Annotated in this window: 99 protein-coding genes, 2 tRNA genes and 2 pseudogenes (2 of these 103 cut by a window edge); 46 read left to right on the top strand and 57 right to left on the bottom strand. The window is 34.4% G+C overall.

Going from position 1 to position 115343, the window contains the following annotated elements:
* The 4 genes and pseudogenes from ggt (EKL96_RS06610) to EKL96_RS06595 form a co-directional block, all read right to left on the bottom strand.
* Positions 1-1109 carry the 5' portion of a gamma-glutamyltransferase gene (gene ggt, locus EKL96_RS06610; protein WP_126459831.1) on the bottom strand. 577 nt of this gene lie to the left of the window's left edge, so only the first 1109 of its 1686 coding nucleotides appear in the window; the start codon lies at positions 1107-1109; the stop codon falls past the left edge of the window.
* A 14-nt stretch (positions 1110-1123) separates the two neighbouring features.
* Entirely contained in the window at positions 1124-2809 is a 1686-nt protein-coding gene (gene ggt, locus EKL96_RS06605; protein ID WP_126459828.1) for a gamma-glutamyltransferase, read from the bottom strand.
* A 145-nt stretch (positions 2810-2954) separates the two neighbouring features.
* A pseudogene (locus EKL96_RS06600) lies at positions 2955-3295 on the bottom strand (GxxExxY protein).
* A gap of 348 nt (positions 3296-3643) precedes the next feature.
* The gene (locus tag EKL96_RS06595) at positions 3644-4225 is read right to left on the bottom strand and encodes an ACP phosphodiesterase (protein WP_126459824.1); all 582 of its coding nucleotides are present in this window, start codon (positions 4223-4225) and stop codon (positions 3644-3646) included.
* Between the two features lie 120 nt (positions 4226-4345).
* On the opposite strand from EKL96_RS06595, the gene glmM reads away from it, so the two are divergent.
* A complete protein-coding gene (gene glmM / locus EKL96_RS06590; protein WP_126459821.1) occupies positions 4346-5737 on the top strand; it encodes a phosphoglucosamine mutase in 1392 nt (463 codons plus the stop codon).
* A gap of 193 nt (positions 5738-5930) precedes the next feature.
* Here the strand turns inward: glmM and EKL96_RS06585 are convergent, their stop codons facing one another.
* From EKL96_RS06585 to EKL96_RS06570, 4 genes are all read right to left on the bottom strand, one after another.
* Entirely contained in the window at positions 5931-6500 is a 570-nt protein-coding gene (locus EKL96_RS06585) for a PepSY-associated TM helix domain-containing protein (RefSeq protein ID WP_126459818.1), read from the bottom strand.
* 100 nt (positions 6501-6600) lie between these two features.
* Entirely contained in the window at positions 6601-9135 is a 2535-nt protein-coding gene (locus EKL96_RS06580) for a TonB-dependent receptor (RefSeq protein ID WP_126459815.1), read from the bottom strand.
* On the bottom strand, positions 9122-10036 hold the full coding sequence (locus EKL96_RS06575) for a FecR family protein (RefSeq protein WP_126459812.1): 915 nt from the start codon (positions 10034-10036) through the stop codon (positions 9122-9124). Before EKL96_RS06575 ends, EKL96_RS06580 begins: the two co-directional genes overlap by 14 nt.
* A 62-nt stretch (positions 10037-10098) precedes the next feature.
* Positions 10099-10614, bottom strand: coding sequence for an RNA polymerase sigma factor (locus EKL96_RS06570; protein WP_126459810.1), 516 nt, complete (start codon positions 10612-10614; stop codon positions 10099-10101).
* Positions 10615-10872: 258 nt separating this feature from the next.
* Between EKL96_RS06570 and EKL96_RS06565 the strand changes: the two genes are divergently transcribed.
* The 3 genes from EKL96_RS06565 (at position 10873) to EKL96_RS06555 (ending at position 13411) form a co-directional block, all read left to right on the top strand.
* The gene (locus tag EKL96_RS06565) at positions 10873-11916 is read left to right on the top strand and encodes a hypothetical protein (RefSeq protein WP_126459807.1); all 1044 of its coding nucleotides are present in this window, start codon (positions 10873-10875) and stop codon (positions 11914-11916) included.
* Positions 11917-12020: 104 nt separating this feature from the next.
* Positions 12021-12794 (top strand): membrane metalloprotease, encoded by a 774-nt coding sequence (locus tag EKL96_RS06560; RefSeq protein WP_126459804.1) that lies wholly within the window; start codon positions 12021-12023, stop codon positions 12792-12794.
* Positions 12795-12820: 26 nt separating this feature from the next.
* Positions 12821-13411 carry a porin family protein gene (locus EKL96_RS06555; RefSeq protein ID WP_126459801.1) on the top strand — a complete coding sequence of 197 codons (591 nt, stop codon included), beginning with the start codon at positions 12821-12823 and terminating at the stop codon, positions 13409-13411.
* Positions 13412-13508: 97 nt separating this feature from the next.
* Here the strand turns inward: EKL96_RS06555 and EKL96_RS06550 are convergent, their stop codons facing one another.
* Entirely contained in the window at positions 13509-14411 is a 903-nt protein-coding gene (locus EKL96_RS06550; protein ID WP_126459798.1) for a hypothetical protein, read from the bottom strand.
* Positions 14412-14421: 10 nt separating this feature from the next.
* Positions 14422-14838, bottom strand: a complete 417-nt coding sequence (locus EKL96_RS06545) for a DM13 domain-containing protein (RefSeq protein WP_126459795.1) — start codon at positions 14836-14838, stop codon at positions 14422-14424.
* 167 nt (positions 14839-15005) lie between these two features.
* Between EKL96_RS06545 and EKL96_RS06540 the strand changes: the two genes are divergently transcribed.
* Positions 15006-16493, top strand: a complete 1488-nt coding sequence (locus EKL96_RS06540) for an aminotransferase class V-fold PLP-dependent enzyme (RefSeq protein WP_126459792.1) — start codon at positions 15006-15008, stop codon at positions 16491-16493.
* Between the two features lie 85 nt (positions 16494-16578).
* On the opposite strand, the gene EKL96_RS06535 is transcribed toward EKL96_RS06540, so the two are convergent.
* Positions 16579-17448 (bottom strand): lysophospholipid acyltransferase family protein, encoded by an 870-nt coding sequence (locus tag EKL96_RS06535; RefSeq protein ID WP_126459789.1) that lies wholly within the window; start codon positions 17446-17448, stop codon positions 16579-16581.
* Positions 17449-17562: 114 nt separating this feature from the next.
* Between EKL96_RS06535 and EKL96_RS06530 the strand changes: the two genes are divergently transcribed.
* The gene (locus EKL96_RS06530; RefSeq protein ID WP_126459787.1) at positions 17563-18201 is read left to right on the top strand and encodes a rhomboid family intramembrane serine protease; all 639 of its coding nucleotides are present in this window, start codon (positions 17563-17565) and stop codon (positions 18199-18201) included.
* Positions 18202-18251: 50 nt separating this feature from the next.
* Positions 18252-18938, top strand: coding sequence for an SIMPL domain-containing protein (locus EKL96_RS06525; protein WP_126459784.1), 687 nt, complete (start codon positions 18252-18254; stop codon positions 18936-18938).
* A gap of 118 nt (positions 18939-19056) precedes the next feature.
* On the opposite strand, the gene EKL96_RS06520 is transcribed toward EKL96_RS06525, so the two are convergent.
* From EKL96_RS06520 to EKL96_RS06500, 5 genes and pseudogenes are all read right to left on the bottom strand, one after another.
* Positions 19057-19137: transfer RNA gene (locus EKL96_RS06520), tRNA-Tyr, on the bottom strand.
* A 174-nt stretch (positions 19138-19311) separates the two neighbouring features.
* Positions 19312-19698 (bottom strand): annotated as a pseudogene (locus EKL96_RS06515) (TlpA family protein disulfide reductase); the annotation flags it as partial.
* An 18-nt stretch (positions 19699-19716) separates the two neighbouring features.
* Positions 19717-20490, bottom strand: a complete 774-nt coding sequence (locus EKL96_RS06510) for a DUF4369 domain-containing protein (protein WP_126454923.1) — start codon at positions 20488-20490, stop codon at positions 19717-19719.
* Positions 20491-20859: 369 nt separating this feature from the next.
* The gene (locus EKL96_RS06505; protein WP_126451435.1) at positions 20860-21300 is read right to left on the bottom strand and encodes a KTSC domain-containing protein; all 441 of its coding nucleotides are present in this window, start codon (positions 21298-21300) and stop codon (positions 20860-20862) included.
* Positions 21301-21473: 173 nt separating this feature from the next.
* Positions 21474-21719 (bottom strand): hypothetical protein, encoded by a 246-nt coding sequence (locus EKL96_RS06500; protein ID WP_126451436.1) that lies wholly within the window; start codon positions 21717-21719, stop codon positions 21474-21476.
* 265 nt (positions 21720-21984) lie between these two features.
* On the opposite strand from EKL96_RS06500, the gene EKL96_RS06495 reads away from it, so the two are divergent.
* Positions 21985-23607 carry an amidase gene (locus EKL96_RS06495; protein WP_126451437.1) on the top strand — a complete coding sequence of 541 codons (1623 nt, stop codon included), beginning with the start codon at positions 21985-21987 and terminating at the stop codon, positions 23605-23607.
* A 469-nt stretch (positions 23608-24076) separates the two neighbouring features.
* Here EKL96_RS06495 and msrB read toward each other — a convergent pair whose 3' ends face one another.
* Together msrB and EKL96_RS06485 are read right to left on the bottom strand one after the other, a co-directional pair.
* Entirely contained in the window at positions 24077-24466 is a 390-nt protein-coding gene (gene msrB / locus EKL96_RS06490) for a peptide-methionine (R)-S-oxide reductase MsrB (RefSeq protein WP_126451438.1), read from the bottom strand.
* Between the two features lie 34 nt (positions 24467-24500).
* Entirely contained in the window at positions 24501-25367 is an 867-nt protein-coding gene (locus EKL96_RS06485) for an alpha/beta hydrolase (RefSeq protein WP_126459782.1), read from the bottom strand.
* 153 nt (positions 25368-25520) lie between these two features.
* Here EKL96_RS06485 and EKL96_RS06480 point away from each other — a divergent pair, with 153 nt between their 5' ends.
* The 6 genes from EKL96_RS06480 to EKL96_RS06455 all read left to right on the top strand — a co-directional run bounded on the left by EKL96_RS06480 (position 25521) and on the right by EKL96_RS06455 (position 35296).
* A complete protein-coding gene (locus EKL96_RS06480) occupies positions 25521-26942 on the top strand; it encodes a glycogen synthase (RefSeq protein ID WP_126459779.1) in 1422 nt (473 codons plus the stop codon).
* Positions 26939-28219 (top strand): glucose-1-phosphate adenylyltransferase, encoded by a 1281-nt coding sequence (locus tag EKL96_RS06475; protein ID WP_126451441.1) that lies wholly within the window; start codon positions 26939-26941, stop codon positions 28217-28219. Before EKL96_RS06480 ends, EKL96_RS06475 begins: the two co-directional genes overlap by 4 nt.
* 68 nt (positions 28220-28287) lie before the next feature.
* Positions 28288-30195: a 1,4-alpha-glucan branching protein GlgB gene (gene glgB, locus EKL96_RS06470; protein ID WP_126459777.1), complete on the top strand. Its 1908-nt coding sequence runs from the start codon at positions 28288-28290 to the stop codon at positions 30193-30195.
* A gap of 309 nt (positions 30196-30504) precedes the next feature.
* Positions 30505-32904 carry a glycoside hydrolase family 31 protein gene (locus EKL96_RS06465; protein WP_126459774.1) on the top strand — a complete coding sequence of 800 codons (2400 nt, stop codon included), beginning with the start codon at positions 30505-30507 and terminating at the stop codon, positions 32902-32904.
* 88 nt (positions 32905-32992) lie between these two features.
* Positions 32993-33808 (top strand): M48 family metallopeptidase, encoded by an 816-nt coding sequence (locus EKL96_RS06460; RefSeq protein WP_126459772.1) that lies wholly within the window; start codon positions 32993-32995, stop codon positions 33806-33808.
* A 177-nt stretch (positions 33809-33985) separates the two neighbouring features.
* Entirely contained in the window at positions 33986-35296 is a 1311-nt protein-coding gene (locus EKL96_RS06455; protein ID WP_126459770.1) for an MFS transporter, read from the top strand.
* Positions 35297-35352: 56 nt separating this feature from the next.
* On the opposite strand, the gene EKL96_RS06450 is transcribed toward EKL96_RS06455, so the two are convergent.
* Positions 35353-36717 carry a HAMP domain-containing sensor histidine kinase gene (locus EKL96_RS06450; protein WP_317125137.1) on the bottom strand — a complete coding sequence of 455 codons (1365 nt, stop codon included), beginning with the start codon at positions 36715-36717 and terminating at the stop codon, positions 35353-35355.
* Positions 36689-38038, bottom strand: coding sequence for a sigma-54-dependent transcriptional regulator (locus tag EKL96_RS06445; protein ID WP_126459767.1), 1350 nt, complete (start codon positions 38036-38038; stop codon positions 36689-36691). Before EKL96_RS06445 ends, EKL96_RS06450 begins: the two co-directional genes overlap by 29 nt.
* 140 nt (positions 38039-38178) lie before the next feature.
* On the opposite strand from EKL96_RS06445, the gene EKL96_RS06440 reads away from it, so the two are divergent.
* Genes EKL96_RS06440 through EKL96_RS06425 form a run of 4 tightly spaced genes read left to right on the top strand, consistent with a single transcriptional unit; the run spans position 38179 to position 43914 of the window.
* Positions 38179-39417 carry an efflux RND transporter periplasmic adaptor subunit gene (locus EKL96_RS06440; protein WP_126459765.1) on the top strand — a complete coding sequence of 413 codons (1239 nt, stop codon included), beginning with the start codon at positions 38179-38181 and terminating at the stop codon, positions 39415-39417.
* A gap of 50 nt (positions 39418-39467) precedes the next feature.
* On the top strand, positions 39468-40172 hold the full coding sequence (locus EKL96_RS06435; RefSeq protein WP_126459762.1) for an ABC transporter ATP-binding protein: 705 nt from the start codon (positions 39468-39470) through the stop codon (positions 40170-40172).
* Positions 40173-40184: 12 nt separating this feature from the next.
* Positions 40185-42614 (top strand): ABC transporter permease, encoded by a 2430-nt coding sequence (locus EKL96_RS06430; RefSeq protein ID WP_126459760.1) that lies wholly within the window; start codon positions 40185-40187, stop codon positions 42612-42614.
* A complete protein-coding gene (locus EKL96_RS06425) occupies positions 42607-43914 on the top strand; it encodes a TolC family protein (RefSeq protein WP_126459757.1) in 1308 nt (435 codons plus the stop codon). Before EKL96_RS06430 ends, EKL96_RS06425 begins: the two co-directional genes overlap by 8 nt.
* A 160-nt stretch (positions 43915-44074) precedes the next feature.
* Here the strand turns inward: EKL96_RS06425 and EKL96_RS06420 are convergent, their stop codons facing one another.
* The 8 genes from EKL96_RS06420 to EKL96_RS06385 all read right to left on the bottom strand — a co-directional run bounded on the left by EKL96_RS06420 (position 44075) and on the right by EKL96_RS06385 (position 52698).
* Positions 44075-46333 (bottom strand): acyl-CoA dehydrogenase, encoded by a 2259-nt coding sequence (locus tag EKL96_RS06420; protein ID WP_126459755.1) that lies wholly within the window; start codon positions 46331-46333, stop codon positions 44075-44077.
* 212 nt (positions 46334-46545) lie between these two features.
* Complete coding sequence (locus tag EKL96_RS06415) at positions 46546-47478, bottom strand: transglutaminase (RefSeq protein WP_126451587.1); 933 nt, start codon at positions 47476-47478, stop codon at positions 46546-46548.
* Between the two features lie 20 nt (positions 47479-47498).
* A complete protein-coding gene (locus tag EKL96_RS06410; RefSeq protein ID WP_126459752.1) occupies positions 47499-48365 on the bottom strand; it encodes a substrate-binding domain-containing protein in 867 nt (288 codons plus the stop codon).
* Positions 48365-48892, bottom strand: coding sequence for a GNAT family N-acetyltransferase (locus EKL96_RS06405; RefSeq protein ID WP_126459750.1), 528 nt, complete (start codon positions 48890-48892; stop codon positions 48365-48367). Before EKL96_RS06405 ends, EKL96_RS06410 begins: the two co-directional genes overlap by 1 nt.
* A 75-nt stretch (positions 48893-48967) precedes the next feature.
* Positions 48968-50092, bottom strand: coding sequence for an SDR family oxidoreductase (locus tag EKL96_RS06400; RefSeq protein ID WP_126459748.1), 1125 nt, complete (start codon positions 50090-50092; stop codon positions 48968-48970).
* A 94-nt stretch (positions 50093-50186) separates the two neighbouring features.
* Entirely contained in the window at positions 50187-51056 is an 870-nt protein-coding gene (locus tag EKL96_RS06395; protein ID WP_126451590.1) for a nucleoside phosphorylase, read from the bottom strand.
* A gap of 119 nt (positions 51057-51175) precedes the next feature.
* Positions 51176-51505, bottom strand: coding sequence for a translation initiation factor (locus EKL96_RS06390; protein WP_126459745.1), 330 nt, complete (start codon positions 51503-51505; stop codon positions 51176-51178).
* 242 nt (positions 51506-51747) lie between these two features.
* Positions 51748-52698, bottom strand: coding sequence for an isopenicillin N synthase family dioxygenase (locus tag EKL96_RS06385; RefSeq protein ID WP_126459743.1), 951 nt, complete (start codon positions 52696-52698; stop codon positions 51748-51750).
* A 171-nt stretch (positions 52699-52869) separates the two neighbouring features.
* Between EKL96_RS06385 and EKL96_RS06380 the strand changes: the two genes are divergently transcribed.
* On the top strand, positions 52870-54846 hold the full coding sequence (locus tag EKL96_RS06380; protein ID WP_126459740.1) for a thiamine pyrophosphate-dependent enzyme: 1977 nt from the start codon (positions 52870-52872) through the stop codon (positions 54844-54846).
* A 192-nt stretch (positions 54847-55038) separates the two neighbouring features.
* Here EKL96_RS06380 and EKL96_RS06375 read toward each other — a convergent pair whose 3' ends face one another.
* Complete coding sequence (locus tag EKL96_RS06375; protein WP_126459737.1) at positions 55039-56583, bottom strand: hypothetical protein; 1545 nt, start codon at positions 56581-56583, stop codon at positions 55039-55041.
* Between the two features lie 154 nt (positions 56584-56737).
* Between EKL96_RS06375 and EKL96_RS06370 the strand changes: the two genes are divergently transcribed.
* The 18 genes from EKL96_RS06370 to EKL96_RS06285 all read left to right on the top strand — a co-directional run bounded on the left by EKL96_RS06370 (position 56738) and on the right by EKL96_RS06285 (position 79165).
* Positions 56738-57913 carry a 2-isopropylmalate synthase gene (locus tag EKL96_RS06370; protein ID WP_126459735.1) on the top strand — a complete coding sequence of 392 codons (1176 nt, stop codon included), beginning with the start codon at positions 56738-56740 and terminating at the stop codon, positions 57911-57913.
* A 38-nt stretch (positions 57914-57951) separates the two neighbouring features.
* Positions 57952-59070, top strand: a complete 1119-nt coding sequence (leuB, locus tag EKL96_RS06365; protein ID WP_126451596.1) for a 3-isopropylmalate dehydrogenase — start codon at positions 57952-57954, stop codon at positions 59068-59070.
* Positions 59071-59131: 61 nt separating this feature from the next.
* Complete coding sequence (ilvD, locus tag EKL96_RS06360) at positions 59132-60805, top strand: dihydroxy-acid dehydratase (RefSeq protein WP_126451597.1); 1674 nt, start codon at positions 59132-59134, stop codon at positions 60803-60805.
* Between the two features lie 57 nt (positions 60806-60862).
* The gene (gene ilvB, locus EKL96_RS06355; RefSeq protein WP_126459732.1) at positions 60863-62557 is read left to right on the top strand and encodes a biosynthetic-type acetolactate synthase large subunit; all 1695 of its coding nucleotides are present in this window, start codon (positions 60863-60865) and stop codon (positions 62555-62557) included.
* Positions 62558-62709: 152 nt separating this feature from the next.
* Complete coding sequence (ilvN, locus tag EKL96_RS06350; protein ID WP_126459729.1) at positions 62710-63231, top strand: acetolactate synthase small subunit; 522 nt, start codon at positions 62710-62712, stop codon at positions 63229-63231.
* A 108-nt stretch (positions 63232-63339) separates the two neighbouring features.
* On the top strand, positions 63340-64809 hold the full coding sequence (gene ilvC / locus EKL96_RS06345; RefSeq protein ID WP_126459726.1) for a ketol-acid reductoisomerase: 1470 nt from the start codon (positions 63340-63342) through the stop codon (positions 64807-64809).
* 521 nt (positions 64810-65330) lie between these two features.
* Positions 65331-67238, top strand: coding sequence for an acetate--CoA ligase (gene acs / locus EKL96_RS06340; RefSeq protein ID WP_126459723.1), 1908 nt, complete (start codon positions 65331-65333; stop codon positions 67236-67238).
* A 256-nt stretch (positions 67239-67494) separates the two neighbouring features.
* A complete protein-coding gene (locus EKL96_RS06335; protein ID WP_126459720.1) occupies positions 67495-68769 on the top strand; it encodes a mechanosensitive ion channel family protein in 1275 nt (424 codons plus the stop codon).
* Positions 68770-68899: 130 nt separating this feature from the next.
* On the top strand, positions 68900-70030 hold the full coding sequence (locus EKL96_RS06330; protein WP_126459717.1) for an NAD(P)/FAD-dependent oxidoreductase: 1131 nt from the start codon (positions 68900-68902) through the stop codon (positions 70028-70030).
* Positions 70031-70741 carry a methyltransferase domain-containing protein gene (locus EKL96_RS06325; protein ID WP_126459714.1) on the top strand — a complete coding sequence of 237 codons (711 nt, stop codon included), beginning with the start codon at positions 70031-70033 and terminating at the stop codon, positions 70739-70741.
* The gene (locus EKL96_RS06320; protein WP_126459711.1) at positions 70738-71790 is read left to right on the top strand and encodes a type III polyketide synthase; all 1053 of its coding nucleotides are present in this window, start codon (positions 70738-70740) and stop codon (positions 71788-71790) included. Before EKL96_RS06325 ends, EKL96_RS06320 begins: the two co-directional genes overlap by 4 nt.
* A 25-nt stretch (positions 71791-71815) precedes the next feature.
* A complete protein-coding gene (locus EKL96_RS06315) occupies positions 71816-72289 on the top strand; it encodes a 3-hydroxyacyl-ACP dehydratase FabZ family protein (protein WP_126459708.1) in 474 nt (157 codons plus the stop codon).
* Positions 72290-72413: 124 nt separating this feature from the next.
* Positions 72414-73688 (top strand): beta-ketoacyl-[acyl-carrier-protein] synthase family protein, encoded by a 1275-nt coding sequence (locus EKL96_RS06310; protein ID WP_126459705.1) that lies wholly within the window; start codon positions 72414-72416, stop codon positions 73686-73688.
* Between the two features lie 4 nt (positions 73689-73692).
* Positions 73693-74055: an acyl carrier protein gene (locus EKL96_RS06305; RefSeq protein ID WP_317125136.1), complete on the top strand. Its 363-nt coding sequence runs from the start codon at positions 73693-73695 to the stop codon at positions 74053-74055.
* The gene (locus tag EKL96_RS06300; RefSeq protein ID WP_126459702.1) at positions 74052-74537 is read left to right on the top strand and encodes a 4'-phosphopantetheinyl transferase superfamily protein; all 486 of its coding nucleotides are present in this window, start codon (positions 74052-74054) and stop codon (positions 74535-74537) included. Before EKL96_RS06305 ends, EKL96_RS06300 begins: the two co-directional genes overlap by 4 nt.
* Positions 74538-74974: 437 nt before the next feature.
* A complete protein-coding gene (locus EKL96_RS06295) occupies positions 74975-76642 on the top strand; it encodes a tetratricopeptide repeat protein (protein ID WP_126459699.1) in 1668 nt (555 codons plus the stop codon).
* A 1-nt stretch (position 76643) separates the two neighbouring features.
* Positions 76644-76973, top strand: a complete 330-nt coding sequence (locus EKL96_RS06290) for a nucleotide pyrophosphohydrolase (protein ID WP_126459696.1) — start codon at positions 76644-76646, stop codon at positions 76971-76973.
* Positions 76970-79165 (top strand): DNA/RNA helicase domain-containing protein, encoded by a 2196-nt coding sequence (locus EKL96_RS06285; RefSeq protein ID WP_126459693.1) that lies wholly within the window; start codon positions 76970-76972, stop codon positions 79163-79165. The genes EKL96_RS06290 and EKL96_RS06285 overlap by 4 nt, the downstream gene beginning before the upstream one ends.
* A 189-nt stretch (positions 79166-79354) precedes the next feature.
* On the opposite strand, the gene EKL96_RS06280 is transcribed toward EKL96_RS06285, so the two are convergent.
* Both EKL96_RS06280 and EKL96_RS06275 read right to left on the bottom strand, forming a co-directional pair.
* The gene (locus EKL96_RS06280; RefSeq protein ID WP_126459690.1) at positions 79355-79951 is read right to left on the bottom strand and encodes a 3'-5' exonuclease; all 597 of its coding nucleotides are present in this window, start codon (positions 79949-79951) and stop codon (positions 79355-79357) included.
* A gap of 2 nt (positions 79952-79953) precedes the next feature.
* Positions 79954-81870 carry a DUF294 nucleotidyltransferase-like domain-containing protein gene (locus tag EKL96_RS06275; protein ID WP_126451614.1) on the bottom strand — a complete coding sequence of 639 codons (1917 nt, stop codon included), beginning with the start codon at positions 81868-81870 and terminating at the stop codon, positions 79954-79956.
* 183 nt (positions 81871-82053) lie between these two features.
* On the opposite strand from EKL96_RS06275, the gene EKL96_RS06270 reads away from it, so the two are divergent.
* A complete protein-coding gene (locus EKL96_RS06270) occupies positions 82054-82560 on the top strand; it encodes a DUF2911 domain-containing protein (RefSeq protein ID WP_126459687.1) in 507 nt (168 codons plus the stop codon).
* Positions 82561-83051: 491 nt separating this feature from the next.
* Here the strand turns inward: EKL96_RS06270 and EKL96_RS06265 are convergent, their stop codons facing one another.
* From EKL96_RS06265 to EKL96_RS06190, 16 genes are all read right to left on the bottom strand, one after another.
* A complete protein-coding gene (locus EKL96_RS06265) occupies positions 83052-83927 on the bottom strand; it encodes a sugar phosphate isomerase/epimerase family protein (protein WP_126459684.1) in 876 nt (291 codons plus the stop codon).
* 19 nt (positions 83928-83946) lie between these two features.
* A complete protein-coding gene (locus tag EKL96_RS06260; RefSeq protein WP_126459681.1) occupies positions 83947-84840 on the bottom strand; it encodes a hydroxypyruvate isomerase family protein in 894 nt (297 codons plus the stop codon).
* A 9-nt stretch (positions 84841-84849) separates the two neighbouring features.
* On the bottom strand, positions 84850-86088 hold the full coding sequence (locus EKL96_RS06255) for a nucleoside permease (RefSeq protein ID WP_126459678.1): 1239 nt from the start codon (positions 86086-86088) through the stop codon (positions 84850-84852).
* A 57-nt stretch (positions 86089-86145) separates the two neighbouring features.
* The gene (locus tag EKL96_RS06250; protein ID WP_126459675.1) at positions 86146-86883 is read right to left on the bottom strand and encodes a DUF1080 domain-containing protein; all 738 of its coding nucleotides are present in this window, start codon (positions 86881-86883) and stop codon (positions 86146-86148) included.
* Positions 86884-86907: 24 nt separating this feature from the next.
* Positions 86908-88368 (bottom strand): Gfo/Idh/MocA family protein, encoded by a 1461-nt coding sequence (locus tag EKL96_RS06245; protein WP_126459672.1) that lies wholly within the window; start codon positions 88366-88368, stop codon positions 86908-86910.
* 101 nt (positions 88369-88469) lie between these two features.
* A complete protein-coding gene (locus tag EKL96_RS06240) occupies positions 88470-88844 on the bottom strand; it encodes a c-type cytochrome (protein ID WP_126459669.1) in 375 nt (124 codons plus the stop codon).
* 18 nt (positions 88845-88862) lie between these two features.
* Positions 88863-89915: a sugar phosphate isomerase/epimerase family protein gene (locus tag EKL96_RS06235; RefSeq protein ID WP_126459666.1), complete on the bottom strand. Its 1053-nt coding sequence runs from the start codon at positions 89913-89915 to the stop codon at positions 88863-88865.
* A gap of 38 nt (positions 89916-89953) precedes the next feature.
* Positions 89954-91114: a Gfo/Idh/MocA family protein gene (locus tag EKL96_RS06230; RefSeq protein WP_233579272.1), complete on the bottom strand. Its 1161-nt coding sequence runs from the start codon at positions 91112-91114 to the stop codon at positions 89954-89956.
* Between the two features lie 10 nt (positions 91115-91124).
* Positions 91125-92828: a GMC oxidoreductase gene (locus EKL96_RS06225; RefSeq protein ID WP_126459663.1), complete on the bottom strand. Its 1704-nt coding sequence runs from the start codon at positions 92826-92828 to the stop codon at positions 91125-91127.
* A 54-nt stretch (positions 92829-92882) separates the two neighbouring features.
* Complete coding sequence (locus EKL96_RS06220) at positions 92883-93446, bottom strand: gluconate 2-dehydrogenase subunit 3 family protein (protein WP_126459659.1); 564 nt, start codon at positions 93444-93446, stop codon at positions 92883-92885.
* A 469-nt stretch (positions 93447-93915) separates the two neighbouring features.
* A complete protein-coding gene (locus EKL96_RS06215) occupies positions 93916-95106 on the bottom strand; it encodes a hypothetical protein (protein WP_126459656.1) in 1191 nt (396 codons plus the stop codon).
* 12 nt (positions 95107-95118) lie between these two features.
* Positions 95119-95949, bottom strand: a complete 831-nt coding sequence (locus EKL96_RS06210; protein ID WP_126459653.1) for a type 1 glutamine amidotransferase — start codon at positions 95947-95949, stop codon at positions 95119-95121.
* Between the two features lie 40 nt (positions 95950-95989).
* On the bottom strand, positions 95990-97099 hold the full coding sequence (locus EKL96_RS06205; RefSeq protein WP_126459649.1) for a carboxylate-amine ligase: 1110 nt from the start codon (positions 97097-97099) through the stop codon (positions 95990-95992).
* 68 nt (positions 97100-97167) lie between these two features.
* Complete coding sequence (locus tag EKL96_RS06200; RefSeq protein ID WP_126459646.1) at positions 97168-98109, bottom strand: RimK family alpha-L-glutamate ligase; 942 nt, start codon at positions 98107-98109, stop codon at positions 97168-97170.
* An 18-nt stretch (positions 98110-98127) separates the two neighbouring features.
* A complete protein-coding gene (locus tag EKL96_RS06195; protein WP_126459643.1) occupies positions 98128-98841 on the bottom strand; it encodes an esterase family protein in 714 nt (237 codons plus the stop codon).
* Between the two features lie 290 nt (positions 98842-99131).
* Positions 99132-99536: a glyoxalase gene (locus EKL96_RS06190; protein WP_126459640.1), complete on the bottom strand. Its 405-nt coding sequence runs from the start codon at positions 99534-99536 to the stop codon at positions 99132-99134.
* A 67-nt stretch (positions 99537-99603) separates the two neighbouring features.
* On the opposite strand from EKL96_RS06190, the gene EKL96_RS06185 reads away from it, so the two are divergent.
* Positions 99604-99993 (top strand): acyl-CoA thioesterase, encoded by a 390-nt coding sequence (locus EKL96_RS06185; protein ID WP_126451631.1) that lies wholly within the window; start codon positions 99604-99606, stop codon positions 99991-99993.
* A gap of 34 nt (positions 99994-100027) precedes the next feature.
* On the opposite strand, the gene EKL96_RS06180 is transcribed toward EKL96_RS06185, so the two are convergent.
* Together EKL96_RS06180 and EKL96_RS06175 are read right to left on the bottom strand one after the other, a co-directional pair.
* On the bottom strand, positions 100028-101284 hold the full coding sequence (locus tag EKL96_RS06180) for a mechanosensitive ion channel family protein (protein WP_126459637.1): 1257 nt from the start codon (positions 101282-101284) through the stop codon (positions 100028-100030).
* Positions 101277-101555 carry a DUF3817 domain-containing protein gene (locus EKL96_RS06175; protein ID WP_126459634.1) on the bottom strand — a complete coding sequence of 93 codons (279 nt, stop codon included), beginning with the start codon at positions 101553-101555 and terminating at the stop codon, positions 101277-101279. Before EKL96_RS06175 ends, EKL96_RS06180 begins: the two co-directional genes overlap by 8 nt.
* A 102-nt stretch (positions 101556-101657) precedes the next feature.
* On the opposite strand from EKL96_RS06175, the gene EKL96_RS06170 reads away from it, so the two are divergent.
* The 3 genes from EKL96_RS06170 to EKL96_RS06160 all read left to right on the top strand — a co-directional run bounded on the left by EKL96_RS06170 (position 101658) and on the right by EKL96_RS06160 (position 105329).
* Positions 101658-102185 carry a DUF6155 family protein gene (locus EKL96_RS06170; RefSeq protein ID WP_126459631.1) on the top strand — a complete coding sequence of 176 codons (528 nt, stop codon included), beginning with the start codon at positions 101658-101660 and terminating at the stop codon, positions 102183-102185.
* 106 nt (positions 102186-102291) lie between these two features.
* Complete coding sequence (locus EKL96_RS06165; protein WP_126451635.1) at positions 102292-103836, top strand: DEAD/DEAH box helicase; 1545 nt, start codon at positions 102292-102294, stop codon at positions 103834-103836.
* Between the two features lie 143 nt (positions 103837-103979).
* The gene (locus tag EKL96_RS06160; protein WP_126459628.1) at positions 103980-105329 is read left to right on the top strand and encodes a DEAD/DEAH box helicase; all 1350 of its coding nucleotides are present in this window, start codon (positions 103980-103982) and stop codon (positions 105327-105329) included.
* A 21-nt stretch (positions 105330-105350) separates the two neighbouring features.
* Here the strand turns inward: EKL96_RS06160 and EKL96_RS06155 are convergent, their stop codons facing one another.
* Together EKL96_RS06155 and EKL96_RS06150 are read right to left on the bottom strand one after the other, a co-directional pair.
* Positions 105351-106577 (bottom strand): multidrug effflux MFS transporter, encoded by a 1227-nt coding sequence (locus EKL96_RS06155; protein WP_126460130.1) that lies wholly within the window; start codon positions 106575-106577, stop codon positions 105351-105353.
* Positions 106578-106764: 187 nt separating this feature from the next.
* Positions 106765-107484, bottom strand: coding sequence for a sulfite exporter TauE/SafE family protein (locus EKL96_RS06150; RefSeq protein WP_199739572.1), 720 nt, complete (start codon positions 107482-107484; stop codon positions 106765-106767).
* Positions 107485-107589: 105 nt separating this feature from the next.
* Here EKL96_RS06150 and EKL96_RS06145 point away from each other — a divergent pair, with 105 nt between their 5' ends.
* On the top strand, positions 107590-108006 hold the full coding sequence (locus tag EKL96_RS06145) for an Lrp/AsnC family transcriptional regulator (protein WP_126459625.1): 417 nt from the start codon (positions 107590-107592) through the stop codon (positions 108004-108006).
* A gap of 497 nt (positions 108007-108503) precedes the next feature.
* Positions 108504-108623: an SsrA-binding protein gene (locus EKL96_RS06140; RefSeq protein ID WP_197037188.1), complete on the top strand. Its 120-nt coding sequence runs from the start codon at positions 108504-108506 to the stop codon at positions 108621-108623.
* 11 nt (positions 108624-108634) lie between these two features.
* On the opposite strand, the gene EKL96_RS06135 is transcribed toward EKL96_RS06140, so the two are convergent.
* A complete protein-coding gene (locus tag EKL96_RS06135) occupies positions 108635-109135 on the bottom strand; it encodes an adenine phosphoribosyltransferase (RefSeq protein ID WP_126459621.1) in 501 nt (166 codons plus the stop codon).
* Positions 109136-109236: 101 nt separating this feature from the next.
* On the opposite strand from EKL96_RS06135, the gene EKL96_RS06130 reads away from it, so the two are divergent.
* Positions 109237-109310 (top strand) — tRNA-Arg (locus tag EKL96_RS06130).
* 166 nt (positions 109311-109476) lie between these two features.
* Here the strand turns inward: EKL96_RS06130 and EKL96_RS06125 are convergent.
* From EKL96_RS06125 to EKL96_RS06115, 3 genes are all read right to left on the bottom strand, one after another.
* Positions 109477-110103 carry an L-threonylcarbamoyladenylate synthase gene (locus EKL96_RS06125; protein WP_126459618.1) on the bottom strand — a complete coding sequence of 209 codons (627 nt, stop codon included), beginning with the start codon at positions 110101-110103 and terminating at the stop codon, positions 109477-109479.
* Between the two features lie 14 nt (positions 110104-110117).
* Entirely contained in the window at positions 110118-112454 is a 2337-nt protein-coding gene (locus EKL96_RS06120; RefSeq protein WP_126459615.1) for an ATP-dependent helicase, read from the bottom strand.
* A 119-nt stretch (positions 112455-112573) separates the two neighbouring features.
* The gene (locus tag EKL96_RS06115; RefSeq protein WP_126460127.1) at positions 112574-113341 is read right to left on the bottom strand and encodes a sulfite exporter TauE/SafE family protein; all 768 of its coding nucleotides are present in this window, start codon (positions 113339-113341) and stop codon (positions 112574-112576) included.
* Between the two features lie 129 nt (positions 113342-113470).
* On the opposite strand from EKL96_RS06115, the gene EKL96_RS06110 reads away from it, so the two are divergent.
* The gene (locus tag EKL96_RS06110) at positions 113471-113992 is read left to right on the top strand and encodes a hypothetical protein (protein ID WP_126459612.1); all 522 of its coding nucleotides are present in this window, start codon (positions 113471-113473) and stop codon (positions 113990-113992) included.
* A 3-nt stretch (positions 113993-113995) separates the two neighbouring features.
* Here EKL96_RS06110 and EKL96_RS06105 read toward each other — a convergent pair whose 3' ends face one another.
* Entirely contained in the window at positions 113996-114895 is a 900-nt protein-coding gene (locus EKL96_RS06105; protein WP_126459609.1) for a patatin family protein, read from the bottom strand.
* A 50-nt stretch (positions 114896-114945) separates the two neighbouring features.
* Positions 114946-115343, bottom strand: partial view of a M1 family metallopeptidase gene (locus EKL96_RS06100; protein WP_126459606.1) — the end only. 1663 nt of this gene lie beyond the right edge of the window; the window shows 398 of its 2061 coding nt (coding positions 1664-2061); the start codon falls outside the window, past its right edge; the stop codon is at positions 114946-114948.

Here is a 115343-nt window from a genome sequence, read left to right as displayed (position 1 = left end):
GTTTCTGTACTCTCATTATAATTTACTTTTCCTTCTTTTATATCCGATGATAAGGTGGCTTTTTCAAAACTAAAATTCGACATTCTTTGTTTCAAATACGCATCTGCCATTAAGGCTTTTAAAGGAATTTTTACAAAATCAGGATCGCCCAGATAATAACTTCTGTCTGCGTAAGCCCTTCTTTCGGCTTCAACAATAACTTGAATGGCTTCGGTTGAGTTATGTCCCATTTTAGCCAGGTCGAAAGGCGCTATCATTTTGAATATTTCAGCGAGACATATTCCGCCACTGCTGGGTGGAGGCATCGAGATTATCTTTAAATCCTTGTAATCAAAAGTGAGTGGCGTCCTCCATTTGGCTTCGTATTGAGCCAGATCTTCTAAGGTGATGATAGCTCCTTTTTCTTGAAGGTATTTCACTAATATTTCAGCAGTTTTCCCTTTGTAAAATTCAGCTCTGCCATTTTTTGAAATCCTTTTCAACGTAGCTGCCAGCGCAGGATATTGTATTACATCATTTTCTTTGAAAGCAGTTGCAAATAACGTTTTGTTCCCATTTACTTTTATAATTCTATCTCGATAAGCAGCTAGTCGGTCTTCTTGTTTTTTGGTAACAATAACCCCTTTTTCGGCTAATGCAATTACAGGTTTCAGGATGTCTGCAATCGGTAATGAACCTAGTTTTTCATGAACTGCAAAAACACCGGCAATTGTTCCAGGAACTCCAATAGCCAGCGGAGACTCAGTACTTTTTCCTTTTATGACATTTCCTTTTTCGTCCAGAAACATGTTTTTCGTGGCTGCTATCGGCGCTTTTTCACGGTAATCTAACGAACCAATTTCACCGTTCGCTTTTCGGTACACCATAAAACCGCCACCGCCAAGATTTCCTGCAAAAGGGTAGGCTACTGCCAAAGCCAATTCGGTTGCCACCATCGCATCAAAAGCATTACCCCCTTTTCGCATGATTTCAACTCCAATTTTGGAAGCTTCTACCCGTGCCGAAACGACCATTGCTTTATCAGCAACCAATCCTGTGGGCTGAACCATTATATTTTGGGTTTTACACCCAATAGAAAGCATACATAGTAGAATACTAATTTTTTTCATTTGAATGTATAAATTTAAAAACCAACGGCTTTATTATCACCTCTTTTGTCTGCGCCACCTTCTAATTTTCCATTTGGCAAAACCAAAATTGCATCAACTTCACCAATGATTTCTTTGTTTTTTTCATTGATGAAATAGCTTTTTTTCTTCAGATTATTCAATAATTCTGTATCGAATGAATTGGGTTCAAAAGTAATTTCATCGGGTAACCATTGATGGTGAAAACGTGGGGCGTTTACCGCTTCTTGCATGCTCATATCAAATTCATACACATTTAATATCGTTTGTAACACCGATGTGATAATGGTGGAGCCTCCCGGTGTACCTACAACCATAAAAAGTGTACCGTTTTTTTCGACAATCGTGGGTGTCATGGAACTTAACATTCTTTTTCCGGGAGCAATACTGTTGGCTTCACTTCCAGTGAGTCCGTATAAGTTGGGAACACCCGGTTTGGCACTGAAATCATCCATTTGATTATTCAAAAAGAAACCCAATTCGTCACAATATATTTTAGAACCATAGTTATCATTTAAAGTAGTTGTTGCTGAAACTGCATTCCCAGCGGCATCAACAATAGAGTAATGTGTGGTTTGGTTGCTTTCATATCCCTTGATTGCTCCGTGGGCAATATCCGAAGATTTAGAAGCTTTATCAAATGAAAAATTAGCCATTCTTTTTTCTAAATAGGATGGACTTACTAATTCTTTTATCGGAAGTTTTACAAAATCAGGATCACCCAAGAAATAATTCCTGTCCGCATAGGCTCTTCGTTCTGCTTCAGTAATGACTTGAATCGTTTTTAGGCTGTTGTGTCCCATTTGCGAGAGGTTGAAGGGCTCAATCATTTTCATGATTTGATTCAAACAAATTCCACCACTGCTGGGAGGCGACATCGAGGTGATTTTTAAATTTTTATATTGAAAAGTAATTGGAGTTCGCCACTTGGCTTTATAACTATTAAAATCTTCAATGGTGGCATTTCCACCTTTTTTAGCAAGAAAAGCAACTAACTTTTGAGCTGTTTCTCCTTTGTAAAATTCATCTCGTCCGTTTTTAGCAATTCGTTTTAATGTTGCTGCTAATGCGGTACATTTTATAGTATCATTTTCTTTATATACTTTAGAAAACAAACTGTTCTTACCATTACTTTTTATAAAGAAGGCTCTGTGATACGCCAAACTTTCGGCTTGAAATTTAGTGACAATAACACCTCTTTCTGCCAAAGCAATTACAGGTTTGAGAATTTCACTGATGGGTAAAGAGCCATATTTTTTGTGTACTTCAAATATTCCTGCAATGGTACCCGGAATTCCAGATGCCAAAGCAGTCGCAGTACTTTTTCCTTCAATTACATTTCCTTTTTTGTCTAGAAACATATCTTTAGATGCTGCCAAAGGTGCTTTTTCTCTGTAATCGATAGCGCCTGTTTCACCATTGGCTTTTCTGAAAACCATGAAACCGCCACCACCAATATTTCCCGCCTGAGGATGTGAAACCGCCAAAGCCAGTTCCATGGCAACCATAGCATCAAAAGCATTACCGCCTTTTTTCATGATTTCAACTCCAATTTGCGACGCTTCTTCACGAGCGGAAACGACCATCGCTTTAGAAGTCACTAAACCTGTTGGTTCGACTGTTTTTTCATTTGATTTGCAACCTAAAACGGCAAAGGCAAGTAGGAATAGTATTTTTTTCATTGTATAATATATTTTGGTTTTAGGTGTATTGTTTTGGTTGTTTTATATTGTAATACTTTAAATGGTTTGACCACATAGAGACATAGAATTTTAGTTTGTGTGTAAAAAAACTTCGCTTAAAAATAGATTTCATAGACGGATTTAGTTACTCTGTTGGTAAAATTTTATAAAATTCATTAACGAAAGTCTTTTGCCCCTCTTTGAAAATATTATAACAATTAAAATTTATCAAAACACCTTTTGGTGATTTTAATAATTTCATATGATTCAAAAGTTTTGCTTCAAAAGCAGGATGTATTTCTGAGACGGCTTTAAACTCTACCACAATTAAGTTTTCAACTAACAAATCACATCTTAAATCAGATTCCATGATTTTGCCTTTGTAAATGACAGGTATTTTAAGCTCTGAAATAAAATTAATATTCGCACCCGTAATTCCTCTTTCATACATTGGTGATAGACGCTTTCTAATAAACCTCTACCCATGATTTTATGAACTTCTATTGCTGCCCCAATAATTTGAAAGCTTAATTCATTTAGATATTTTTGTGTAATCATCCTTTTAGTCCTTTCGAATTATTAATCTTCTTAAAGCGTTGTTGATTTAAATATAATATTGTCTTTGTAATACTACTAAGTAAGTCGAAAGTTTAAAAGTCGTAAAGTCAAAAGAATTAACTTTAAGTAAAATAACTTTAAATTAGATTGTTACATGATTTTATCCTGATTTTAAAATACGACATTATACCATGGTTATTACTTATGTTTGAAAATTATTTTCTAATCTGTCTCTACAAAAAACAAACTTATGTTTCTATGTGGTAAAAAAAATCATTAATCAATTCTTTTTTGTTTTGCAAAAGCGTTCAATTCTTCAAAGAATTCCGTGAACTCCTTTTCAAATTCCGAATAAAATTCTGAAAGCTCATTGGTAGCAAACCGCATTTTAGATTCATTTTTGGTGCGATGGTCCATTTGAGTCAAAATATGCTCAATTCCTTCAACCGTTTGATAACTCACCAGCCAATTTTCTTTCATCATGGTAGGCATTAGTCCTTTGGTTCGTTCTGACAACATCTCATAATTATAATACAAGGATTGGTAAAATCGTATCACAAAGTCCTCTAGTTTTTCATCGGAATACTTCGTCCAGTTTTTAGCCAAAAAATGGTCGTAAAAAACATCAACAATTACACCTGCATAATGATGATAATGCTCATGCAGGCGTTTGGTACTTTTTCTAAAAACAAGATGTGCATCAGTAAAAGTGTCAATGGCACGATGCAGAACAATTCCTTTTTGAATTTCTAAAGGAAAGCTTTCAAAATGTTTTCCCCGAATTCCATCGGCCATGAAATTGCCAATTTTGATTAAATCATTATCACCGGAAAGATAGATGTGTGCTAGAAAATTCATTCGCCTAATTTAGGAATTTAAATGGTTAATTTTGAATTCTAAATGACTTTTATAAAGCGTCAATTATTATATTTGTGAGCAATTTAAAATTTATAATTCAAAATTTAAAATAATTAATCAATGACTTTAATAAAATCAATATCGGGAATACGTGGGACAATAGGAGGTAAAGTAGGAGATAACCTGACACCTGTTGATGCGGTTAAATTTGCCGCGGCGTACGGAACTTGGTTAAAAAAATATATAGGGAAGGAAAAAATCACTGTTGTTGTAGGTCGTGACGCCCGTATTTCGGGACCAATGATTCACAATTTGGTGGTAAATACTTTAATTGGTTTAGGAATTGACGTGATTGATTTAGGTCTATCAACAACGCCAACGGTTGAAGTTGCTGTTCCGTTAGAAAAAGCTGAAGGTGGCATTATCCTTACCGCTTCTCACAATCCAAAACAATGGAATGCCTTGAAATTATTGAATGAAAAAGGAGAATTCCTGAATGGAGAAGAAGGCTTGAAAATTCTTGAAATTGCTGAAGCGGAAGCTTTCGATTTCTCAGATGTGGATAATTTGGGAGAAATTATGATTAACGACGCCTACATGGATATTCATATTGATGAAGTGTTGAATTTACCTTTGGTAGATGTTGATGCAGTAAAAGCAGCTAAATTTAAAGTGGTTGTGGATGGTGTAAATTCTTCTGGAGGAATTATTATTCCAAGATTATTGGAATTAATGGGCGTTGAAGTAGTCGAATTATACTGTGAACCAAATGGTCATTTTCCTCATAATCCCGAACCGTTGAAAGAGCATTTGACTGATATATCAGAATTGGTTGTCAAAGAAAAAGCAGATTTAGGAATCGTGGTAGATCCTGATGTGGATCGTTTGGCTTTCATTTGTGAAGACGGAGAGATGTTTGGTGAAGAATATACTTTGGTGGCTTGCGCCGATTATGTATTGAGTAAAACACCAGGGAATACGGTTTCGAATATGTCGTCTTCCCGTGCGTTGCGTGATGTAACTAATTTGCATAACGGAAGCTATGAAGCCAGTGCGGTGGGTGAGGTAAATGTAGTCGAGTTGATGAAAAAGAATAATGCTGTAATAGGTGGTGAAGGAAATGGCGGAATCATTTATCCGGAACTGCATTACGGTCGTGATAGTTTAGTGGGAGTAGCGCTGTTTTTAACGCATTTGGCTAACAAAAAAATGACAGTTTCGGCTTTGCGTGCTTCGTATCCGGAATATTATATGAGCAAAAACAAAATCGAATTGACGCCACAAATTGATGTAGATGCGATTCTTGTTGCCATGACGGAAAAATACAAAAACGAAGATAGTACAACCATTGACGGTGTAAAAATTGACTTTGCTGAAAATTGGGTTCACCTAAGAAAATCGAATACGGAGCCTATAATTCGTATTTATACCGAAGCTGCTTCACAAGAGAAAGCAGATGCTTTGGCACTTCGAATTATTGATGAAATAAAAGCAGTGGCTGGAATATCTTAGAAATCTAAAATAAATACTGACAAATAGCCTGTTTGAATTATTAAACAGGCTTTTTCAATCCGTTCTTGGAACTAAATTAAAGCGTAAACTTTTATTTTAGTCTTCTTTGCAGATGACATTGCAGAGGAATGATTATGATTATTTATGCAATAATAGAGAAAATAATGAAGTGTTATTTACTTGAATTACCACTTTATGATTTTCGTTTCATTCTCTTAGGCCCATACCAGAGCCAAAATCCTGTAATTGTAAACAGTAAAAGTGCAAATCCCATGGCGGTTGTGTAAAATAATTTGAAGAAACCACTACCCGTTTTGAAGTAATCGTCAACAATTGATCCATCGTGTATTTTTTCAATAATATCAGATCTTCGTCTTTCAATATGCAATAATTTCCCTGTTGCTCCGTCTAGTTGAATTCCCCAATAATTCTCAGCAAAAATAAATTTCACCATTCCTTTATCTTTTTTTATTTCAATGCGCTCTAGTTCTAAAGTACTATCTGCTGAAATTGAATCATGTACAATTTTGCAAGCATTTTTATGCAAACTATCAATAGGAAGCCAGTCTTTAAATTGCACCGAAGTACCTTGATAAGATTTTGATTGCAGTAGTCCGCCACTATTTTTTTTCCAACCTAATAATAGTCCTGTCACGGAAACAATAAAGAAAAATAGGAATAAAAAAGCGCCAGTTGTTCTGTGTAATTTTCTAAAAATCCGGAGTAATTTAGCTTGTTGTTTTCTTGAATTATTTTCGGTCATTTTAATGCACTGTTTTTTATGGTAATTTCGATTAAATTTTTCTATCAGCACATTATAAATAAAGCAATATAATCTACCTTAGGTGGTAATAAAATAATCCTTAAAAATTTACTCTGAAACTTATATTTGGCGTTAAGCCAAGTGACTTATTGTCTACTTGAATGGCATCATTAGTATCATTTGGATTGACTTTGTAATAGCGATTGATGACATTGTCCTGATTGGAAGCATTGATTACACCGGCTGTAAACGAAGCTTTAATTGATTCAGACAGGTTGAAATTATACTGTAAGGAAGCGTCTAAACGCATGAAATTATCTAAATTTTCATTGTTGGGGGAATCGTAGTTGACCATTGTGGCATTTCCGTCTTGTATGGTTTCATTTCCTGGAATGGGTTTTGTGTACGGTTGCCCGTTTCGCCATACTCCACCAACAGATACTTTTAGATTTTTGATTATATCATAATAAAACCCAATAGAAAAAGAATGTCTTATATCCGCATTATTAGGAAAAATAGAAGGCGTAAAAACAGCAAATTCATAATCATTGATGCTATAGGTGTAACTGAACCAAGCACTATATTTACGAGCTGTTTTATTGGCTAAAAACTCAATTCCTTTTGCTGTATAGCTGCCGTTGGCATTAATAAACTGAAAACTATTATAGAAACCCTGATTAGAAGCCGTTATACCCTTTACCAATTTATAAAATCCAGTAAGCTCAATATTTAATTTTTTTTGATTGAATTCGATTCCAAAAGAGCCTTGTTTACTTGTTGCAATTGGGATATCTTGATTGTTTACTAAAACCCAACGTCTTTTTTCAACACCAAGAAAATCATCTTCAAAATCAATTATTTGTGCAGTAGTTTGATTTTTAAATTCCCCTTCCAGTTTCAAAGCAAAATCAGTTGATAATTTTTGTCGGATATTTATTCTTGGTTCAATCAATATTTTATCAAATTTTTGAAAATAATTTATACGCATACCAACTCTTAAATAAGTGTTTGCATTGTTGTATTCCGCTTCCGAAAATAGGGAATGATTTAACAAAACATCTTTTTTAGTTCGTTTATATGACGGAGCACTAACGGTAGTTTCGTTTAACATTCCTGTTTCATTAAACTGGTACCCGGATAAAAGGCTTAGGTGCTTATTTACTTTATAATGGGTATTTAGTTTCACGCCAGTTTCCAGAACTTCATTGGTTTCTGTGAGTCGTTGGTCAGTTTCTACCCTATAATCAGTGGCGTCGATATTGTATTTTGAAAAATAAGTAATCAGGTTGGTACTCCATTTTGAGGTCCATTGTGCTTTCCAGTTTCCTCCGTAACCAATATTATTTTGAGAAAGGGTACTTGCTTTTGTTTCGGTATTGTTCGTAATAGCGTTGCTCTCAGAGTAGGCTAAAGCATTATTGATCCCAATAATATTGGCTCTAAACTGGTGTTTATCATTTAAATCAAAAAGTAATTTAGCGGTAAAATCGTAAAAGTAAAAATCAGAATTAGTATTCTTGTCCGAGCTATCGGCATTGATTTCGCTGTCCTGAAAACTTCTTTCAAAATAATTGTTATAAGTTGGTGTATTGAAAAGATCCGTAATAGAACGGCGTCCTGAGAGGTGAAGTTCCAGATCCTTAGCTAACGGAATGGCAAGAAAAGCATCGGCACTGATGAGATTGACACCGGCACCACCGGAAAATCTATTCGTCACTACGTCTTTGGTTTGCATGTTTATGGTGCTGGAAACTCCATCACTGTACTCCGCACTCGTTCCGTTTTTGCTGACAGTCACTTTTTCGGTAAGATTTGGATTATAGGCAGAAATCAATCCGAAGAAATGACCGGAATGGTACATTTTGATATTATCCCAAATGACCAGGTTCTGATCGTTAGTACCACCACGAACATTGATGTTTGCAATGCTTTCATTGGTACTTTCAATTCCGGGAAGTATTTGTATGGATTGTAAAATATCAGGTTCAATAAGTCCAGGAAGAATCCCGAATTTTTTTGTGTTTAAAACGGTACTACCGTCTAAAAACTTTTGCAAACCAGGGGTCAAATACACATTAATTAACACTTGGTTCAGCGTTTCGCTTTTTGCTGTAAGAGTAATTTCCAGACAATTAGTACCGGATAAAAACAGTTCTTTTGCAGGAATCTCTTTAATTTCATATCCTAAATACGAGAGCGTAATTGTTGAATTCAGAGGTATGTTTTGTAATTTAAAGATGCCGTTTTCAGTTGTAACGGTGCTTCTGGAAGTATTCTTTACCAGTACGGAAGCACCGGAAAGTGGCCTCTTATTCTCTTGGTCAAAGACAGTCCCGCAAACAGCTATCGTTTTATTGATAACCGAAACGGTAATGTACCGCTTGTCTAAAACTTTAAAATTCAGTACTGTTTTAGCATTAAGATAATCTATAACCTGAGGTAATGTGAGTGTAGTTTCAGGTTTTTCTATTGAAACAGCGACTACATCTTCTACAGCATACGAAAATTTAATATTAAATTGTTTCTCTATAGAAAGGATAAGAGCCGTTAGTGGAATTTTTTTTGGAGAATTTTGTCCGTAACACAAGCTTCCAAAACAAAGTAATAGCAAAATCAGCCCTTTATTTTTCATCATAATTATAAAATATAACGGTTTTGCCTTCCATTTTATAACTTAATTTAAGCGGAATTGTAATCGCCTGAAGGGCTATATTTTGATCTTTATGTGTAAAACTACCTGTAAATAATTTAGTTGTATCCAGATTTCGTGTTTTAATTTTTAGATCATATTGACGCTCCAGTTCTGCAATAACCTGATTAAGAGGAACACGGTCAAAACTAGATTCTTCTTGAATCCACGAAGGGTTTTTTGCATTTAAGTCTTGAACACCTTCTATGGCATCATTTATAATTCGGAATGTTTTGCCAGGAGGCAATTTAACGATTTGATTTTTGTAGGACACGCTAACTAAGCCTTCATAGCAATTTACTTCAAAATATTTGTTCCGTTTTTTTACATTAAATTGTGTTCCTAAGACAGTAATAATTCCGGCATCTGTTCGCACACTAAAAGTTTGTCCTTTTTTGACTTTAAAAAAGGCTTCTCCGTCTAAAGTTAAATCTCTTTGATCAGCCCATTTTTTGTCGTTAAAAGTTATTTTTGAATCAGAATTTAAGATTACTTCAGAATCATCAGGAAGGTTAAAGGTTTTTGTTTGTGCTATTTGGGTCTCAAATGTCTGAATGTTATTAAAAAACAAAAAATAAGACGACGTCAATAAAACCACTAAAACTGCAGCTACTTTAAACCCTGTTTTAAAATTTAGGGTTCTGACTTTTGTTTCCTTTTTAGACTGATTTCTAGCTGTAAATGCTGCAAAAGCTTCCTGAGCATCTACTTGTGGAGCTTCCATTTTAGAGGCATAATAAGCAATTTTCTCAAGTGTTTGCAAGCTATCAGATTGTTTTAAATCCTCAATTTCTGTACTTGAAAGCGCATCGTCTAACCATTTTAATATTTCTTTTTCGTTTTTCATTTTAATATCGCTATGTTTATTAGACAACTAACTTTTAAATTACCCTACGGTAAAATGGTTATTTATAGGTTTTCTATCTGGGATTTTAAAAGTTGCAGTGCTGCCGACATTCTTTTTTCTACGGTTTTTTGAGAAATGTCGAGTATTTCAGCTATTTCTCGGTACTTTTTGCCATCGATTCGATTCATCAAAAATACTTCTCGTTGCGCTTCACTTAAGGATGCAATTGCTTTAGTAAGTTTTTGTTTGAATTCTTCTTCTTCAAATAAATATTCTGGATTTTGATTATTGGTGTCTAAATTTGGCGTTTCTTTCGCATACTGCAATACTACTTTGTGGTGTTTTATAGTATTTAGAAATAAATTTGATATCGTTGTAAATAAATAAGTTTTTACTTTACTGAAATCAATTTTGGCACAATTCTCCCAAATTTTAGTAAAAGCATCTTGAACTAAATCTAAAGCAGTATCAGTATTACCACATTTATAATAGGCAAAATTAGTTGCTGATTGTACTTGCTTTAAGTAAAAGTCTCTAAAGTGTTTTTCTTCGCAAAGTGTACTCTTTTGGTCGTCCATTTAAAAGGGATTCATTTTTTGTAGATTGTAAATGTAATTTTTTTTTCAAAAAGCAGTCAGGTTAATTCGAATTGATTTTTACTTAAAAAAAATATAAAATCGTATAGCACTGTTATATAGTTGTTTATGAATTTTTTAATAAAAATTTATATTTTTTTTAAAAATAAAATAGGGTAAAACGGAACGTAGTTGTCTTACTAAAAGAAAGGCGTCAAAAACAGCGCCTCTACAAACAAAAATATATTAAATTTGAACGTTATGAAAAAATTAAAAACGATTACTGGAATAGCATTAATGACTCTATTCGGATTTGCATCTTGTCAAAGTGAAGTGGATAACGAGCAAGGACAAAACCCAAATACAAATGCGGCAAACTCAACTACAGCAAACAATCTGAAACGTACTTCTATGTATGACGGATCATCGGATGATTTTTTAGACGGCACCTCTTGTTCTTCTATTATCCTGCCAGCTTCAGCCAGAGTAAATGGAACTCAGGTTACTCTTTTTAGCCAAGTCAATTATCAACAAGTCATTTCTATCCTTGGACAGTATAATAATGATCAGGATTCTGTAGTATTACAATTTCCTTTAAAAGTTAAATTAAGCAATTATACAGAGGTTAATGTAAGTAACCAAACAGAGTATAATGCTATAATTAATGCTTGTTCCTCCGCACAATCATCTGGTCAGAATGCTATTTCGTCAGTAAAGATTAGTTTTCCAATTACTATTTTGACCTATAATTTAAGTGTACAACAAACGGGAAGCGTTGTTATCACATCCGAACAGCAATTATATACGTATATGACTAATATTAGTAGTACGGAATTGTTTTCAGTAAATTATCCAATGTCAGTTACAACCAGTGATGGTTCAAAAACTACAATTTCTAGTGATGCAGAATTGCAAGCTACTATTGTGGCGTCTCTTAAAACAGAAGCAACTAAAGACGAAGCAGCTCAAAATTCAAAAAAATTAGAAACGATTATGGTAAACGGCAAATTCAAAGTAGAATCATTTGTAAGTTCTGGAGTAAATTCAGCAACTAATTACAAAGATTTTACAATAGATTTCGCAAATGATTGGAGTGTAAAAGCGGTAAATAATTTAAATTCAACTGTAAATGGTACGTACGCTGTAAGCTCACAAATAGAAGTCTTTCTTAAATTAAATTTTACAAGTAACGCTTCTTTCAGCTTGTTGAATAATGATTGGAAAGTAACTTCTTTTAATGCAACCACAATATCATTACAAAGTTCAACTAATGCAGCGGCGACATTAGTTTTGAAACAAATATAAAGTAGACTTTTAAGTTGGGTTTAATTTTTTTGAAATTCTCAAAAAACAGTTGTCTTTTTAGGCAGCTGTTTTTTAATAATAAACTTTAATATAAATAGATAATAATGAAAAAAGTACTTGTAATCCTGTGCGTAGGTTTTGTCTTATTGGTATCCTGTTCAAAAGAAAATGATGTAACAGAAGGAATTGAGACTGTTAATCCCATTACAAATAAACAGTCCACAGGTAGTTCTGCAAACGATTTATTATCAGATAAAAAGTTTAAAAGTATGGTTATCGAAGTGGTTTATGTTGCTGGTTTTCAGCCAACCAGTATAGCAATAAATAATTTTGTAGCTTTTCTGGAAGCACGAACACATAAGCCCAATGGGATTAATATTGTATTGAGATCGATCCCGTCACCAGGGACTTCTCCGTATACCAATGAGGAAATTGTAGCAATTGAAGAAACAAACCGAACAAAATACAATACCTCAAATGAAATTGCCGTTTGGGCCTTTTTTGCAGATGGAGAATCAGCTAGAAATACAAGCTCCGGAGTTGTTTTAGGAACGGCGTATAGAAATACTTCATTTGTTATTTATGAACAAACAATTCATGGGTTAAGCAACAGCCCTTTTAAACCCAACAGAAGCGTATTAGAAACAACTGTCATCACCCACGAATTTGGACATATTTTTGGCTTAACAAACTTAGGAACGGCACTGCAAAGCAACCATGAAGATGGGGAACACCTAAAGCATTGTAATATAAAAACGTGTTTAATGTTTTGGTCTGCAGAAACAGGCAGTGGTATTGGAGAGATGGTCTCTGGAGGTACAGCACCACAATTAGATGCACAATGTATTGCAGATCTTAGAGCTAACGGGGGAAAATAATAGAATACATTAAAAAACACTTATCGATGAAAAAACAAAAATTAATACTCGTAATGCTTTTTGGTATGACCCTCGCTGTGAATGCCCAAAACAACTCGAATAATAAATCCTTTGGAGGAATAAAAGGAGGGTATAGTTTATCCTCAGTACAATTTGACGGAAATGCTGAAACAGCTCAACGTCATAGCTTTCATGTGGGGGTTTATGGAGAGTCGTTTATAAGCAATAGTTTTTCTGTTCAGCCAGAATTGTTGTATTCCCAACAAGGATATATAATTACGAATAGTAGCGGTACATTTACACAAAAGCTAAATTATATCAACCTGCCATTGATGCTTAAAGCCTATCCTTCTAGAAATTTCTTTTTAGAAGTAGGGCCTCAAATTGGATTGGCTGTTTCTCACAGAGAGGAGTTTAACAGTGGGTTTAGTTTATTTGATACCAATCAAGAATTTGAACCTAATAATTTTGACTGGGGAGTCAATTTTGGAGCAGGTTTTAAAACGGATTCCGGAATAAGTTTAGGAGTACGCTATCACTTAGGCAAGGGCGATATCTATGAGGAAGGAAAAGCACAAAATCGAGTACTGCAGTTTTCGTTAGGATTTGATTTATAATTAAAAAAAACAGTTGAAATGCCCAATAGATATTGGGCATTTTTTGTTTATTTTACTCTGAATAAATTTCACGAAAAGGGCTTTACTACAACTGTTTTTAGAACAAAACTTTGTAGATGAGTCCGGCGGTAAAACCTCTTGTAAGTCCATCGGGTCTTACTTCCCGAATTACAAAAGGGGCAGCCAATGATAATTCGATACTATTTTTAGCATCAATAGCATAAGAACCAATCAAATTTCCATTGATGGTGAGTCCATCAGAATTTTGTATGGTTTCTCTTTTTCCAAAAGCATTTTCAAAACTATCCTCGCCTAAATGATAAAGAAATAATACATTAGGTTTGAAGGTAAATTTAGTATTAGCGGGCTGAATGGTGTAGGTAGTTCTAAATAAAGCATCTGATTTTCTTTCAAATAAATTAGTAGACGGGAAATCATCCGTGTCTGAAAACTCCTTAAAATAAGAGTTTCTGTTGTTATTAAAAACAGGAATCTGTATCCCGGTATTGAAATCCCATTTTTTATAAGTAAGATTCAAACCCAAAATAAGGTCAAAAGTTCCCAGACTGGATTGGTAGTCTAACGGAAGCGAAAATTCATTTATTTTTAGATTGGAACTCGTAAAAGGTATTTTAAAACCCGTAAGAGTGCTCCATTTTGCGGTAGTTTTAGTTTTCCAGTTATAGTTGCCTATGAAATAGCCATCACCAAAAGCACCACGTTGTCCAAAACTGCCGTTTGCTACAGAATAAGTGATTTTAGAACTGAGTGAAAAGCGTTCGTTTATTGTTCTGGTATAGGTAAGATAGGATGAAAAATAAGTTAGATCTGCTTCCCCGGTGCCAAAAATATTTCCTATTTCTATACCGTTTTTGAAATCAGTTTTTGAGTTTTGAAAGCTGTTTCCTATCGAACAAATCCCTGCGTCACTGCATCCTTGAGAATAAGAACTAAAGCCTGAAAACAGCCCAACGAGTACAATTATTATTGTTTTTTTCATGGATATAAATTTAATTTTGAGACAATTGCGCTACTGCAAAAAGATGACTGTATTGCTGACAATGAATCAGCACATATTTATAATCACTAATATTTACTTGAGGAGGAATTGCATATACTGTTGACGAGGTTAAATTTCCTAAATTCACAAAATCTGAAGGGGCAGCGGTTTTAGATAAATATACTTTTAAATCCGGGCCATTGGAAATACTAAAATTGCCCAAGCGTACTTCATTTTGATTGGTATTCAAATACACTTTGGCTGAACCTGAAACCTTAATGCCTGATGTAGGCATAAAATCTCCAGTAAATGCAGATGTACTATTTTCAGGAAGTGAGGCTTGTATAGCTGGATCACGCGTCAAATCTCCTTCCACTTCGCAGGAGAGCAGTAAAATAAATAGTGGGAGTATAAAAATTTTTTTCATAATCAGGATTGGTTATTGATTATTCAAATGTATAAGGAATGTAAATTAAACTTTGTCAGCTACTTTACATTTAAGAGAAGATTAAAAACACTAGAATCCACTTTCGATAAACTGAAAATATTTTTTCTGCAAAAAAATAATACCTTTGAACTCAAATCAGGAATTCTATGATAACTAAAGAAGTACCCACCCAATTAGAACAATATTTTCAACAGTTTCGTAAGAATATAATTGGAATTGATCAAGAATTTGAGTCACCTTACGGACCAAAAAAAATTATATACACGGATTGGACCGCCAGTGGTCGTTTGTATCGTCCTATTGAAGAAAAATTAATGAATGATTTTGGCCCTTTTGTAGCCAATACTCATACTGAAACTACCGTTTCGGGAACTGCCATGACTAAAGCATACCATCAAGCGCGCCATATTATCAAACACCATGTGCATGCGAGTAGTGATGATATTTTGATTACTGATGGAACAGGAATGACGGGTGTAGTCAATAAATTTCAACGAATTCTAGGTTTGAAAGTACCCGAAAACCTGAAAGATTTTATTACCATCCCACCCGAAAAAAGACCAGTTGTTTTTATTTCTCACATGGAACACCATTCCAATCAAACGTCTTGGCTAGAAACTATTGCTGATGTTGTAGTAATTCCCTCTACTGAAGACGGATTGTTCAGTATGGAGAATTTAGAAATAGCATTGAAAAAGTACAAAGAGCGACCTTTCAAAATAGCGTCAATAACTTCTTGTTCAAACGTAACGGGAATTAAAACACCGTATCATGAAGTGGCAAAAAGAATGCATCAAAACAACGGACTTTGTTTTGTTGATTTTGCTTGTTCTGGACCATATGTAAAAATCGACATGCATCCGGAAGACATTGAAAATCAATTGGATGCCATTTTTTTTTCGCCTCATAAATTTTTGGGAGGACCTGGAACCTCCGGGGTGTTAATTTTTAATAAAAAGCTATATCAAAATTTAATACCTGATAATCCTGGAGGAGGAACGGTAAGCTGGACCAATCCTTGGGGAGAGCACAAGTATATTGATAATATTGAAGATAGAGAAGATGGAGGAACTCCTGGTTTTCTTCAGGTTATAAAAATTGCACTGGCGGTTCAATTGAAAGAGCAAATGGGAATTGAGAATATCTTGAAGAGAGAGCATGAAATTGTGGATTATATTTTCTCAGAGATAGGAGCGGTTTCTAATATTAAAATCCTTGCAGGGCAGCATCACGACAGGTTAGGGGTTATTTCTTTTTTTATAGAAGAATTACATTTTAATTTAGGGGTAAAGTTATTGAATGATAAATTTGGAATACAAACCCGTGGCGGGTGTAGTTGTGCCGGAACATACGGACATTTTTTATTGCATGTGGATCAGGAAACCTCACACAAATTAATTGACGAAATTACTTTGGGGGATTTAATCAGAAAACCAGGTTGGATCAGAATGTCTATTCATCCTACAACTACAAATGCCGAAATTGAATTTGTGTGTAACGCAATAAAAGCATTGGCTGAAAAGCATAAAATTTGGGCTTTGGATTATGATTATAATTCGGCTACAAATGAGTTTATAAATAAAAATACACGCCATTTAGAAGATGAATTGGTAAAAAACTGGTTTTCTTTATAGAAGTTGCTGTTTTAAGAAACTAAAAAAATCACATATCATAAACGCTATTGTTTCTAATGTGTGATTTTTTTCTGAATATGAATTACTACCGTCTGTGTTTCCATCGTTTATGCGTCCAAAAATAATATTCAGGAGCTTCCAGAATTTGTTTTTCTACTTCCCGTAAAAAAGTATTGGTGATTTCAAAATCGGGAATGGATTTTGGATTATCTGTTATAGGGACAAAAGTAGCTTCATAAAATCCTCTTTTTACTTTTTTTACTTTTACAAAAAGGACATTGAGATCGTATCGTTTGGCCAGCATTTCAGCTCCGGTATGCACTGGAACTTCAATGCCCATAAATGTATCCCAGTGAAAGGCTCGATCTAGTTTTGGGGATTGGTCGCTGGCTAAGCCATACATGAATAATATTTCTTTTTGTTGATTTTCTGCCATCAACGGGATCGCTCTTTTTGTTTCGACTAATTCTGCATTGTATTTGGATCGAATATCTCGTAGTAATTTATCAAAGTATTTATTGGCAATTTTTTTATAAACGCCTATTCCTTTAAATATTGTTTTTTCATTTACAGATAATAACCATTCCCAACTTGCATAATGGGAGGCTAATAATACAGTGCTTTTCCCTTTATCCTCATATTCTTTAACCAGTTCAATATTTGTTATTACAAATCGTCGGTTCATTTCAGCAGCTGAAATAGTCATGGTTTTTATCATTTCCAGGAACATATCACACAAATGGTGATAGGATTTTTTTTCGATAATAAGACGCTCCTTGAAACTCAGATTAGGAAAAGTAAGGGCTAAATTTTCTCTAACTGTTTTTTTTCGATACCCTATAATATAATATACAATCAAATAGATACAATCCGAAAACCAGTATAAAATCCGAAAAGGAAGAATAGAAATGACCCACAAAAAGGGAATGATTAAGATGTAAATAAGAAATTGCATGCCGTATTTTTTTTGACAAATATAAGGCAAAAATATAGATTGATATAAATTTGGACCGCATACAAGATGGTATTTGAGAAAGACTATCTTTACAATTCACAATAAACATACTTTATGAATACCATTTTAATAGCAATAATTGTTGTAAATGTTTTGATTAGTTATAAAGGTTTTAATGACCTTTCTTTTTTTAGAAAATATGAATTCCATATTGGAAGTATTCGTGCAGGCGAACAAATACGGTTGTTATCGTCTGGTTTTCTTCACGCAGATATGACTCATTTGATTTTTAATATGCTGACACTGTGGTTTTTTGCACCGGTAGTCATCAGTTATTTAGGGAGTTTTTCATTTATACTGGTGTATTTTGGAAGTTTAATTTTTGGAAGTTTATTGACTGTATTGTTTCATAAAAATGATTACGGGTATAGAGCTGTAGGTGCTTCTGGAGCCGTAACTGGGGTTTTATATTCGGCCATATTGTTACAGCCAGACATGATGTTGGGAATCTTCTTTATTATCCCAATGCCTGCTTATATCTTTGGAATCCTTTATTTATTGTATTCAATCTACGGAATGAAAGCTAAGAATGATAATATAGGTCATACCGCCCATTTTGGAGGCGCTGTTGGCGGTTATTTGATTACACTTGTCAACGAGCCACAGTTATTAGTGGATCATGCTTTAATGGCAGTTTTATTAGCCATTCCTATAATTATCCTGTTCGTAATGGCAAAAATGGGAAAATTATAATGGCACAACTTTTGAAAAGAAGTTAACACAAACAATTAAATGATAAAAAAATGAAAAAAGCACTATTAATCTTGTCTATTTTATTTATTTCAGTGTCCTACGGGCAAGAAATCAAACAAGTTCCTCAAATAAGCGTAAGTGGCGAAGGAAAAGTAAAGGTTGTTCCGGATCAAGCAAGTATAACGGTGACTGTTGAAACAAAAGGGAATAATGCCAAAGACGTCAAAAAGCAAAATGATCAAAAGATTGAAGCTGTGCTTAAGTTCATCAAAAAAATGAACTTGGCTCCTGCAGATTATAAAACGCAACGTGTTTCGTTGAACCCACAATACGATTACGAAAAAAAGAAACACAGCTATAATGCAACACAAACAATCGAAATTGTATTGAAGGATTTATCAAAATATGATGAATTGATGGAAGGTTTAGTTGACGAAGGGATTAATAGAATTGATACTGTTGTGTTTGAATCTTCTAAGTTGGCCCAATATCAATCTGAGGCTAGAAAATTAGCGATGAAAGAGGCTAAATTAAAAGCAGAAGATTATGTTTCAGTATTAGGACAAAAAGTAGGACGTGCCATGATCATATCAGATAATTCACAAAATTATAGCCCACAACCAATGTATGCTGCCATGAAAATGGAAATGAGCGATACTAGAGTTTCAAGAGAAACGATGGCGGTAGGCGAAATCAACATTACGGCTAATGTAACGGTAAGTTTTATTTTAGAATAGAAGAAGCTGCAAGTATTAAAAAATTCCGTTCAAAATATCAATTTGCTAGGATTTTTTTTGGATTAATTCACAACAGTAGTATGCAAAAAAAAACTCTTCAATCGCTTGAAGAGTTTTGTGGGGAGAGCAGGATTCGAACCTGCGAAGTTTACACAGCAGATTTACAGTCTGCCCTCGTTGGCCGCTTGAGTATCTCCCCAAGACTCAATAAGAAGTGCTTATTGTGCTAACTGGATGCAAATATAAAAACTGTTTTCAAGTTTCCAAACTATATTAGTACTTAATTTTACTATTATTTTTAAAGCATTGGTATTGAATAAAATAAAAAAATCTCCACTAGGGAGATTTTTTTTATTTGTACGATATAAAATGTTTATTGTTCTAAAAGCTCAATTATTTTGGCTCTAAGTGCATCTCCTCTTAAATCTTTAGCCACAACATTTCCGGATGCATCCAGGATAAAAGTGGCAGGTATAGATTCTACTTTATACAAAGCAGCAATTGGTTCGTCCCAAAATTTCAAATTTGAAACCTGATTCCAGGTCAACTTGTCTTTAGCTATGGCTTCTTTCCAGGCTTTGGCATCTTTATCTAAAGAAACACCAATAATATTAAGACCCTTACTGTGTAACTCTTTATAAATTGCTACAACATTTGGATTTTCTTGACGACACGGCGCACACCATGAAGCCCAAAAATCAACTATTGTTACTTTTCCTAAACTTTCTTTCAGAGAAATTATTTTCCCTTGAGGATTAGGACCTGAAAAATCTGCTCTTCATTTACCATCAGTAGTTGGAGCAGTAGCTGGAGCGGTAGCGCCTACAGCAGCCGGTGCTTTCATTTCAGCTAGTCTGGTTTTGATAGCAATTCCAGGCTTTGTTTTTTTCAATGCTTCTTCTAAACTGTTGTATAACTTTTCAGATTTTGCAACATCAGCACTAGGATCGTTTAACATTCCTTGGATGATTAGCGCTGAAATAAAAGATTTAGGATGTGTTTCAGCATACGCTAAATACTTTGCTTTTGAAGCAATACCAACTTCTTCTTGAAGTTTAGAAAATTCCTGCATCAAATTATTGATCACAATGGTGTCCTTACTTTGTTGAGCAGCTTCCATTGCTTGCATGTTTTTGTTTTGGAAATCCATTAGTTTCTTTTGAACTTTAGTGATTTCCTCGTTGAAGGTTGCGTATTCGTCATTGTTATACGTTCCTGAAACTTTAGATTTTTGAATACTGTCTTTATTTATGGCAATCGTTACTTCTCCATTTTCTAATATGAAAGGTATTTTAGCCTGAGCCCCTTCTAATTGGATTGTATAAAACGATGGCTCTGTAATAATTCCTTTCATCTCAAATTTACCGTTTTCAACTTTTACGGTATCCTTAGCAATCAGTCCCATGCCATTTGCATCTTGTGTTTCTAAGATAATTGTTTTACCATTTTCAATTCCTGTTGCAGTCCCCGAAATGATGTATTCATCTTTGCCAACTTTGCTACAAGATAGTAAAACAACAGCAGCCGAAAGTAATAAAATTATTTTTTTCATTATTAATTAGTTAAGTTAAGAGTGCAAAAGTATTTAAATTTTTAATTGATATATAATTTTACAACCTAAATTTTTGTTATTATTTTTCATTATTAATTAGGATTTAGCATTTATTTTACAAGTAGTTGTTTTACTTCAGGCTTTGTATATAAAACCTTTTAATAATAATGTATTTTGGGACAATCAATTTTTTTACAACTAAGAATTATAAAAAAAGCGAATAAATAAGATTTAAAACACTTTCTAGACGAGGTGTTTAGGTTTTGTAAGCAGGCGTTTGTGTATCGTTATTTCAGAACTAGACAAGATGAAAATAAAAAAGCATCCTTTTTTTTGAAGGATGCTTTTTTATTTTGGACTTAAAAAAAATTAATCTTGATTGATTGTTTTTCTCCAAGTAAAGGAATTCAGGATGTGTCTTTTTGCAAATCTTCCAGGAGATTCAGCATTTACCATTTTTACGTAAGTAGCTTTAGGCACACTAATATATTCGTAAACACTTCCATTTGAAAAATTGATGATCAATCGTCCTTCCACGAACTTATAATCTGTAATTTTTGCAGTTGCAATAGTTTCAGTGTATTCCGGTAAGTTTTGTTTTAGAGTTTCAGGATTGATACTCACTAAGAAATGATAAGCTTCAATAATTTTTTTACTGTTTTCTTCAGCTGCTTTTAAACCAGTTTCATCTCCTTGAAATTTATCAGGATGCGCTTCTTTCATCGCATTACGATATATCGTTTTCAAATCTTTCAGCTCTGCAGTTTTGTCTACATTTAGCAGTTTTCGGTATTCAACTATTTTTTTCATAAATAAGGTAACTACTTGTCTTTTACTATAAAATCAATGTGATTTAATTTCAAAAAGCGACAAATTTTTTGCAAAGGTACACTTTTTTTTATTTTTTTGGTTTCAGACCAATAGATTTTTAAAAAAAAAGTCTTTTGAAACGATATATTTAAGGAATAAAAACTAAAAAAGTTTTATTGTTGGGGCTTATTGTTTGCTTTATCGAAATTTTTGGATTTTTTCGGATATTTATTATAACTGATATCACTCGGATTTTCGATGATTGATTTTATCGTAATCCAATCTCCAATACTGTGTTTTTGAGCCATTTTATAGTCCAGAAGATAGGTACCACAAAAAAAATTGTTGTTTTCATCTTTTTCTATGATTCCTGTATAAACTCCTTTTTGCAGCATTTGTTCTTGTGAAGACTTTGTCATATCAATTTGATTTTATATAATTCTAATTGGCAAAGTTAATCAATTATTGAATGTATTGCTACAATTAAGCCTGACTCTATTGCTTTTAGTATTCTAGTTTTTTATTCCAATTTTATTCCATTGTAAACTTTAACTTTTATTTCATTAATAATGAACTGATTTTATCAAAAAAAAACTAATTTAGAAGTTAAATTGAATGCATCTATTTCAAACAGTGTTCAATGTTAACGAAATTAAAAGTATATAAATATTTATTTGACAATCTATGAAAAGAAGATCTTTTTTGACTACCGCAACACTTGCATCTGCAGGTTTAACTACTTTTTTGATTACAGGCTGTACCTCCGGTACCAAAAAGAACGAAAATTTAGTATCTGTTGAAGATTTTAATGCCGTTTTTGAACTAGACGAAGAAACCATCAGCAGTGTTAGGGAGAAATTAATTTCTGGTAAATATACTTCAGAACAATTAGTGCAATTATACTTAAAACGGATTGAAGCTATTGATACCAATGGGCCTCAATTGCATTCAGTCATCGAAGTCAATCCAGATGCATTGGCTATAGCTCTTGCAATGGATAAAGAGTTAAAAGCAGGTAAAAGCAGAGGTCCTTTGCATGGAATCCCCGTTTTAATAAAAGACAACATAGACACAGCTGATAAAATGCTAACCACGGCTGGATCTTTGGCAATGGCAGGAAATAGTGCTTCAAAAGATGCTTTTGTCGTTAAAAAACTCAGAGAAGCCGGCGCAGTAATCATTGGAAAAACAAATTTAAGTGAATGGGCTAATTTTCGTTCTACCCAATCCTGTTCCGGTTGGAGCAGTAGAGGCGGTCAGACTAAAAACCCCTATATTTTAGATCATAATCCGTGCGGTTCCAGTGCTGGTTCAGGAGCAGCAGTCTCAGCCAATCTTTGTGTTGTTGCTGTTGGGACAGAAACGGATGGTTCTATTGTTTGTCCAGCTTCGGTAAACGGAGTTGTAGGGATTAAACCTACTGTAGGTCTGGTTAGTCGATCTGGGATTATTCCAATTTCAAAAACACAAGATACGGCTGGTCCAATGGCCAGAACCGTAACGGATGCTGCTATTTTATTAGGCGTAATTGCTGCTGTAGACCAAGATGATACTGTAACCCTTGAAAGTAAAGGGAAAGCACAGAAGGATTATACAACTTTTTTAGATAAAAATGCTTTGAAAGGCAAGCGTATTGGTATTGAAAAAAAGCCACAAGGAAATAATAAATACATTAATGCACTTTTAGATGCTGCTGTCAACCTGCTAAAAAAACAAGGGGCTATTATTATCGAAATTGACTATTTGGAGAAAATTAATGCTTTGGGTCAGGCCGAATTCGAAGTTTTACAATATGAATTTAAAGATGGATTGAATACCTATTTGGCCACAGCCAATGCAAAAGTAAAAAGTTTGAAAGATGTTATCGATTTTAATACTGCTAATGAAGATAAAGCAATGCCGTATTTTAAGCAAGAAACATTAGAAAGTTCTAATGCTAAAAAAGGATTAGAGGACAAAAAATATCTGGAAGCATTAACCGTAAGTTTCGAAGGAAGTAAAAGTGTGCTAAATACAGTTTTTAAAGAAAATAAATTAGACGCTATTTGTGGAATCACCATGGGACCTGCTTGCAGTATTGATATGATTTACGGAGATCGTTGGGGAGGATATTCTTTAACTTCTCCAGCTGCAGCAAGTGGCTATCCACATATTACAGTTCCTTGCGGACTGGCTTATGATTTGCCGGTTGGTTTGTCATTTTTTGGTATGCCGTATACAGAAGGGAAATTAATAGGATTGGGCTATGCTTATGAACAAGTATCTAAAAAGCGAATAAAACCGGGACTTAAACCTTCTTTTTTATAATATTTTAAGGTATTTAAAAGGGTAAAAGGGTGAATTACTTTTTACCCTTTTATTTTTTTATAATACTCACAAATGGAATTAATCGGTCATTCCGGACATTTGGGCTGAGGCTTAAAAATTTCTCTTCCTCAAAAGGAAATAGCCATCCTAATTTCGCCCCAAATCTCTCTTTAGAAAACTGGCAAGAGTTCTTTTTTAGCTTTGATACCGTCTTCGGCTTCTGGGATTAATCCAATTCTGGGCACTACTCTAACTGCAACGGATGTTTTTTGCCTATATAAGTAAGTCGAAAGTTTAAAAGTCGTAAAGTCAAAAGAATTAACTTTAAGTAAAACAGCTTTAAATCATATTGTTACATAATTTTATCCTGATTTTAAAATACGACATTATACCATGGTTATTACTTATTTGTTATAATGATTCTAAATTTTTATTCCATTCCGTTGCGTTTTCAAATAAAGCCGTATCACTATTCTTTGAAGTCCACTGATAAAGAATTCACGCAATAGCGTTGTCCGGTTTTTGTAGGTCCGTCATCAAAAACGTGCCCTAAATGGCTGCCACAATTAGCACAAAGGATTTCAGTGCGTTTCATACCTAGTGTTACATCAGAAATATATTCTACTTTCCCAAGAATAGATTCGTCAAATGACGGCCAACCACAATGAGCATCAAACTTAGAGTTGCTTTCGAACAAAGATACGCCGCAGGCGCCACAGCAATAGGTTCCTTTTTCGAAATGTAAGTTATAAGTTCCAGTATGTGGGTATTCAGTTCCTTTTTGTCGAAGAATTCTATAGCGTTCTGCTCCTAATTTTTCTTTCCATTCTTGTTCTGTTTTTTCTAAAGGATATTTCATAATTTTATTTTTATTAAGTATATAAAGTGGTATTCTATTTATTTGCAATGAATTGAACCGTTTTTTCAATTACTTTAATATTGCCTAGAATTTTTCGATGTCCTAAACCATCGGTTAATAACAACTCCCCGTTTTTTAGATATTTATGTATATGAATTCCTGCTCTTACTGGTACTTCAGGATCATGGTTATCATGTATTACTAAAACTGGAATCGCTGTTTCTTTTGCAGCCAAAAAAGCAGAATAACTATTCATTTTTTCTCCGTATTTTTTTTCGAAATGCAAACGCAAAAGAGTACTTACATTAGGTTTCAATGCTAATTTTGCAACAAAATCATTTATAATGTCTTGTACGATATCACCACTGCCAATCACCACGGCATAATTTACTTTTAAACCTTTATTTATGGCGTTCAGAACGGACATTCCTCCTAATGAATGACCAATTGCTGCTTCAAAGGGTCCAAATTGCTTCTCAATTTCTAGAACGGTATCGATAAAATCGACCATTATAGTTGTTTTTCCAGGTGATTTTCCATGTGCAGGAGCATCAAAACTGATCGTAGAATATCCGGCTTTAAGCAATTCGTCCGCTATTTTGAATAATTGCGTTCCGCGTCCTGACCAACCGTGCACCAACAAAACTTTCTTATCACTTTCCCCGTATTTATACACAACAACTTCTTTGCCAATTGCCGGAATTGAAATTAATTTTTGTATACTATTTCGATCCATTTCTAACTCTCTTTTTGGAATCTTATGTTTTATGGGTGTAGTAAACAGTTTAGCTACAAATAATGTAATTAGTTTTGGTGAAATAAAAGAGATTAATTTACTGGTTAATAAAATAATTTTAGGAATTTTCAATGATTGGGTATGATTAGAAGACTTTTTTGTCATTTTAATAAATTTTCAAGCAGGTTATTATATTATAATTTTTTTAGTAAATTTAGAAAAACATAAAAGTAGTATTTTTTAGAAAGTTTTCAGGCGTATTTATATAAAAGACTAAAATAGGGGTTAAAATTAATTAAAAATATCAAAAGTTCATACATGGAAATATTTCATATCAGTGCAGAGTGTTATCCTGTTGCAAAAGTAGGAGGTTTAGCTGATGTAGTTGGCGCATTACCAAAATATCAAAACAATGCAGAGCATCGTGTAAGGGTTGTAATACCTTGTTATGATACAAAGTTTAAAAAAGAAAATGAGTTTGAATGTGTTCATTGGAGTTCTGTAAAACTTGGAAATTTTAATTTTCCGTATAGTATTCTAAAAGAAAAAACAGACCAACTAGGATTTGAATTGTATTTGGTTGACATTCCGGATTTATTCGACAGGAAAGACGTGTATGGTTACGAAGATGATATTGAACGTTTTTTGTCTTTCCAGATCGCCACTTTGGATTGGATTACAGGCAGAAGCGAAGTTGCTGATGTCATTAATTGTCACGATCATCATACAGGTATGATTCCATTTATGATGTTGTATTGTCACAAATACGAAAAATTACGAAATATTCCTTCCATGATTACCATTCATAATGGTTTATACCAAGGGCAGTTTGGGTTTAATAAATTATATTATTTACCCGAATTTGATTTGGCTCACGTAAATGTTTTAGAATGGGATAATTGCATTAATTCATTGGCAGTAGCCATAAAATGTGCTTGGGCTGTTACCACAGTTTCTCCAAATTATCTAAATGAAATCAACTATTCAGCAAATGGTCTGGAATCACTATTTAATTTGGTTCGGTATAAGTCTAAAGGGATTTTGAACGGAATTGATATTGAAGTTTGGGATCCGGAAAAAGACGCGATGATAGAAAAAAACTATTCGATTAAAAATTTTGAAAAAGGAAAACAGGAAAATAAAGAAAAATTATGCAAACTCTTTAATTTAGATCCAACAAAACCACTTTTTAGTTTTATTGGAAGATTATTAGAAGAAAAAGGAGGGGATTTATTACCACCAGCCGCAGCTCTTGCTTTATCTGAGAATTATCAACAAATTAATATTTTGATTTTAGGATCCGGAAGTACAATTATTGAAAAACAATTGAATACTTTGCTACAAGATTACAAAGGAAATTACAATACGTTTATTGGTTATAATGAAGAATTAGCACACTTGATTTACGCCGGTTCTGATTTTTTATTAATGCCTTCCAGAGTAGAGCCTTGCGGTTTAAACCAAATGTATTCGTTGCGCTACGGAACAATTCCCATTGTGAGACGAACTGGTGGGTTAAGAGACACAGTTGTTGATTTTGGCGATGACGGAAACGGAATTTGCCACAATCAGGCCACAGTTGGTGATGTTTGTTATTCTATTCAAAGAGCCGTCAATTTATATGATGATAAAGAACATCTGAACAAAATTAGAAAAATAGGAATGAACACAGACCATTCATGGGAGCGTGTTTGTCAGGAATATATAGAAATGTACAAACTAATAAGCAACAAGAAATGAAACCCAAAAAGAAAAATGTTATTGCAATTATTTTAGGTGGAGGACAAGGTTCAAGATTGTATCCCTTGACAGAATCACGATCAAAACCAGCTGTACCAATAGGAGGAAAATACCGATTGGTTGATATTCCTATTTCAAATTGTATGAATTCAGATATTTACAGAATGTTTGTATTGACACAATTTAATTCGGCTTCCCTGAATGCACACATAAAAAACACCTATAACTTTAGTATTTTTAGCCATGCCTTTGTTGATATTCTTGCTGCTGAACAAACTCCTGATAATCCAACCTGGTTTCAAGGGACTGCCGATGCCGTAAGACAATGTATGCCTCATTTCTTAAACCATGATTTCGATTATGCGTTGATACTTTCCGGAGATCAGTTGTATCAAATGGATTTCAACGATATGCTAGAAGAACACATTAAGAACGAAGCTGATATCTCTATTGCTACTTTGCCAGTAAATGCTAAAGATGCGCCTGAATTTGGGATATTAAAAACAAACTCCGAAAGCTGTATTGAATCCTTTATCGAAAAACCAGCGAAGGAATTATTACCGGATTGGGAATCGGATGTGAGTGAACAAATGAAAAGTGAAGGAAAAAATTACTTGGCTTCGATGGGAATCTACATTTTTAACAAAAAACTGTTGGTCGATATCATGTCCAATAAAGAAACCAAAGATTTTGGCAAAGAAATTATTCCGCAAGCGGTAGGCCACAGAAAGATTTTAAGTTATCAATATGAAGGATACTGGACGGATATTGGTAATATAGATTCCTTTTTTGAAGCGAATATTGGACTTACGGATGACTTGCCAAAATTTAATTTATTTGATGATACTAATAAAATTTATACCAGACCAAGATTATTGCCGCCATCAAAATTCCAAAAAACAATGGTTGATAAATCATTGATTTCAGAAGGTTGCATTTTGAATGCCAAAGAAATTAATCGTTCTGTAATTGGTATTCGATCCAGAATAGGGGAGGGAACTATCATTCAAAACAGCTACGTAATGGGTAATGATTTCTATCAGAATATTGATGATATGAATGAAGATCTTAAAAGCGACAGACAATTGGTTGGAATTGGGGAAAGATGTTTTATAAGTAATGCTCTCGTGGATAAAAACTGCAGAATTGGTAATGATGTATATATCAATGGTGGAAACCATCTAGAAGATTTTTCTAATGAGTTGTATGCCATAAAAGATGGAATTGTTGTTATCAAAAAAGGAGCAGTTATACCAGACAATTACATTATTAAGTAACCCTAAAAACTGTTTTTCTTACACTAATATTCTGATTTTTACACAAAGCAGAAGCATACAATTGTTATATGAGCAAAGTTATCTCGCATTCCCTTTTTACCGATTTCGATATTGAATTATTCAAATCAGGGAAACATTTTCGTCTGTATGAAAAACTAGGTGCACATCTTCTTTCAGTTGATGGAACAGACGGTGTTTATTTTGCGGTTTGGGCGCCAACAGCTCAGTCTGTTTCTGTAGTTGGGGATTTCAATTTCTGGACACAAGGTAAACATCTGTTGGAAGTTCGCTGGGACTCCTCTGGCATTTGGGAAGGATTTATTCCAAACATCAAAAAAGGGACAACCTATAAATATAAAATACAATCTAATAATGGTGGAATCATAACAGAGAAAGCGGATCCGTTTGCTTTTTATTGTGAAAAACCACCACACACTGCCTCAGTAGTTTGGGATTTAGAGTATCAATGGAAAGACAAAAACTGGATGAAAACGCGTCAGAACCACAATGGTTTAGACAAGCCTTATTCAGTATATGAAGTCCATTTAGGATCCTGGAAACGGCATGCAGAAGATAATCGCTTTCTGACGTATCTAGAATTTGCCGAAGATTTAGTACATTATATAAAAGAAACTGGATTTACGCACGTGGAGTTCATGCCCATCATGGAATATCCATACGATCCGTCTTGGGGCTATCAATTAGTGGGGTATTTTGCACCAACTTCCCGTTTTGGGAATCCACAGGAATTCATGCATTTAGTAGATAAATTGCACGAAGCAGGAATTGGAGTAATCCTGGATTGGGTACCCTCTCATTTTCCAGATGATGCACATGGTTTAGGATTTTTTGACGGTTCCAATCTTTTTGAACATCCAGATCGTAAAAAAGGCTATCATCCAGATTGGAAAAGTTTAGTTTTCAATTATGGACGAAATGAGGTTCGCTCTTTTTTGATTAGTAATGCGTTATTTTGGTTGCAACATTACCATGCGGATGCTTTGCGGGTAGATGCCGTCGCCTCGATGTTGTATCTGGATTATTCCAGAAAAGAAGGCGAATGGGAACCTAATATTTACGGTGGAAGAGAAAATCTAGATACTATTAGTTTCCTGAAAGAATTTAATGAAGCCGTGTATCTAAATTATGAAGGCGTTCAAACCATAGCTGAGGAAAGTACCTCGTTCCCAATGGTTTCGAGACCAACATCTATCGGAGGTTTGGGTTTTGGAATGAAATGGATGATGGGCTGGATGCACGATACTTTGGAATATTTTCAAAAAGACACGGTGTACAGAAAGTACCATCAAAATGATTTGACTTTCTCGATGACCTATACTTTTTCGGAAAATTTTATGTTGCCGCTTTCGCATGACGAAGTGGTGTACGGAAAAAAATCTATAGCAGGAAGAATGCCAGGAGATGAATGGCAGAAATTTGCGAATTTAAGATTACTTTATGGTTACATGTTTATGCATCCCGGAACTAAATTATTGTTCATGGGAAGTGAATTTGGACAAAGCAACGAATGGAATTTTGAAGGAAGTTTAGATTGGCATTTATTGCAATATCCCTATCATGAAGGCGTAAAAAAATTAATTACAGATTTGAATAAATTGTATAAAACACAACCTGGATTATATGAAAAACAATTCAGTCCGGAAGGTTTTGAATGGATTAATTATTCGGATCATCAAAATGCGGTGATGTCTTTCATTCGAAAAGGAAATGATCTAAAAAACGATATAATTGTAGTGTGTAATTTCACGCAAGTGGTGCGCCCTGATTATCGAATTGGTTTACCTAAAAAAGGAAAATTGACAGAAATTTTTAACAGTGATGCTTCAAATTATGGAGGAAGCGGCGTTTCTAATACTACAAAAATAGCAATTGAGTCATTGCCTTATGATGGAAGAGATTATTCTGCTGAATTGCTATTGCCGCCGTTAAGTGTTATTGTTTTTAAAATCGGATAATTTTTAACAAAACGATTTAGAGGTTAAGAGAACTTCAGATTACAATGAGAATTAGAGATTAAGAGTATTTAAAGCTTAATTATGTAGGTGTAACAACTAATTTAAATTTAGTGTTGATTTATCGTTTTTTTTGATTTTAACTCCTAATCTCTTACCTTCTTTGTTTAAAAACACACACCTATTTATCTCTAAATTTAACTGTCTAAAAACTATAACGTTTTCGTTAATAAACCCCACACATATAACTGTTTACAAAGTAATTTCGTAAGTTTGAATGCTAGAAAAAGATTAAAATTAATACCATAAAACATGATTACAAATACAGAATTAGAATATAAGGGAGATTTATATCCCACAAAAATAATTTCTTTTGAACAGGAAGTTGATTCAATCTATTTTCATACCGATAATAGTGTCATCTTGAAAGTAACCATATTAAGAGATAGTTTAATCCGATTTAGATTTACTACAAAAGGGTATTTTAGCAATGATTTTTCTTACGCAATTGATAAAAGTCATTCTCATGGTTATAATTTTCTGGAAGTTTCTGAAGCAGAAGAGTATTATCAGATAAAAACCAGTAAGGTACAATGCAGGATTCAAAAAATAGACATGAGAGTATCTATTTATGATCTAGAAGAAAATATTATTTTAGAAGATGAGCTTGGATTTCATTGGGAAGAAAGCTATGAATATGGCGGTAACATTGTCAAAATGAGTAAGGCTTCAAAAGACGGGGAATGTTTTTACGGACTTGGCGACAAAGCAACCCAAATGAATTTGAAGGGAAAAAGACTGGAAAATTTTGCAACAGATCAATATGCTTTTCAAAAAGATCAAGAGCCCTTATACAAAGTTGTTCCATTTTATATTGGATTACGAAACAAGAAATCCTATGGTATTTTCTTTGATAATACCTTTAGAACCTATTTTGATTTTTGTCACGAAAGAAGAAATGTAACCAGTTATTGGGCTGAAGGTGGAGAAATGAATTATTATTTCATTTACGGACCCCAAATGCAAGATGTGGTTACAACGTATACTGATTTGACCGGTAAGCCAGAATTGCCGCCACTTTGGGCACTTGGATACCACCAATGCAAATGGAGTTATTATCCGGAAAGCAATTTAAAAGAAGTTGCAGCTAAATTTAGAGAGTTGAAAATTCCATGTGACGCACTGTATTTGGATATTGATTATATGGAAGGTTTTCGATGTTTTACTTGGAACAAAGAATATTTTCCGGATCCAAAAAGAATGGTGGCTGAATTAGCCGAAGATGGTTTCAAAACAGTTGTAATTATCGATCCGGGAATAAAAATTGACAAAGAATATTCGGTATATCAAGAAGCTTTAGAAAAAGATTATTTCTGCAAAAGAGCTGACGGTCCATACATGAAAGGAAAAGTATGGCCGGGAGAATGTAATTTTCCGGATTATACAAACCCTGCGGTACGGGAGTGGTGGGCTGGATTGTTCAAAGAATTAATTTCGGAAATTGGAGTAAAAGGAGTGTGGAATGACATGAATGAACCCGCAGTAATGGAGGTTCCTAATAAGACATTTCCAATGGATGTGCGCCATGATTACGACGGAAACCCTTGCAGTCATAGAAAAGCACATAATATTTATGGTACACAAATGGCCAGAGCAACCTATCATGGTGTGAAACGATTTGCATATCCAAAAAGACCCTTTGTAATAACAAGATCAGCATACGCAGGAGCACAACGGTACACGTCTTCTTGGACTGGAGATAATGTAGCCACTTGGGAACATTTATGGATTGCAAATATTCAGGTGCAACGCATGTCTCTATCTGGTATGGGTTTTACAGGATCAGATATTGGTGGATTTGCAGAACAACCATCAGGCGAATTGTATGCCCGTTGGATTCAATTGGGTGTTTTTCATCCTTTTTGCAGAACTCATTCTTCAGGAGATCACGGCGATCAGGAACCATGGGCTTTTGATGAAGAAGTGATCAATATCACTAGAAAGTTCGTGAATTTAAGATACCAATTATTACCTTATTTATATACCATGTTTTGGCAATATATTGAGGAAGGAATTCCTATGTTGAAGCCATTAGTATATTATGATCAGGAAGATATTCAAACGCATTATAGAAATGACGAATTTGTTTTTGGAAATCAAATTCTTGTTTGTCCTATTTTAGAACCTAATTCAGTAGGAAGGCGCATGTATATTCCTCGTGGACAATGGTATAATTATTGGACCAACGAATTGGTCAATGGCGGAAAAGAAATATGGGTAGGTACTAAGTTTGATGAAATTCCAATTTTTGTAAAAGCAGGAGCAATCATTCCTAAATATCCGGTTCAACAATATGTTGGCGAACTGGAGTTTGATGAGTTAACACTGGATATTTATTATCACGAAGGAAAAGAAAAATCAGTAGTGTATGAAGATGCGCAAGATGGATATGATTATAAAAAAGGACGGTATAGCTTTTTGTCTTTTCAAGCAACCGGAAAAGAGAAGGAACTGATCATTCAGTTGCATAAAGAAGGAAAATACGACACTAATTATTCTAAGTATAAATTAAATTTGATTGGACTTCCTTTTAAAGTCAAAACAATAGAAATTGATAACGTTGAAGTTGTATTTGATAAAATTACTTTGGATAATGAGGGCTATTTGATTGTTGATAAGGGATTTACAGCTTTGTATATTATTGGAGAATAACAAAAAAATGATACTTTTAAATTTAATTTTATAAATTTTAAAATATTAATAATTGTATTTTTGTATGACATCTAAAAATAATAAAATCATGAAAAAGCATTTAATAGTAGGGGTTTTTGCTCTAGGTATTTTATCTTCTTGTGCAACTAATCCGCTTACAGGAAAAAAAAACTTAAATTTTGTTCCCAATAGTGAGTTGTTTCCAACCTCATTTCAGCAATATGGTACTTTTTTAAGTGAAAACAAAGTAATTACTGGAACTGCTGATGCAAAAAAAGTGGAAACAGTTGGTCTTCGAATTAAAGCTGCTGCAGAAAAATATTTAATATATTTAGATCAATCACAATATTTGAAGGATTACCGTTGGGAATATAAATTAATAGACAATAAAGATGTGAATGCCTGGTGTATGCCAGGAGGAAAAATTGTAGTGTATACCGGAATACTGCCTATAACTAAAGATGATGCGGGTTTAGCTACCGTAATGGGACATGAGGTTTCGCATGCATTAGCCAATCATGGAGCTCAACGTATGAGTGCTGCTCAATTGCAACAATTAGGTGCTGTAGGAGTTGCTGTTGCAACGGGAGGAAAAAGTGCTGAGAATCAACAAATTTGGCAACAGGCTTACGGAGTAACCACACAATATGGCGGAATGTTACCTTTTAGTAGAGGTCATGAAACGGAGGCCGATAAAATAGGACTTACTTTAATGGCTATTGCAGGATACAATCCAGAGGAATCAGTTGTTTTTTGGCAAAGGATGTCAGCGCAATCCGCTGGGCAAGCACCGCCAGAATTCATGAGTACACACCCCTCTGATGCTACCCGAATTGCGAATTTGAAAGCATTAATTCCTGAAGCTAAAGCAACAGCTGTAAAAGTTGGAATTATATACAGATAAAAATCATATTAATTAGTAAATCTAATTTTATACAAAAGCTTTTCTTTTTCAGAAAAGCTTTTTTTTGTTTATCCTAACGGCGTGCTTATGATAACGGATTATTAATGTACGATTTCATCCCGTTTTGTCTAATGTTAAACAAAAAATAAATAAATTCGTAGCATAAATAAATGAAATATGAAAGGATTACAAAAAGGAGATAAAAAGCTTATTAACGCTTGGGCTTTTTATGATTGGGCTAACTCCGTTTATAGTTTAGTAATTTCGACAGCTGTTTTTCCCATTTATTATGAAACGGTAACAAGCGGAAACAATGGGATTGTTCATTTTTTTGGAACAGAATTCATTAATTCAACTTTGCTATCTTACTCTTTATCATTCTCATTTTTGGTAGTTGCTCTCTTATCACCAATATTGTCTGGAATTGCTGATTATACGGGTAACAAAAAACGATTTATGCAGTTTTTTTGTTACTTGGGTTCGTTATCAGTGATGAGTTTATTCTTTTTTAAGGGACAGGACACATTGTGGATTGGAATTTTAGGCACCATTTTAGCCAGTGTTGGCTTTTGGGGAAGTATTGTTTTTTATAATTCTTATTTGCCAGAAATTGCTTTTCCAGAACAACATGATCGAGTAAGTGCAAAAGGATTTATGTATGGTTATTTTGGTTCTGTAATTTTATTGGCGTTTAATTTGACGATGGTTATGATGCCTCAATGGTATGGGATAACAGATTCTTCTTTACCGGCGAGGATTTCGTTTTTATCTGTTGGTATTTGGTGGATTGGTTTTGCCCAAGTAACTTTTTATTATTTGCCTAATAATGTATTTCATAAAAAACCCGAAAAAGATTATATTTTTAAAGGATTAATAGCGCTTAAAGTTGTTTCAAAAAGTATAAAGAAACTAACAAAATTAAAACAATTCTTAACCGCTTTTTTTCTTTACAGCATAGGGGTACAAACAATGATATTATTGGCTGGTATTTTCTTTAAAAAAGAACTAGGAATTAGTACGAGTAAATTGATTATTATAATTTTATTAATAAATGTAATCGCTATTTTCGGCGCTTATTTATTTTCAAGAATATCAGAGAAAATTGGAAATATAAAAACACTAAAACTTACTGTAGCAATTTGGGCGTTTATTTGGTTTACGGTCTACTTCTTAGATGCTAAAAGTACATATATTGATATCCAAATTTATGCGCTTGGAGGAATGATAGGAATGGTTTTAGGGGCTATTCAATCCTTATCACGTTCAACCTATTCCAAGTTATTGCCTGAAACGGAAGATCATGCTACCTATTTTAGTTTTTTTGATGTTACTGAAAAAATTGCCATAGTGCTTGGTACATTTATTTTTGGTTTTGTAGCTTCAATTACAAACTCGATTAGGAATTCAATTTTTATATTGGCGATTTTCTTTGTATTGGGTTATATTGCTCTTAGTTTTATGAGTAAAAATGAAGACGGAAAAGATTAGTATATAATTATTATAACTAATTTTTCTCTCCTTCAGGATTAATCCAAAACAGAAATTTAATTATCAACTAGACAAATTACAAAAGCTGTTTCTTCACCTTCATTTTGATATGCCAGATACCCTCCGTGCGCTTCGACTATACTTTTAGATAAAGTCAAACCTATTCCGGCTCCTTCGTTACGAGTGGTAAAAAAAGGTAAGAATATTTTGCTTTCTATTTCTTTTTCAATGCCTTTTCCGTTATCGGTAATCTTAATAAAAATTCTTTTTTCTTTAACTTCTGCCGAAATAATAATCCGCTTTTTTTCTGTATCTGCCAGGGCGTAAATACAATTCGTCAAAAGATTAATCAATACATGTTCCATTTGTTGCATGTCAACATTTAGCCTGTGGTCGAAAGCAATCGTGTTTATGACTTCTATTTGTTCTTTTTTGAAAATTGGATCCATAATTTGGAAACTGTTTTCAACCATTTTCAACAATTCTGTTTTTTCTTTTTTGGGAGAAGGCAGCATGGCCAGTTTGCGGTAACTTTCAACAAATTGCTGTAGATGGTCGCTCCGCCTTAACATCGTGGCAACACTACTTTTCATATCGTCCAAGTCTTCCGTTGAAATGGTTTCCTGCTGAACTAAATCCTGTAGATTCTGAGAAAGTGACCGAATGGGAGTAATCGAATTCAACAATTCATGAGAAATAACCTTCATCAGATTGACCCAAGCCTCTTTCTCTTTTTTCTCGATTACATTTTGAATCGAATCCAGCAAAACGATAAAATAATCCTGATTGTAAATTTCACTCCTCGAAGTCTGCAGCACAAATGTTTGTCTGTCTTGTTGATTCACACGGATCTCTAATGACGTTTTAATTTCCTGAAAATCCTGTTCCTCAATAATTTCACACAAAGAAGGCAACTGATTTTTCAGATATTTCCATTTGGAAACTTTTGGAACGTTAAAATGTTTGGAAAAATAATCATTCATCAAAAATATATTCCAATCGGTTTCCTGTTTTTGCAGGATAATAATTCCAGTTTCAATATTGTTCAAAATTGAACGGTAAATAATGTCTTTTGAAACTTCTTCGTTTTGTTTGTTTTTTAGATTTTCATACAATTTAAATACGTTGGAATAATTTTTATACGATTTATGCTTTGAAAAATCAGAGGTGAAATCATTTTGCAAAATAGAAGTAATCGTTCTGTCGAAAAGTAAAAAGGCTTGTTTTACATAAAAATACATTTCAACGAGCAGTATAAAAATGATAAGGACACCAAATACGGCCGTGAAAACCAATCCTTTTTGAAAAAGAAAGAAGGAAATTCCGGTAGTCAAAAGAATAAGTAGCAATCTTATAAAAAGGAGATGGTATATTTTCCAGGATGTAAACATATTAGTTGGTGCTGATGTTATATTTTTCAATTCTTCGGTATAAAGCACCTCTTGACAATCCCAATTCCTCTGCCGTTTTACTGATATTGTTGTTGTTTTTCAATAGCATCTTTTCGACGGCTGATTTTTCGATAGCCGACAGCTGAATATCGTCTGGATTATCCTCGTAAGTTGTTATTTGTTCTAAATCTAAGTCGGAAACCTTAATATGATTGTTCTCGCAAAGAATCACGGCGCGTTCTATTCTGTTTTCCATTTCCCGGATGTTTCCGTTCCAAGCATGTTTTTCGATTTGTTCCAATGATTTTTCATCAAAAGCGATTTCATCTCGTCCGTACTTAGCCATCATTTTTTGCAAGAGATAGTGAGCCAAAGGGATTTTATCTTCGTTGCGTTCTCGTAATGGAGGCAAAACAATTTCCATAGTGTTAATGCGATAATATAAATCCTCTCTGAAATTTTTGTCTGCGACTTCTTGCTTTAAATTTAAGTTGGTGGCGGTAATAATGCGAACATTCAAATGTCTGGCTTTGGATTCGCCCAATCGGGTTATTGTTTTGGTTTGGATAACCTGCAAGAGTTTAGCCTGCAGATGCAAAGGAACATTTCCTATTTCATCTAAAAATATAGTTCCATTTTCAGCCAATTCAAAACGTCCCGGAGTATCTGTTTTGGCATCGGTAAAAGCTCCTTTGGCGTAACCAAATAGTTCGCTTTCAAAAATATTGGCATTCAAGGAACCCAAATCAACGGGAATAAAAGCATTATTTTTTCTTTCGGACTGCAGATAGATGTGATGTGCCAAAACAAATTTACCGGTACCATTTTCTCCGAGGATTAAAACATTGGCTTCTGTTATTGCGACTTTATCAGCCAGTAAATAAGCCTTTTTTATAGCCTCTGAATTACCAATAAAGAAATCGTCAGTAGTAGCAACATCAATTAGTTTCTTTTGTTCTTTGCGTGATTTACTAACAGCTTGTCTAACAATATTAAGCAATTTTTCGTTGTCCCAAGGCTTTAAAATATAATCAAAAGCCCCTGATTTTAATCCTTCAACAGCTGTTTCTACTTTACCAAAAGCGGTCATTAAAATAACAATGGTTTTTGGCGAAAGCGTTTTTATTTCCTTTAACAGATACAAACCTTCTCTACCGTCCTCGAAACCTATTCTGTAATTCATGTCGAGTAAAACCACATCGATGGTGCTTTTTGACAATAATTCAACCACATTTTTTGGATTAGTGAGTGTATAAATGTTCTCAAAATGCTTTTTAAGCAGCATCTTAGCCGCAAAAAGGATGTCTTCCTGATCGTCAATCACTAAAATGCTTGCGTTTGTCTTTTTCATTAACTGTTCGTTTTTGGACAAAAAGTGTTCAATACTGAACACGTGAAATTTGTATTAAAAGTAAAATATTTAAAAATCAGGCGATTGCAAGGTTTAAAATTTTGGCACGAAATTGCTTTGTACACTTGAAAATAGCAACAATGGACACCATCCTTCCTCGTAAAAATAATAAAAATAAGTATCTATTCATCGCATTGCCGCTTTTTTTGGTTTTTGGCTTTTTGGTTTATTCTTCAGTGACTAAAAAAAGGAGCCTGAATGTCAAAAGAGCAGAAATTACTATTAAAACAGTCGAAAATAATTTCTTTGAAGATTTTATCGTGTTCCAGGCAAAAGTAACGCCATTGAATTCTATTTTGATTAATATTACCGAAGGTGGCGCTGTTCAGGAAATTTATGTTGAAAATGGGTCGATGGTAAAAAAAGGACAAGCTTTGGCCCGACTTTACAATCCCAACACCGAGTTGAATTATATGCAACAAGAAACTGCCATTATCGAACAAATCAATAATTTGAACAAATCAAAACTCGATTTAAGAAACCAGGAGTTGAATTTGGCCAAAGATTTAATTGCAATAGAGCACGATTATTTGGATTCTAAAAATTTATACGATTTAAATAAGAAATTATTTGAGCAAGAAATCCTTTCTAAAAATGAATGGGAAAAAACAGTAGAAAATTTACGTTTCCAGAAAGAAAGAATGAAAATCATTAAGGAAAGTGTTACCAAAGAGAAACGGGTGAATCAAATCCAAATTGGACAACTGAATCAATCTATCGCCTTCATGGATAAAAGTTTGGGGATTTTGAGAACAAACAAGCAGCATTTTTTAATCTCAGCCCCGCTTTCAGGAAGACTTTCTTCTTTTGAACCGATCCTGGGGAAAACATACATTCAGGGACTAAGTATTGGGACAATTGATGTAATGAAAGGCTATAAATTGCTTGCCGATGTGGATGAGTTTTATTTGAACAAAATCACTGATGGCCAAAAAGGAACAGTTGATTTTAATGGAAAACCAATCCGTGTTCAGATTACGAAAGTCATTCCCGAAATAAAAAGTGGACGATTTGTGGTCGAATTGAATTTCACTTCCTCAGAAAGTTTGAATTTACAACAGGGATTGAGTTTTGGGGTTAAATTAAATTTGTCAGAAAAAACAAAAACAGCAGTACTTTCCAAAGGAAGTTTTTATGAAGAAACCAATGGAAAATGGATTTTTGTTGTCAACGGCAGCAAAGGAGAACGAAGAGCAATCAAACTTGGGAAAGAAAATCCACTATATTATGAAGTTCTTGGCGGATTGAAAGCTGGCGAAAAAGTAATCACGTCATCGTACAAAGATTATAAACGGGCGGAAATATTAAATTTAGAATAAGAAATAGTAGGAAACATAAAAATAGCATCAATCAAAAAACGAACAATAGTATGATTCAAATTAAAAATCTTTCAAGAGTATTTAGAACCGAGGAATTAGAAACGAAAGCATTAAGTGAAGTTTCTATAACCATAAATCAAGGTGATTTTGTGTCCATCATGGGGCCTTCGGGAAGCGGAAAATCCACTTTATTAAATATTGTAGGATTGCTCGACAGCGCTTCCAGTGGAAGTTATCAATTGTTAAATCAGGAAATGATTGGATTGAAAGAAAAAGGAAAATCGAAAGCCAGAAAAGAAAATATTGGTTTTATTTTTCAGAATTTCAATTTGATAGACGAATTATCGGTTTATGATAATATCGAATTGCCATTGATTTATAACAAAGTTCCTTCTTCAGACAGAAAGAAAAAAGTAGAAGCAATTGCCGATAAATTAGGGATTTCACACCGATTAAAACATTATCCACAACAGCTTTCCGGAGGACAACAACAACGTGTGGCCGTGGCAAGAGCTTTAATTAACGATCCGAAAATCATCCTTGCCGATGAACCTACAGGAAATCTAGACAGCAAAAACGGAAATGAAGTTATGGAATTGCTCACTGATCTACATTCCAACGGAGCAACGATCCTGATGGTTACACATTCTGAGTACGATGCGTCTTTTTCCCAAAAAACAATTTTGATGAAAGATGGAATGATACTTTCAGAAAAAACAAATAGTCGTAATGTTGATGTGTTAATCAATCAATAAATTCTATCAATCATGCTAAAAAATTGGATAAATATATTTTTATACCATCTCAAAAAAAACAAGCTTTTTTCGGCTTTGAATGTTTTCGGCTTAGCGATTGGAATTGCAGGCTTAATTTTCGCTTTACTATATTGGAATGACGAACAAAGTTATAACGCTTGGAATCCAGAAAAAGATAATGTATTTCAGGTATTGATTGAAATGCCTGATGGAACCGTATCTGCAAATCAACCTCCGATATTAAAATCTTTGTTAGAAAAAGATCCTGAAATTGAAACTATCTTATATATGAAAGGGGATTATGTAAATGACCGAATTTTCTATAACGGAAAGAGTGAAGAAATCAACAAAATCATCAATGTTCAAAGTAATTTCTTTTCGTTTTTTCCTTTTAAAATTATTAAAGGAGACGCTATTTCAGCATTGAAAGATGAAACGAGTATTGCCATTTCGGAAGATGTTGCGAAAAGAGTTTTTGGTAACGAAAACCCTATCGGTAAACAACTAAAAGTTTTTTACGGAATGTTTGTTGTTCGCGCAGTTTATCGTATTCCTGGAAATTCGTCCATTGTTCCAGAGATATTGATTGACAGGATAGGAAGGAATTTAGATTCAAATAATATCCAACGAGATATTTTTAATTTTAAAGTCTTTCTAAAACTAAAAGCCTATTCTAACGCAGAGGATATCAAAAAGAAGATTGAACAAATATATTATAATGAATTAACGCTAAACAATGCGAAAGAACAAGGAATTACACCTGATGATGTAATTAAAAGAGATGGCCGTATTAAAATTATTTTGGAACCGCTCTCAACCGCCAGATTGCACTCCGTTGTTGATGGCTATCCAGAGGGGAGAGGTAACTATCAGTTTCTACTTATAATGGTTGGTTTATCTGTTTTAATTCTCATTTTATCCATTGTCAATTATGTCAATATGGCTACGGCCAATGCCATAAAGCGAGCCAAAGAAGTGGGTGTGCGTAAAGTAGTTGGTGCATCAAGAGGCAATATTATTAGTCAATTCATTTTTGAAACAATCCTTATCAGTTCGTTTTCTATTTTATTGGCATTGGTAATTGTAGAGTTAGGGTTGCCTTATTACAATGAATTTTTGGAAAAAGAATTAATAATAAACGGCAATGAATTTTATTTGCAATTACTTGTAATTTTTATGATTACCATTTTGGTTGCAGGGATATTTCCAGCGGTTTATATTTCCAATTTTGAAACCTTAAAAGTATTGAAAGGGAATTTCGGAAGAAGTAAAAGTGGCGTTTGGTTGCGCAACGGTATGCTGGTTTTACAATTTTCTATTGCGACATTTTTTATTATTGGATCTCATATTGTCTATCAGCAAGTCAACTATTTAAGCAATAAAGATCTTGGATTTAAGGGAGATCAAGTAATGTCTATAACTTTTACTCCCCCTGCTTCAGACTATTATCAGGAAGCGCCTTTATTGCAAAATATATTCAATAGATATACTACTATTAAACGGGAATTATCTAAGATAAAAGGAGTTGAACAGGCTTCGACAGGTATTGTTAAGTTTGGTGATGGCGCAATGTCTTCAAACGTTGCATATAAAGAGGTAAATTTTCAAGGACAAAATATGGCTGTTGATTTTGGTATGCTTGACATAATGAAAATTAAAGTGATAAAAGGCAGAGGTCTTGACGAAAAATTTGCTAGCGACACAATTAATTCAGTTATCATAAATGAAACAGCTCTCAAAATGATAAAGGAGAAAAATCCGTTGGGAAAAGAAATTGAATTGCTTGGAAAAAAATTAAAAATAGTTGGAGTCGTAAAAGATTTCAATCTATTTAGTCCAGAAGACCAAGTTCCGCCAATGACAATTTTTCATGCTACTTCCTTCAATATGTCTTACTCAGCCATTCGTCGAGTGTATGTAAAACTAAAAGCTGATGATATGGAAAATAGCATAGCCGATATCGAGAAATTATGGACTTCTAAAGTCAATACTGAATACCCATTCAAATATGATTTTGTTGATAAGGAGTACGCCAGAACCTATGAAACCTATGTAAAACAAAAGATTTTTTTTTCATTGTTAAATATTGTGGTAATTGGTATTGCGCTTTTCGGGCTGTTTGCTTTGGCTTCTTATTCGATACAAAGTCGGATGAAAGAAATTGCTATCAGAAAAACTTTGGGTGCAAAAACCAATACTTTGCTTAAAGAATTATCAAAACAGTATATTTTATATTGCGCAATCGGGTTTTTAATCGCTTTGTTTCCAGTGTATTATTTGTTGAACAAATGGCTCGAAAATTTTGCCTTTAGGATTGACATCACTGTATTTCCATTTATTTTTGGATTCCTCATACTATTAGTTTTAACATTGATAATTGTGCTTTTAAAAGCCTATCAAGCAACAAAAACAGATGTTTTGAAATATTTAAAATATGAATAGAAAAACAGTTATAACACTTTTATTTTTAATTTTTAGTGCTTTTGCCAGCGGTCAAGAAAATTCTTGGTCGCTTACAAAATGCATGGAAACGGGTTTGCAGAATACTATCGAAATAAAAATTAGGCAGCTAGAAATAAAAAGAACAGAGCGATCACAAAATTCGGTTTTAAATCGAATGTTGCCAACGATCGATTTAAATGGACAACAAGGCTATATTTTAGGTTCCACCATTGACCCAGCCACTAATGCAAGGGTAAGTTCTAATTTTCAAAGTGATAATTTTTATCTCAATGCCAGAACGAATCTGATTGATTTCGGCGCATTTGCGAATGCTCAAAAAGATAAAATCAATATCGAACAAGCCAAAGCCGAAAAAGAAGTTTTAGAAAACGAATATAAACTGCAGCTTTTGGAAAGCTATTATCAGGCACTTTATACTCAGGAATTATCTAAAATCCAAAATGAACAACTGAAACAAGCTGCTTTTAATTTGGACAGAGTAACAAAAGAAGTGGCAATTGGTAGCAAACCTCAAAGCGATTTGTATGATATGCAATTGAGCTTTTCGGAGGAAGAAAACCGAAATTTGGAAACCGAACAATTGTATACTATTAAAAAAATGCAATTGTTCCAACTCATGAATGTTAGCGATACGAGCCTTTATGATGCAATTGTATTGGTGTCTTATTTTAACGAAAGAGCCACCGAAGATTTTGATCAACAAATATTTAATCCTAAAATAAAGCTTGCGGAACTCCAATACGAAAACAGTTTGAAATCAATTACCGTAGAACGCGCGCTCAATTTACCGGTGTTATCAGCTTATTATGGGTTTTCCTCTTTTTATTATAAAACTTTAAACCAGATAAATTCAAACACGGATGCTTTTTTCACTCAATTAGAAGCTAATAAAAGTCAGCAGATTGCGATGCTATTGACAATTCCGGTTTTCAACGGATTTAGGAATACTAAAAAAATTAGTGCTTCAAAAATAGTAAGCGAAAAATCAAAGTTGGTTATAGAACAGACAAAACAACGGTTGCACAATCAAATAGAATTAGAAAATCAAAACAAAAGAAATTATACGGAGTTTCAAGATAAATTGAACCAAAAACAGTCTTATGCGAAGGCATCTCTGGCCACTACCCAAGCCAAATTTGAAAGCGGAAAAGTGGAAGCTATTTTATATTCATTCGTAAAAAATCAATTTATTTCTGCAGAATATGAAGTGCTAAAAAACAACCTTCAGCTGCAATATGTAGACCTGAAGATTAATTTGTTAAAAAACAATAGTCTGTAAATTATAGGATGCAATTTAAAGCCCATTTAAATTGCAATGCTAACTTATTTAAATCCGGTAAAAAACGGTTTGTAAGTTCAGTATGAACCACAAAAAAACTCCATTAGAAATAATGGAGTTTTTTAAGTTTAAAGAAAATTACTTTTAAGAGTTTGAATCCTTAGAATGCAATTGGTGCTGCAAGACAACTATCCGGAATGTCAAATGCTTTTACTAATGAGACAGCATCCGGCCTTATTTCCCAGCAAAGCTGATTGACCATCTTGCGTATGGCTTTTGTTTTTATCCCCTCCATGTAGCCATCTTCAAGATACCAGCCTTTATTTTTCTCCATTTGTGAAAGCGCATACAACCGGCATAATTTTGTCACTATTTCCTTGTTTTTCTGATCTTCAATAGCTTGTACTGCTTTTTGAAACTGCTCCAGAACAATTCGCTCCAGATATGCCTGAGCCACATCAATCATGTGGTGCTGCACCACATTAAAGGCATCATAAGGTTCAAGTCCGCCATCAATCAGTTTTTTTAATCGTTTTGCTGCCGATGCCAATATTGTTTTTTCCCTATATTGAAAGGCATCCAGATGAAAGGCATCCTCTAATAAATGATCCTCATCTGTTTTTCGGGTTATAATAGGATTTTTTTTAGCAATAGCAGTTTTAGCAGTCTCAAAAACGTAATTTATTATACCCATAGCATCCATTTCTCCAAATGTCTTGCGGAATTCCGACAACCTGTTTTTAGCAACTAATTGCATTAATACCGTATTATCCCCTTCAAAGGTTGTGTAGATTTCGGTATCATTTTTCAAGGCATCGATCCTGTTTTCTGATAGGTATCCTTTGCCACCGCAGGCTTCACGGCATTCCTGCAAAATAGCAGTAGTACTCCAGGTTGAATACGCTTTCATTCCGGCAGCCAAGGCTTCAATTTCTGGCATTTCAGTTTCTGTTCGTTCTAGGTATCTATTTGTCACGTATTGCAACGCAAAATGAATGGCATACGTTTTTGCCAGCAAAGGCAGTAGCCTGCGTTGGTGTATTCTGTAATTTAAGATTGGAACTTCTGAACCGCCTTCGGGTCCAAATTGCCTGCGTGAGTCGCTATACTGTATTGCAATTGTTAATCCGGATTTGGCTGCCGCCAAAGCAGATCTCGGAATCCCAATTCGGCCGCCAACTAAAGTGCCTAACATCGTAAAAAAACGGCGATTGTCACTTGGAATTGGACTTTCAAATTTTCCTTCATCATTTACCGAAGCAAATCGATCCAACATGTTTTCTTTTGGAATAACGACATTTTCAAAACGAATGGTACCGTTATCAACGCCATTAAGTCCCATTTTATGTCCGCAATCACTAATAGTAATGCCTTTCAGGATTGTACTATTAGTATCCCGTATTGGAACAATAAAGGCATTTACGCCGTAATCCATTTCATCAATAATCAATTTAGCAAATACCGTAGCCATTTGACCGTGTACTGCCGCATTGCCAATGTATTCTTTCTGCGCCTTTTCATGTGGTGTATGAATGATAAACGTTTGGTTGTCGTGGTTATAAGTAGCAGTTGTTTCTAATCCTTTTACATTTGAACCGTGATTGGTTTCGGTCATGGCAAAACAGCCGGGCAACTTTAGCGAACCAATATCTTTTAAGTATTTGCTGTAATGTTTTTCGGTACCTAGTGATTGTATGCTCATTCCCCAAAGCCCGAATTGCACTCCAAATTTAATAACCAGACTTAAATCATGGTAGCTTAATGTTTCCATTATAGCAAAATAATCGGCACTATTTTCACCGCCGCCGTATTTTTTAGGATACGCCATATTTCCCAGATTTTCTTTTGCAAGAATTGTGCACCAATCGTATACTTTTTCACGATAAACCGCTATATCAGTCGAAGTTTCATAGGCAAAATCTGGTCGACTGATGACCGTTTTTACTTTTTTAATAATAGCAGCCTGTTTGCCATCCAGAATCTGAGTTAGTTTTTCTATGTCGAATGTGTTGCTCGTATGATAATTTGAAGTAACGGTTTTTTCCGTTTTTTTTAAATTTGAAACGGCTTCTTCACCTAAAATTCCCAAATCGTTTTCCAGTTTCATAAAATCAGTCGCAAGATCTTTGATAACAGAATTTTTTTCTGCAAGTATCATTGAAACATCAAATATAGATTTCAGCAAAGGATTCTGATCAATAGCAGTATCTATTTCAAATTTCCACTCCGCAAGTTCTATTCTTGAAGGAGGTGCTGAAACCGTTACTTTTGAAAGTAGATATTCCTGCTCTTTTCTGGAAATCCATTGTTGTGAGCGTATGAACTCTTGCAAAGTAACAAACTCTTTTTGAGTTAAAAGATCGTCTGACCAAGCAAGGTAAAATAAAGGAATAAAGGCTTTGAGTTTTGAATTTTCCATAGCACACTTTAATTAAAATAATATTTTCAGTTGGGTTAAGATAGAAAAAATTAATGAATAAAATGACGTAACAACGGGATACTTCTGTATTTAGAGCGGAAAATAACTCTCAAAAAGTATCAAAAAAATTAGAAAATACTGCAATTGGTTTTTCTTTAAGATTCATTAATTTTTATCAAATGAGAAGTATTAGTACTAAAAAAAGCTTTTAATTAATTCAAGGTCAAAGCTCCTAAAATTTCTTCTGATAAAAAAGGACCTCCGGGATATCTGGCCGTATAATCTAAATTCATCCAGATTTGGCCGCGTTCATCAACATGATAAAAGAGTTTTTTTTCTTTGCTTTCATTTACAAAAAGGATATTTTTAATTAGAAAATTTACTTTTTCTAAATCAGTAACTGAACCAATCAAAATTTCCGGATAAATGTGCCCTTTGGTATGAATCAATCGCGGTGTACCGCCAATAGCTTTGATACTGGCTGCCATTAATATTGAATGGTCATCGCAATCACCCGAAAAATAAAGTAAGGACTCCGTGGCTGTTGCTATATAATCCCCGCCTTTTGGATCGCTGACGTAGTTCCACCGATTGTTAATTTCTTTGAAAACTGCAAAACACTGGATAATAGTCCTGTAATCCGAATACCCTTTTATATCTTTAAAATGTTTTGACGTTGCCATAATTGCAAAATTTCTAATTTTAGGATTTTGATATTCTATCGCATTAATAATCTTAGATTTACTAGGGAAAGGAAGTAGCTTAGCAATGATAATATCTTGCGGATATGGATTGTCTGACATGGTATACATGATAGAATTGTAATCTTCAAAAACGCTGTTAAACCCATAATTTCCTATAGTAGAACCATAAATTAAAATTAAAAAATAAAGGATAATACAAAAAAGAATAATCGTTCTCATGAACCGCAAGAGCACTTGAATAACGACTATCATTACTATAAACAGAACGACTCTATCAATATTAAGAGGCCAATTTGGGTTGATTAAATTCTGATGCAAGATGATAAAAACCGGAATGGCAATCAATATGTTCAGGACAAAAATAATAACGTCGTCCCAAGGTTTTGCAACCTGAAATTTTTGTTTAATTCCTTGAAAATTGATTTTTTTTATTTTTATCATGGTAGCATAAAAACAATAATCTAGACTGCTTTTACAATGTCTTCAAAAGTACCTTTTTTCTCGATAATTTTAAGTTGAAAAAGCTGATTTTGAATTTTGTTTAACATTTCAACAGTTAATGGTTTTTGTGACCACTGTGTTAACGACAGCCATTCTTGAATATCTTCTATTTTTTGATGGTAATTTGAAGCCAACGTTTTGTCAATACTTGGAATATCTTTGAAATCTTCTGTAGTTTGATTAATGATTGCCAGAATTTTTGAAATAAGGACTGGATTATTTTTCAAAAATTCTTCTCGAACCGCAATTACAAAACAAGGCCAAGGTGTTGGACAATCCGCAATTCTACGAAAAACACCTTTGTCAACTAATGGTTTGGTCATGAAACGTTCCCACATAAAATAATCTGCAGTTTCGTTTGTCAAGGCTTCAACGGCTCCATCGATAGTATTTACAATTTCAAACTGAAGAGTATCTGTTTTCCATCCTGAATGCAGTCGGGACTGATTATCGGCATTGACATACGCCATTAATTGGGAACCGGAACCCAACCTGGATATGGCAACTTTGGTGTTTTCTAAGTCTGCTACTGTCTTATAATTGGAGTTTGCAGCTACGTGAATTCCCCAAATTAAGGGACTTTCCACATACAGCTGCACTATTTTACTTGGGTTTCCGGCAAGGATATCTTTTACAATTCCTTCGGTTAGGATTATGGCGATATCCGTTTCGCCGTCACGGAGCATTTGACACATTTTTCCGGTTCCTTCGGGAACATCAGTCCATTGTAAATCGATATTTTCTTTTTCGAAATCTCCGCTTTCTATGGCTAAATGCCAAGGAAGATTAAAATGTTCCGGAACTCCGGCTATTTTTATTGTGTTCATTATAGGTTAGGATTTTTTAATTCGTACCAATTCCAAGAAACGCCATTTTCCAGATATTGTTCCGTCATTTTTAGTCCAATTTTTTTTAATATTCTGTTTGAGGCAATATTATCCGTGTGTGCTGCTGCTTCCATAATTTTTATTTTCATTACATTAAAACCATAATCCAGCCAGGCAAAACTGGCTTCGCTGGCGTATCCTTTGCCCCAGAATTTTTCATTTAACCGATAACCAATATCATAGAAATGAACTTTGTTATTTACCATTTCAGTGTTGTATTTTAATCCGGCCCAACCCATTAATTCATTGGTTTTTTTCAAAACAACCACAAATCGCCCAATATTATTTCGAAAGTATTGTGCTCTAACAAGTTCTATATAGGAATGTACTTCGCTAATATCCGTCAATGGTTTGTTCCAAAGATATTGATGTACCTTAGGATTGCTGTCCATTTCAAATAATGCGTCGGCATCTGAAAATAGCATTTCTCTTAAAATTAATCGGTCGGTTTCTAAAATAAGATTCATGTTTTATTAGAAATTTCATGGTTAACGATTTAGTCTGGTAGCAGTGGTATTATGTCATTGCGAGGAATGAAGCAATCACACATTAATATCTTTAAAATTATTCAATTTTGCATACCGAATCATATTGGTGAAGGCTTCCTGATCTAGTTTGGGTATTTCCAGAATGGAGTTCAACAAAGTGGTATCGTATTCGTTGGCAGCTGTAGTAAAATACGGATTTAAATGTTTGCCAATGCTTTCATAATACAGTTTTTCGATGGTGTTTTTGTATTTGAAGTCAAACGAATTTTGTATTAAGGTAAAATTGGTATAGCCCACTTCCCTCATGATTAACTGTAATCCATCTGCCATATTGAAACTTTTATGATGTACAATATTAAGCTGTTCAATATCGTCTCTTTGAAACGTATTTACAATCACTTTTGCCACATAATCCACCGGAATAATGTTCAAAACGGTGTCTTCGTTAACGATAAAACGCACATTTTCTTGTTCTCCTTTTCGTTGGGAAGTAAAATGAAAAAATTTTGCCAAAAGATAAAAAACCATATATTTTGAAATAAAATACGGATTTTCAGTTCCTAACATTTTGCCTCCAATCACACTTGGACGCAGAATTTGAAAAGGCAAACCAATTTTTTTACATTCTTGTGCTATAAAATTTTCCGAATGGAATTTAGCATTTTCATAGGCATTGCGATGCTCGGGTTTGAATCCTAAACTATGAAAATCATTGTCAATTAATCCTTTTCGGTTTCCAGATGAAAAAGCAGTTCCGATGTAGATAAACTTTTTTATGAAAGGATGAAATAGATTGAAAAGGGATTTTGTGATTTTAGTATTCTCTTCAAAAATCTTTTCGCGTTGTTCTTCATCGGTAGATAAATTCACAAATCCAGCCGAATGAATGAAATACGCATCTTTTATTTGGTTTGAAAAAGTGTCCTGAATGACAGCCAAATCAGTATCAATGATTTCAATGTATTCGTGCAGTTTTACTATCCTTTTGTCTTTTATGATTTGTGGTGTATAGCTGCTGGATAAAAGTTCGTTTATTCTATCTAAAGCGGAGTTTTTTCCTTTATTTCGGGCAATAATAAATAGTTTTCCATCAATTTTAGTGTTGATGAAAAGCTCCAGAATTTCATACATAATATGAGATCCCAAAACTCCTGTTGCACCTGTAAGTATTATTTTCATTATCATTTTGTTCTAAAAACAAATGTAGTTTTAAAAAAATTAAACAGCACTTTTTTAAAACTACAAATGGAGAAGATTTTGAAAATTAATTTCTCTATCCTAAAGCAATTTTTTCTAATGTATACGCAATCAATTCATCAACGGCTTTGTATGGATCTTTGCTAAATGTTCCCGAAGCACGATTGGCAATGATGGCGTTTAATGACAATGCATTGTGCCCTAAAAGTGCCGATAGTCCATAAATAGCTGCAGTTTCCATCTCCAAGTTCGTGATTTGGTTGTCACCGAATTTAAAATTATCCATTTTAGAATTTAATGCTTCATCTTGAATATTCAAACGCAACACGCGACCTTGAGGACCGTAAAAACCACCGGCAGTTGCGGTAATTCCTTTGTGCATTTTGTTGCTTTCGATTATTTTTTCCAATTTTTCGGAACATGCGATTACGTATGGTTTTCCTTTTCGTAAATCCCAATTGGTGTGTTTTACAAAAGCATCTTCCATTTCAAGATTCGAAACTTCGTCAATCAAATAGGAGCGGAGCATGTTATCCAATCCTAATCCGAATTTTGATAGTACAAAACTGTCCACAGGAATATCCGCTTGTAAAGAACCCGAAGTTCCAATTCGGATGATATTCAATGAAGTTAGCTTTTCTTTTGGCTGACGGGTTTCTAGATCAATATTGACCAAAGCATCCAGTTCGTTAATAACGATATCAATATTGTCAGGACCAATTCCTGTGGACATTACAGTAATTCGTTTGCCTTTGAAAATCCCGGTTTGGGTTTTGAATTCTCTTTTTTGTGTCGAAAATTCAATACTGTCAAAAAACTGTGTGATTTTCTCCACGCGATTTTGATCTCCTACAAAGAGGATATCGTGTGCAATATGTTCTGGTTTTAAATTCAAATGGTAAACGCTACCGTCTGGATTTAATATTAATTCGGATGATTGTATCATTATTAAAGTATTTTTTCCTCTCCTTAGCCCTCTCCAAAAGAGAGGGAGCCGATTCCTGATTTAGATTGTATTCTTTTATTTCGTTTTGGTTCCTTCCCTTTGGGGAGGTTAGGTGGGGATTACCCTCCCACACGTTTTACTTTAAAGCCTTTTTCTTTTAAAATAATCATTATTTTATCGCGATAATCACCTTGAATAATGATAGAATCATCTTTAAAAGTACCGCCAACACTCAATTTAGTTTTAATTTCCTTAGCAAGAACTTTAAAATCGGCGTCGGTTCCTTCATAACCCTCAATTATAGTGGTTGCTTTTCCTTTTCGTTTTTCGAATTTGCAAATCATAGGCTCTTTTTGAACGTATAATTCGTGTGTCATTTCTTCAATCGGCTCTTCAGGCGATGGTTCGTGATCTGGAAAAAGGTTTTTTAATTGGTCTTGTAAGTCCATATTATATTTAAATTATTTTTTACCACATAGAATCATAGCCATATTTTATAGAATGAGGCGTTTTACTTTTTTACAGTAAAACATTGCTATGTAAATTCAAAAATGGTTTGTATTATTCTGTTCTATCTATGTTTCTATGTGGTTAAAATTATGCTGTTTTCTTTAAGTCTCCACCATTAAAAAAAAACAAAAGACATTAAGCATACACTTAATGTCTTTTGGTATCTGAAGTAAATTTAAGTTTATTTTTTAATAAGTCCCAAATCTACTAAACGTTCGTATAAATAGGCTCCCGAAGTAATGTCTTCGAATTTTTTTGGATGTTCTGCATCAATACAGTTTTCCAAACAATTCAATTTCATATCACTCACCGGATGCATAAAAAACGGAATAGAATACCGTGAAGTTCCCCATAACTCTCTTGGTGGGTTTACCACCTGATGAATGGTCGATTTCAATTTGTTATTCGTATGACGCGATAACATATCACCCACATTGATCACTAATTCATCCGGTTCTGCAATGGCATCAATCCATTCTCCGTTATGATTTTGCACTTGTAACCCTTTCCCTTGCGCACCCATCAACAAAGTAATCAAGTTGATATCACCATGAGCAGCAGCACGAATAGCATTTTCTGGTTCAGACGTGATTGGTGGGTAGTGAATAGGTCGTAAGATTGAATTTCCATCTTTGGCATATTGGTCAAAATAAAATTCATCCAAACCAAGGTGAATTGCCAAAGCTCTTAAAACATAAACACCGGTTTTCTCCAGCATTTGATAGGCCTCCTTACCGGCTACATTAAAACGAGGCAGTTCTTTTACTTCGACATTTTCAGGATATTCAGAAGCGTATTTTGAACCTTCGGATACGTATTGTCCAAAGTGCCAAAACTCCTTCAAATCGCCTTCTTTTCTGCCTTTGGCATGCTCTGTTCCAAAAGAAATATACCCTCTTTGTCCGCCAATACCAGGAATTTCATACCCGTGTTTTGTTTCTAAAGGTAAAGCGAAAAAATTTCTGATTTCACCATACAATTCATCAACCAACTGGTCGTTTAAAAAATGCCCTTTGAGTGCTACGAAGCCAATATCTTCAAATGCACTTCCGATTTCATTTACAAATTTTTGTTTACGTTTCGGGTCGTCCGAAAGGAAATCACGCAAGTCAACACTAGGAATGTTTTGCATACTTTTAAATATTTTTTAATAACTTGAAGGTTAAAAACCTTGCAGATACAAATGTAAAGAATAATTTTATATCTGAATTTTAAAACGTACAAACAATGTAAAAAAATATAACAAAACAATATCAAACTGTTATATTTTTTTATCTTTGAGCCATATAATAAAACGGGAAAAATGACCTTTGACAAAAAAAATCTTACTGACGATCAATTATTAGATTTATATAAAAGAATACTGAAACCAAGACTGATAGAGGAAAAAATGCTGATTCTTATCCGTCAGGGAAAAGTATCAAAATGGTTCTCTGGAATAGGTCAAGAGGCAATTTCTGTTGGTGTTACGGCAGTTTTAGATTCGGATGAATACATTTTGCCAATGCATAGAAACCTAGGAGTTTTTACCGGAAGAAACATTCCGTTGTACCGTCTTTTTTCACAATGGCAGGGCAAAGCCAACGGTTTTACTAAAGGACGTGATCGCAGTTTTCACTTTGGAACCCAACAATATAAAATTATAGGAATGATTTCGCATTTAGGTCCGCAATTAGGTGTGGCTGACGGAATCGCTTTAGCCAATAAACTAAAGAAAAACGGAAAAGTTACTGCCGTTTTTACAGGCGAAGGAGCAACAAGTGAAGGCGATTTTCATGAAGCGTTGAATATTGCTTCGGTTTGGGAATTACCGGTTTTATTTGTGATAGAGAATAACGGGTATGGGCTTTCAACACCTACAAATGAACAATACCGTTGCGAAAACCTGGCCGATAAAGGAAAAGGCTACGGAATGGAAAGCCATATTGTTGATGGAAATAATATTCTGGAAGTTTATAATTTATTATCTGAATTAAAAGCTTCGATGAAAGAAAATCCACGTCCTGTTTTATTGGAATTTAAAACCTTCCGGATGCGTGGACATGAAGAGGCGAGTGGGACTAAATACGTTCCGCAGGAATTAATGGACCTGTGGGCGATTAAAGATCCAGTAGAAAATTATAGAAAATACTTGTCAGAAAATGGGATTCTTACCGCGGATTTTGACGCTGCTTTACATGCTGAAATAAAGAAGGATATTGATGAAAGTTTGGCTATTGCCAATGCCGAACCAGAAATTGAAGCTAATTTAAGTGAAGAACTAAATGATGTTTATAAAACGCATGTATTTGAACAAGTTAACCCTTCAGAAAAAAAAGAAAATATTCGTTTTATAGATGCCATTTCTGCCAGTTTGAGACAATCGATGGAACGCCATGAGAACTCAGTAATCATGGGCCAAGACATTGCTGACTATGGTGGTGCTTTCAAAATCACAGATGGTTTTGTAGCGCAGTTTGGCAAAGAGCGCGTCATCAATACGCCAATTTGTGAAAGTGCAGTGGTTTCGGCAGGAATGGGATTATCTATAAATGGCTATAAAGCAATTGTGGAAATGCAGTTTGCCGATTTTGTTTCGACAGGATTCAATCCAATTGTGAATTTATTAGCCAAATCACATTACCGATGGTTAGAAAAAGCAGATGTTGTAGTCCGAATGCCTTGCGGTGGCGGAACACAAGCTGGGCCTTTTCATTCGCAGACCAATGAGGCTTGGTTTACTAAAACACCGGGATTAAAAGTGGTTTACCCAGCATTTCCGTATGATGCGAAAGGATTGTTGAATACTTCCATAAACGACCCAAATCCAGTACTGTTTTTTGAACACAAGCAATTGTACAGAAGCGTTTATCAAGAGGTTCCTTCTGATTATTATACGATTCCACTAGGAAAAGCGGCTTTGTTGAAAGAAGGAGATCAGGTTACGATCATCTCGTTTGGTGCCGCAGTGCATTGGGCTTTGGATACTTTAGCAAAAAATCCTGAAATTTCAGCGGATTTATTGGATTTAAGAACATTACAACCTTTGGATACCGAAGCTATTTTTGCTTCGGTAAAGAAAACGGGAAGAGTAATTATTTATCAGGAAGACAGTATGTTTGGTGGAATTGCCAGTGATCTTTCGGCAATGATAATGGAAAATTGTTTCAAATACTTAGATGCTCCTGTAAAACGAGTGGCAAGTTTAGACACACCAATTCCGTTTACTAAAGCATTGGAAGATCAATATTTGCCGAAAGGCCGATTCGAAAATGACCTAAAAGAACTATTGACGTATTAATTTTTAAATTATAAGTAGGTTATTTTTAGCGTTTTAATTCTAAAAATAACCTAATATCCAATAGATAATTATGAAAATTAAAATTGTACCAAAACAGCCGCCGCCTAGTTTTTTGGCACCGTAACCTGCGAGAATTGTTTTAAAAAATCCGTTCATCCGTTTAAATTATTAAGGGCATAGTTCCACTTTATTTTATCGATTATTCAATTTTGCTTTTTCCTTAATGATATCGCTTATTTTTCGGTTTTCGATTTTGCTTTCTAGCCAAGAAATAATATCCAAATAAAGGAAAGCTCTTTTTTCATAGGTGTTTTTCTCCAGTTCTATAAATCTTGTTCTCATTTTTACAAATTCTTTTTTGATATCTGTTGGATAAATGGAGTTTAAATTTTTCAAAAACTTAATAATTTCTTTTTGCACTTCATGCAAATCATTCATTTTGATTAGGAATTTATAGGTGTTTTTCAATTGATTTTCCAAATAATAATCTTTTCCTAATTCATAATGAGCTATCAAACAGAGTAATCTGGCAAAACACATTAAATCTTCTCGCATGGAAAGATTTTTATTGTTTATGATTTTCTCCAAATAAAAAATACAATCTGTATATTTTTCATTCCCAAAATATATAGAAGCAAATTTATAGTAAAACAGCATTTCGTGGTGTTCATCAAGATGATCCGTATGTATTTTCAACTTGCCTAGAACTTCAGGAATTAAGTATTCTCCTTCTGCAAAAGTACCTTCCAGTATATGATAATTCAATTTATTATTATATAAATACAGAAATGATAAAGATGCAATATTATCATTTACAGGAAAATGGGAATCTTTTATTGTATCTTCCAACAGTAATAAATATTTTTTGAATTTCGATTTGTACTTAAGCATGTACAAAGACTCCAATAGATAATGATTGCCTTTCAAAAAAAACACCGGATTCAAATGAATCATACTTGGGTTGTCATAAAAAAGGGTCACCCACTTTAAAGCATATTTGTAACAGGATAAAAAATCCTGAACTAAAAAGCTTCGCCAAAGATTGGCATTGTAAAACCAATATTTCTCTCTGAAACCGAACTTTTTCTCGTCAAATCTTGAAATATGCTTGTTGAAATAATCATCTATATAGGTGTATTCTTCGTCGCTTTTTACATATCCGGTTTTAAGCATAATACCGTACAATTGCAAGGATAAATTAGATAATTTACTGGAAATGGTATTGCGATAATTCAGTTCTTTAGCCTGAATAACCAATTCATCTGCGCGCCCTTGAATACTTCGGGTTATGTATTGGGATTCAATGAGTTTCTCAAATTCTACAATTTCATAGGCCATGAGTTTTTCGTCATTTTCCAACGCTAAAATCTTTGTTTTATCCAAGATTTTTAAACTTTGTTTGTACAGCCCTTTATTGTACAAAATAGCAGCAAAATCAATCTGTTCTCTTAGCTGATATCGAATATTCTGACTGGGAATATTCAATCGGATGCTTACTAAAATTTGTTTGTATAAATACGATTTCAGATTGGATAATTGTACTTTTTTGATAATCCCACTTTTCAAAATAAGCTTCTCCTCATAGACTTCTGATTTGTCTAAAACATTAAATAATTCGATGAATTTTGTATTGGAACTGGTTTCTAATCGGCTGGCAAAAATCTTAAATTGTCTTTTTTCAGATTTTGAAAGCGATTTAATTAATACGAACAAGAAATCTTTTTGATGGTTAGCCATTGTAGAATAGTGTAGCTTAATGTTTTGTAATTCAATTGTTTACTAAGTTTTTTATTGCTTTATAAACAGTATATTTCATTAAATTGAGTTTTATATTAACGTAATGAAAGATATTTTTGTTATCAAGTTGTGAAATTACATTAAATAAATGAAAATGAATAGAGAGAAAGTTCAAATTTTTGATACCACCTTGAGAGACGGCGAACAAGTTCCGGGATGTAAATTAGATACCAATCAAAAACTAGTCATAGCCAATCGACTGGACGAAATGGGTGTTGACATCATCGAAGCGGGTTTTCCGGTATCTAGTCCAGGTGATTTTTTATCTGTTTCAGAAATAAGTAAAATCGTTAAGAATGCAGTTGTTTGTGGATTAACCAGAGCGATAAAAAATGATATAGATGTTGCGGCACAAGCCTTAAAACATGCAAAAAGACCAAGAATACATACCGGAATAGGAACTTCGGAATCACACATTGTACACAAGCTAAATACTACCAGAGAAGATATTATTGCCCGAGCAAAATTTGCCGTTTCCCATGCTAAATCGTATGTTGAAGATGTGGAGTTTTATGCGGAGGATGCTGGTAGAACGGACAACGAGTTCTTGGCTCGAGTCTGTGAAGCAGTCATTAAATCAGGTGCTACCGTGCTTAATATTCCAGATACAACTGGCTATTGCTTGCCGGAAGAATATGGCGCAAAGATTAAATATCTAAAAGAAAACGTCACAGGAATTGATAAAGTAATCCTGTCATGCCACTGTCATAATGATTTAGGAATGGCTACCGCAAATTCAATTGCAGGAGCGGTAAATGGAGCCAGACAAATTGAATGTACCATAAACGGAATAGGCGAAAGAGCCGGAAATACAGCACTGGAAGAGGTAGTGATGATTTTCAAACAACATCCGTATTTGAATTTAGATACCAATATCAATACCCGCCAGCTGAATGAAATGAGCCGATTAGTATCTGAAAGTATGGGAATGATGGTGCAACCCAATAAAGCAATTGTTGGTGCTAATGCTTTTGCACACAGCTCCGGAATTCATCAGGATGGGGTAATCAAAAACAGAGCGACTTATGAAATCATGGATCCGTTGGAAGTTGGTGTCAATGAATCATCAATTGTTCTTACCGCCAGAAGTGGCAGAGCAGCATTGGCCTACAGAGCCAAAAAAGTTGGATATGAACTTTCAAAAGTGCAATTAGATGTTGTCTATGTTGAATTTTTAAAGTTTGCCGATATCAAAAAAGAAGTCCTTGATGATGATATTCATCAAATAATTGAAGCTTGTAAAATGAGTAAGGAATTAATCCTCAACTAAAATATTTTGATTTCTATTACAATTTAAATCGCACTATTATGAATTTAAAAATAGCAGTACTTTCAGGAGACGGAATAGGTCCTGAGGTTACCTTACAAGCAAAAAAAGCGTTGTATGCAATTGGTGTGGTTTTCGATCATGAGTTTGTATTTGAAGACGCACTAATAGGTGCCGTTGCGATTGAAAAAACAGGAAATCCATTGCCGGAGCAAACATTGAATCTTTGTCTAAATACAGATGCTGTATTGTTTGGCGCTGTTGGCAATACAAAATACGACAACAATCATGATCCAAAATTACGCCCTGTAAACGGCTTATTGAAATTGAGACAAGCATTAGGATTATATGCCAATATAAGACCTGTTAAACCGTATAAGGATTTATTAGATTTATCCCCTTTGAAAAGAAAAATCATTGAGGGTACTGATTTTGTGATTTTCAGGGAGCTTTCCGGAGGATCTTATTTCAGTGAAAAAAAGACGAATGCACAAGGCACATTAGCCTCTGATTTATGTGAGTATTCCGATGAGGAAATTATTAGGGTTAGTCATTTAGCGTTTAGAACAGCTCAGAAAAGACAAAAAAAAGTGACTCTGGTAGACAAAGCTAGTATTCTTGAAACGTCACGATTATGGCGAAAAGTAGTCCAGGAAATCAGCGAAAATTACCCTGATGTAACTTTAGATTTCCTTTATGTTGATAATGCCGCGATGCAAATCATTATTAATCCAAAACAATTTGATGTCATTTTGACCGAGAATTTATTTGGTGATATTTTATCGGATGAAGCTAGTGTAATCACAGGAGCCATTGGATTATTGCCATCAGCATCTCTAGGGAATTCCAGTGCTCTTTTTAAACCGGTACACGGCACTTTTTCTCAGGCAAAAGGCAAAAATACGGCCAATCCAATTGCCTCAATATTATCTGCTGCTATGCTTTTAGAACATTTTGGACTTCAGTTAGAAGCTAAAAAAGTATATGAAGCGGTAGAAAAAGCAATTGAATTAAATGTCGTCACAGCAGATTTGAATCCCTATTCTAAATTTGGCACCAATGAAGTAGGTGATTTTATATCCAATTATATTTTGAGCAAAGATGAATTATTGTATTTCAATAACGACAATGTTTATATAGGACAATCGACTATTGTTTAGGCAACACTCGTTGACTTTCAATAATTTTAAACAGATAAAAACCGACACAAATAAACAGACAATGGAATTAAATAAATACAGCAAGACCATAACACAAGATGAAACACAACCTGCAGCACAAGCAATGTTGTACGGTATTGGTCTGACTGAAGAAGATTTAAAAAAAGCACAAGTTGGAATTGTTAGTATGGGATATGAGGGAAATCCCTGTAACATGCACCTGAACGGCTTGGCTAAAAAAATAAAAACAGGAGTCTGGAAAGAGGACTTAGTAGGGTTGATTTTTAATACTATTGGTGTAAGTGACGGTATTTCAAACGGTACTGATGGAATGCGTTTTTCTTTAGTTTCCAGAGATGTAATTGCAGATTCTATTGAAACCGTAATGGGAGCACAATGGTATGATGCACTAATCGCTATTCCAGGCTGTGATAAAAACATGCCCGGTTCCGTCATGGCCATGGGAAGAGTCAATCGTCCTTCTATCATGGTTTATGGAGGCTCAATTCATTCTGGAAAATGGAAAGGGGAATCGTTAAATATTGTGTCTGCCTTTGAAGCATTGGGAAAAAAATTCAACAATACAATCGCTCCGGAAGATTTCAAAGGAGTGATTCAAAACGCATGTCCCGGCGCAGGAGCCTGCGGAGGTATGTATACGGCCAATACGATGTCTTCGGCTATTGAAGCTTTAGGAATGAGCTTGCCCTACAGTTCTTCTAATCCGGCATTAAGTGACGAAAAACAACAAGAATGCATTGATGCTGGAAAAGCAATCAGAATTTTGTTAGAAAAAGATATAAAACCTCGAGATATCATGACACGTAAAGCATTTGAAAATGCGATTACCATGGTAGCTGTTTTAGGCGGTTCTACGAATGCAGTAATGCACTTAATCGCTATGGCACATGCTGTAGATATTGAAATTACACTTAAAGATTTTCAAGATATAAGTGACAAAACACCATTACTTGCCGATTTAAAACCGAGTGGAAAATACCTGATGGAAGATCTCCATGAAGCTGGAGGAGTTCCCGCAGTAATGAAATATTTATTAAAAGAAGGATTGTTACATGGAGACTGTTTGACAGTAACTGGAAAAACTTTAGCTGAAAATTTAGCTGCTGTTCCGGATTTGAACGACGGTCAGCAAGTAATACACGAAATCCAAAAAGCACTAAAAGCAACAGGAAACATTCAAATTTTGTATGGAAATCTTGCTGAGGAAGGCTGTGTGGCTAAAATTAGCGGAAATGAAGGGGAGTATTTTGAAGGAGATGCCATTGTTTATGAAAATGAACATGATGTAATAACTGGGGTTCGCGGGGGTGAAGTCAAACCAGGGAATGTAGTGGTCATCCGGTACTGTGGTCCAAAAGGTGGCCCCGGAATGCCTGAAATGCTTAAACCTACTTCAGCTATCATGGGTGCTGGTCTTGGAAAAAGCGTAGCCCTGATTACTGATGGCAGGTTTTCTGGTGGTTCACATGGATTTGTTGTGGGACATGTTACACCCGAAGCTTTTGAAGGAGGCGGTATAGCGCTCGTCAAAAATGGAGATATTATCACTATTGATGCAGTCAAAAATACAATCAATTTAAAAATATCGGATGCAGAGTTTGCACATAGGAAAGCAAATTGGATTCAACCTGAATTAAAAGTAAATAAGGGAGTTTTATTAAAATACATCAGAGCGGTCTCGAGCGCTTCAACAGGATGTGTAACTGATAAATAACTTCAAAATCAACGCCAATAGCAATAGCAAAATTGACATAAGCCTAAAAAAACAATAATGAAAAATAATACAATATCCGGCGCCGAAGCCGTTATTAGATGCTTATTAGAAGAAGGAGTAAATTTGGTTTACGGCTACCCAGGTGGTGCGATTATGCCCGTTTACGATGAATTATATAAATTTAAAGATCAATTACACCATGTTTTAGTACGTCATGAACAAGGCGCTACCCATGCAGCACAAGGTTTTGCAAGAGCGACTGGTAAAGTAGGAGTAGCGATAGCCACTTCAGGTCCGGGAGCCACAAATTTAGTTACCGGAATTGCAGATGCACAGATTGATTCGACTCCCATGGTGTGCATCACGGGACAAGTAGGGAAACATTTATTGGGATCTGATGCCTTTCAGGAAACAGATATTATTGGGATATCGACTCCGGTTACCAAGTGGAATTATCAAATTACCGAAGCTTCTGAAATTCCGGAGATCATGGCAAAAGCTTTTTATATTGCTAGATCAGGTCGTCCAGGGCCCGTATTAATTGATATTACAAAAAATGCTCAGTTTGACCAAATGGAATTCAGCTATAAAAAATGTACCAGCATCAGAAGTTACAATCCAAAGCCGACTTTAAATCTGGAAAAAGTTAAGGAAGCAGCTGCAATTATTAATACGTCCAAAAAACCTTTTATCGTATTTGGTCAGGGAATTATCCTTGGTGAAGCCGAAGAACAACTCAAAGCATTTGTTGAAAAATCAGGAATTCCCGCCGCTTGGACTATTTTAGGACTTTCGGCATTGCCTACTGATCATCCGCTGAATGTAGGGATGTTAGGGATGCACGGTAATTATGGTCCTAACGTTTTAACGAATGAATGTGATGTTTTGATTGCCCTTGGGATGCGTTTTGATGATCGTGTCACCGGAAATCTGGAAACCTATGCAAAGCAAGCAAAAGTAATTCACTTTGAAATTGATTCAGCCGAAATCGATAAAAACGTAAAAACAACAGTGGCCGTTTTAGCAGATGTCAAAGAGTCTTTAACCGCTTTACTTCCTTTTATCGAAAATAATACACATGAATCCTGGCACAATAAATTCAAAGAAAAATATGAAATTGAATTAGAAGCTGTAATCAATGATGAGTTAAAGCCTAAGAAAGAAGGAATTTCTATGGGAGAAACGATTGAAATGATTAACAAGCATTCTAAAGGAGATGCCATTATGGTTTCGGATGTAGGACAACACCAAATGTTTGCCTGTCGGTATGCCAAATTCAATTCGACCAAAAGTAATGTCACTTCTGGTGGTTTAGGAACCATGGGATTTGCATTGCCTGCTGCGATTGGTGCCAAAATGGGAATGCCAAATCGAGAAGTAGTAGCCATAATTGGAGATGGAGGGTTTCAAATGACCATTCAGGAATTAGGAACTATTTTCCAGACTAAAGTTCCTGTGAAAATTGTGGTCTTGAACAATGAATTTTTAGGTATGGTTCGTCAATGGCAACAATTGTTCTTTGACAAAAGATACGCTTCGACCGAAATGATCAATCCTAATTTTATAGCCATTGCTGAAGGCTATTACATCAAAGCAAAAAAAGTAACCAAAAGAGAAGATCTTGATGCGGCTGTTGCCGAAATGATGACTTCAAAAGAATCCTATTTCCTGGAAGTTATGGTAGAAAAAGAAAATAACGTATTCCCAATGATTCCAACAGGAGCATCGGTATCTGATATAAGATTGAGTTAATCCCCATCCCAACCCTCCCCGAAGGGGAGGGAGATTGAAAGAGAAATTGTTAATAGATTATATTTTTGAATTAGTAATAAAAATTATAAACATACCCTAAGCTAGTTTCGGCACTCCCTCTTTTGGAGGGGGCTGGGGGGAGGATAAAAAACATGGAAAATAAAACATTCACCATTTCTGTTTATTCAGAAAACAACGTTGGCTTATTGAACAGAATATCTGGAATATTCTTGAAACGTCATATCAATATTTTGAGTTTAAATGTATCCGAATCGGAGATAGAAAGTGTTTCTAGATTTATTATCGTGGTGAATACCACCGAAAAATGGGTACATAACATTGTAGGACAAATCGAGAAACAAATTGAAGTCATCAAAGCTTTTTATCATATTGACGAAGAAACTATTTTCTTAGAAAATGCATTATTCAAAATTGAGTCGAGCTTGCTATTTGACGAAAAACAAATTCAGAATATCATCAAAGAAAGCCATTCCGAGATAGTTACAGTAGCCAGAGACTATTTTGTGATTTCTAAATCGGGACAACGTGCTGAAATTGAATCATTGTACGATAAATTAAAACCTTTTGGAATCATGCAATTTGTTCGTTCCGGGAGAATATCAGTTTCCAAAGCAAAAATGGAGATTTCAACATTATTAGAAAAACTTTCTTAAAAGTGTTCAGTCGCTATGTAGTTTGTCATTCCGACCAAGGAGGAATCTCAATCTTATCAGCATTAATTATTACAATTATTAAATTTTACAATCATTAAACAATAAAAAATGGCAAATTATTTCAATTCATTACCACTCAGATTACAATTAGAACAATTAGGTGTTTGCGAATTCATGGATCAGTCTGAATTTGTAGACGGAATTAAAGCTTTAGCAGGAAAAAAAGTAGTCATTGTAGGGTGTGGAGCACAAGGGTTGAACCAAGGGTTGAACATGAGAGATTCTGGTTTGGATATTTCTTATGCTTTACGCGCCGATGCAATTTCGGAACAAAGAGCTTCGTTTAAAAATGCGTCTGATAATGGATTCAAAGTGGGAACGTATGAAGAATTAATTCCAACAGCTGATTTGGTATGCAACCTTACACCAGACAAGCAACATACAGCTGTAGTTACGGCAATCATGCCTTTGATGAAAAACGGATCAACGCTTGCTTATTCTCATGGTTTCAATATTGTAGAGGAAGGAATGCAAATTCGGAAAGATATCACTGTAATTATGTGTGCGCCAAAATGCCCTGGATCAGAAGTACGTGAAGAATACAAGAGAGGTTTTGGTGTACCCACTTTAATCGCGGTTCACCCCGAAAATGATCCAAACGGAGCTGGTTTTGAACAAGCAAAAGCGTATGCGGTTGCTACTGGTGGTCACAAAGCCGGGGTTTTAAACTCTTCATTTGTAGCCGAGGTAAAATCAGATCTAATGGGAGAACAAACCATTCTTTGTGGCATGTTACAAACCGGTTCTATTTTATGTTTCGATAAAATGGTTGAAAAAGGAATCGAGCCTGCTTATGCTTCAAAATTAATTCAATACGGTTGGGAAACAGTTACAGAAGCTTTAAAGCATGGTGGAATTACAAATATGATGGATCGTTTGTCTAATCCCGCAAAAATTGAAGCGTATGAATTAGCAGATGAATTAAAAGACATCATGCGTCCGTTGTTTCAAAAACACATGGACAATATTATCTCTGGCGAATTTTCCAAAAATATGATGATCGACTGGGCTAATGATGATATCAATTTATTGACTTGGAGAGCTGCAACTGCAGAAACTAACTTCGAAAAAACAGCGCCAACAGCTGCACATATTTCAGAACAAGAGTATTTTGACAATGGTGTTTTGATGATTGCCATGGTGAAAGCGGGTGTCGAATTGGCTTTTGAAACCATGACTCAAACAGGAATTATTGAAGAATCAGCGTATTATGAGTCTTTACACGAATTGCCTCTGATTGCCAATACAGTAGCCCGAAAAAAACTGTATGAAATGAACCGAATCATTTCGGATACTGCAGAATATGGTTGTTATTTATTTGATCACGCCTGCAAACCATTGTTGATTAATTTTATGAAAACGGTAGATACTAATGTGATAGGGAAACCTTTTTCAACTTCAAATGGAGTTGACAATGCGGTTCTTATTGCAGTAAACAAAAGCATTCGTCAACATCCAATAGAAGAAGTTGGGGAGTGGTTGAGAGAATCCATGACTGCGATGAAAAAAATTGGATAAAAAAATTAGGAATTACCACACAAGAGGGTGTGTTGGGATTAGCGCTATACCATTGGTTTTATAATATTTTGAATTAGTTAAAATTTATTAAAGAAATAGTATGAATATAGTCGCTTTTACATTCACTTAACGTCGAGCGTGATTGAACGTTAAGTGAAGTAATCCCTAATAATTTATAAAAATGGTGCAGTGTAATAATGATTGATCTTAAATAAATCAACGCGAAAATTTTTAGCGATTGGTGTTTTATTACAACTGAATAGGTTGGTTATAGTTCAAATAAAATACTATTTGTCGTTGCTAAATTAATTGTTAGGGATTTTTTGTTGATACAAAAAGCGGAGGTATTTATATATTTCCGCTTTTTGTGTTTTACATATTCCCTCAAAAAAGTAAAAATTAATCATATTGGTAATTAAAAGCTATTTATATTGAATAATCCATTTTTTTTTGTGGGTATTTATAGTCTAAATAGTATTAGGAATAGACTTAGATTTAATACTTTTATAAAAAATTAAAACATGAGCTACTATAAAATTGAAAATTTAGAACAATATTTTAAACATTACAATAAATCAGTTCGTGAACCTCGAAAATTTTGGGGAAAAATAGCAGAGGAAAATTTTACATGGTACCAACAATGGGATAAAGTTGTTGATTTTAATATGGCTGAAGCCGACATAAAATGGTTTACTGAAGCCAAAGTGAATATTGTAAAAAATTGTATCGACAGACATCTTGCAAAAAGAGGCGAAAAAACGGCTATTATTTTTGAACCGAATGATCCTTCAGAAGCAGCATTGCATATTACCTATAATGAATTGCATCAACGGGTCTGCAAAATGGCAAATGTGTTGCGTGAGCAAGGCATAAGTAAAGGAGATCGCGTTTGTATTTATTTGCCTATGATCCCAGAATTAGCTGTTTCAATATTAGCATGTGCCAGAATTGGCGCCATACATTCTGTTGTTTTTGCTGGTTTTTCAGCTTCTGCGGTATCAGCCAGAATTAATGATAGTGAATGTAAAATGGTTATTACTTCTGATGGTGGATTTCGTGGTAACAAAACAATCGACTTAAAAGTAATTGTTGATGAAGCGTTGGAAAAATGTCCTTGTGTTGAAAAAGTTTTAGTAGCCAAAAGAATTCATTCAAAGATCAATATGAAAGCAGGTCGTGACCAATGGTTGGAACCACTTTTGGATCAGGCTTCGGATAATAATGTAGCCGAAATCATGGATGCTGAGGATCCGTTGTTTATTTTGTACACCTCCGGTTCAACAGGAAAACCCAAAGGAATGGTTCACACCACTGCAGGGTATATGGTGTATACTGCCTACACTTTCAAGAACGTATTCAATTATGAAGAAAATGATGTTTTTTGGTGTACCGCTGACATTGGCTGGATTACCGGACATTCCTATATTCTTTACGGCCCGTTATTGAACGGAGCTACAACCGTAATTTTTGAAGGCGTTCCGTCTTATCCTGATTTCAGTCGCTTTTGGCAAACCATCGAAAAACATAAAGTCACACAATTTTATACCGCTCCAACTGCTATTCGTGCGCTTGCCAAAGAAAATATAGATTTTGTATTAAAGTATCCATTGAAGTCCTTAAAAGTTATTGGGTCAGTTGGTGAACCTATAAACGAAGAAGCTTGGCATTGGTACAACAATCATGTTGGAGACAGAAGATGTCCAATAGTAGATACTTGGTGGCAAACCGAAACAGGAGGAATTATGATATCGCCTATTGCATTTGTTACCCCAACAAAACCTACCTATGCCACGTTGCCATTACCCGGAATTCAACCCGTACTAATGGATGAAAAACGAAATGAAATAGAAGGGAATCAGGTCGTTGGTAGTTTGTGCATCAAATTTCCATGGCCAGGAATTGCCAGAACAATCTGGGGTGATCATCAGCGCTACAAAGATACGTATTTCTCTGCCTTTCCAGGTAAATTTTTCACAGGAGACGGTGCTTTACGTGATGAGGTTGGGTATTATAGAATCACAGGAAGAGTAGATGATGTGGTAATTGTTTCCGGTCATAATCTGGGAACAGCACCTATTGAAGATGCTATAAATGAACATCCTGCTGTTGCGGAATCAGCCATTGTAGGTTTTCCTCACGACATCAAAGGGAATGCATTATATGGTTTTGTAATCCTTAAAGAAACCGGAGAAACCAGAAATAAAGAAAACTTAGCCAAAGAGATTAATCAGCATATTTCAGATCATATTGGGCCTATTGCTAAGTTAGATAAAATTCAGTTTGTTACCGGTTTACCAAAAACACGCTCCGGAAAAATCATGAGACGAATCCTTAGAAAAATTGCAGAAGGAGATTATTCTAATTTTGGAGATATTTCTACCTTATTAAATCCAGAGATTGTAGAAGAAATAAAAGAAGGAAAGTTGTAATACCATTTATGTCAAAATAACAATTAGAACATCCGATTTATTAAATATCATTTTTTAATTCAAAACCCTTTCAAAGTTTAAACTTTGAAAGGGTTTTTTAGTTTAAAATGCAATATGACAAGAGGATGTATTTCATTCAAAAAAAATAAAATAGCTGTAAATACCAGTACAAGATGTTAATGTAAACACAATGCGGAGCTGGTTTTTGACTGCTTAGAATAGGTAACCTATCTTTACCTTTAAAGCTAAATTTACTATGATTCAATTTGAAAAAAAATACAACATCGCACTCTGGTTAGACAAATGGTTTATTGAAGATTTTGGTTTAGATCCAATAGTGGCTTTGTATTTGAAACTTTTGACGCTTATTTTTGTATTGTTTATAATAAGTTTTTTGTCTTGGTATTTAACGAAAATAATTATAGTTCGTTTTGTGCACAAAATTTTTTTAAAAACAAAAGTAGTTTGGGATGATGTCCTGATAGAAAGAAGAGTTTTTGAAAAAATAGCCTATTTAGTCCCTGCTTTCATCATTATCATGGTTGCTCCATACATCTTTGGAGATTTTCCAAAAGCAATTGAGTATATAATTATTCTATCAAATATCTTTATAATTTTAGTAATAATACGTTCTGTTATTACTGTATTATCAGTCTTTGATGAAATAGTGTCCAATACCTTAATTTTAAAAGATAAACCGATTACCAGTTACATTCAGGTACTTAAAATTGTAGTCTATTTTATTGGAGGAATACTGGTTTTATCCATCATGTTAGGCAAAAGTCCTTTCTATTTTCTAGGGGCAATGGGCGCCATGACGGCTATTTTACTTTTAATTTTCAAAGATACCATTCTGGGGTTTGTTGCCAGTATTCAAATGTCCGTGTATGATATGGTTCGGGTAGGAGACTGGATTTCGATGCCAAAATATGATGCGGACGGCGATGTGATGTCAATCAATTTAAATACTGTAAAAGTTCAAAATTGGGACAAAACGATCACTACAATACCCACTTATGCTTTTATCACAGACTCTTTCAAGAACTGGCGAGGTATGAGTGATTCTGGCGGGAGACGAATAAAAAGAGCTATTTATTTAAAAGTCAGTAGTTTTCAGTTTTGTGATGAAAAAATGCTCTCACAATTCAAAAAATACAAACTAATTCAAAATTACATCACTCAAAAAGAAAATGAGGTACAAAAAACTAATTCGGAAATATTGGACAATGAGATCGTTTCAGTAAATATCAGGAGGCTGACTAATATAGGCGTTTTTAGAATCTATGCTGAAAAATACATTACGGCTCATCCCAGTATTAATAAAGACATGACTATAATGGTGCGTCAGCTAGAATCTACATCGAAAGGATTACCACTAGAAATTTATTGCTTTAGCGCAGAAAAAGAATGGTTAAAATACGAGACTATTATATCTGATATTTTTGATCATCTATTTACCATCACTTCTGAATTTGAACTCGAGGTTTTTGAGGAACCTACAGGAAATGATTTTCGGAATTTCAACCGGTAATTTAAGGGGTATCTTCAAAGACAATTGATGAAGCAATTGCATGTATTAACTAAAATTAAACAATAAGGCCAGTTTTTTTTATCATTTGTTATACCCATACTAGCAAACAAATCCATAAATTTACTTTTGTATGAAAGATAAACAAGTAGTAATTATTGGTGGTGGGTTAGCTGGACTGACTTCGGCTATACATTTATCTAAATTAGGGCTTCAGGTGACGGTTATTGAAAAGAATAGTTATCCAAAACATAAAGTGTGTGGCGAATACATCTCTAATGAAGTGATGCCATATCTCAATTGGTTGGATTTAGATATAGCCCATTTAAAGCCGACACACATTACAAAACTTGAGTTTTCTACTGCAAGAGGAAAAACAATACAAAGTATTTTACCTCTTGGTGGTTTTGGAATCAGCCGTTTTGTTTTAGACGAATATTTGTATAAAAAGGCTATCGATAACGGGTGTACAATACTAAAAGATCAAGTAGAAAATGTTCATTTTGAGCAGGATAAATTTATAATAACCACGACAAATTTAATGGTTTTAGAGTCCCAAATGGTGATTGGTGCTTTTGGCAAACGTTCTATTATTGACCAAAAAATGAATCGAGAATTTATTCATAAAAAATCACCTTGGCTGGCCGTAAAAGCACATTATTCTGGGAAATTTCCCAATGATGTAGTGGGTTTGCATAATTTTAAAGGAGGCTATTGCGGTGTTTCTAAAGTTGAAAACGAAGTGATTAACATGTGTTATCTAGCCGATTATAAAACGTTTAAGCAGTTTAAAAACATTACTGAATATCAAAATACTATTGTTTCTCAAAACCCACACTTAAAAACCCTTTTTGAAACCGGTACATTATTGTTTGAAAAACCATTGACCATAAGCCAAATCTCTTTCAAAAAGAAACACGCCGTGGAAAACCATGTTTTAATGATTGGCGATACAGCCGGATTAATTCATCCATTGTGCGGAAACGGAATGGCTATGGCAATTCATAGCGCCAAAATCGCATCAGAATTAGTAGTTCAATTTTATAACACCGAGATTAAATCCAGAGCCGAATTAGAAAAGCGATACCTGCAAGAATGGAATTTAAATTTTAAGGGAAGACTTAAAATGGGACGGTTTTTATCCAATATTTTACAAAAACAAAAACTTTCAGCAGTATTGATGCGTATATTAATTATATTTCCATTTTTATTGCCAAAAATTATAAAAAAAACACACGGAAAACCAATCACTCTTCACTCGTAAATGACACTAAATACCAAATATAGAACTGATAAACCGGAAATCATGGATGATTTTGCCATGGAAGGTGAGATTTTACGTGATGCCTTAGATAAAATTGCCCGGATCAATCAGCTTTTAGGAGGAAACCAGTTAACTCTAAGAGGAGTACAAGAACTTGTTCAGGATTCCAAATCTAAAGAAGTTGTTATTATAGACGTGGGTTGTGGTAATGGGGATATGTTGCGAACCCTGGCTGATTTTGGTCTTAAAAACAACCTAAATTTCCAGTTAATAGGCATCGATGCTAACAATTTTACAATTTCACATGCACGACAATTATCAGATAAATATGCTAATATCAGTTATCGCTGCGAAGATATTTTTAATGAATCATTTAATAATCTAAAATATGATATTGTTTTGTGCACTTTGACGTTACATCATTTCAAAGACGATGAGATTATTCGATTATTGAAAGTTCTTTATAACAATACATCCATCGGAATTGTAATCAATGATTTACATCGTAGCGCCATTGCCTATCGATTATTTCAGGCATTATGTGTTGTATTTCAGTTGAATGCTATGTCACGAGAAGATGGATTAATATCAATTTTAAGAGGTTTTAAGAAAGAAGAATTGATAGCGTTCTCGAAAAAATTAAATTTTAAAAACTATAAAATTCATTGGAAATGGGCTTTTAGATACCAATGGATAATTTCAAAAATATGAGTGTAAAAATTAAAACCGTAACCAAACAGCTGCCTAAATATTCCAGAACAACAGCTGAAATAATTCCTTTTTTGGATGCTTGGCTAGTGGGACAAGACGAACGATTCATCAGAAAAGTAAAGAAAATTTTTGAAGGTGCAGCTGTAGACAAACGCTATTCCATAATGGATCCGATAGAGGTGTTTACCAAAACTTCATTTGAAGAAAGAAATGCTATTTATGTTCGTGAAGTCATTGATTTAGGTGAAAAAGTATTAGCAAAAGCTTTAAAAAAAGCAAATTGGAATCCGCAAGATTTAGATTATATCATCACAGTAAGCTGCACTGGAATTATGATTCCGTCTCTCGATGCGTATTTAATCAATACATTGAAGTTGCGTCAGGATATAGTAAGGCTTCCCGTGACCGAAATGGGTTGTGCCGCCGGGATTTCAGGAATTATTTATGCTAAAAATTTCTTGCAGGCCAATCCCGGAAAACGAGCTGCGGTAATTGCCGTAGAAAGTCCCACGGCTACGTTTCAACTCGATGATTTTTCGATGGCAAATATCGTAAGTGCTGCGATTTTTGGTGATGGTGCCGCTTGCGTTTTACTTTCCTCACATGAAGATGACGAAGGTCCTGAGATTGTAGCAGAGGAGATGTATCATTTTTATGATAACATCCACATGATGGGTTTTAAACTCACCAATTCTGGATTGCAGATGGTACTTGATATTGAAGTACCGGAAACGATTGTTTCTCATTTTCCGGATATTATTCATCCTTTTTTAGAAAAAAATAATTTAAAAATAGAGGATATTGACCATCTTATTTTTCATCCCGGTGGAAAGAAAATTGTGCAAACCGTTGAGGCTTTATTTTCTGGTTTGGGAAAAAATATTGATGATACCAAAGAGGTTTTGCGCTCCTATGGAAATATGTCCAGCGCCACAGTTTTGTATGTTTTAGAACAAATCATGGATAAGCAGCCTAAAAAAGGAGAAAAAGGATTAATGCTGAGTTTTGGACCGGGATTTTCGGCACAACGAATTTTATTGGAGTTTTAGCTCCCAAATGGGGAATAGAAAAACTATGAAAAAAGAAGAAATTATAGCAAAATTACCGTATTCCAAATCCTTTTTATTTGTGGATGAAATTCTCCAAATCGATGAAAACGGAGTGGAAGGAACCTTTACTTTTGATGAAAATCTTGATTTTTACAAAGGTCATTTTAAGGAATTTCCAGTTACTCCAGGTGTAATTTTGATAGAAGTCATGGCGCAAATTGGATTGGTTTGTCTTGGCATTTTTTTGTTAGATAATTCATTTAGTTCTAGTACTTCAATTGCCTTAACATCAAGTGAAATAGAATTTTTAAAACCTGTTTTTCCAAATGAAAAAGTGATTGTAATTTCAGAAAAAATATATTTTAGATTTGGAAAATTAAAATGTAAGGTCATCATGAAAAACGAAAAAGGAGAAAATGTTTGCACAGGAACAATAGCGGGAATTATCCTCACCCCAACCCTCTCCAAAGAAGTGGGACTCAAAACCGAATTAAAATAAATTAAGCAACAGTATAATTTGATTCTTTTCAATATTTTGTCACTGTAGTACTCTATTTGGTAGTATTAAAATTATTATTTTTTTGCCATTGTTATTGAAATTGAATATTATTTAACATTAAAAAATGAACAAAAGAGTAGTTATAACGGGTCTTGGTGTAGTTGCTCCAAATGGAGTAGGTCTTGATGCGTTCACTCATGCCATCAAAAACGGAATTTCCGGGATCAGGCACGACGCTGAGTTGGAGCGATTGCAATTTTCTTGTCAAATTGTAGGAAAACCCGAAGTTTCTGCAGAATTAGCAGGGCATTATTTTACGGAATTAGAACTTAGAAACTTCAATTCAACAGGGATTTTATATGGCGTAATTGCCGGAATTGATGCCTGGAAGGATGCCGGATTATCATTGGAAATTAACGAAGAACCGGATTGGGACAGCGGAACTATTTTTGGAACAGGAACTTCCGGAATTGATAAATTTCGCGAAAGCATTTATAAAATAGATGATTTACAAACGAGAAGACTGGGAAGTACAGCCGTAGCGCAAACAATGAATAGTGGTGTGAGTGCGTATCTGGGTGGGAAATTAGGACTTGGAAATCAAGTCTCTACTAATTCTTCGGCCTGCACCACTGGCACCGAAAGTATTTTAATGGCGTATGAACGCATCAAATCAGGGCAGGCAAAACGTATTTTAGCCGGAAGTACCAGTGATTCCGGCCCGTATATTTGGGGCGGATTTGATGCTATGAAGGTATGTACTTTTAAACATAATGAAACACCAAAACAGGGTTCTAGACCAATGAGCACAGCTGCTTCCGGATTTGTTCCCGGAAGCGGAGCAGGTGCTTTGGTCTTAGAAGATTTAGAAAGTGCGATTGCACGTGGCGCACGAATTTATGCGGAAGTTTTAGGTGGAAATATCAATTCAGGAGGGCAGCGCGGTTTAGGAACCATGACTGCACCAAATCCGGTTGCGGTGCAAAGATGCATTCAAAATGCTTTGACAAATGCCGGAATTTTAGCCAGTGAAATTGACGCAATCAACGGACATCTGACAGCCACTTCCAAAGATAGTCTGGAAATTCAGAATTGGAGTGAGGCTTTAAATCGAAAAGGAATTGATTTTCCATACATCAATTCTTTAAAGTCGATGGTTGGACATTGTTTAAGTGGCGCCGGTAGTATTGAAAGCGTGGCTTCGGTACTGCAATTGCATCACGGATTTATTTTCCCGAATATCAATTGTGCCGATTTGAATCCAGAAATAACAGCACTAATTGATGAATCAAGAGTTCCACGACAACGACTTGATATAGAAATAAATACATTAGCAAAAGCCAGTTTTGGTTTTGGTGATGTGAATGGGTGTGTAATTTTTAAGAAATTTAAAAAATGAAAAAATGAACCGTAAATTCCCCAATTTGTGGTATTTTTTTTTGGCGTTAGAAAACGAAATGTACTTAAGTGCTGTAAAATCAATATTAATTATGAACAAACAAGAAACTATTCAGGAGCTAAAAGCCATTGTAAAACCATATATTCTGAATCAAGAAGCTTTTGACTTACTCACTGAAGATACGGATTTCATCAATGATTTAAAGATAAACTCCGCTAATTTAGTAGATGTTATTTTGGATATAGAGGAAAAATATAATATTTTGATTGATAACGAATCAATGGAACGCATGATAAATGTAAAAGCAGCTATGGCTATTATTGAAACCAAATTAGCTGAAAAAAGTAGTGAATCACCAGAAAAATGATAGGAAATGACCTTGTCGATTTGGCTTTAGCCAAAAAAGAAAGCAATTGGCAACGCAACCGCTTTTTAGATAAAATATTTACTAAAAACGAACAGCTGTTAATTTCTAATGCCGTAAATCCAGAAGTAATGGTTTGGAATTTATGGTCCAGAAAAGAGGCGGCTTATAAAATCTACAATAGGGAAACAGGAATTCGAGGTTTTTTTCCTTTGCAACTGGAATGTTTTTACGAAAACACAACATTAGGAACTGTTTCTATCAAAGGAAAAATATATTTTACCCAAACTAAAATAGATCAGGATTGCATTCATACCATTGCTGTTACCGGGAAAGAGTATTTCAAAAAAATTGAAAACTTGAATTCCGCCGATGCTATCTTTAAAAAAAATGGAATTCCTTACCGTATTGATGCGCATTCAAAAATGGAGAAACCCGTTTCCATCAGCCATCACGGTCGTTTTTGGAAAGGAATAACCCTATGATTTTTTTGCAAAAAGCACTTTTTTTTAATACAATAGGGCGGGATTTATAAACAATGGTTACATTTGAACCTGTTGCAATTTTAAAAACAACAAAAAGTATCTTTTATAACGTATAGCAATTTATATTTAATGCAAATCATTCATAAAATAGACGATTTTCTATTTACGCTTTTCCCGAAATTAGTCGGGGGGGGGGGGGTAATGCCTTATTAATCAGTGAATTAGAATCGTATTATACTTTTGGTTCTTTTGCCCCAAAAGTTTCCATTACTGAGGATTGGGTTACCATAACCATTGACACTTCGGCAATCCTGCTTCAAGAAAATGATTTCCGCAAAACGGTAGCCCTTTGTGAAAAAGGAAACTATCAAGAAGCAAAACCCATTTTACAAAATCTTATCGAGAACAATCCTACCAATTCGGAATTCCATCGAATTATGGGACAAATCCTGTCTGATCAAGGTCATCAGGATGCAGCGATAAATAGTCTGATTGATGCATTGCGCTGGGATTCTAAGAATCATTGGGCGTTGCTGATGATGGGAAATATTTTTGCTAAGTTCAAGAATGATATTCCTACGGCAATGTTGTACTATGATCAGGCTTTGGTGGTGAATCCAAAAGATGCTATTACAATGAATAACATTGGAGCAAACCTTATGCAACAAGGGAAGTTGGATGAATCCAAAAAATATTTTTTGGAAGCTATAAAAATAAATGATCACTATCCAAATACTCATTTTGCTCTTGGAATGTTAGCCGAAATTCAAAATGATTTAGAATCCGCTTTTGACAGTACTTTGAAAGCTATAAAATGCAATCCAAATAAAGATATACTGTACAAGAATTCAGTAAATCAGGCTTTTGATGTTGCCAATAAAATTATTTCTAACACTGATGGGAATTCGCTTTTTGCAGAATACAAGCATCAATTAGAATTTGATTGCGGAAAAGAAATTGATGTTCTAGTAGATTCTGAAATTCCAACGGCAGCCAAGATTGAGTTTGCTGAAAACTACAATCGGATTAAGCACATCGTTCGGTATAAACCCAATTATCCTGCCGTAGCACACTTGGTTCTGCACGAATTAGCACATCTTGATTTTGTAATTCAAGCGAGAAAACGGGGATTAAATCAGCTTTTTACGGCTACTCCACAAAACAGAGCTGTTTTTTTGAAAACGGTACAACCTACTATTGCCAAGTTGCATGAAATGAATATTCCAGAGCAATCGATTACTCAATTCTGTACTGGTTTATTTGACGGATTAAATTTGCAAGCCTACAATACTCCAATAGATTTATTCATTGAGGATTTTATATACAACGAATTTCCCCAATTGAGATCGTATCAATTTCTGTCGCTTTACGCTTTGATTCAAGAAGGCTTGAAAGCCGTAACCGATGTGACTGTTATTGAATTTTCGCCTGCAACACTACTTTCTAAATCTAAGATTTACAACTTGGTAAATGCCTTACAGTTTAAAGCATTATTTGGTTTGGATTTTATAAACGATTTTAATGCCACTCCAGCCGAATTGCGCAAAGCCGAAGATTTTTATGCTGAATTTCTCGAATACAAAGACAATCGTAAACCTGCCGAAGAATATGAATTGGTACAACATTGGGCCGAAGATTTACAGATTGACTCTTATTTTGAATTGGAAAATGAGGACGAATACCGCAAACGATCTGATGTAGATACTTTTATTGAAAAATTAGAAAAAGATCCTTTTGGTCTACACGACGATACTGCTTTCAAAGAGAAGGAAATGGAACAGTTTGTCAAAAACCAAGAACATATTGGGACTAATATGGCAGTCACGATGTTTATGGTTGATGCTTTGCAGTATTTTAAGGATGTACCGCTAGAGGATGTCAAGAAAATAGCCTTTGAAATCGCAATGCAAGGGACACAAGGTTTTGACCCAAATCAAAAAAACTACATCGTAGGTAGCATTCCAAACAAACGGTTTTCGGGTTATCACATTTTAGCATATTATTATGTGAGTTGGATGTTAGCTGTTCCTGAAATGGTTTCTCAGTTGCAATTGCCTTTTGAAGAGGAATATAAAGTAGCATTGACACTTTTTAAATCGAAATAAAATGAATGATATTCCGAGCATTATTCAAGAATTAATAAAATTTAGAAATGAAAGAGATTGGGAACAATTTCATAATTCGAAAGATTTGGCTTTAGCTCTATCTATTGAAGCAGCAGAATTAAATGAATTGTTTCTGTGGAAAAAAGCAGAAGATGTAAATATTGATAAGCTAAAACAAGAATTGGCAGATGTTTTTGCATACGCTTTTTTGTTAGCCGAAAAATACAATTTAGATGTAAAAGAAATTGTACTTCAAAAGATTACGCAAAATGCAGCTAACTATCCAATAGATAAAGCAAAAGGGAACGCAACCAAATATGATGAATTATGATGCAATCATTTGAATTGTCTATTGAGGTTTCTGAACAATATGATTTTAATAAAGATTCATTGCCTAAAATAGCTCAAAATCCTTGGGTAAAAAATCAATGGCCTTTGGTTTACTTTATACAAAATGAAACTAAACGAATTGCCTATGTAGGAGAATCAACAAATGCTTCTAGTAGAATCAAAAATCACCTAGCAAATCCAAAAAAAGCAGATGCATTTACAAAAATTTCAATAATTGGGAGTGATAAATTCAATAAATCAGCAACTCTTGATATTGAATCAAACTTGATTCAATACATCACTTCTGAAGGAACTTACGAACTTCAAAATGGAAATTACGGCTTAGTCAATCATAATTATTACCAACAAGATTTGTACAAAGATCTTTTTAAAGAAATTTGGAAAAAACTAATTGATAAAAAGATAGTTAGCAAGTCACTGGAAGATGTTGAGAATTCAGAACTTTTTAAATATTCCCCTTATAAATCTTTAAATGAAGATCAATATAGTTCTGTTCTTCAAATTCTTGATGGATTGTGTATCAAAAAATCCAATAGAATTTTTATAAAAGGGAGTGCTGGAACTGGAAAAACAATTTTGGCTACTTATTTAATTAAATTACTTAATTCAGATATTTCGGATGCTAATTTTGAAGATTTTAGTGATGAAGAGCTCAAGGAGATCAATTTCATTATTGCTTTTCAAAATAAATATCCAAAAGCAAAAATTGGATTGGTTATCGCCATGACTTCTTTAAGAGAATCATTACAAAATGTTTTCAAAAAAATTCCTGGTTTAAAAGCGTCTATGGTTTTAAATCCATCGGATACCTTTAAACTCAATGACAAATATGATTTATTAATAGTAGACGAAGCGCATCGGTTACGGCAATATAAAAATATAAGTTGGATGGGAGCCTTCCGGAAAAATAATCAAAAATTAGGATTAGATGACACCGGAACAGAGCTAGACTGGATAATTGCGAATAGTAAGAATCAAATTTTCTTTTATGATTCAGCGCAATCAGTAAAACCTTCCGATATAAATGAGGATCAATTTACCAGACTTTTGAATCAAGATGATACTCTGAAAATCGAGTTAACTTCTCAGATGAGAGTTAAAGGCGGAAATGATTATATTCGTTTTGTAGATCAATTACTTCATGTAAATCGCTTGGATAAAACTATTTATTCACCAAATGAGTATGAGTTAGTTGTTTTTGATTCTTTAAAAGATCTTTATAGCGAACTTGCAAAGAAGGAAGAAATAAATGGTTTGTGTCGTTTAGTTGCTGGATATTCTTGGCCTTGGTTATCCGAAAAAGATAAAACTGTAATGGATATTGAAATTGATGGTTTACAATTTCAATGGAATCAAACCCCTAAGGACTGGGTTAATTCACCAAATGCTTTTAAAGAAGTTGGCTGTATTCACACGACACAAGGATATGATTTAAATTATACAGGAGTTATTTTTGGGAAAGAAATAATTTTCAATGAATTCACACAAGAAATTGAAATTAATCCGAAGTTGTATTTTGATAAAAATGGAAAAAAAGGGATCTCAAATAAAGATGATCTTAAGGCTTACGTAATAAATATATACAAAACTATAATGTATCGAGGAATCAGAGGTACTTATGTTTATGCTTGTGATACTTCTTTAAGAAACTATTTAAAAAAGCATATTGATGTTTATAAAAAAGATTTTCCGTTCAGAATCGTACCTTTTGAGGAGGTAAAACCGTATGTGAATTCAGTTCCATTAGTAAATATTTCAGCTGCAGCAGGTTCATTTAGCGATTTACAAGTTCATTCTGATTTTGAATGGGTCGAGTTACCCTTTAATACTTCAGTAAAAGAAGGCTATTTTGTATGTAAAGTAGTGGGCGAATCCATGAATAAAATAATTCCTAATGGCTCCTATTGTTTGTTTCAAAAAGATAGTGGTGGCAGTAGAGAAGGAAAAATTGTTTTAGTTGAAAGCACTGGCATACAAGACGCAGATTTTGGTTCAGGATATACAGTAAAAGAATATCATAGTCAAAAGAATATCGGTACTGAAAATTGGAGGCATGAATCCATATCGTTGAAACCATTATCTTTTGAATCAGAATATGAAAATATAGTATTAGATTCAGACAATTTAGTTGATTTTAGAGTTAAGGGAATTTTTATTTCGGTATTGTCTTAAATTTTTAAATAGTAAAGTTTAATTCCTCCAAAATGCGCTAAAAGGACAAAATTGAAATGCTATAAATGGAGCTACATATGTGATTCCCCCTTCGTCGGAATGACAATACTTTATAGAAATAGAGGCAAACCTATTAATAATAAGGTGTTTAAAATCAATTGTATGCAATATAGCAACCAAAATTTAAAATCACTTAATCCCCAGTCTTGATTTTAATTTCAAAAACAACAAAGCGGTTTTATAAGCATCCTCAGCAGCTGAATTCCGTTCACTTACCGGAATATTATAAGCCGCACAAAGTTCCTCCAGAGAAAATTGTTTGTCATTGATATCAAGTAGTTTTCTGTGCATGACATCAATATCCAGCGCCTCATTTTTTAATCTGCCACAGTCTAGTCTTTCCAAGGCCGCATTGATCATTTCCACATCAAAATCAATGTGATGCCCAACTAAAATGGAGTTCCCAATAAATTCAATGAATAATTTTATGGCATCTGCTTCTCCTAATTTTTTCATTTTACTTTCTACCAAAAACGTATTAGAAAGTCCATTATCATGAAAAAATTTATACTGTAATAAAACAGCTTCAAAGTTATCACCTATGACAATACTATTATCAATTACTGAAAAAGAGCCTATTGATAAAATAACATCTTTATCTGGATTCAAACCAGAAGTTTCTGTTGATACCACCACAAAGCGGGATGACTTTTTCTCAAATTTAGAAAGATAGGTTTTCCAAAAATCAGGATATTCTTTATTAATCTTTTTTATCCAGTCTAACATAATTATGAAAATTGAGTAAGTTGAAATTTACTTTTTATTAATTCTTCCAGTTCTCTCATAGGGAGTAAAGCATTTTTCAGTTTTTCTCGGTCAATTTTTGATAATTCCTCCAAATTTATAAATTGGCCTGAATCATCATTTTTTAACCCTTCTAAGGTTCGGAATTTTGATAAAGTCAAAAAGGCTTCGGCACAATTGAGATAAATTTCAGCATGTTTGGGATCCGTAATTGATAATTGTTTGAATCGTTGAAACGTATTGTTAATTCCTCGGATGTCGAAACTCAAAGTAAACAAACGGGCGCCATCAATCAATGGCATTAAAGCCTTAGTTTTAATATCAAATTTATCTTTATTTCTACCTTCTTCTTCGACATTGAATTTTTTGAAAAAACTAAGTGGAGCGTTTTTTCTTAAGGCATCATTTCCTAAGAAATCAAAAAATAACGTATTGTTTTTGGCGTTTTTAAAGACTACATTACTTATCGCATCTTCAATTTTTTGCTCTCCAAAAATAATTTCATAATCAAAGAAAATACTGCTCAAATCAGTGCTGTTCTCACCAGGAGTATTCATCCAGCTGTCATATTGTTTGATCCAGTCCGTCAATGATTTACACCAAAGCATAGTACTTCCCATGTGACCATTTGGACAGAATTCATAGCCGATTTTTTCTAGAGTGGCTGTGGTTTTTTTTCCAAGTTTAAGAAAATAGTCTTTTACGTCACGATATTTATCAGCAGCCACATCTTCAAAAATCAAAATACTATCTTGATCCGTTAATAAAAGCTGTTCTTTTCGTCCTTGACTGCCAATACTTAACCATGCAAAACGGGCAGGAGGGGAACCTAAATCCAAAATGGATAATTCCACCGAGCGTTTAATGACTGCCAAATTAATTTCGCTGGCAATATTAAAAACGTGTGATAGCGGAATATTTTTAGAAATTGAAGTCTGAATCAGATCTGTTAATCGTTCCCGTATTTGTTTTAGTTCTTTTGGTGATTGACACCGTTTGATTTCTTTTATTAAAACTCCGGGATTATTTGCTTGAGCCACAATCAAATCGTGCTCAGAAATGATTCCTTTCACACTGGATTTATCTGTTCCATCCTGAGTTACACACAAATGAGTCACATTGTGTTTTAGCATCAGTAACTGCGCTTCTGCCAGAGAAACGTTTTCAACCACCGTGATAACAGGGGAGGACATAATTTTATCTACTGTAACGGTTACTGGATATCTGCCGGTAGCAATTTTTGATCGCATATCCGCATCAGTAATAATGCCCAAAGGGATAGTATTATCACATACGAGGATATTGTTTTTTAACGATTCGGTCATTATTTGAGCCACGTCTTTTGCAATTGCTGTACTTGTCGTTTTTAAGGGAGCTGTATTATAGGCCAGCGATTGAAAATATTGCATTTCAGATTGCTGATCCGAATAGAATACATTATCAGAAATTAATTTTCCAATTAAATTTTCTTTATCTTTTGGATTTCGGGTGTTTACGGCAAAACTTTCTAATAAAAAGTTTAAAACTTCAGAATTATTAGCTACAAAAGGCCTGAAAGTAGCAATGGGAATAGCATAAACAATGCTTTCTTCTCTTGCTTTGGCCGTCATCATATAATTATTTTTGGCAAAAAAGGGACGCAGGCCAAAAATATCGCCTTCGGTACATTTATTTAATAGCGTTTCCTCAGCATCTGCTATGACCGATAAATTGATAACACCGGAAGCCACCACATAAAAACTGTCATGCAAAAGATCATTTATTTGAAATAATGTTTTGTGCTTTTCTAAATTTACAACGCGAATATTTGCCGCTATTTCAGATAATTCTTCAAAAGTTAAGTAGTTAAACGGTGGGTATGCTTTTAAAAAGTCAGCAATGTGCTCAGCAATTGAATTCATAATTTATGGAATAAATAAGTATCGATTGTAAAAATAACAAATTTAAAAATTATAACACCGCCATTATTGCGGCAAAACAATTAAATTATAAAATCCTTAATCTTTTCATAAAATAAGTATGGATTTTAAGGAATTAAAAGCTACTTGTTTTACTTTTATACGATAACTAAAACATTTTAAATCATGAAATTATTTAGAAAAATGCATTTTTCGTTTATTGCCTTATTAATTGTAAATTGTATAGCTGCTCAAGGAAAACCTACCAGCAGCAAAGAAGTAGCCACAGGGGAAATTAATGGTGCTACAATTACCCTCAATTATGGGAGTCCATCAGTCAACGGAAGAGAAATTTGGGGAAAATTAGTTCCGTTTAATAAAGTTTGGCGTGCCGGAGCAAATGACGCAACAACATTTGAAACAGATAAAGAGTTGACAATTGAAGGTACTAAATTGCCAGCCGGTAAATACTCTTTTTTTGTTATACCAAATGAAAAAGAATGCGTGCTTATTTTTAATAAAGAAGCCAAACAGTGGGGAGCATATAAGTATAAAGAAAAAGAAGACCAACTACGTATTACCGTTAAGCAAGAAGTTGCTGCTTCAGCTGCTGAAAAATTAGTTTATACGATCCGTGCTAATACTGTTGTTTTGAGTTGGGGCAATTGGAAAATACCTTTTTCTGTAAAATAAAATATGACTAAGTAATAACCATGGTATAATGTCGTATTTTAAAATCAGGATAAAATTATGTAACAATCTGATTTAAAGCTGTTTTGATTAAAGTTAATTCTTTTGACTTTACGACTTTTAAACTTTCGACTTACTTAAGTGTAACTAATCCCAATTAATTATTCCAGTCATGAAGTACCTGAGTTACCCTGGATTTCTATTTAATTACAAAAAAAATGATGTAATTCGTGGCATACTTTTTTAGAAATAATTTTTTAATAAATTTAGTACGATTTGCGGATTGTCACGAAATAAGTAATAACTATGGTATAATGTCGTATTTTAAAATCAGGATAAAATTATGTAACAATATGATTTAAAGCTGTTTTACTTAAAGTTAATTCTTTTGACTTTACGACTTTTAAACTTTCGACTTACTTAGAATTACTTTTAAATAGGAGGCTGTCTCAAAAAGACAGCCTCTTTTTTTTATAAAAAATTTTCTAAAATGTTTAAATTAAGTTTTTCTTAATGTAATTGAAACTGGTTACAGCAGATTCTATTGGATTTGGTTTGTAGTTAGATTCGTGTTCCAAAAAGAAACGTTTCAGTCCGGCACGTTCCGCTTGAGCAAAAATACCCTTGAAATCTATTGTTCCTGTGCCAATTTCTGCATTCCAATCCGGATTTACTTTATCCATATCTTTTACGTGCCACATTTTGAAACGTCCCGGATATTTTTTGAATAATTCCAATGGATCATGTCCAGCACGAATGACCCAGTATAAATCCATTTCAAAATCAACCAAGTTTTTATCCGTTTCGTTTAATAAAATTTCATATCCATTCGTTGAACCGAATTTAGTAAATTCGAAATCGTGATTGTGATACGCTAATTTTAAACCTCCAGCTTTACAAAGCTCACCCACTTTATTAATTTGTAAGGCTAATTTTTTATAGGCATCACCAGTAGTTCCGCGCAATTCTGAAACGATGTAAGGTACTGTTACATATTCACTTCCTAAATAGTTGGCTGTTTCAACATAGGATTGTACAAGATCAGTTGAACCATCTTTGATCATCGAATTAAAATCAAAATGATTACTCGTAGCTTTTAGACCATTGTCATCTAATATTGATTTAAAATCGCGGACCGAAGTTCCAAAAAAGCCGTTGTCTACTGAATAACCAAAAGTTTCTACTTCAGTAAATCCAGCTTTTCCAACTTGCGCTAAAACACCTTTAACATCTTTGGGTAACGTATCGCGCAGTGTCCATAATTGAATCCCAATGGCTCTTTTTTTAGAGTCAAAAGCAAATGAAGGAGCAATGGCTAATGCGCCTAATGCTAAACCAGCATTAATTAAAAATTCTCTTCTTTTTATCATGGGTTATTTTTTAGAGTAGTTAAATATCACAAATTGCTATGGCCTGTTTCAATGAAGCGAGTTTGTCCGGGTTTTTAGGTACAAATTCTTGACCCACAAATCCCTTAAAACCAGTTTTTGCAATTGCTTTCATAATTGCAGTGTAATTTAGTTCCTGAGTATCATCAATTTCATTTCGTCCTGGAACGCCGGCGGTATGATAATGTGTAATGTAGTGATGGTTGTCTCTTATGTTTCTAATCACATCTCCTTCATCAATTTGCATGTGATAAATATCGTAAAGCAATTTGAAATTCTCAGAGTTCAAACGTTTCGCTAATTCCACTCCCCAAGATGTTCGGTCACATTGGTAATCTTTATGATCAATTTTGCTGTTTAGTAATTCCATTACTAAAATCACATTATGCTTTTCAGCTAATGGAATTAGTTTTTGCAAACCAACAATACAATTGTTCCAACCTTCTTCATCTGTTTTGCCTCTTCGGCTTCCGCTAAAACAAATCAGATTTTTATAACCGGCTTTTGCCATCAGTGGAATCATTTCCATATAATTTTTCAAGAGTGTCTCATGAAATTTAATATCATTAAAACCATCCACTAAATTAATTTCTGCACCGTTGCACATTGTAGAAACAAGATCATATTTCTTTAATGTTGGCCAATCTTTAGGACCTACTAAATCAATCCCGGTAATCCCTATCTTTTTGGATTCAATGCAAAGCGTATCTAAATCTATGTCATTAAAACACCACCGAGAAACGGAGTGATTTATATTTCCTTTCAATTTACCCAATGGTGTTGCTGTTTCCTTTTTTGGCATAGCCAAAGCAGAAAATCCAGCAGGAATTCCCATCGCAACTGTTCCGGCTACTATTCCTTTTATGGCAGATCTTCTATTTAAATTAGCACTCATTTTTAATTTTTATACAGCAGAAGTGGATTCTTCTCCTTTGTTTTTTTCATTAAATAAAAGTGCAAAAAGTAAGAATACAGCAAACGCAATTCCAGCAGGAATAATCCACACCATTTGCCAGTTTACAGCCCCATCTGCCATTTTATAATTGTCCGTTATCCAACCTGCTACAGCAAAGCCAATCAACATTCCAACCCCGTAAGTGGCTAAAGTTATTAAACCCTGAGCAGCACTTTTGTATTTTTCTCCCGCTTTTGAATTGGTGTAAATTTGACCCGAAACGAAAAAGAAATCATAACAGATACCGTGCAGCGCAATACCTATAATAAGCATAAAGCTTAAATCATTTCCATTGCCATAAGCGAATAAAACATAACGAATTGCCCATGCTAACATCCCGATTAAGATCGTTTTTTTGAAACCAAAACGGGTAAAAAATACAGGAATCAATAATAAGAATAATGCTTCGGATATTTGACCTATTGCCATTTTTCCAGTAGGATTTTCAACGCCTGATTCTGTCAAAAATGGATGTGCATTTTGGTAATAAAAGGCAAGAGGTATACAAATCAGGATTGACGATATAAAAAAGATGGCGAAGTTTTTATCTTTCAGCAATTTTAAAGCATCAAGACCTATGATATCTCCAATTTTTATTTTTTCTTCACTTACTTTTGGTGGTGTTTTTGGTAAAGAAAAACTGAATATACCTAAAATTAAAGCGGCTATTCCTGCTAAAAGGAAGGTGTTTTTAAGAAATCCTTGAGAAATTGCTTCCGCAGTATCCCAATGAAATATGAAGCTAATAGATAATCCTGCTAAAATCCAACCTATAGTTCCCCAAACTCTGATATTTGCAAATTCTTTCTCCGGATCTTTCATTTGATTAAAAGAAACTGAATTGACTAATGCTAATGTGGGCATGTATAAAATCATGTAACTCAGAACGTAGGTGTAGAACATGCCAACTTCTTCTGACTGATACATTTGGTACATTAAAAAGGCACCTGCGAGATGAAGAATTCCCAAAATCTTTTCTGCATTAAAATAACGATCCGCTATTAAACCTATAATAAAAGGAGCAATAATTGCGCCCCATGATTGTGTTGAAAAAATTGCAGCAGTTTCTGATCCTGATGCTTTTAGATTATTACCCAGAAATGTGCCCAGGGTTACAAACCATGCGCCCCAGATAAAAAATTCCAGGAACATCATTATGGATAATTTAATTCGGATGGTACTATTCATTAGTCAGTGGTTTTTTATTTTTTGGTTTTGGTTGTTTTTTTATTTTTTAGAGATCAATTACATACCCGCTTCACATCCGGTTGTAATTTTCATAGTATTCCATTCTTTGATCATAATGTTTCTGAACCATACATTATCTCCATGATCTTGTAGTGCAATTTTACCTTTTTTGAATGCAGCAAAACCTGGCCAAGTAGCAAATTTACTTCCGGCTACCAATGTTTTAAAATTAGCATCCCAAAGCGTAGTTTCAACTACTTTTACGCCATTCAATAACATTGTCAGTTTTCCAAATTTACATACTATGTCAACAGAATTCCATTCTCCTACTGGTTTTACTGGTTCTGAGGTACTTTTTATTAAATCATATAAATCACCTGAACGGTGTTTTTCAATTTTTCCGTCAGAATGACCGTCATTGTCCAATACTTGCATTTCCAGACCCGTTTCATAAGTATTTTTGAATTTTGTCAAATCCTCGTTTACATAAAAAATAATACCGCTATTGGCATTTTCCGCGACTTTCCATTCTAGTTTTAGATGAAAATTCTCGTATTCTGCATTAGTTACCAAATCGCCTCCTTGACCGTTTTGGGCAGCTGTAGGATCAAAATGCAACACACCCTCTTCTGTTTTCCAACCGGAACCAGCTGTTGTTTTTCCGTAACTGTGCCATCCCGTTGTGGATTGTCCGTCAAATATGGATTTAAATCCTTTTGGTATGGGCGCTTGCTGTGCATTTGCGGTTTGAATCAGTATCATAACAAGTAATGAAGTACAAATATTTTTAATCATTTTTGAATTAATAATTAATCTTGCTTATAAAGTTAAAGCTTTCCAACCTTGACGATAATCCCGTTTCACAAATTGGTTCACTTCATCAAAATTTGTAATTCTCATGGCATCATTATCCCATAATAATTTTGCGGAACGTCCTGGGTACACTTCTTCTCCAAGCTCTTCTCGCATCACATCGTATCCTCTGATCGCAAGATTTGCCATCAATAAAGCTTCAGTTAAAGGGCCGGCAATTTCAAAAGGAGAACTTAATTCTTTTTTTCCATAACCAGCAATAGAGGCTTCAATCCATTGCTTGTAATGTCCTCCTGAACCATCGATCACTCTTGCATATTTTTGAGCAACTTGGAGATTTTCATTTTTGCTTAGAGGAAGCAAACGCGGATTTAAACCGTAGGTATCACACATCATTTTTCCTTTTGTTCCTGTGAATAAGGTACCATTTCCTCCGTCTCCAAAAATTTCATTCGAACCTAATTCGGAAGGTCTTTCCGGCTGAATTCCACCATCCATCCAGTGTACTGCAACGTCACCGTTTGTTTTCTCCGTTTTTGGAAAAGTTAAGGTAACATGACTGGAGGGAGGACAACTCTCAGGAAAATATCCTCTTTGAAACTCATCTACATATACTGAACCTACACTACATTGAACATCTTTAGCATATTTTAAATTTAATACACTAAAAGGTGCTTCTAACAAGTGACAGCCCATATCGCCTAATGCACCTGTTCCATAATCCCACCAACCGCGCCAGTTAAAGGGCACTAATTTATTTACATACTCTTTGTAAGGAGCTGTTCCCAACCATAAATCCCAATCTAATTCTTTTGGAATATCCGCTTTATTAGCAGACCAAGGAATCCCTTGAGGCCAAACCGGACGGTCTGTCCAAGCATGAATCGTGTGAACATCGCCTATTAAACCTGCTTCATACCATTCTTTCATTATTCTGGTACCATCATTCGAGGCACCTTGATTTCCCATTTGGGTTACCACTTTATATTTTGTAGCAGCTTGTGTCAAAATTCGTGCTTCGTAAATATCATGTGCCATAGGTTTTTGAACATACACATGTTTTCCTAATTGCATAGCAGCAAGTGCTTGAATAGCATGATTATGATCTGGAGTTGAAACTGAAACGGCATCGAAATTTTTATGTTCTTTGTCTAACATTTCACGCCAATCGGTATAAAATTTAGCTTTAGGAAATGCATTTACACTTGCAGCGGCTCTTCTGGTATCTACATCACATAAAAACGATATATCCGCTTTTCCACTTCTGGCAAACATACTGACATCAAATTTACCTTGTCCACCAACACCAATACTGGCTATTGATAAACGATCGCTTGGCGCAACAAATCCTCGTCCTAGAACATGACGGGGAACAATCATAAAAGCCGCTGCAGCTATAGCGGTTGTTTTTATAAAATCACGACGGTTATTTGTAATTTTATCTTGTTCTTCTTCTTTTTGTTTCATTATTTTAATCCAGTTTAGTTTATAGCAAAAAATTGTGTAACATCATGATTTTATTTTCGACATTCTAGAATCATATTGACTCTTTAAATGCGCCTTTTAATTTACTTTTTTAAGGATAAAATATACTTTGCCATAGAATTTGCTTCATTCTTTTTTAGTGAAGCATGCGCAGACATGGGAATTGAACCCCAAACCCCAGAGCCACCTTTTATTATTTTACCGGATAAATAGGCAACATTTTTATCATTTAAAGCATATTTTTTAGCAATGTCTAAGTAGGAGGGACCAATTAGTTTTTTGTCTAATTTATGACATCCGATGCAATCGGATTTAGCTATTAATTTCTCTCCTTCAGAGGTTTGAACAACAAGGTTTGATTGCGCAGTAGTTTCAATATATTTTTCTTCTGAATTATCATTGGAAAATGAGGTTAAACTAATTAGTGCAACCCCAAAAAAGAAATATTTTAATTTCATTTTATTGTATTTAAGTTTTTATAATCCTAAGTTTTTTTTGTTAAAAGCCAGATTTGTTTCTACTGCCGCAAAATCATCAAATGCTTTATCAGTAACTTTTATAATATGATTTTTTATAAATTCAGCACCTTCACGCGCTCCATCTTCCTGATTTTTAATGCAGCATTCCCATTCCATTACTGCCCATCCTTTGAAATCATATTGGGCTAGTTTGCTGAATATCGTTTTAAAATCAATTTGACCATCTCCAGGGGAGCGATATCGTCCCGCACGATTTACCCAACTTTGATATCCTCCAAAAGTTCCTTGTTTTCCTGTAGGATTAAACTCGGCATCCTTTACGTGAAAGGCTTTTATTCGTTCATGATAAAAATCAATGTATTGAATGTAATCTAACTGTTGTAATACAAAATGGGACGGGTCATACAACAAACACGCTCTGGAATGATTATTTACCGCCTTTAAAAACATTTCATAGGTTTCCCCATCAAACAAATCTTCGCCAGGATGAATTTCATAACAAAGATCAACCCCATTTTCGTCAAATTCGTTTAAAATTGGTAACCAACGTTTGGCTAATTCAGCAAAACCGTCTTCAACTAGGCCCGGAGGTCTTTGTGGCCATGGGTGAAAATATTGCCAAAGCAAAGATCCACTGAACGTTGCATGTGCATTTAGGCCTAAATTTTGGGATGCTTTTGCCGCATATTTTAATTGTTGAACAGCCCATTGTTGTCTTGCTTTAGGATTACCATGCACATTTACCGGTGCAAAAGCATCAAAAAAATCATCATAAGCGGGGTGAACGGCTACTAACTGACCTTGCAGATGAGTGGATAATTCTGTAATTTCTAATCCGTAAGAAGCAACGGTACCTTTGAGTTCTTCGGCATACGTTTTGCTTTCGGAGGCTTTTTGTAAATCAATGAAACGGGTATCTAATGTTGGCATTTGAATACCTTTAAAACCTAAATCAGCGGCCCACTTACAAATCCCATCTAAAGAATTAAAAGGAGCTTCATCACTTATAAATTGGGCTAAAAATACTGCTGGACCTTGTATTGTTGTCATATTATATTTTGTCTAAATTTTTGTGAATTCCTAATTAATTACAAAACGTAAGGAGTCCATTTTTTATCAGATTGTGATGATGCTACTACGTTATCAATAAATGCCATTCCTCTCACTCCATCTTCAACAGAAGGAAAATCTAACATTTCAGCAGTAGGTGCTGTGCCCTCTAATTTACAACCAAGCGTTAAGGCAAAGTTGCGGTAAATATTAGCAAATGCCTCTAAATATCCTTCTGGATGTCCGCCTGGAGTTCTACAATTATGTGTTGCAAATGAAGATAAATGTGCATAGTTAGATCCAGCTCTTAAAACCTGAGTTGGTTCATCTAACCACCTAACCGTTAAAGTGTTTGGATCATGTTGAAACCATTCGATTCCACCTTTTTCGCCATAAACTCTGATTTTTAAAGCGTTTTCTTCTCCAGCTGCTACTTGCGATGCTATTAAAACGCCTTTAGCACCATTGTCAAATTTCAATAGTACAGCTCCATCATCGTCCATTACGCGGCCTTCAACTAATGTGTTTAATTCTGCACAAACATCGGTAATTTTAGCCCCGGTAATATATTCGGCTAAATGAGAGGCGTGCGTACCAATATCTCCCATTACAGAACTTTTTCCGGATTTTTTAGGATCTGTTCGCCATGCAGCTTGTGCGTTTCCCTCTCTTTCGGATAGTGTACTTAACCATCCTTGGGGATATTCTACTAAAACTTTTCTAATCTTACCCAATTTTCCTTCGCTGACCATAGCTTTCGCTTGTTTGACCATTGGATACCCGGAGTACGTATGTGTTAAACAAAGTAGTAATCCTGTCTCTTCTACTTTTTGTTTCAATAGTTTTGCTTCTTCCAATGAAAAAGTCATTGGTTTTTCAATTACTACATTAAAACCATGCTCCAAAGCCATCATTGCAGGTGCAAAATGAGCAAAATTTGGAGTAACAATAGTAACAAAATCGATTCTTTCGTCAGCAGGTAAAGCCGCTTCCGCTTTAATCATTTCGTCATACGTTAAATATGTTCTTGATTCCGGAAGAAACAAGGCTTTACCAGATGCAATTGCGGTTTCTGGTTTTATACTTAATGCACCACACTTTAATTCAATTAGTCCATCCATATTGGCGGCTAATCGGTGAATTGCACCTATAAAGGCATCTTGACCACCACCGACCATTCCCATTCTTAATTTTCTCATAATGATGAACCTAAATATTTCCTTTTTTTAATTCTTTTACTGCATAATCGCAGGCACGAGCCGTCAAAGCCATAAATGTTAATGATGGATTTTGACACGCAATAGAAGGCATACAAGAACCATCGGTAACAAATACATTACTAACTTCATGCAATTGATTCCATTTATTTAAAACGGAATCCTTGGGGTCATTACCCATTCTGGCAGTACCCATTTCGTGTATAGCCATTCCAGGATAACAATCGTTATCATAGGTTTGCACATTTTTGATTCCAGATGCTTCCAGCATTTCTGCGGCATCATTCATCATATCTTCCCGCATTTTTGCTTCATTTTCTTTGTATTCACAATCAATAGCTAAAACTGGTTGTCCCCATTTGTCTTTTTTGCTATGATCGATGTACACTTTGTTTTCATAATACGGCAACATTTCTCCAAAACCACCTAATCCCATACTCCAGGAATCAGCAGGTAATGACATAGTCGATTTAAAGTTTTCACCAAAAGCCAATTCGGCAACTTCTTTATGCCATGATCCTCTGCCGGCACCTCCTTGGTACCCAAAACCTCTTAAATAATCTCGTTTATCACTACCTACATTCTGATATCTTGGAATATAAATACCATTAGCTCTTCTTCCGTACGTGTATTTATCTTCAAAACCTTCAGCTGTTCCTTCTGCACCACAACGGAAATGATGATCCATAAGATTATGGCCTAATTGTCCGCTGGCATTACCCATTCCATTCGGATGCGCTTCTGAAGTTGAATTTAATAAAAGGAATGTTGATCCTAAAGTGGATGCGTTTACAAAAACAATTTTAGCATAAAACTCCATAGTTTCATTTGTTTCTGCATCAATAACCATAACACCCTTTGCTTTTTTAGTGTCTTTATCATAAATAATATGATTCACAATTGAGTAGGGTCTCACGGTCAATCTATTGGTTGCCATTGCAGCAGGTAGTGTAGAGGATTGGGTGCTAAAATAGGCGCCAAATGGACAACCTCGACTGCATAAATTTCTGTACTGACAGCTGCCACGCCCTTTGTGAGGTACAGTTAAGTTAGCAGTACGACCAATTGTAAGAATACGGGTTTTATTATAATGTTTTTCTAATCTTTCTTTAACTGATTTTTCAACACAATTTAAATCCATTGGAGGCAAAAATTTACCATCCGGTAATAGGGGCCAATTTTCAGCTTGCCCACTTATTCCTGCGAATTTCTCTACATAATCATACCACTTGGTAAGGTCTTTATATCGAATAGGCCAGTCATTTCCATGACCATCTTTGGCATTATCTTCAAAATTATGGTCACTAAAACGGTAACTTTGACGGCCCCACATTAAAGATTTTCCACCCACATGAAATCCTCTGTACCAATCAAAACGTTTGTCTTCTGTATAGGGACATTCCAAGTCATTCACCCACCATTTTTCGGTAGCTTCATTGTATGGATAATCTCTTGTTTGAACAGGATGGGTTCTTTTTTGTTCTTCGGTAAGCTTGCCTGCGCGTTCAAATTCCCATGGTGCTTTCATGGCCGATTCATAATCTTTGATGTGCTCAATATTCATTCCGCGTTCTAACATCAAAACTTTTAATCCTTTTTCGGTAAGTTCTTTTGCAGCCCAACCACCACTAATTCCAGATCCTACAACAATAGCATCATACGTATTTTCCTCTTTCAAATTGGTATTTATATTCACGGGTAGTATTTTTTATTTAATAAAATAGTTTATAACAAAAGGTTCTAGTAACAATTAGTTGGTTGCCCAAGCTTTTTGTCCGGGTTTGTAGTCTGCACTACCATCGTAACGTCCTGGAACAGGAAGGTATTCTCGTGCTTGTGTACAACCTATTTCTGAAGAATAATAGCCAAGAAGAGTCAAATCTCTAGCAATCAAAAAGAATGAAGGTGCTTTATCAGTTGCAATTGCCTCATCTCGTAATGAAGTCATTAATTGCTGACGCTCTTCAACTGACATTGATAAGAAATTCTTATTGAAATCTTTAGCGCATTTTGCTTGCATTTCCTGCATCCCGGAAGCAAAAATTTCTTGCATTTTTGCAGGATAACATTCTCTAATAATCATTGGAATAAAAGCACCCAGTCCTGCAGCTTTTGCTCCTGCCGAAGAGGCTGTAGTAGGTATAATGATATCGGCAAATTCAGCCAAAATTTCTTCATCTGCAGCAGAAAAAGACACGCTATTTTTTTCTTTTTCAGGCAAAGTAAAACTTTCAAATAAAACGCCCATTGTTGTTGCTGAGATTGCGCTTCCCATCAAAAATGCAACGCTTTTAAGTGCTTCTCTTCTATTCATTTGCTAATTATTAAAATTATTGATTCTTCTTAATTTATTATAACATTACAATAATAAAGAAAAAAAAAACAGGTTAATTTTTTTTATGTTAAAATATTGAATAATTCCATATTTTTCAAATTATTAAGGGAATCACTTTCAAAAATTCATTAAACAGCAGTTGGAATCAATTAAATCAAGAAAAAAAAAATGTTTGAAGAAGCAAAAAAGAATAAAAAACGATTTTTAAATTATTTTTAATGTAAAATTAACAAGGTTTTAATTATAAAATACAACTGTATTTTCTTTTCACACCATTTCAATGTGTTAAAATGACGGTATTACTTAAATAACCATTCAAATAATCTACTATATATTTCCTGTTTTGTAGTAAAAAAGAAGTTTTTATATTTTAAAAATAGGAAGTAATTTAAATTTGTAACCCGCTAAAAAATGGAATTTTTTGAATGTTACAAAATGGAAGTATGATCTACCTTTCAAATAAACCTAAAGTGCCACCAACCCAATCTTTATCTTTATTGAATTTCACGCCAATCATCTCGCCACGGCTTAAGCGGACTAAGTTGCAGAGTAGAGTAGGTGCGGCATCACCTTTTTTCCAAACACACAAGATTCGGACTTCAGCTTTTACTTTCCCTTCAGGAGCGTGTACAATAGGAAGATAATTTACTTTTTTTTGAAGAATATATAATTCTTTATCTACAACGGCTTCAATATCTTTTTTTGTGACATGAAAAATAACGCCCGTTCCTGAAAAAGAAAAAAGCGGTTTCAAAACATAGTTTTCTAAATCCTGAGGAATTACTGCCAAGTCACTCAATAGTGTCGTTTCAATACAATATTTTCCTTTTAAGAAAGGTAAAATAAATTTACTGATTCTGAAAAACCAGTTAGGATGTCCCGCCCATTCCACATCCAAATCATCTGAAAAACTAAAATTAAGTCTTAAATCTGTTCTCAAATCCAATTCATCAAAAATAACCCGATTGTAAATTCTTTTTACCAATATTTCATTGCCTGTTGCATTTTTGTAAAACAGTTGTTTTCCTTTTTTTATGAGTTCAGTAACACAAACGATAGGGATGCCAATGTCTCTTTTGCAGTAATAAAAATCAATCTTGGTATTTTGTTTTTCGGGTTCTATTTCAAGAAGAATAACATTTTCTTTTGGATGATGGTTGCAAATCGCTTCTTCTAAAATAGTAAGATATTCCTGTGGTTCAATAGCATTAATAAATGGAGTTAATTCGTTAAGAAATGGATAATGATTTTTAAATTTTTCGTACAAATGCATTTGATAATTGTACAAAGAGGGGAATCCCTGTACTTCAATTAGTTTTGGAATAAGTACTCCGTCTTCTTCACAAATTCCAAAATCAATTGCTAAAAAGGTAGTATGTTCATCCTCATTAGGAACAGTATTATTTAGTTCTAAGGATTTATTTGTAAGTGATTTAAAGTCGTTTTTCTGAATGAAAGCTATAACATCATTACAGCCTTCAATCAATTGTGCTTTAAGCTCCTTCGAAATAAAAAAGGGGGTTTCGCCTAACCGGAAAGTAGGCAGGTAATTAAAATCGGAAGCAATATCATCTTTGAATTCCTGATATTTTTTTTCTGTAAATTGAGTATTAAATAACTTCCGATATTTTGAAATCATTTTGAAATCGTATTAATTAGAAAGTGTCTTCTTTGTTTTTAGCAAGTCATTAATTGCTATTCGAAGGAAATTAGGAATCAAAGTTTCATTAGTTCTGTATATTTTATCATCATCTAATAAATCCTCCAGCATGTTTCTGAACTTCTTTTTTCCTTTCATATTCTTAATCTTTTCCTTTGCTTCTTTATTTCTTAAATGAGAAACAAAACTAATGGGATCCGCTTCCGGGTGAAATTGAGTACCCACAAAATAATCGGTAAAACGCACGGCCATAATTGCGCGTTCGTATTGTACATGATCCCTAATTTTCTCTAATGAAATAATTTTGGCTCCTTTTTTCGCAAAAATACTTAACTTGGGTTGAACCACTTGATAGTCTCTGGAATCTATCGCATAAAAAGGGTCTGCTAATCCCTCGAACAAGGGATCCACAAGTCCTTCTTTAGTTTTATGAATGGTCATCACCCCAAAAGAAGTGTCATTTCGTTTGGTAACCGTAGCCAATCCAAAATGCAAACACGCCATTTGAAAAGAATGACAAATGAACAAAACATGTTTTTTAATACTATTTTCAGTATTCCATTTATTCAAGGAATCGATAAATTCATAGTATTTTACATCCCAGTTTCCATCACCAATTAAGGGATTTCCAGGTCCTCCAGTTGAAATATAAATGTCAAATTTATTCTTGTCCGGCAATTCACATTTTACCCGAACATCAAATATTTCAAAACTAACAACGGGACTAAACCTATTGACTACATCAATAATACATCGCATTCCCTGGTTGGGTTCACCATTGTACATGTCCAGAAGGGCTATTTTTATAATTTTATTAGACATACTTTTTTTTAAAAAACAATGAACAAAGGTACTTTATATTTTATAATCCTTTCGTAAATTCTCCTGTTATGAAGTCAACCACACAGGAAAGATCGCCCGTTTCTTGAAAAATAGCCAGTTGCTTATCAGCACCGGTACCGTTTTTTAAAATTTCATGGACATAATTTATATCAGCACGACTTCCCAATTCATCCACCACATCATCAATGAAATCAAGCAGTTCCAGAATAAGCATTTTTGTTTCTACTTCTTTTTGCAAACCAAAATCGATCATACTATTCTCAATTCCGTAACGTGCCGCCCGAAATTTATTTTCTTTTATCAAAGCCAGTCGATACACATTAAAGCTAGTATTGTTCATGTTCAATTTGTAGAGTTTAGCTACAATTGCCTGAATAATAGCAACAATGCAAATGGTTTCATCCACTGTCAATGACATATCACAAATCCTGAATTCAATCGTATTGTAAAAAGGATGCAACCGTAAATCCCACCAGATTTTCTTTGGATTATCGATGCAATTAGTCTTTATTAATGTATCCAAATAATTCTCATACGAACTCACCGAATCAAAATATTCCGGCAAACCTGTCCTTGGAAACTTGTCAAAAACTTTCGTTCTAAAGGACTTATAACCTGTTTTTCTTCCCTCCCAAAAAGGAGAGTTCGTTGAAAGCGCAAAAATATGTGGCAAAAAATATGTGGCCTGATTCATTAATTGCAAGCCAATCTCTCGATTTTCAATTCCTACATGACAATGCATTCCAAAAATTAAATTAGAACGCGCTGCATCTTGCAATTCATTGACAATATCGTGATAGCGAGGATCATCAGTTATCGGTTGATCCTGCCATTTCGAGAAAGGATGCGTCCCGGCACCACCCACAATAAGATCTTGTTTGTCCGCTAATTCAACGATTTTAGAACGTAAAAACCGAATCTCATTTTTGGCATCATTCACATTATTGCAAATATTGGTACCCACTTCGACCACAGATTGATGCATTTCAGCCTTTACCTGCTCATTCAAAATGATCTTCGCACCATCTACAATTTTGGATAAATGCGACCGTAAATCTCTGGTTACAGGATCTATAATTTGATATTCTTCTTCTACACCGAGGGTGAAAACAGGTAATTTCTTTAACATAATTATTGTTTTAGTGTTCAGTCGCAGTCAAAGTTTACAGTCTGTTTACTGAATACTATGACTGAAAACTATTTTACTGCATCTTTCATAAATGTTCCCCAAGTCAAATTCATCTTTCCGGATTTCTGTTTTTTTGCAGCAGCAATTGCCATTTTTGCTGCTTCCTCTACAACCCACTCAAAGTTTTCTGCACCTACCGAAGTTAATTCAGCATCTGGTGCTGGATTTCCAAAATCTATCGCATAGGGAATACCATCACGGACTGCAAATTCAACCGTATTAAAATCATAACCCAATCCTTTGCAAAGACGTAAAGTATAATCCTTAATAGTAGCTAATAATTTTTTATCCACAGGCGGCCCATCAAGTACATAACGCAAATGATGCGGATTTCTGGGTTCGTATTGCATAATCCTAACGGCTTTGCAACCCAAACAATAGACTCTGAAATACTCTGTAAAAACAATTTCTTCCTGTAGCATCATCACCAGTTGCCCCGTTTCCTTATGTTTCTCCCAAAATTCTTCGACATTTTCTAATCGATACACATTTTTCCAGCCACCTCCGGCATAGGGTTTCATATAAGCTGGAAAACCAATATAATGAAAAATTTCTTCCCAATCCATTGGGTATTTTAGGTTTCGGAATGATTTTCCAGTCGTATCCGTAGGATGTTCTGCCGATGGGAGAAGTACCGTATTAGGTAACGGAACTCCCAAAGTATCGGCCAATGAATTATTAAAAAATTTATCATCAGCACTCCACCAAAAAGGATTGTTGATCACATTTGTCCCTGTTAAAGCAGCATTTTTCAAATATGCACGATAGAAAGGGACATCTTGCGAAATGCGATCAATAATTACGGCATATTCTCCGTCTTGATTTTGAACTACTTTATCAATAACCACAGCTTCAGCTATGATTTCTTTTTCGTTTTTTGAATTGACACGATCTATGAAGGCTTGTGGAAATGTATCTTCCATCCCAAATAAAATTCCAATTTTTTTCATCTTGATATGTTTATAATTTTAAAAAAATTTTATTCTGGATAAATAATGTGGAAACATTTCGGTCCATACCGGCCAGTCGTGTTTTCGTTCCTGACGAATATCCAACCAATGATGAATGTTTCTATCGCTCAACACTTTACTTAGTTTTAAATTTGCATCAAAACAAATATCCCAATTAGACGTCCCAAGCACAATATCCATTTTCCATAATTCCGGATCATTAAGTCCATGTAAATAATCTTCCGGGCTGTTGTAAAACACATCATCGTCATGAAAACCATCCATAAAACTCTTGATATTAAAAGCGCCACTCATAGAAAACAAATGACTTACATAACCAGGATGTCTAAAAGTAAAATTTGCCGCATGATACCCGCCAAAACTGCAACCGGCAAGAGCCACTCTGCCTGAGGAGGTATTGTTCTTTACTTTTTCAACGATTTCGTGACAAATCATTTTATCGTACCTGACGTGGTTTTCTATACGATTTATAGGATATATATTTTTATTGTAAAAACTGTCTTTATCAATGCTATCAGGACAAAATATTTGGATCAAACCTTGTTCCAGATACCATTTTGCAGAATCAATCAATCCCATATCTTTATTTTCATGGTAACTCCCCATAGAAGTAGGAAATACAATTACAGGATATCCGGCATGTCCAAAAACCAACATTTCTATCTCTCTATTTAAATTAGGGGAATGCCATTTGAAATACTCTTCCTTCATGAAATTAGTTTTAACAATTATAATGAAAAAAATAACACAAAAAGCAGATAAAATTATACTTAACCCATATTTATTATAAAAAAGATTAGGATTAATAAATTGGATCTAAATGGTAAAATTTGGATGAATAAAGAGCCGTTTTTTAAATTATAAACAACAAGGCAACGTGTTTTAAAAGCTCTATATTTTTAATTATAAGGTTTTTAGACCTAAAATAAGCCTTAGGATCTTTCCTATAATTACTATTTGATTAGAGAACCCTAAATTTCTAAAATAAGGAAGAAATAGCGCTAGTTGCTTTTATTAATTTCATACAGTGATACATGACTTTTTAATCGTTCTACAAGCATGCTCATCATTCTTTTATTGATATTGGAGGAGTTTTGTACATAAGCAGCATATTCATCGGCTGTAAATAAACCAATGATCATTCCTTTTAGAAAATTTCTAAACTTGATGTCTTTCTGGATTGCATTTTCCATGACGGATACTTTTTTATCAAGTGTATAACTGTAGAAATCAATTTTATTTTTGTTGACATAATTGAGGAAGGATGCTGCAAATAAGTCATTTTGCAACTTTAGAATGGGGCGTAACACCTCATTTTGAAATGATTCTTCTGTTGTGGATTGTGTGGTTACGGAACCTATTGTTTGTCCTCGAAATTCTTTTAAAAAAGTATCGCGTGCACTCATATTTTTTCTTTAAAATTAAATAAAATTGCGTCAAGAATACGTATTTTTACATTTATAAAGAAAAAATATGAAATTTCACACTAGAAAATGGGTAAAACCCGAAGATCTAAATCCTAACGGAACTTTATTTGGCGGTAAATTATTAGCTTGGATTGATGAAGAATTGGCTTTGTATACCATAATTCAATTAGAAAATACCAGAATCGTAACCAAATACATGTCGGAAATCAATTTTCGAAGTTCGGCTAGACAAGGTGATATTGTCGAAATTGGAATTGATGTTTTAAAATTTGGAACAACCTCACTCACGCTGAAATGCGAGGCGCGAAATATGATGACACGCGAAACTATCATTACAATTGATCACACCACAATGGTTAACTTAGATGCGGATGGAAAACCTAAGGCACATGGAAAAACAGCAATTGAATATGTGAAAAACAGATTATTAATTTGATACGAAGTGCATTTATACTTTTTAAGTAAAAAAATTAAACCTGAGATTCACTTTCTGCAGTTGTTTCAAAAATTTCTAAATCAAAATATTTTATGGAAGCAATGATGTGATCAAATATATCCGACATGATGTATTCATAGTTTTCAAATCGCTTGTCATGTGAAAAGGCATAAACCTCAAGCGGTACACCATGGGAAGTTGATTGTAACTGACGGCAAAGCATCAACATGTCTTTGTTTAATCCTGGATAATTGAACAGGTATTCCGTGATGTATTTTCGAAATAAACCTAAGTTTGTCAAATTTCGCCCATTAATAGCAATGGATTTGTCAATTTTATGTTTAGAATTATAGTCGTCTATTTCTAATTTGCGAGTGCCTATATAATCCGATATTAGATGAATTTTTTTTAAGTCATTTAATTCTGATTCCTCTAAAAACCGAATGCTGCTTGTTTTTATCAGAATGTGTCTTTTGATGCGTCGGCCATCTGAATTCAGCATTCCGCGCCAGTTTTGAAACGAATCTGAACTCAAACTATAGGTTGGAATTGTGGTTGTGGTATTATCGAAATTTCGAACTTTTACCGTTGCCAAATTGATCTCGATGACATCTCCATCGGCACCAAATTTATCCATCGTAATCCAGTCGCCAATTCGAACCATATCGTTTATGGATACTTGAACACTAGATACAAAACCTAAAATGGTATCTCGAAAAATTAATATGATTACCGCTGAAACAGCTCCTAAAATAGTTAAAAGCTCTTTTTTATCAATCTCAAATAATTTTGAAATGATTAATGTAATTCCAATTACCCATAACATAATCATGATTACCTGAATGAAACTGTCAATAGGTTTGTCGCTGTATCTTGGTTTTAGTTTTAAGTAATCACGCAACGCATTGAAAATAGTTCGTATAATCCATAAAATCAGAATGATGATGTAGATTCCAACCAATTTCCCAAAAAAGCCTTCCCAATATTCAAATCGGTCTAAAATTATTGGAACAGATTTGTAAATAAACAATAGTGGAATTAAATGTGCAATGTATTTAGCCGTTTTGTTAGTTACCAGCAAATCATCAAATTTGGTTTTGGTTTTTTGGGCAATAACGGCCATAATAGTAACTAAAACAAGTCTAAAAATTACGTAGATGACATACGCCAATACACACAAAACAATAATGTTCAGCACCAAGCTAAAATAAGAAGCCAGACTGTTCCCTAAGCCCCATTTCCTGAGTACTAGATATAGAAAAGTGAATATTTTTTCTATTAATTTATACATTTCGCAAGTATTTCTTTTCTATGTAAAAAGTCCCAAAAGGAGGAATTGACGCAATACAAATGATAAAATACTTTTTAAAATTCCACTTTTCACTAAACTTTAAAATTGTTGCCAAGATAATGTAAGCAGTAAATAATACGCCGTGAGCCATTCCAATGTGTTTGACATAAATAGGATCATTAAAAATGTATTTCATTGGCATAGCAAAGAAAAATAACAATAAGGCGGATATACCTTCTACTATTGCTGTAACCTTAAAAATCTTAAGCATTTATTTTTTTTTAAGTGATAATTGACAAAATTAAGGATTATCATTGATTTACCACGCATTGATTCCTAAAGTAAATTACTTTTGTAATCTTAAACTTTGATAATGAGCAAACGCGATTTAAAAAAATATGTAGCCGAATTGAATAAAGAACAACTCGAAGAGCAAATACTCGAATTGTACGAGAAATTCAGTTCTGTAAAAGTCTATTATGATTTTGTTTTTAATCCAAAAGAAGAAACGCTTTTGAAGGAATGCAAACTCAAAATTTCCAATGAATATTATCCTCTGAAAAAATCCGGAAGACGCAGTAAACCTAAAATGAGGCGTTCCGTTGCCCAAAAATACATTAAGCACTTTACGCTTTTGGGAGTAGACCCTTTTGTAATTGCGGATGTAATGCTTTACAATATTGAAATAGCACAAACATTCTCATCAGAACAGGATATAAAGCAAGAATTATTTTTCAAAAGCATGTACAATTCCTTTCAGCAAGCCGTTGTTTTCTTGATTGCAAATGGAATACTTACTGATTTTAAACCAAGAATTAGTGCCATACACACTGAAACTATTTTGCAAAAATGGTACAATGAACCAGAATTTAATGCCATTTTAGAACGATTAGAATATTAAATCCTCACATAATTCAAATTTATTTAATCATTCCGTTTATTTTTAATAAAAATTGATACTTAAACTGTTTTTTAGGCGTATTTTTGCAAAAACCCAACAATAAGCAATGTCCCAAAACACTTTAGAAATAGAAATAGAAGACAAAAAAGAACTTTATGCGTACCAAAAAGGCGATATAGATGCCATCTTTGAGCGCATTGATAATGCACCGCCACAACACCATTTGTTATACCAATTGCCCACCGGTGGTGGAAAAACAGTGGTTTTTTCTGAAATTGTGCGCCGTTATTTATCGCAACATGATAAAAAAGTAGTTGTTTTGACCCACAGAATTGAGTTGTGCAAGCAAACCTCAAAAATGTTGAAGGGTTTTGATGTGAAAAACAAAATTATCAACAGTAAAGTAAAAGAACTTCCGGATCAAAACGATTATTCCTGTTTTGTAGCCATGGTGGAAACTTTAAAAAACCGAATCAACGATGAAAAACTACATTTAGATAATGTAGGATTGGTAATCATTGATGAGGCACATTACAATTCCTTTCGCAAATTATTGAGCTCTTTCAAAAATGCTTTTATTTTAGGGGTAACCGCAACACCTTTAAGCTCAAATATCAAATTGCCAATGCATGAAAGCTACGATGAATTAATCGTAGGAGACACCATTAGTTCCTTGATTACAAATGGCTTTTTGGCCAAAGCAGTTACCTATAGCTATGATGTGGGTCTGACCTCCCTGAAAGTAGGGATCAATGGCGATTATACCGTAAAATCATCTGATGATTTGTACACCAATATGGCCATGCAGGAAAAGTTATTGCATGCCTACACGGAGAAATCATTAGGCAAGAAAACCTTGATTTTCAATAACGGGATCAACACCTCCTTATATGTATACGAAACGTTTAGAGAAGCCGGTTATGCCATTCGCCATTTAGACAACACCAGTAATAACGAGGAAAGAAAAGATATTTTACATTGGTTCAAGCATACACCTGATGCCATATTGACATCAGTGGGAATTCTTACTACCGGTTTTGATGAGCCTACCGTAGAGACCATAATCCTGAACAGAGCAACAAAATCGTTGACCTTATATTACCAAATGATCGGTCGTGGTTCCAGAAAATTACCTAACAAAGACATTTTCAATGTGATCGATTTAGGGAATAACGCCGCCCGATTTGGCCTGTGGAGTGAGCCGGTAAACTGGCAGCATATCTTTAAATCTCCGGAGTTTTACCTGGAAAACTTACGAGACGATACAGAAATAGAATTGTATTTTAAATACAGCATGCCACCGGAATTACGTGCTAAATTCAGTAAAACAGAAGTAGTAACCTTTGATGTGGATGAAGAACACAAACTCATTATCAAACAAAATTTACGTTCCAAAGTAGTGCTAGAAAAATCCCTAGAGCAACATGCCGCCATGTGTGTGGATAATTCTGAAACCTTACAAGAAGCAAAAGCGCTGGGAAAAGAACTGGATGATGACATTGATTGTCGCATCAAGCGCTATTCAAAATGTTTGAGCCAGTGCAGTAAAAATTACCGCGAATGGCTAGTAGATGATTACAAATTGAAACTGGTATTATTGACCGGGAAAAAATACCGGGAAAAAATCATGAACGAACCGGATGAAGAGTAATATTTATTTTTCAAGGAGCTAATCCCGCTATTCGTTTCAATCTTTTATTTTTAAAGAAAAAATAAAAGGATTTTCACTGCTATCGGGGCTAAAATTACCGTTACAAAACAACTATTTTTTATAAAATATAAAATTCAAAAAAAATGCCAAAACAATTCTCTGATTTAGGAATTTCAGCACCAATAGTAAAAGCGATTACCGAATTGAAAATTGTTGTACCAACAGAAATTCAGCTAAAAACGATTCCGTTACTTTTGTCAAATACAACGGATATAGTTGGACTTGCTAAAACCGGTACCGGAAAAACAGCCGCATTTGGATTGCCAATTTTACAATTAATAGATGTAAAATCACCTTTGATTCAAGCAGTAATTCTTGCACCAACTCGGGAATTAGGCCAACAAATATTTAAAAATTTAGAGTCTTTTGCCACCTTTTTGCCTGAAGTTTCCATTGCAGCAACATGCGGAGGAATTCCAATCAAACCGCAAATAGAACGCCTTGCAACACCTACACATATTGTAGTGGCAACGCCCGGAAGATTAATTGATTTAATTCAGCGCAAAGCCATAAACTTAAAAGAAACCAGATTCCTCGTGCTCGATGAAGCCGATGAAATGGTGACTATATTAAAAGAAGGCTTAGATGAAATTATTGCTGAATTGCCAGCAGCGCATAAGACTTTTTTATTCTCGGCCACCATGCCCGGAAGCATAAAACAATTGATTCAAAACTATTTGAATAAAAATGTGGTACATGTCAGTGCCAATATGGAAACAGTAGGTAATCAAGAAATTGATCATCAATACATTGTGGTAAATCCTATTGAAAAACTGGACGTTTTGATGCATTTTCTGAATTCTAAAGAGGGTGAACGCGGGATCATTTTTTGTAAAACAAAAGCAGCAGTCAACAAATTAGCTAAAAACTTGGCAATCAATAGGTTTTCTTCTGGTGCATTACACGGAAGTTTATCGCAGGGAATTAGGGACCGAATCATGGAGCAATTCCGCGAAGGACATATCAATATATTAGTCGCAACAGATTTAGCAGCAAGAGGAATTGATGTAAAAGAAATTTCTTATGTAGTCAATTATCATTTGCCTGATGTGTATGAAGCATACGTACATCGTAGCGGTAGAACTGCAAGAGCAGGAGCAAAGGGACTTTCATTGACGGTATTGCAGGCGGAAGAAGTAGTTGAAATTGCTGAATTCGAAAAAGAATTGGGAATACAATTCAAAGAATTCAAAAAACCAACTCTTGCCAGTATTGAAGAAAATAATACGTTGTTATGGGCGAAGCAAATCTTCAAGACAAAACCCAATCATGACATCGCTACAGAATTAAAAGATAAAATAAAAACAGTTTTTCATCATTTGACGAAAGACGAACTAATAGAAAAGGTCCTGGCCAATCACTTGCTTCAAGCAAAAAATGAAGTCCTTTCAAAAACGGAGAAACCAATAAAAAAACAAAAAAGAATGAATTAATTCATTCTTTTTCATAAACTGTTAATGAGCTATTACAATTTCATCACCTGAAGTTGTAATGGTTTTTTTTATGTTTCGTTTTCCGATAATTAAAATAATCAATGCCAGTATTGTTGATGTTGTCATAATCAAAACCATTGGTAACATAGAGCTTTTTACAAAAACACCAACCGCAAAAGAGGCCAAAGCACCTAATCCCAATTGAATCGCACCCATCAAGGCAGACGCGCTTCCTGCATTTCTTGAAAAAGGAGCAAGAGTCAGTCCTGCTGTATTAGGATTAGAGATTCCTAAACACGCCAAGAATAAAAACAGCATGGCAATTGTTTCATACAAACCTAAAAGATCATTGATTGCTAATGTCAGAAATAAAACACTGATTACCGACTGTGTAATTAAGGCCCCAAAAATCATTTGTTCACTGGTAAATTTCCGCAATAAAAAAGAATTAAGCTGACTGGCGCTTATAAAACTCAAAGACATAAAGGCAAAAATCCAGCCATACGTTGTGCCATCTACTTTGAAAATATCCATAAATAAAATAGGAGAGGCTGCTACATACGTGAATAAACCAGAAAAAGCGATTGCTCCTGTAAACGCATAGGTGTAAAATTGAGGCACTTTAACAATGCGTATAAAATTAGAAATAATTGGTTTTGGCTTTAATGAAATAGAAGTGTCTGGTTTGAAAGTATTAGGCAAAATAATTTGAGCCGCTACAATAATTACGATTCCCATGCACATCAGTATAAAAAATACAGTATGCCAACCGTAATAAGTAGTAACATAACCACCTACAGTGGGTGCCAGCATTGGCGAAAGCCCTACAACCAACATCAATAAAGAAAAGACTTTAGGTATCTCTTTTACAGGAAATAAATCCCGAACCATTGACACTGAGGCTACCGTAGCAGCACAGCTCCCAACAGCCTGAATGAATCTCAGCCCTATAAAAGTATCAATATCAGTGACAAATGCGCAGCCCAAAGAGGCTAATATGTAAACCAATAATCCAATAAAGAGCGGTTTTTTTCGGCCAAAACGATCTAATAACGGACCATAAAGTAATTGTCCAGCAGAAATTCCAATAAAATAACTGGATAATGTCATGGACACATTGGCAACAGAAGTATTCAAATCTTTAGCAATTCCGGCAAAACCAGGTAAATACATATCAATTGAAAATGGGCCAAGTGCGGTAAGAGAACCTAAAATGAGGATTAATTTAATGTATTTTTTTTTGTTCATTTCGGTATTATTCATTGAAGTCGCAATTTTTAATTTTTTGCAAAGGTAAATAATTAAGATGCGAATCAAACCACTTTGCACACTAATGTGATCTATGATAATGGACAAAGAGCTGCTAAATAAAATAAATTTAGCACTGTCATTGACCAGTAATGTGATAAAAGCAGAGTCAATACAATTTCTATAATTATACTTTAAAAACCAGCAATACTCCTGATAGAAATAATAGTCCTAAAATGATTCTTTTTATAAGCGCTTCATTAAGTTTTAAATAGACTTTTTTGCCCAAAAATAAAGCAAGAATAAGAAAAGGCACAACATAGAGGGAATTGTAAATTTGGTTCATAGTAATCACGCCACCTAAAACCAAAACAGGCATTCGCATCAGCGTAACCAGGCCTAAAGTACCAAACATGGTAGCCCTAAATGTCTTTATATCGTTAGTTTCATTCTGAACAATTATTACATATAAAGGACCTCCGGTAGAAAATAAACCAGAGAAGAAACCTCCTAGAAAACCCAAAAAGTGTTTCGTTTTTTTTAAAATCACTACTTTTTTTTTGACACGAAGACTATTTAATACAAATAGGATAATAAAAACACCCAACGCCTGCTTTAAGATCAGAGGTTTTCCATAAACTAGAACCACTATTCCGGTAAGCACTCCAAAAAAGGAAGAAAAAGCAATTTTTTTTAATAAGCTTTTGTCTATATGTTCCCATTCTTTATACACATAAATAGGAGAGGAGACCAAATAAAAAATAGAAAGATACGAAACTGCTTCAGATAAAGGCATGACTAACAACAAGAAAGGTAAAGCTATTAAAGCACCGCCGAAACCGATCATAGTTTGAATAAAAAATCCTGTGAAAATTCCAATTATAAGTAGTAATAAAGTGTTTTCCATGGTTCAAAAGTACTATTAGCACTATAAATATCTAAATTTAATCCATCAATAAACAAGTAATTTTCCGTTAAAAAGTTGTAATTTTAAGCATTTAAAACTTTTTTAATGGTTGATACTCTAGATTTAAAAATAATAAAGCAATTAGAAATAAACTCAAGAGCTTCCTATGTGGAAATTGGGAAACAAATTGGACTTTCACCTTCTTCCGTAAGAGAACGCATTCAAAAACTGGAGGATGCTGCTATTATACAGGGATATAAACTTCAGCTGAACAACCAAAAACTGGGATTTGGATTAGAGGTTTTTATTCTGTTCAAGTTATTTAGTGGAAAACTACAGCTGTTTTGTGATCAGCTGAAAGATTTTCCAGAGATAAATGAGGTTTTTAGAATTACTGGACCCCAAAACATTATTATGAACGTCGTTCTAGTTGATCAAATGCACCTACAACAATTTATTGATCGGCTTTTAGTTTATGGAGAGCCTACAACTCACTTGATTTTATCTGATTTAAAAAAATAATATAGGATCGTCTGTTTCTTAAATCAAAAATTATTCCGTTACTATTAATAGTTTAGTTTTACGTTAGCCGCCAAAACCAAGGTAAAGCGTCGTAACACAAAGAAATACTTTAAAACCATTAAAATGGCCTATATTTAGATTAAAACAGCATAAATTATAACAAAATAATGTGATTTTAAGCTTTTGAGACGTATTTGTCTGAAATCGGAAATGGTGTCAGCCAATCGTAAAATTATTTATAGCAAAAGACTGTAAAAATGATATCCTTCATGTTAAATAATTTAAGGAAGGATTGTAATCGTTTAATGTAACTAAACAGTGTGAGTTTTTTGGTCTAAATGTACTGTGTCTTTTTTGCGCTATAATTTATATTATGTAAAATAGCTTTTTTAATTATAATATAAACATAGTGTGCTTTAGAGATAAAAAAACATCACCCAATCAAAGCCCTCTTTACCCTCTTTCTTTATTTTTATCTTTTTACAAAACAAAACGATATGTATAAAATCTTGGGCCAACTCAACAAAATCATTTTACAGAGTTTCACCAAACAGGGATTGGATTTGGCTAAAGCCAAGAAATTGCAAATCGCGATTATTGCTTTAAGTATTACGTAATCACACGAACCTTAAATTAGTATGTAATTGCTACAAAATTTTGTCCTTCCATTCAAGAAAGCTAATTCCATCAGGAAATTGCATTGCACGATTTCACCACCTAATTGTTCCACCAATTCACAAACTGCTCTTGCGGTTCCTCCGGTTGCCAATACATCATCGTGAATCAGAATTCGGTCTCCTTTTTGAATTGCATCAATATGGATTTCTAAAGTATCCGTTCCATATTCTAAATCATACGTTGCCGAGATAGTTTCGTAAGGCAACTTGTTCGACTTACGAACCGGAATAAAACCAACATTTAATTCTTGTGCAATCAACATTCCAAAGAAAAATCCACGACTTTCTACTCCTATTACCTTGTCAATTTTTTTATCTTTCAAGGATTCAACCAGTATTTCAAGACATTTATTCCTTGCTTCGGGATTAATTAGTAACGGAGTGATGTCTTTAAACAAAATTCCTTCTTTAGGAAATCCCTGAATATCACGTATATACTTTTTTAATGGCATATTTTTTTGTTTTTTTACAATTTTAGACTTGCAAATTACACATTTATACTTATATTTGCACCCGCTAAGACGCCTTAATTAAGACATCAATAGCAAAAAAAGGCCTTGTGGCGCAACTGAATAGCGCACTTGATTACGGCTCAAGAGGTTACTGGTTTGAATCCAGTCAAGGTCACTTCAAAAATCCTTAAACATACTGATAATCAGTGGTTTAAGGATTTTTTACTTATAAATTTGTAGGGTTTTTGTATTATGGCTTTTTGAAGTTGGTGCCTATAGATTTGTAACTTCTTGGGAAACACAAAAATTTATGGTAAATCGGCAACTATTTTGCCAAAAATTTAAATCTTAAAAATATCTAAACTTCCTTTGCCTTCTCTAACTACAACTGGCTCATCACCCGATAAATCAATAATGGTGGATCCTATATTGTCTCCATAACCTCCATCAATAACTAAATCAACCAGGTTTTGCCATTTCTCAAAAATTAGTTCCGGATCCGTGGTATATTCTATCACATCATCTTCATCATGAATTGAGGTAGAAACAATAGGATTCCCTAATACTTTAACTATTTCTAGAGCAATCGCATTGTCTGGAACCCGAATTCCAACGGTTGTTTTCTTTTTAAATTCTTTAGGCAAGCTATTATTTCCAGGTAAAATAAAAGTATACGGCCCTGGCAACGCTCTTTTTAATAATTTGAAAGTTGCTGTGTCTATCTGCCTCACATAATCCGATATGTTGCTTAGATCATGGCAAACAAAAGAAAAATTAGCTTTATCCAGCTTTACTCCTTTTATTCTCGCTATGCGTTCCAATGCTTTGGTATTGGTAATATCACAACCCAAACCATAAACAGTATCCGTGGGATAGATCACTAAACCACCTTCTTTTAAAACCTTAACTACTTTGGCAATTGCTGCTTCGTTAGGTTTGTCTTCGTATATTTTTATAAATTGAGCCATTTTTTTTTAGTTTTTCATCCAATAATATCCAGTTTAGCAAAACGCAACAGTAATTTCTTTATTCCGCCTACTTCAAATTTGATTTCGGCTTTTTTGTCGGCTCCCACTCCTTCAAGGTTTAACACTTCGCCTTTCCCAAAACGTTCGTGCATCACTATATTACCAGCAACCAGTTTATTATCGAATAAATTAGCACTTCCTGAAGCAGCATTATTACTAACAGGTTTCAATTTACGAATATTTATATCCGATTTAGGTTCATTATCTGTATTATATTTGGTCGGCGGGGTTCCGTTAGCTGGTTTTGCCAGACGCAATCTAGATTTATCTACATCACCAAAAATATCGCTATCAATCATTGGTTTATACCTGTAATTATTTTCAGGAGGTGTAATGTATTCCAGATATTGACTATCGATTTCCTCAATAAAACGCGACGGTTCACTATCAGTTAATTTTCCCCAACGGTATCGTGATTGTGCATAAGTCAAATACGCCTGATGCTCCGCACGGGTCAAAGCCACATAAAACAAGCGGCGTTCTTCTTCTAGTTCGCTTCTCGTACTCATACTCATGGCACTCGGGAACAAATCTTCTTCCATTCCCACTACAAAAACATGAGGAAATTCTAATCCTTTAGCTAAGTGAATGGTCATCAACGCCACGCGGTCTTCATCACTGGTGTCTTTGTCTAAATCAGTTGCCAGAGCCACATCTTCCATAAATTCAGACAAAGCGCCACGAGCTCCATCCACTTCTTTTTGGCCATCTGTAAAATCCTTAATACCGTTTAGTAATTCCTCAATATTCTGAATTTTAGCCATTCCTTCCGGTGTAGCATCTTTTTTTAATTCCTGAATTAATCCTGTTTTTTTGGCAACATGATCCGCTAAATAAAACGCATCCTGATTTTCATTTATAGCCTGAAAACTCTGAATCATCGTAACAAAATCTAATAGTTTTTGCTTGGTTCCGGAATTCAGTTTTAAATCAATTCGCTCTATGTTTTGCATCACTTCAAACATCGAACGTTTGTAGTGATTGGCTGCAATGGTTAGTTTTTCGATTGTTGTATTCCCAATCCCACGTGCCGGATAATTAATTACCCGAACTAAAGCTTCTTCATCTTTTGGATTAATAACCAATCGTAAATAACACAAAACATCCTTGACTTCTTTTCTTTGATAGAAAGAAAGTCCACCATAAATCCGGTACGGAATATCTCTTTTTCTAAGCGCATCTTCCATAGCCCGGGATTGTGCATTGGTCCGGTACAAAATGGCAAACGCACCGTTAGGCATTTGATTTTGCATTTTTTGCTCCCAAATCGTACCGGCTACAAAACGGCCTTCTTCGTTGTCTGTTAAACTGCGGTGAACCTTTATTTTGGGACCAAAATCATTGGCGGTCCAAACGATTTTGTCCAGTTTTACTTTATTTTTATCAATAATAGTGTTTGCTGCTTCAACAATATTCTTTGTCGAACGGTAATTTTGTTCTAGTCTGAAGGTTTTTACGCCTTCATAATCTTTCTGGAAATTCAGTATATTATTGATGTTTGCACCACGAAACGCATAAATACTTTGTGCATCATCGCCGACCACACAAATATTCTGAAATTTATCGGATAAAGCCCGAACAATAAGATATTGCGAGTGATTTGTATCTTGATACTCATCTACCAAAATATAGCGAAAACGGTTTTGATATTTGGCCAGAACTTCCGGAAAACGAGTCAGTAATTCATTGGTTTTTAATAACAAATCATCAAAATCCATGGCGCCTGCTTTGAAACATCGGTCCACATAATTTTGATAAATTTCGCCCATTCGAGGTTTTTTAGACATTGCATCCGCTTCTTGCAAATCAGGATCATTAAAATATGCTTTTACCGTAATCAAACTGTTTTTGAAATTTGAAATTCGGCTTAAAACCTGTTTGGGTTTGTACACATCACGATCCAGTTGCATTTCCTTGATTATTCCGGAAATGGCACGCAATGAATCCTGAGAATCATATATGGTAAAGTTTGAAGGATAACCAAGATGTTCTGCTTCTGAGCGTAAAATTCGAGCAAAAACCGAGTGAAATGTTCCCATCCAAAGATTTTTTGCCTCTCCGGCTCCCACGATATCCGAAATTCTTTTTTTCATTTCTCGGGCCGCTTTATTGGTAAAAGTAAGCGATAAGATACTAAACGCATCAACACCCTGACTCATCAAATAAGCAATTCTGATAGTCAACACCCTCGTTTTACCGGAACCTGCACCCGCAATAATTATCATGGGTCCGTCTTTTTGCAAAACGGGTTCACGTTGGGCTTCATTAAGTTGATCGATATATTTGTGCATGGAAATTTTTAAGTTTTATTATGCAAAAATAGCGATTTTGAATGAGGTTTTCAGTACCAAAAAACAACAATTGGCTAATTCATTTTGCGACTCTTCTTAATAAGATATTCTTGTATTTATTATCTCAAAAATACATCGTACGCAAAACGGATTAAAGTCCCGATTACTACAACCAAAAAGAAAATCCGAATAAAACTATTTCCCTTGTTAATGGCTATTTTTGCTCCAATCCATCCGCCTAACGCATTGCTGGCAGCCATGGGTAGTGCAATTGCCCAAATAATTTTTCCTTTTAAAATAAACAAACATATAGAACCAAAGTTTGTCGCCAGATTCACCATTTTCGCATTTGCGGAAGCGTGCAAAAAATCGAAACCCATAATGGCAATAAAAGCCACAACCAAAAAACTTCCGGTTCCCGGTCCGATAAATCCATCATATAAACCAACTACAAAACTGATTCCGATAGCATTACAAATTTGAGTTCTTGGGGAATGATTTTTTTTAATATGTTGTCCAAAATTTTTCTTGGCGTACGTGTAAACAACTAAAAAAGAAAGAACCACCAATAATAACGGTTTCATGAAATCATTGCTCACATACGTCAATAAAGTAGAACCCAAAAATGCCGATGGAAAGGCCAAAAGCATCATAATCGACAATAGTTTCCAGTTCATATCTACCTTTTTCAGATATTGATACGCTGCAAAGGAAGTACCACTAAAAGCAGGAACTTTCAAGGTTCCAATTACGGTTGCAACAGGAAGATTCGGTAATAAAATCAATCCCATAGGCGTTTGTATCAATCCGCCACCTCCAACAATTGCATCAATAAATCCAGCAGCAAAGGCCGCAATACAAAGTAAAGCCAAAACGTAAGTCTCCATCATAGTATTCAATTAAAATATTCTTATTACGAACAACAAAAATAGCATTCGGTTTCATTTATTGCTATTAAATAGAAATTGATTTATACTCAAAAAAGTATATTTTTGCTAAATAATTTTCACATCAAAATGGATTCTACAAAAATCATAGAAATTCTGGGCTACACAATACCTTCACTAATTACTGGAGGTGTTGCTTATTATTTATTTAACGCTTATTTCAAAGACCAACAAAATACAAGACGCTGGTTATTACAAAAAGACGCTCAAAAAGACTTATTGCCTCTGCGCTTGCAGGCTTATGAGCGTATGGCTTTGTTTATGGAACGGATCAATCCTTCAAAACTTTTAGTTCGAATTACCCCTCTTTCAGAAGATAAAAACGAGTATCGCAATTTTGTAATTGCACAAATCGAACAAGAGTATGAACACAATTTAGCACAGCAAATCTACATTTCGGATGAGTGTTGGTCCATTATTGTTACAGCCAAAAATGCAACCATTCAAATGATTCGTTTGGCAACAACTAATGAAAGAGTAAAAGACGCAAATAGTTTGCGGGAAATTATCATTGAAGATTTATTAGAGAAACCTTTTCCAAGCACTGCAGCATTGGCTTATATTAAAAACGAAGTGGGACAATTGTGGTAAGAGTTATTTTATATCACTCATAATTTCACTTTTAGTCAATGCGTATTCGTAACCTTGTTTCCACCATTTTTTCATTTCTGTTTTGTTAAAAAAAAGCGCATTATCAGTCAAATGCGTTGGAGTATAATAAAAATTTATGGTTACATTATTATTCTTTGCTGCCAAAAGACCAATGGCAATGTCCTTTTTCTTTACCTGTTCGAGAACAGTCCCAAATAAATTTACCAATAAAGAGAAAGGGTTTCTACTGATAATTTTTTTACTAATTTGGGTTTCTGTTTGCAAGATAATAACATCAATTTCTGTTGCTCCTCGATTTATGGCTTCTCGAATTGGTACTAAATTGGTAAATCCACCATCGCCATAATCACTTCCTTTTTTATTAACCAAACTCATGAAGGGAAGATAATTACATGAAATCCAGATCCAATCACAAAACTCAGAATATTCAAAATCTTTAATTGACTTGTACTCCACTTCATTAGTGCTCAAATTGGAAACGGTAATGATAACATCTTTGCTCCCGGCTTTTAATTCTTTAAACTCTTCACGAGTAATGGATTTTCGAATTAATTTTCTCAAACTATGACTTTCTCCAAAAGTCTTACTCCCTCTGATGAGATTGATTAGTACATTAAAATGGTTTATCGAAATAACAAATACCCCATTTTTATTTTTTACAAAAAAAGGACGTCTACTAAAAATACTGGACTGATTTACAGAGGTAAAAATTTCTTTTATTTTTTCAATTTTATTTAAAGCCAAATGAGGAATCAGCAAACTTCCAGTTGAAGTTCCGACGAAAAGATCATATTTATCGGCTTCTTTTTCTAAAAGAAATTCTGCTACCCCGCCTGCAAATGCTCCTTTACTACCACCCCCTGAAATGACTAATGCTTTCATCTATTTTATATTGAAATAATAAATCTTATATTATTATCTCGTTAAAGTAATTAAAAAATCAATCTTTTCAATTGAAATTGCTCCTTTTCAATCAAATTTGGTAAAATCCTTTCGAATGAAAGCTGCATTTCTTTGTTTTTTAGCAAGGTTCTAATGTTGTCTCTCGCAAATTTTGAAAACTGCCACATTTGATGTGTTGATGCATTGATCAAGTTTTTCAAAACCGTGTCGTTTATTATTCCAAAAGTAAGAAGATTTTCCAAAGCATTTTGGCGTGTTGTCGCTTCATAAATTGAAGAAGAATAATTCACCAATTCCGTGATTAAATCCGTTTTGTCTGATGCATAATCTGGACTCGACAAGGCTAAGCTAAGCCACAATATTTTAAGATTATAATCATTAAAACCAATCCAGTCTTTGGATTTATCCAAATAAAGAGAGCGATATT

It is taken from the genome of Flavobacterium sp. LS1R10 (genome assembly GCF_003968825.1).
Taxonomy (GTDB): domain Bacteria; phylum Bacteroidota; class Bacteroidia; order Flavobacteriales; family Flavobacteriaceae; genus Flavobacterium.
Note: the sequence above shows the minus strand (reverse complement) of the source record. Positions and strands in the feature narration are given on the sequence as shown.

What these genes read in the sequence shown, in the direction of transcription:
- ggt (WP_126459828.1), bottom strand. Translation starts at nt 2,809, where the DNA reads ATGAAAAAAATACTATTCCTACTTGCCTTTGCCGTTTTAGGTTGCAAA.
- EKL96_RS06595 (WP_126459824.1), bottom strand. Translation starts at nt 4,225, where the DNA reads ATGAATTTTCTAGCACACATCTATCTTTCCGGTGATAATGATTTAATC.
- glmM (WP_126459821.1), top strand. Translation starts at nt 4,346, where the DNA reads ATGACTTTAATAAAATCAATATCGGGAATACGTGGGACAATAGGAGGT.
- EKL96_RS06585 (WP_126459818.1), bottom strand. Translation starts at nt 6,500, where the DNA reads ATGACCGAAAATAATTCAAGAAAACAACAAGCTAAATTACTCCGGATT.
- EKL96_RS06580 (WP_126459815.1), bottom strand. Translation starts at nt 9,135, where the DNA reads ATGATGAAAAATAAAGGGCTGATTTTGCTATTACTTTGTTTTGGAAGC.
- EKL96_RS06575 (WP_126459812.1), bottom strand. Translation starts at nt 10,036, where the DNA reads ATGAAAAACGAAAAAGAAATATTAAAATGGTTAGACGATGCGCTTTCA.
- EKL96_RS06570 (WP_126459810.1), bottom strand. Translation starts at nt 10,614, where the DNA reads ATGGACGACCAAAAGAGTACACTTTGCGAAGAAAAACACTTTAGAGAC.
- EKL96_RS06565 (WP_126459807.1), top strand. Translation starts at nt 10,873, where the DNA reads ATGAAAAAATTAAAAACGATTACTGGAATAGCATTAATGACTCTATTC.
- EKL96_RS06560 (WP_126459804.1), top strand. Translation starts at nt 12,021, where the DNA reads ATGAAAAAAGTACTTGTAATCCTGTGCGTAGGTTTTGTCTTATTGGTA.
- EKL96_RS06555 (WP_126459801.1), top strand. Translation starts at nt 12,821, where the DNA reads ATGAAAAAACAAAAATTAATACTCGTAATGCTTTTTGGTATGACCCTC.
- EKL96_RS06550 (WP_126459798.1), bottom strand. Translation starts at nt 14,411, where the DNA reads ATGAAAAAAACAATAATAATTGTACTCGTTGGGCTGTTTTCAGGCTTT.
- EKL96_RS06545 (WP_126459795.1), bottom strand. Translation starts at nt 14,838, where the DNA reads ATGAAAAAAATTTTTATACTCCCACTATTTATTTTACTGCTCTCCTGC.
- EKL96_RS06540 (WP_126459792.1), top strand. Translation starts at nt 15,006, where the DNA reads ATGATAACTAAAGAAGTACCCACCCAATTAGAACAATATTTTCAACAG.
- EKL96_RS06535 (WP_126459789.1), bottom strand. Translation starts at nt 17,448, where the DNA reads ATGCAATTTCTTATTTACATCTTAATCATTCCCTTTTTGTGGGTCATT.
- EKL96_RS06530 (WP_126459787.1), top strand. Translation starts at nt 17,563, where the DNA reads ATGAATACCATTTTAATAGCAATAATTGTTGTAAATGTTTTGATTAGT.
- EKL96_RS06525 (WP_126459784.1), top strand. Translation starts at nt 18,252, where the DNA reads ATGAAAAAAGCACTATTAATCTTGTCTATTTTATTTATTTCAGTGTCC.
- EKL96_RS06510 (WP_126454923.1), bottom strand. Translation starts at nt 20,490, where the DNA reads ATGAAAAAAATAATTTTATTACTTTCGGCTGCTGTTGTTTTACTATCT.
- EKL96_RS06505 (WP_126451435.1), bottom strand. Translation starts at nt 21,300, where the DNA reads ATGAAAAAAATAGTTGAATACCGAAAACTGCTAAATGTAGACAAAACT.
- EKL96_RS06500 (WP_126451436.1), bottom strand. Translation starts at nt 21,719, where the DNA reads ATGACAAAGTCTTCACAAGAACAAATGCTGCAAAAAGGAGTTTATACA.
- EKL96_RS06495 (WP_126451437.1), top strand. Translation starts at nt 21,985, where the DNA reads ATGAAAAGAAGATCTTTTTTGACTACCGCAACACTTGCATCTGCAGGT.
- msrB (WP_126451438.1), bottom strand. Translation starts at nt 24,466, where the DNA reads ATGAAATATCCTTTAGAAAAAACAGAACAAGAATGGAAAGAAAAATTA.
- EKL96_RS06485 (WP_126459782.1), bottom strand. Translation starts at nt 25,367, where the DNA reads ATGACAAAAAAGTCTTCTAATCATACCCAATCATTGAAAATTCCTAAA.
- EKL96_RS06480 (WP_126459779.1), top strand. Translation starts at nt 25,521, where the DNA reads ATGGAAATATTTCATATCAGTGCAGAGTGTTATCCTGTTGCAAAAGTA.
- EKL96_RS06475 (WP_126451441.1), top strand. Translation starts at nt 26,939, where the DNA reads ATGAAACCCAAAAAGAAAAATGTTATTGCAATTATTTTAGGTGGAGGA.
- glgB (WP_126459777.1), top strand. Translation starts at nt 28,288, where the DNA reads ATGAGCAAAGTTATCTCGCATTCCCTTTTTACCGATTTCGATATTGAA.
- EKL96_RS06465 (WP_126459774.1), top strand. Translation starts at nt 30,505, where the DNA reads ATGATTACAAATACAGAATTAGAATATAAGGGAGATTTATATCCCACA.
- EKL96_RS06460 (WP_126459772.1), top strand. Translation starts at nt 32,993, where the DNA reads ATGAAAAAGCATTTAATAGTAGGGGTTTTTGCTCTAGGTATTTTATCT.
- EKL96_RS06455 (WP_126459770.1), top strand. Translation starts at nt 33,986, where the DNA reads ATGAAAGGATTACAAAAAGGAGATAAAAAGCTTATTAACGCTTGGGCT.
- EKL96_RS06445 (WP_126459767.1), bottom strand. Translation starts at nt 38,038, where the DNA reads ATGAAAAAGACAAACGCAAGCATTTTAGTGATTGACGATCAGGAAGAC.
- EKL96_RS06440 (WP_126459765.1), top strand. Translation starts at nt 38,179, where the DNA reads ATGGACACCATCCTTCCTCGTAAAAATAATAAAAATAAGTATCTATTC.
- EKL96_RS06435 (WP_126459762.1), top strand. Translation starts at nt 39,468, where the DNA reads ATGATTCAAATTAAAAATCTTTCAAGAGTATTTAGAACCGAGGAATTA.
- EKL96_RS06430 (WP_126459760.1), top strand. Translation starts at nt 40,185, where the DNA reads ATGCTAAAAAATTGGATAAATATATTTTTATACCATCTCAAAAAAAAC.
- EKL96_RS06425 (WP_126459757.1), top strand. Translation starts at nt 42,607, where the DNA reads ATGAATAGAAAAACAGTTATAACACTTTTATTTTTAATTTTTAGTGCT.
- EKL96_RS06420 (WP_126459755.1), bottom strand. Translation starts at nt 46,333, where the DNA reads ATGGAAAATTCAAAACTCAAAGCCTTTATTCCTTTATTTTACCTTGCT.
- EKL96_RS06415 (WP_126451587.1), bottom strand. Translation starts at nt 47,478, where the DNA reads ATGATAAAAATAAAAAAAATCAATTTTCAAGGAATTAAACAAAAATTT.
- EKL96_RS06410 (WP_126459752.1), bottom strand. Translation starts at nt 48,365, where the DNA reads ATGAACACAATAAAAATAGCCGGAGTTCCGGAACATTTTAATCTTCCT.
- EKL96_RS06405 (WP_126459750.1), bottom strand. Translation starts at nt 48,892, where the DNA reads ATGAATCTTATTTTAGAAACCGACCGATTAATTTTAAGAGAAATGCTA.
- EKL96_RS06400 (WP_126459748.1), bottom strand. Translation starts at nt 50,092, where the DNA reads ATGAAAATAATACTTACAGGTGCAACAGGAGTTTTGGGATCTCATATT.
- EKL96_RS06395 (WP_126451590.1), bottom strand. Translation starts at nt 51,056, where the DNA reads ATGATACAATCATCCGAATTAATATTAAATCCAGACGGTAGCGTTTAC.
- EKL96_RS06390 (WP_126459745.1), bottom strand. Translation starts at nt 51,505, where the DNA reads ATGGACTTACAAGACCAATTAAAAAACCTTTTTCCAGATCACGAACCA.
- EKL96_RS06385 (WP_126459743.1), bottom strand. Translation starts at nt 52,698, where the DNA reads ATGCAAAACATTCCTAGTGTTGACTTGCGTGATTTCCTTTCGGACGAC.
- EKL96_RS06380 (WP_126459740.1), top strand. Translation starts at nt 52,870, where the DNA reads ATGACCTTTGACAAAAAAAATCTTACTGACGATCAATTATTAGATTTA.
- EKL96_RS06375 (WP_126459737.1), bottom strand. Translation starts at nt 56,583, where the DNA reads ATGGCTAACCATCAAAAAGATTTCTTGTTCGTATTAATTAAATCGCTT.
- EKL96_RS06370 (WP_126459735.1), top strand. Translation starts at nt 56,738, where the DNA reads ATGAATAGAGAGAAAGTTCAAATTTTTGATACCACCTTGAGAGACGGC.
- leuB (WP_126451596.1), top strand. Translation starts at nt 57,952, where the DNA reads ATGAATTTAAAAATAGCAGTACTTTCAGGAGACGGAATAGGTCCTGAG.
- ilvD (WP_126451597.1), top strand. Translation starts at nt 59,132, where the DNA reads ATGGAATTAAATAAATACAGCAAGACCATAACACAAGATGAAACACAA.
- ilvB (WP_126459732.1), top strand. Translation starts at nt 60,863, where the DNA reads ATGAAAAATAATACAATATCCGGCGCCGAAGCCGTTATTAGATGCTTA.
- ilvN (WP_126459729.1), top strand. Translation starts at nt 62,710, where the DNA reads ATGGAAAATAAAACATTCACCATTTCTGTTTATTCAGAAAACAACGTT.
- ilvC (WP_126459726.1), top strand. Translation starts at nt 63,340, where the DNA reads ATGGCAAATTATTTCAATTCATTACCACTCAGATTACAATTAGAACAA.
- acs (WP_126459723.1), top strand. Translation starts at nt 65,331, where the DNA reads ATGAGCTACTATAAAATTGAAAATTTAGAACAATATTTTAAACATTAC.
- EKL96_RS06335 (WP_126459720.1), top strand. Translation starts at nt 67,495, where the DNA reads ATGATTCAATTTGAAAAAAAATACAACATCGCACTCTGGTTAGACAAA.
- EKL96_RS06330 (WP_126459717.1), top strand. Translation starts at nt 68,900, where the DNA reads ATGAAAGATAAACAAGTAGTAATTATTGGTGGTGGGTTAGCTGGACTG.
- EKL96_RS06325 (WP_126459714.1), top strand. Translation starts at nt 70,031, where the DNA reads ATGACACTAAATACCAAATATAGAACTGATAAACCGGAAATCATGGAT.
- EKL96_RS06320 (WP_126459711.1), top strand. Translation starts at nt 70,738, where the DNA reads ATGAGTGTAAAAATTAAAACCGTAACCAAACAGCTGCCTAAATATTCC.
- EKL96_RS06315 (WP_126459708.1), top strand. Translation starts at nt 71,816, where the DNA reads ATGAAAAAAGAAGAAATTATAGCAAAATTACCGTATTCCAAATCCTTT.
- EKL96_RS06310 (WP_126459705.1), top strand. Translation starts at nt 72,414, where the DNA reads ATGAACAAAAGAGTAGTTATAACGGGTCTTGGTGTAGTTGCTCCAAAT.
- EKL96_RS06305 (WP_317125136.1), top strand. Translation starts at nt 73,693, where the DNA reads ATGAACCGTAAATTCCCCAATTTGTGGTATTTTTTTTTGGCGTTAGAA.
- EKL96_RS06300 (WP_126459702.1), top strand. Translation starts at nt 74,052, where the DNA reads ATGATAGGAAATGACCTTGTCGATTTGGCTTTAGCCAAAAAAGAAAGC.
- EKL96_RS06295 (WP_126459699.1), top strand. Translation starts at nt 74,975, where the DNA reads ATGGGACAAATCCTGTCTGATCAAGGTCATCAGGATGCAGCGATAAAT.
- EKL96_RS06290 (WP_126459696.1), top strand. Translation starts at nt 76,644, where the DNA reads ATGAATGATATTCCGAGCATTATTCAAGAATTAATAAAATTTAGAAAT.
- EKL96_RS06285 (WP_126459693.1), top strand. Translation starts at nt 76,970, where the DNA reads ATGATGCAATCATTTGAATTGTCTATTGAGGTTTCTGAACAATATGAT.
- EKL96_RS06280 (WP_126459690.1), bottom strand. Translation starts at nt 79,951, where the DNA reads ATGTTAGACTGGATAAAAAAGATTAATAAAGAATATCCTGATTTTTGG.
- EKL96_RS06275 (WP_126451614.1), bottom strand. Translation starts at nt 81,870, where the DNA reads ATGAATTCAATTGCTGAGCACATTGCTGACTTTTTAAAAGCATACCCA.
- EKL96_RS06270 (WP_126459687.1), top strand. Translation starts at nt 82,054, where the DNA reads ATGAAATTATTTAGAAAAATGCATTTTTCGTTTATTGCCTTATTAATT.
- EKL96_RS06265 (WP_126459684.1), bottom strand. Translation starts at nt 83,927, where the DNA reads ATGATAAAAAGAAGAGAATTTTTAATTAATGCTGGTTTAGCATTAGGC.
- EKL96_RS06260 (WP_126459681.1), bottom strand. Translation starts at nt 84,840, where the DNA reads ATGAGTGCTAATTTAAATAGAAGATCTGCCATAAAAGGAATAGTAGCC.
- EKL96_RS06255 (WP_126459678.1), bottom strand. Translation starts at nt 86,088, where the DNA reads ATGAATAGTACCATCCGAATTAAATTATCCATAATGATGTTCCTGGAA.
- EKL96_RS06250 (WP_126459675.1), bottom strand. Translation starts at nt 86,883, where the DNA reads ATGATTAAAAATATTTGTACTTCATTACTTGTTATGATACTGATTCAA.
- EKL96_RS06245 (WP_126459672.1), bottom strand. Translation starts at nt 88,368, where the DNA reads ATGAAACAAAAAGAAGAAGAACAAGATAAAATTACAAATAACCGTCGT.
- EKL96_RS06240 (WP_126459669.1), bottom strand. Translation starts at nt 88,844, where the DNA reads ATGAAATTAAAATATTTCTTTTTTGGGGTTGCACTAATTAGTTTAACC.
- EKL96_RS06235 (WP_126459666.1), bottom strand. Translation starts at nt 89,915, where the DNA reads ATGACAACAATACAAGGTCCAGCAGTATTTTTAGCCCAATTTATAAGT.
- EKL96_RS06230 (WP_233579272.1), bottom strand. Translation starts at nt 91,114, where the DNA reads ATGAGAAAATTAAGAATGGGAATGGTCGGTGGTGGTCAAGATGCCTTT.
- EKL96_RS06220 (WP_126459659.1), bottom strand. Translation starts at nt 93,446, where the DNA reads ATGAATAGAAGAGAAGCACTTAAAAGCGTTGCATTTTTGATGGGAAGC.
- EKL96_RS06215 (WP_126459656.1), bottom strand. Translation starts at nt 95,106, where the DNA reads ATGATTTCAAAATATCGGAAGTTATTTAATACTCAATTTACAGAAAAA.
- EKL96_RS06210 (WP_126459653.1), bottom strand. Translation starts at nt 95,949, where the DNA reads ATGTCTAATAAAATTATAAAAATAGCCCTTCTGGACATGTACAATGGT.
- EKL96_RS06205 (WP_126459649.1), bottom strand. Translation starts at nt 97,099, where the DNA reads ATGTTAAAGAAATTACCTGTTTTCACCCTCGGTGTAGAAGAAGAATAT.
- EKL96_RS06200 (WP_126459646.1), bottom strand. Translation starts at nt 98,109, where the DNA reads ATGAAAAAAATTGGAATTTTATTTGGGATGGAAGATACATTTCCACAA.
- EKL96_RS06195 (WP_126459643.1), bottom strand. Translation starts at nt 98,841, where the DNA reads ATGAAGGAAGAGTATTTCAAATGGCATTCCCCTAATTTAAATAGAGAG.
- EKL96_RS06190 (WP_126459640.1), bottom strand. Translation starts at nt 99,536, where the DNA reads ATGAGTGCACGCGATACTTTTTTAAAAGAATTTCGAGGACAAACAATA.
- EKL96_RS06185 (WP_126451631.1), top strand. Translation starts at nt 99,604, where the DNA reads ATGAAATTTCACACTAGAAAATGGGTAAAACCCGAAGATCTAAATCCT.
- EKL96_RS06180 (WP_126459637.1), bottom strand. Translation starts at nt 101,284, where the DNA reads ATGTATAAATTAATAGAAAAAATATTCACTTTTCTATATCTAGTACTC.
- EKL96_RS06175 (WP_126459634.1), bottom strand. Translation starts at nt 101,555, where the DNA reads ATGCTTAAGATTTTTAAGGTTACAGCAATAGTAGAAGGTATATCCGCC.
- EKL96_RS06170 (WP_126459631.1), top strand. Translation starts at nt 101,658, where the DNA reads ATGAGCAAACGCGATTTAAAAAAATATGTAGCCGAATTGAATAAAGAA.
- EKL96_RS06165 (WP_126451635.1), top strand. Translation starts at nt 102,292, where the DNA reads ATGTCCCAAAACACTTTAGAAATAGAAATAGAAGACAAAAAAGAACTT.
- EKL96_RS06160 (WP_126459628.1), top strand. Translation starts at nt 103,980, where the DNA reads ATGCCAAAACAATTCTCTGATTTAGGAATTTCAGCACCAATAGTAAAA.
- EKL96_RS06155 (WP_126460130.1), bottom strand. Translation starts at nt 106,577, where the DNA reads ATGAACAAAAAAAAATACATTAAATTAATCCTCATTTTAGGTTCTCTT.
- EKL96_RS06150 (WP_199739572.1), bottom strand. Translation starts at nt 107,484, where the DNA reads ATGGAAAACACTTTATTACTACTTATAATTGGAATTTTCACAGGATTT.
- EKL96_RS06145 (WP_126459625.1), top strand. Translation starts at nt 107,590, where the DNA reads ATGGTTGATACTCTAGATTTAAAAATAATAAAGCAATTAGAAATAAAC.
- EKL96_RS06140 (WP_197037188.1), top strand. Translation starts at nt 108,504, where the DNA reads ATGTATAAAATCTTGGGCCAACTCAACAAAATCATTTTACAGAGTTTC.
- EKL96_RS06135 (WP_126459621.1), bottom strand. Translation starts at nt 109,135, where the DNA reads ATGCCATTAAAAAAGTATATACGTGATATTCAGGGATTTCCTAAAGAA.
- EKL96_RS06125 (WP_126459618.1), bottom strand. Translation starts at nt 110,103, where the DNA reads ATGGCTCAATTTATAAAAATATACGAAGACAAACCTAACGAAGCAGCA.
- EKL96_RS06120 (WP_126459615.1), bottom strand. Translation starts at nt 112,454, where the DNA reads ATGCACAAATATATCGATCAACTTAATGAAGCCCAACGTGAACCCGTT.
- EKL96_RS06115 (WP_126460127.1), bottom strand. Translation starts at nt 113,341, where the DNA reads ATGGAGACTTACGTTTTGGCTTTACTTTGTATTGCGGCCTTTGCTGCT.
- EKL96_RS06110 (WP_126459612.1), top strand. Translation starts at nt 113,471, where the DNA reads ATGGATTCTACAAAAATCATAGAAATTCTGGGCTACACAATACCTTCA.
- EKL96_RS06105 (WP_126459609.1), bottom strand. Translation starts at nt 114,895, where the DNA reads ATGAAAGCATTAGTCATTTCAGGGGGTGGTAGTAAAGGAGCATTTGCA.